The 113,148-nt window shown below is 60.2% G+C and carries 103 protein-coding genes and 1 tRNA gene (2 of these 104 running past the window's edge); 58 read left to right on the top strand and 46 right to left on the bottom strand.

What is annotated here, in order from left to right; translation table 11 throughout:
* The 3 genes in view from AC1RDQ_RS12865 to cysC are tightly spaced (at most 44 nt apart) and all read left to right on the top strand, a layout consistent with a single transcriptional unit that may run on beyond the window.
* On the top strand, positions 1–1,094 hold the final stretch of the coding sequence (locus tag AC1RDQ_RS12865) for an Ig-like domain-containing protein (protein WP_492587504.1). Its footprint begins 7,027 nt before the window's first position; the window shows 1,094 of its 8,121 coding nt (coding positions 7,028–8,121); its start codon lies off the left edge, out of view; its stop codon occupies positions 1,092–1,094.
* Between the two features lie 44 nt (positions 1,095–1,138).
* Positions 1,139–2,653 carry a TolC family protein gene (locus AC1RDQ_RS12860; protein WP_057712533.1) on the top strand — a complete coding sequence of 505 codons (1,515 nt, stop codon included), beginning with the start codon at positions 1,139–1,141 and terminating at the stop codon, positions 2,651–2,653.
* Positions 2,637–3,242: an adenylyl-sulfate kinase gene (gene cysC / locus AC1RDQ_RS12855; protein ID WP_057712532.1), complete on the top strand. Its 606-nt coding sequence runs from the start codon at positions 2,637–2,639 to the stop codon at positions 3,240–3,242. The genes AC1RDQ_RS12860 and cysC overlap by 17 nt, the downstream gene beginning before the upstream one ends.
* A gap of 12 nt (positions 3,243–3,254) precedes the next feature.
* On the opposite strand, the gene AC1RDQ_RS12850 is transcribed toward cysC, so the two are convergent.
* Both AC1RDQ_RS12850 and AC1RDQ_RS12845 read right to left on the bottom strand, forming a co-directional pair.
* Entirely contained in the window at positions 3,255–4,013 is a 759-nt protein-coding gene (locus AC1RDQ_RS12850; RefSeq protein ID WP_057399130.1) for a slipin family protein, read from the bottom strand.
* Between the two features lie 2 nt (positions 4,014–4,015).
* Positions 4,016–4,549, bottom strand: coding sequence for an NfeD family protein (locus AC1RDQ_RS12845; RefSeq protein ID WP_057712531.1), 534 nt, complete (start codon positions 4,547–4,549; stop codon positions 4,016–4,018).
* Positions 4,550–4,748: 199 nt separating this feature from the next.
* On the opposite strand from AC1RDQ_RS12845, the gene AC1RDQ_RS12840 reads away from it, so the two are divergent.
* From AC1RDQ_RS12840 to AC1RDQ_RS12790, 11 genes are all read left to right on the top strand, one after another.
* Positions 4,749–5,210, top strand: coding sequence for an aminoacyl-tRNA deacylase (locus AC1RDQ_RS12840; RefSeq protein ID WP_007975646.1), 462 nt, complete (start codon positions 4,749–4,751; stop codon positions 5,208–5,210).
* Between the two features lie 130 nt (positions 5,211–5,340).
* Complete coding sequence (locus AC1RDQ_RS12835; protein ID WP_015092958.1) at positions 5,341–5,586, top strand: DUF2789 domain-containing protein; 246 nt, start codon at positions 5,341–5,343, stop codon at positions 5,584–5,586.
* Between the two features lie 82 nt (positions 5,587–5,668).
* Positions 5,669–5,914 (top strand): type II toxin-antitoxin system Phd/YefM family antitoxin, encoded by a 246-nt coding sequence (locus AC1RDQ_RS12830; RefSeq protein WP_079246689.1) that lies wholly within the window; start codon positions 5,669–5,671, stop codon positions 5,912–5,914.
* Entirely contained in the window at positions 5,904–6,185 is a 282-nt protein-coding gene (locus tag AC1RDQ_RS12825) for a type II toxin-antitoxin system RelE family toxin (protein WP_057399135.1), read from the top strand. Before AC1RDQ_RS12830 ends, AC1RDQ_RS12825 begins: the two co-directional genes overlap by 11 nt.
* A gap of 132 nt (positions 6,186–6,317) precedes the next feature.
* The gene (locus AC1RDQ_RS12820; RefSeq protein WP_046040691.1) at positions 6,318–6,746 is read left to right on the top strand and encodes a MarR family winged helix-turn-helix transcriptional regulator; all 429 of its coding nucleotides are present in this window, start codon (positions 6,318–6,320) and stop codon (positions 6,744–6,746) included.
* Positions 6,743–8,815 carry an FUSC family protein gene (locus tag AC1RDQ_RS12815; protein WP_057712529.1) on the top strand — a complete coding sequence of 691 codons (2,073 nt, stop codon included), beginning with the start codon at positions 6,743–6,745 and terminating at the stop codon, positions 8,813–8,815. The genes AC1RDQ_RS12820 and AC1RDQ_RS12815 overlap by 4 nt, the downstream gene beginning before the upstream one ends.
* A complete protein-coding gene (locus tag AC1RDQ_RS12810; protein WP_007987399.1) occupies positions 8,812–9,021 on the top strand; it encodes a DUF1656 domain-containing protein in 210 nt (69 codons plus the stop codon). The genes AC1RDQ_RS12815 and AC1RDQ_RS12810 overlap by 4 nt, the downstream gene beginning before the upstream one ends.
* The gene (locus AC1RDQ_RS12805; RefSeq protein ID WP_492587483.1) at positions 9,018–9,905 is read left to right on the top strand and encodes an efflux RND transporter periplasmic adaptor subunit; all 888 of its coding nucleotides are present in this window, start codon (positions 9,018–9,020) and stop codon (positions 9,903–9,905) included. Before AC1RDQ_RS12810 ends, AC1RDQ_RS12805 begins: the two co-directional genes overlap by 4 nt.
* Positions 9,902–11,350: an efflux transporter outer membrane subunit gene (locus AC1RDQ_RS12800; protein WP_492587482.1), complete on the top strand. Its 1,449-nt coding sequence runs from the start codon at positions 9,902–9,904 to the stop codon at positions 11,348–11,350. Before AC1RDQ_RS12805 ends, AC1RDQ_RS12800 begins: the two co-directional genes overlap by 4 nt.
* 94 nt (positions 11,351–11,444) lie before the next feature.
* On the top strand, positions 11,445–12,080 hold the full coding sequence (locus AC1RDQ_RS12795; RefSeq protein WP_057712526.1) for a hypothetical protein: 636 nt from the start codon (positions 11,445–11,447) through the stop codon (positions 12,078–12,080).
* Positions 12,081–12,373: 293 nt separating this feature from the next.
* A complete protein-coding gene (locus AC1RDQ_RS12790) occupies positions 12,374–13,879 on the top strand; it encodes a YdgA family protein (protein WP_492587481.1) in 1,506 nt (501 codons plus the stop codon).
* Between the two features lie 72 nt (positions 13,880–13,951).
* On the opposite strand, the gene AC1RDQ_RS12785 is transcribed toward AC1RDQ_RS12790, so the two are convergent.
* Positions 13,952–15,481 (bottom strand): FAD-dependent oxidoreductase, encoded by a 1,530-nt coding sequence (locus AC1RDQ_RS12785; RefSeq protein ID WP_492587479.1) that lies wholly within the window; start codon positions 15,479–15,481, stop codon positions 13,952–13,954.
* A 139-nt stretch (positions 15,482–15,620) separates the two neighbouring features.
* Between AC1RDQ_RS12785 and AC1RDQ_RS12780 the strand changes: the two genes are divergently transcribed.
* From AC1RDQ_RS12780 to AC1RDQ_RS12765, 4 genes are all read left to right on the top strand, one after another.
* Positions 15,621–16,181: a YbhB/YbcL family Raf kinase inhibitor-like protein gene (locus AC1RDQ_RS12780; RefSeq protein WP_150812079.1), complete on the top strand. Its 561-nt coding sequence runs from the start codon at positions 15,621–15,623 to the stop codon at positions 16,179–16,181.
* A gap of 56 nt (positions 16,182–16,237) precedes the next feature.
* Positions 16,238–16,507 carry a hypothetical protein gene (locus AC1RDQ_RS12775; protein ID WP_492587477.1) on the top strand — a complete coding sequence of 90 codons (270 nt, stop codon included), beginning with the start codon at positions 16,238–16,240 and terminating at the stop codon, positions 16,505–16,507.
* 120 nt (positions 16,508–16,627) lie between these two features.
* Positions 16,628–16,927 (top strand): type II toxin-antitoxin system Phd/YefM family antitoxin, encoded by a 300-nt coding sequence (locus AC1RDQ_RS12770; protein WP_090452422.1) that lies wholly within the window; start codon positions 16,628–16,630, stop codon positions 16,925–16,927.
* Positions 16,924–17,232: a type II toxin-antitoxin system RelE/ParE family toxin gene (locus tag AC1RDQ_RS12765; RefSeq protein ID WP_492587475.1), complete on the top strand. Its 309-nt coding sequence runs from the start codon at positions 16,924–16,926 to the stop codon at positions 17,230–17,232. The genes AC1RDQ_RS12770 and AC1RDQ_RS12765 overlap by 4 nt, the downstream gene beginning before the upstream one ends.
* 71 nt (positions 17,233–17,303) lie before the next feature.
* Here AC1RDQ_RS12765 and AC1RDQ_RS12760 read toward each other — a convergent pair.
* Positions 17,304–17,380, bottom strand: a tRNA-Arg gene (locus AC1RDQ_RS12760).
* 349 nt (positions 17,381–17,729) lie between these two features.
* On the opposite strand from AC1RDQ_RS12760, the gene gabD reads away from it, so the two are divergent.
* The 3 genes from gabD to AC1RDQ_RS12745 all read left to right on the top strand — a co-directional run bounded on the left by gabD (position 17,730) and on the right by AC1RDQ_RS12745 (position 21,985).
* Positions 17,730–19,172 carry an NADP-dependent succinate-semialdehyde dehydrogenase gene (gene gabD, locus AC1RDQ_RS12755; RefSeq protein WP_492587473.1) on the top strand — a complete coding sequence of 481 codons (1,443 nt, stop codon included), beginning with the start codon at positions 17,730–17,732 and terminating at the stop codon, positions 19,170–19,172.
* 184 nt (positions 19,173–19,356) lie between these two features.
* Positions 19,357–20,634 carry a 4-aminobutyrate--2-oxoglutarate transaminase gene (gene gabT, locus AC1RDQ_RS12750; RefSeq protein WP_492587471.1) on the top strand — a complete coding sequence of 426 codons (1,278 nt, stop codon included), beginning with the start codon at positions 19,357–19,359 and terminating at the stop codon, positions 20,632–20,634.
* A 136-nt stretch (positions 20,635–20,770) separates the two neighbouring features.
* Positions 20,771–21,985, top strand: coding sequence for an HDOD domain-containing protein (locus tag AC1RDQ_RS12745; RefSeq protein ID WP_492587469.1), 1,215 nt, complete (start codon positions 20,771–20,773; stop codon positions 21,983–21,985).
* A gap of 125 nt (positions 21,986–22,110) precedes the next feature.
* Here the strand turns inward: AC1RDQ_RS12745 and AC1RDQ_RS12740 are convergent, their stop codons facing one another.
* Positions 22,111–23,100 carry a GGDEF domain-containing protein gene (locus tag AC1RDQ_RS12740; protein ID WP_492587467.1) on the bottom strand — a complete coding sequence of 330 codons (990 nt, stop codon included), beginning with the start codon at positions 23,098–23,100 and terminating at the stop codon, positions 22,111–22,113.
* 202 nt (positions 23,101–23,302) lie between these two features.
* Positions 23,303–24,487, bottom strand: coding sequence for a delta-9 fatty acid desaturase DesA (desA, locus tag AC1RDQ_RS12735; protein ID WP_057712516.1), 1,185 nt, complete (start codon positions 24,485–24,487; stop codon positions 23,303–23,305).
* A gap of 146 nt (positions 24,488–24,633) precedes the next feature.
* Between desA and dibA the strand changes: the two genes are divergently transcribed.
* The 6 genes from dibA (at position 24,634) to AC1RDQ_RS12705 (ending at position 30,870) form a co-directional block, all read left to right on the top strand.
* Entirely contained in the window at positions 24,634–26,553 is a 1,920-nt protein-coding gene (dibA, locus tag AC1RDQ_RS12730) for a phosphodiesterase DibA (RefSeq protein ID WP_492587465.1), read from the top strand.
* A gap of 289 nt (positions 26,554–26,842) precedes the next feature.
* Complete coding sequence (gene oscA, locus AC1RDQ_RS12725) at positions 26,843–27,025, top strand: sulfur starvation response protein OscA (protein WP_056726967.1); 183 nt, start codon at positions 26,843–26,845, stop codon at positions 27,023–27,025.
* A 68-nt stretch (positions 27,026–27,093) separates the two neighbouring features.
* A complete protein-coding gene (locus AC1RDQ_RS12720; RefSeq protein ID WP_429522241.1) occupies positions 27,094–28,107 on the top strand; it encodes a sulfate ABC transporter substrate-binding protein in 1,014 nt (337 codons plus the stop codon).
* 69 nt (positions 28,108–28,176) lie between these two features.
* Positions 28,177–28,995 carry a sulfate ABC transporter permease subunit CysT gene (cysT, locus tag AC1RDQ_RS12715; protein ID WP_007972956.1) on the top strand — a complete coding sequence of 273 codons (819 nt, stop codon included), beginning with the start codon at positions 28,177–28,179 and terminating at the stop codon, positions 28,993–28,995.
* Positions 28,996–29,007: 12 nt separating this feature from the next.
* A complete protein-coding gene (gene cysW / locus AC1RDQ_RS12710) occupies positions 29,008–29,877 on the top strand; it encodes a sulfate ABC transporter permease subunit CysW (RefSeq protein ID WP_007972954.1) in 870 nt (289 codons plus the stop codon).
* Positions 29,878–29,880: 3 nt separating this feature from the next.
* Positions 29,881–30,870 (top strand): sulfate/molybdate ABC transporter ATP-binding protein, encoded by a 990-nt coding sequence (locus tag AC1RDQ_RS12705; protein ID WP_090452434.1) that lies wholly within the window; start codon positions 29,881–29,883, stop codon positions 30,868–30,870.
* A gap of 90 nt (positions 30,871–30,960) precedes the next feature.
* On the opposite strand, the gene AC1RDQ_RS12700 is transcribed toward AC1RDQ_RS12705, so the two are convergent.
* Positions 30,961–31,485 carry an Mpo1 family 2-hydroxy fatty acid dioxygenase gene (locus AC1RDQ_RS12700; protein WP_057712511.1) on the bottom strand — a complete coding sequence of 175 codons (525 nt, stop codon included), beginning with the start codon at positions 31,483–31,485 and terminating at the stop codon, positions 30,961–30,963.
* A gap of 83 nt (positions 31,486–31,568) precedes the next feature.
* Between AC1RDQ_RS12700 and AC1RDQ_RS12695 the strand changes: the two genes are divergently transcribed.
* Positions 31,569–32,255: a Crp/Fnr family transcriptional regulator gene (locus tag AC1RDQ_RS12695; protein WP_218495454.1), complete on the top strand. Its 687-nt coding sequence runs from the start codon at positions 31,569–31,571 to the stop codon at positions 32,253–32,255.
* A 123-nt stretch (positions 32,256–32,378) separates the two neighbouring features.
* On the opposite strand, the gene AC1RDQ_RS12690 is transcribed toward AC1RDQ_RS12695, so the two are convergent.
* On the bottom strand, positions 32,379–33,383 hold the full coding sequence (locus tag AC1RDQ_RS12690; protein ID WP_057712509.1) for an AraC family transcriptional regulator: 1,005 nt from the start codon (positions 33,381–33,383) through the stop codon (positions 32,379–32,381).
* A 100-nt stretch (positions 33,384–33,483) separates the two neighbouring features.
* Here AC1RDQ_RS12690 and AC1RDQ_RS12685 point away from each other — a divergent pair, with 100 nt between their 5' ends.
* Positions 33,484–34,557 (top strand): fatty acid desaturase, encoded by a 1,074-nt coding sequence (locus tag AC1RDQ_RS12685; protein WP_057712508.1) that lies wholly within the window; start codon positions 33,484–33,486, stop codon positions 34,555–34,557.
* Between the two features lie 130 nt (positions 34,558–34,687).
* Here the strand turns inward: AC1RDQ_RS12685 and AC1RDQ_RS12680 are convergent, their stop codons facing one another.
* The 3 genes from AC1RDQ_RS12680 to AC1RDQ_RS12670 are packed head-to-tail and all read right to left on the bottom strand — an operon-like array spanning position 34,688 to position 38,724.
* Positions 34,688–36,298 carry an arylsulfatase gene (locus tag AC1RDQ_RS12680; RefSeq protein WP_492587463.1) on the bottom strand — a complete coding sequence of 537 codons (1,611 nt, stop codon included), beginning with the start codon at positions 36,296–36,298 and terminating at the stop codon, positions 34,688–34,690.
* Positions 36,299–36,313: 15 nt separating this feature from the next.
* Complete coding sequence (locus AC1RDQ_RS12675) at positions 36,314–37,129, bottom strand: ABC transporter ATP-binding protein (protein WP_492587462.1); 816 nt, start codon at positions 37,127–37,129, stop codon at positions 36,314–36,316.
* Positions 37,126–38,724: an ABC transporter permease gene (locus AC1RDQ_RS12670; protein WP_492587460.1), complete on the bottom strand. Its 1,599-nt coding sequence runs from the start codon at positions 38,722–38,724 to the stop codon at positions 37,126–37,128. The genes AC1RDQ_RS12675 and AC1RDQ_RS12670 overlap by 4 nt, the downstream gene beginning before the upstream one ends.
* A 403-nt stretch (positions 38,725–39,127) precedes the next feature.
* Between AC1RDQ_RS12670 and AC1RDQ_RS12665 the strand changes: the two genes are divergently transcribed.
* Positions 39,128–40,141, top strand: a complete 1,014-nt coding sequence (locus AC1RDQ_RS12665; protein WP_154861275.1) for an ABC transporter substrate-binding protein — start codon at positions 39,128–39,130, stop codon at positions 40,139–40,141.
* Positions 40,142–40,246: 105 nt separating this feature from the next.
* On the opposite strand, the gene AC1RDQ_RS12660 is transcribed toward AC1RDQ_RS12665, so the two are convergent.
* Entirely contained in the window at positions 40,247–41,167 is a 921-nt protein-coding gene (locus AC1RDQ_RS12660) for a LysR family transcriptional regulator (protein WP_090452450.1), read from the bottom strand.
* Positions 41,168–41,350: 183 nt separating this feature from the next.
* On the opposite strand from AC1RDQ_RS12660, the gene AC1RDQ_RS12655 reads away from it, so the two are divergent.
* From AC1RDQ_RS12655 to AC1RDQ_RS12610, 10 genes are all read left to right on the top strand, one after another.
* Complete coding sequence (locus AC1RDQ_RS12655) at positions 41,351–42,271, top strand: TauD/TfdA dioxygenase family protein (protein WP_492587458.1); 921 nt, start codon at positions 41,351–41,353, stop codon at positions 42,269–42,271.
* 134 nt (positions 42,272–42,405) lie between these two features.
* Positions 42,406–44,766: a TonB-dependent receptor gene (locus tag AC1RDQ_RS12650; RefSeq protein WP_492587456.1), complete on the top strand. Its 2,361-nt coding sequence runs from the start codon at positions 42,406–42,408 to the stop codon at positions 44,764–44,766.
* 259 nt (positions 44,767–45,025) lie between these two features.
* A complete protein-coding gene (locus tag AC1RDQ_RS12645; protein WP_492587454.1) occupies positions 45,026–45,835 on the top strand; it encodes an energy transducer TonB in 810 nt (269 codons plus the stop codon).
* Positions 45,836–45,879: 44 nt separating this feature from the next.
* A complete protein-coding gene (locus tag AC1RDQ_RS12640) occupies positions 45,880–46,605 on the top strand; it encodes a MotA/TolQ/ExbB proton channel family protein (protein WP_492587452.1) in 726 nt (241 codons plus the stop codon).
* A 1-nt stretch (position 46,606) separates the two neighbouring features.
* Positions 46,607–47,008: an ExbD/TolR family protein gene (locus AC1RDQ_RS12635; RefSeq protein WP_008045412.1), complete on the top strand. Its 402-nt coding sequence runs from the start codon at positions 46,607–46,609 to the stop codon at positions 47,006–47,008.
* A gap of 290 nt (positions 47,009–47,298) precedes the next feature.
* The gene (locus tag AC1RDQ_RS12630) at positions 47,299–47,880 is read left to right on the top strand and encodes an alpha/beta hydrolase (RefSeq protein WP_090452457.1); all 582 of its coding nucleotides are present in this window, start codon (positions 47,299–47,301) and stop codon (positions 47,878–47,880) included.
* Between the two features lie 55 nt (positions 47,881–47,935).
* Positions 47,936–48,862 carry a sigma 54-interacting transcriptional regulator gene (locus AC1RDQ_RS12625; protein ID WP_057712498.1) on the top strand — a complete coding sequence of 309 codons (927 nt, stop codon included), beginning with the start codon at positions 47,936–47,938 and terminating at the stop codon, positions 48,860–48,862.
* A gap of 197 nt (positions 48,863–49,059) precedes the next feature.
* Positions 49,060–50,124 (top strand): hypothetical protein, encoded by a 1,065-nt coding sequence (locus AC1RDQ_RS12620; protein WP_492587450.1) that lies wholly within the window; start codon positions 49,060–49,062, stop codon positions 50,122–50,124.
* Between the two features lie 44 nt (positions 50,125–50,168).
* Positions 50,169–54,863 (top strand): RHS repeat domain-containing protein, encoded by a 4,695-nt coding sequence (locus tag AC1RDQ_RS12615; RefSeq protein ID WP_492587448.1) that lies wholly within the window; start codon positions 50,169–50,171, stop codon positions 54,861–54,863.
* Between the two features lie 178 nt (positions 54,864–55,041).
* Positions 55,042–55,824 (top strand): MetQ/NlpA family ABC transporter substrate-binding protein, encoded by a 783-nt coding sequence (locus tag AC1RDQ_RS12610; protein WP_007972924.1) that lies wholly within the window; start codon positions 55,042–55,044, stop codon positions 55,822–55,824.
* A gap of 467 nt (positions 55,825–56,291) precedes the next feature.
* Here the strand turns inward: AC1RDQ_RS12610 and AC1RDQ_RS12605 are convergent, their stop codons facing one another.
* Positions 56,292–57,488, bottom strand: coding sequence for an AAA family ATPase (locus AC1RDQ_RS12605; RefSeq protein WP_492587446.1), 1,197 nt, complete (start codon positions 57,486–57,488; stop codon positions 56,292–56,294).
* 177 nt (positions 57,489–57,665) lie between these two features.
* On the opposite strand from AC1RDQ_RS12605, the gene AC1RDQ_RS12600 reads away from it, so the two are divergent.
* The 3 genes from AC1RDQ_RS12600 to AC1RDQ_RS12590 are packed head-to-tail and all read left to right on the top strand — an operon-like array spanning position 57,666 to position 62,877.
* Complete coding sequence (locus tag AC1RDQ_RS12600) at positions 57,666–58,769, top strand: efflux RND transporter periplasmic adaptor subunit (RefSeq protein ID WP_057712492.1); 1,104 nt, start codon at positions 57,666–57,668, stop codon at positions 58,767–58,769.
* Entirely contained in the window at positions 58,766–59,830 is a 1,065-nt protein-coding gene (locus AC1RDQ_RS12595) for an efflux RND transporter periplasmic adaptor subunit (RefSeq protein WP_057712491.1), read from the top strand. The genes AC1RDQ_RS12600 and AC1RDQ_RS12595 overlap by 4 nt, the downstream gene beginning before the upstream one ends.
* On the top strand, positions 59,827–62,877 hold the full coding sequence (locus AC1RDQ_RS12590; protein ID WP_492587444.1) for an efflux RND transporter permease subunit: 3,051 nt from the start codon (positions 59,827–59,829) through the stop codon (positions 62,875–62,877). The genes AC1RDQ_RS12595 and AC1RDQ_RS12590 overlap by 4 nt, the downstream gene beginning before the upstream one ends.
* A 98-nt stretch (positions 62,878–62,975) precedes the next feature.
* Here AC1RDQ_RS12590 and AC1RDQ_RS12585 read toward each other — a convergent pair whose 3' ends face one another.
* From AC1RDQ_RS12585 to AC1RDQ_RS12525, 13 genes are all read right to left on the bottom strand, one after another.
* Positions 62,976–63,605, bottom strand: coding sequence for a class I SAM-dependent methyltransferase (locus AC1RDQ_RS12585; protein WP_492587442.1), 630 nt, complete (start codon positions 63,603–63,605; stop codon positions 62,976–62,978).
* Between the two features lie 185 nt (positions 63,606–63,790).
* The gene (locus AC1RDQ_RS12580; RefSeq protein WP_090452477.1) at positions 63,791–64,129 is read right to left on the bottom strand and encodes a DUF6124 family protein; all 339 of its coding nucleotides are present in this window, start codon (positions 64,127–64,129) and stop codon (positions 63,791–63,793) included.
* Positions 64,130–64,597: 468 nt separating this feature from the next.
* Complete coding sequence (locus AC1RDQ_RS12575) at positions 64,598–65,242, bottom strand: methionine ABC transporter permease (RefSeq protein ID WP_102701880.1); 645 nt, start codon at positions 65,240–65,242, stop codon at positions 64,598–64,600.
* Entirely contained in the window at positions 65,232–66,353 is a 1,122-nt protein-coding gene (locus AC1RDQ_RS12570; protein WP_492587440.1) for a methionine ABC transporter ATP-binding protein, read from the bottom strand. The genes AC1RDQ_RS12575 and AC1RDQ_RS12570 overlap by 11 nt, the downstream gene beginning before the upstream one ends.
* A 2-nt stretch (positions 66,354–66,355) precedes the next feature.
* The gene (locus AC1RDQ_RS12565; RefSeq protein ID WP_492587438.1) at positions 66,356–67,165 is read right to left on the bottom strand and encodes a MetQ/NlpA family ABC transporter substrate-binding protein; all 810 of its coding nucleotides are present in this window, start codon (positions 67,163–67,165) and stop codon (positions 66,356–66,358) included.
* 129 nt (positions 67,166–67,294) lie between these two features.
* A complete protein-coding gene (locus AC1RDQ_RS12560; RefSeq protein ID WP_492587436.1) occupies positions 67,295–68,653 on the bottom strand; it encodes an LLM class flavin-dependent oxidoreductase in 1,359 nt (452 codons plus the stop codon).
* Complete coding sequence (locus tag AC1RDQ_RS12555; protein WP_492587434.1) at positions 68,653–69,846, bottom strand: SfnB family sulfur acquisition oxidoreductase; 1,194 nt, start codon at positions 69,844–69,846, stop codon at positions 68,653–68,655. Before AC1RDQ_RS12555 ends, AC1RDQ_RS12560 begins: the two co-directional genes overlap by 1 nt.
* 23 nt (positions 69,847–69,869) lie before the next feature.
* Positions 69,870–71,102, bottom strand: a complete 1,233-nt coding sequence (locus AC1RDQ_RS12550) for an SfnB family sulfur acquisition oxidoreductase (protein ID WP_492587432.1) — start codon at positions 71,100–71,102, stop codon at positions 69,870–69,872.
* 373 nt (positions 71,103–71,475) lie between these two features.
* Positions 71,476–72,237, bottom strand: a complete 762-nt coding sequence (locus AC1RDQ_RS12545) for a hypothetical protein (protein ID WP_492587430.1) — start codon at positions 72,235–72,237, stop codon at positions 71,476–71,478.
* Positions 72,238–72,718: 481 nt separating this feature from the next.
* Positions 72,719–73,474, bottom strand: a complete 756-nt coding sequence (tcyN, locus tag AC1RDQ_RS12540; RefSeq protein ID WP_057712481.1) for an L-cystine ABC transporter ATP-binding protein TcyN — start codon at positions 73,472–73,474, stop codon at positions 72,719–72,721.
* 4 nt (positions 73,475–73,478) lie between these two features.
* Positions 73,479–74,144, bottom strand: coding sequence for a cystine ABC transporter permease (gene tcyL / locus AC1RDQ_RS12535; protein ID WP_007983131.1), 666 nt, complete (start codon positions 74,142–74,144; stop codon positions 73,479–73,481).
* On the bottom strand, positions 74,144–74,944 hold the full coding sequence (tcyJ, locus tag AC1RDQ_RS12530; RefSeq protein WP_090452489.1) for a cystine ABC transporter substrate-binding protein: 801 nt from the start codon (positions 74,942–74,944) through the stop codon (positions 74,144–74,146). The genes tcyL and tcyJ overlap by 1 nt, the downstream gene beginning before the upstream one ends.
* A 303-nt stretch (positions 74,945–75,247) precedes the next feature.
* Positions 75,248–76,240, bottom strand: coding sequence for a D-cysteine desulfhydrase (locus tag AC1RDQ_RS12525; RefSeq protein WP_492587428.1), 993 nt, complete (start codon positions 76,238–76,240; stop codon positions 75,248–75,250).
* 190 nt (positions 76,241–76,430) lie between these two features.
* Between AC1RDQ_RS12525 and epsC the strand changes: the two genes are divergently transcribed.
* Both epsC and betT read left to right on the top strand, forming a co-directional pair.
* Positions 76,431–77,357 (top strand): serine O-acetyltransferase EpsC, encoded by a 927-nt coding sequence (gene epsC, locus AC1RDQ_RS12520; RefSeq protein WP_090452493.1) that lies wholly within the window; start codon positions 76,431–76,433, stop codon positions 77,355–77,357.
* A 375-nt stretch (positions 77,358–77,732) separates the two neighbouring features.
* Positions 77,733–79,688: a choline transporter BetT gene (betT, locus tag AC1RDQ_RS12515; protein WP_191626061.1), complete on the top strand. Its 1,956-nt coding sequence runs from the start codon at positions 77,733–77,735 to the stop codon at positions 79,686–79,688.
* Positions 79,689–79,697: 9 nt separating this feature from the next.
* Here betT and AC1RDQ_RS12510 read toward each other — a convergent pair whose 3' ends face one another.
* Positions 79,698–79,958 (bottom strand): hypothetical protein, encoded by a 261-nt coding sequence (locus AC1RDQ_RS12510; protein ID WP_102670676.1) that lies wholly within the window; start codon positions 79,956–79,958, stop codon positions 79,698–79,700.
* 166 nt (positions 79,959–80,124) lie between these two features.
* Entirely contained in the window at positions 80,125–80,865 is a 741-nt protein-coding gene (locus AC1RDQ_RS12505) for an SDR family oxidoreductase (protein ID WP_492587426.1), read from the bottom strand.
* 120 nt (positions 80,866–80,985) lie between these two features.
* On the opposite strand from AC1RDQ_RS12505, the gene AC1RDQ_RS12500 reads away from it, so the two are divergent.
* Both AC1RDQ_RS12500 and mgrA read left to right on the top strand, forming a co-directional pair.
* Entirely contained in the window at positions 80,986–81,876 is an 891-nt protein-coding gene (locus AC1RDQ_RS12500) for a LysR family transcriptional regulator (protein ID WP_150812045.1), read from the top strand.
* A gap of 134 nt (positions 81,877–82,010) precedes the next feature.
* Complete coding sequence (gene mgrA, locus AC1RDQ_RS12495; protein WP_057712473.1) at positions 82,011–83,048, top strand: L-glyceraldehyde 3-phosphate reductase; 1,038 nt, start codon at positions 82,011–82,013, stop codon at positions 83,046–83,048.
* Positions 83,049–83,194: 146 nt separating this feature from the next.
* Here the strand turns inward: mgrA and tauD are convergent, their stop codons facing one another.
* The 7 genes from tauD to AC1RDQ_RS12460 all read right to left on the bottom strand — a co-directional run bounded on the left by tauD (position 83,195) and on the right by AC1RDQ_RS12460 (position 91,610).
* Positions 83,195–84,037 (bottom strand): taurine dioxygenase, encoded by an 843-nt coding sequence (tauD, locus tag AC1RDQ_RS12490; protein ID WP_492587424.1) that lies wholly within the window; start codon positions 84,035–84,037, stop codon positions 83,195–83,197.
* Positions 84,038–84,182: 145 nt separating this feature from the next.
* Positions 84,183–85,016, bottom strand: coding sequence for a taurine ABC transporter permease TauC (gene tauC / locus AC1RDQ_RS12485; RefSeq protein WP_492587422.1), 834 nt, complete (start codon positions 85,014–85,016; stop codon positions 84,183–84,185).
* On the bottom strand, positions 85,013–85,807 hold the full coding sequence (tauB, locus tag AC1RDQ_RS12480) for a taurine ABC transporter ATP-binding subunit (protein ID WP_492587420.1): 795 nt from the start codon (positions 85,805–85,807) through the stop codon (positions 85,013–85,015). The genes tauC and tauB overlap by 4 nt, the downstream gene beginning before the upstream one ends.
* Before the next feature lie 15 nt (positions 85,808–85,822).
* Positions 85,823–86,800 carry a taurine ABC transporter substrate-binding protein gene (tauA, locus tag AC1RDQ_RS12475; protein WP_492587418.1) on the bottom strand — a complete coding sequence of 326 codons (978 nt, stop codon included), beginning with the start codon at positions 86,798–86,800 and terminating at the stop codon, positions 85,823–85,825.
* A gap of 211 nt (positions 86,801–87,011) precedes the next feature.
* Positions 87,012–88,595, bottom strand: a complete 1,584-nt coding sequence (gene gshA / locus AC1RDQ_RS12470) for a glutamate--cysteine ligase (RefSeq protein WP_492587416.1) — start codon at positions 88,593–88,595, stop codon at positions 87,012–87,014.
* A 307-nt stretch (positions 88,596–88,902) separates the two neighbouring features.
* Positions 88,903–89,286, bottom strand: coding sequence for a PaaI family thioesterase (locus tag AC1RDQ_RS12465; RefSeq protein WP_007972875.1), 384 nt, complete (start codon positions 89,284–89,286; stop codon positions 88,903–88,905).
* Positions 89,286–91,610: a Tex family protein gene (locus AC1RDQ_RS12460; protein ID WP_349734779.1), complete on the bottom strand. Its 2,325-nt coding sequence runs from the start codon at positions 91,608–91,610 to the stop codon at positions 89,286–89,288. Before AC1RDQ_RS12460 ends, AC1RDQ_RS12465 begins: the two co-directional genes overlap by 1 nt.
* 361 nt (positions 91,611–91,971) lie before the next feature.
* Between AC1RDQ_RS12460 and ompR the strand changes: the two genes are divergently transcribed.
* Both ompR and AC1RDQ_RS12450 read left to right on the top strand, forming a co-directional pair.
* Positions 91,972–92,712, top strand: coding sequence for an osmolarity response regulator transcription factor OmpR (gene ompR, locus AC1RDQ_RS12455; RefSeq protein ID WP_007983158.1), 741 nt, complete (start codon positions 91,972–91,974; stop codon positions 92,710–92,712).
* Positions 92,713–92,827: 115 nt separating this feature from the next.
* Positions 92,828–94,141 (top strand): ATP-binding protein, encoded by a 1,314-nt coding sequence (locus AC1RDQ_RS12450; RefSeq protein WP_057712466.1) that lies wholly within the window; start codon positions 92,828–92,830, stop codon positions 94,139–94,141.
* Positions 94,142–94,272: 131 nt separating this feature from the next.
* On the opposite strand, the gene rimK is transcribed toward AC1RDQ_RS12450, so the two are convergent.
* Together rimK and rimB are read right to left on the bottom strand one after the other, a co-directional pair.
* Complete coding sequence (gene rimK / locus AC1RDQ_RS12445; protein WP_007972871.1) at positions 94,273–95,178, bottom strand: 30S ribosomal protein S6--L-glutamate ligase; 906 nt, start codon at positions 95,176–95,178, stop codon at positions 94,273–94,275.
* Positions 95,175–95,654, bottom strand: coding sequence for a retropepsin-like aspartic endopeptidase RimB (gene rimB / locus AC1RDQ_RS12440; RefSeq protein WP_008003225.1), 480 nt, complete (start codon positions 95,652–95,654; stop codon positions 95,175–95,177). Before rimB ends, rimK begins: the two co-directional genes overlap by 4 nt.
* A gap of 216 nt (positions 95,655–95,870) precedes the next feature.
* Between rimB and AC1RDQ_RS12435 the strand changes: the two genes are divergently transcribed.
* From AC1RDQ_RS12435 to AC1RDQ_RS12425, 3 genes are all read left to right on the top strand, one after another.
* A complete protein-coding gene (locus AC1RDQ_RS12435) occupies positions 95,871–96,278 on the top strand; it encodes an RNA-binding S4 domain-containing protein (protein ID WP_090452521.1) in 408 nt (135 codons plus the stop codon).
* A 444-nt stretch (positions 96,279–96,722) separates the two neighbouring features.
* A complete protein-coding gene (gene hslO / locus AC1RDQ_RS12430) occupies positions 96,723–97,625 on the top strand; it encodes an Hsp33 family molecular chaperone HslO (protein ID WP_492587414.1) in 903 nt (300 codons plus the stop codon).
* A gap of 180 nt (positions 97,626–97,805) precedes the next feature.
* A complete protein-coding gene (locus AC1RDQ_RS12425) occupies positions 97,806–99,347 on the top strand; it encodes a phosphoenolpyruvate carboxykinase (protein WP_057712463.1) in 1,542 nt (513 codons plus the stop codon).
* A 96-nt stretch (positions 99,348–99,443) separates the two neighbouring features.
* Here AC1RDQ_RS12425 and AC1RDQ_RS12420 read toward each other — a convergent pair whose 3' ends face one another.
* The 4 genes from AC1RDQ_RS12420 to AC1RDQ_RS12405 all read right to left on the bottom strand — a co-directional run bounded on the left by AC1RDQ_RS12420 (position 99,444) and on the right by AC1RDQ_RS12405 (position 101,240).
* On the bottom strand, positions 99,444–99,797 hold the full coding sequence (locus tag AC1RDQ_RS12420; protein WP_492587412.1) for a DUF1493 family protein: 354 nt from the start codon (positions 99,795–99,797) through the stop codon (positions 99,444–99,446).
* 290 nt (positions 99,798–100,087) lie between these two features.
* The gene (locus AC1RDQ_RS12415; RefSeq protein ID WP_492587410.1) at positions 100,088–100,384 is read right to left on the bottom strand and encodes a hypothetical protein; all 297 of its coding nucleotides are present in this window, start codon (positions 100,382–100,384) and stop codon (positions 100,088–100,090) included.
* A gap of 333 nt (positions 100,385–100,717) precedes the next feature.
* Positions 100,718–100,909 carry an antitoxin PaaA2 family protein gene (locus AC1RDQ_RS12410; protein ID WP_489339565.1) on the bottom strand — a complete coding sequence of 64 codons (192 nt, stop codon included), beginning with the start codon at positions 100,907–100,909 and terminating at the stop codon, positions 100,718–100,720.
* Positions 100,910–100,949: 40 nt separating this feature from the next.
* Positions 100,950–101,240 carry a hypothetical protein gene (locus AC1RDQ_RS12405; protein WP_057712457.1) on the bottom strand — a complete coding sequence of 97 codons (291 nt, stop codon included), beginning with the start codon at positions 101,238–101,240 and terminating at the stop codon, positions 100,950–100,952.
* Positions 101,241–101,688: 448 nt separating this feature from the next.
* Between AC1RDQ_RS12405 and AC1RDQ_RS12400 the strand changes: the two genes are divergently transcribed.
* The 3 genes from AC1RDQ_RS12400 (at position 101,689) to AC1RDQ_RS12390 (ending at position 105,677) form a co-directional block, all read left to right on the top strand.
* Complete coding sequence (locus tag AC1RDQ_RS12400) at positions 101,689–103,623, top strand: RecQ family ATP-dependent DNA helicase (RefSeq protein WP_492587408.1); 1,935 nt, start codon at positions 101,689–101,691, stop codon at positions 103,621–103,623.
* 229 nt (positions 103,624–103,852) lie between these two features.
* Complete coding sequence (locus AC1RDQ_RS12395) at positions 103,853–105,079, top strand: 3-hydroxyacyl-CoA dehydrogenase (protein WP_492587406.1); 1,227 nt, start codon at positions 103,853–103,855, stop codon at positions 105,077–105,079.
* 175 nt (positions 105,080–105,254) lie between these two features.
* Positions 105,255–105,677, top strand: a complete 423-nt coding sequence (locus AC1RDQ_RS12390; protein WP_007972849.1) for an acyl-CoA thioesterase — start codon at positions 105,255–105,257, stop codon at positions 105,675–105,677.
* Between the two features lie 66 nt (positions 105,678–105,743).
* On the opposite strand, the gene AC1RDQ_RS12385 is transcribed toward AC1RDQ_RS12390, so the two are convergent.
* From AC1RDQ_RS12385 to AC1RDQ_RS12370, 4 genes are all read right to left on the bottom strand, one after another.
* Positions 105,744–106,235 (bottom strand): glycine zipper domain-containing protein, encoded by a 492-nt coding sequence (locus AC1RDQ_RS12385; protein ID WP_057712453.1) that lies wholly within the window; start codon positions 106,233–106,235, stop codon positions 105,744–105,746.
* A 359-nt stretch (positions 106,236–106,594) separates the two neighbouring features.
* Positions 106,595–108,943 carry an FdhF/YdeP family oxidoreductase gene (locus AC1RDQ_RS12380; protein ID WP_492587404.1) on the bottom strand — a complete coding sequence of 783 codons (2,349 nt, stop codon included), beginning with the start codon at positions 108,941–108,943 and terminating at the stop codon, positions 106,595–106,597.
* Positions 108,940–109,785, bottom strand: coding sequence for a formate dehydrogenase accessory sulfurtransferase FdhD (gene fdhD / locus AC1RDQ_RS12375; protein ID WP_492587402.1), 846 nt, complete (start codon positions 109,783–109,785; stop codon positions 108,940–108,942). Before fdhD ends, AC1RDQ_RS12380 begins: the two co-directional genes overlap by 4 nt.
* A gap of 92 nt (positions 109,786–109,877) precedes the next feature.
* Positions 109,878–110,765 carry a LysR family transcriptional regulator gene (locus AC1RDQ_RS12370; RefSeq protein ID WP_057712450.1) on the bottom strand — a complete coding sequence of 296 codons (888 nt, stop codon included), beginning with the start codon at positions 110,763–110,765 and terminating at the stop codon, positions 109,878–109,880.
* Positions 110,766–110,893: 128 nt separating this feature from the next.
* On the opposite strand from AC1RDQ_RS12370, the gene lysM reads away from it, so the two are divergent.
* Complete coding sequence (gene lysM / locus AC1RDQ_RS12365; protein WP_007972838.1) at positions 110,894–111,334, top strand: peptidoglycan-binding protein LysM; 441 nt, start codon at positions 110,894–110,896, stop codon at positions 111,332–111,334.
* 127 nt (positions 111,335–111,461) lie between these two features.
* Here the strand turns inward: lysM and yrfG are convergent, their stop codons facing one another.
* Complete coding sequence (gene yrfG / locus AC1RDQ_RS12360) at positions 111,462–112,124, bottom strand: GMP/IMP nucleotidase (protein WP_150755608.1); 663 nt, start codon at positions 112,122–112,124, stop codon at positions 111,462–111,464.
* Positions 112,125–112,212: 88 nt separating this feature from the next.
* On the opposite strand from yrfG, the gene nudE reads away from it, so the two are divergent.
* A complete protein-coding gene (gene nudE, locus AC1RDQ_RS12355; RefSeq protein WP_090452543.1) occupies positions 112,213–112,779 on the top strand; it encodes an ADP compounds hydrolase NudE in 567 nt (188 codons plus the stop codon).
* Positions 112,776–113,148, top strand: the 5' end (the start) of a protein-coding gene (gene cysQ, locus AC1RDQ_RS12350) for a 3'(2'),5'-bisphosphate nucleotidase CysQ (RefSeq protein ID WP_057712446.1). The gene runs 455 nt beyond the window's last position; 373 of the gene's 828 nt are visible here — the first part of the coding sequence; the start codon lies at positions 112,776–112,778; its stop codon lies off the right edge, out of view. The genes nudE and cysQ overlap by 4 nt, the downstream gene beginning before the upstream one ends.

The raw sequence follows: 113,148 nt of genomic DNA, 5'->3' as shown, positions 1-113,148 counted from the left end.
AAGCCGTCAGCCACTTCGACCTGTCCGATCTGAGCGTGACCAACGGCGACCTGAGCAATCTCGGCAGCAGCGATGGCGGCAAGACCTGGACGGCGACGTTCACGCCGACGGCCAATGTCACCGACCCAAGCAACTTCATCGCCCTGGACACCCGCAACGTCACAGATCTGGTGGGCAACACTGGCAACACGGTGGCGGTGTCGAACAATTACACCCTCGACAGCGAACTGCCGAGCGCCACCGTCGTGGTCGCCAATCCGAACCTGGGCGTGGGTCAGACTTCGCAGGTGACCATCACCTTCAACGAAGCGGTCAGTGGTTTTGATTTGTCCGACATCAGTATTGCCAACGGCACCTTGTCCGACCTGAGCAGCAGCGATGGCGGCAAGACCTGGACCGCGACCCTGACACCGACCGCCAACGTCAATATCGCCAGCAACGTGATCAGCATCGACTATGCCGGTATCAGCGACATGGCCGGCAACAGTGGCAGCGGCGTGAGCTATTCCGACAATTTTGTCATCAACACGGTGCCAACTTCCTCGGTCGTTTTCGTGTCGGCAGACCCGGATTTGCGCAGCAACCCCCCGGTGACGCTGACCGATGTGCCCAACGTGCCGCTGCAACCGACCATTTTCACGCCTCCGACGGGCAACCTCAGCTCACCATTGACCTTCCAGCCGTTGTTCGAACAACGGGTGATCGGCAACGGTATCCGGCCGTTGGGCGATATTTTCATGAACCACGGTGCATTGGCCCCGAGTTTCATCGCACAGGTTTTCAGCAGCAATGACAGCGGAGGCGATGGCTCGGGGCATGGTTTCCTCGGTTTCGGCGGCGGGGATGGCGGTGTGTTCAGTACCAGCACGCTATCGAGCCTGTTCAATCAGGACAGCAGTAGCGAACGCGATTCGTTGAACGCCTTTGGCAGTCAGTCGATCAAGTCCGGCGATGTTTCCCAGGGCCTGCGCGGGGTGTTTGGCGCACCGACCCTGGGCCAGCAATTGCAACAGCTCAAAGACAACGAGCAGCAGCAGGTGGATAACCTGGCCGCCGCTTTGAAACTGGCCGGCATCAGCGAAATGCAGGCCTGATGAAAACCTCCACTTGTGATGCGGCACCCAGGGGCGATGCAAGGATGAATAGAAGTCATAAGTTATTCGGCGCCAGCCTGCTGGCACTGGCGATCAGCGGATGCGCAGTCACCAGTGAGCCGATCGAACGCAGTGTCAGTGAGCAGCGGGCCAAAAGTGACCTGCAAAGCATGTACAAGGGGCAGGAACCTCTTGGCGGCCCATTGACCCTGCACCAGGCCATGGCCCGTGCGGTGAAGTACAACCTCGAAGGCCGGTTGAAAATCATGGAGGAGGCCCTGGCCAAGCGTCAGCTCGACCTCGCCAGTTTCGACATGCTGCCGCGCATGGCGCTGGACGCCGGATACGTGGGCCGCAACAACGTCAACGCCTCCAGTAGCCAGAGCGTGCGGACCGGCACGCAGTCCCTGGAGCCTTCGACCTCCCAGGACCGCGACCGTGATGTAGCGGACCTGACGATGGTCTGGAACGTGCTCGATTTCGGTGTCAGTTACATCAGTGCAAAGCAGCAGGGCGACCAGCGCCTGATCGTTCAGGAGCGCCGACGCAAGGTGATCAACACCATCGTCCAGGACGTACGCTCGGCGTATTGGCGGGCGATGGCCGCCGAACGCCTGCTCACGCAGATCGACAGCCTGATGGCACGGGTGGAAACCGCGCGCAACGACAGCCAGAGCATGAGCCAGCAACGCATTGGCGATCCGGTGCAAGCCCTCGGTTATCAACGCTCGCTGATCGAAGCGACCCGCCAACTGGAAGAGCAACGCCGTGCGTTGTCACTGGCGAAGACCGAACTGGCGACTCTGATCAACCTGCCGATGGGCACGGAGCTGACCCTGGCGACCGATAACGGTTATGAGATTCCCGAACTCAAGGTCGATCTGGCCAGTCTTGAACAGGAAGCCCTGACCAGCCGACCGGAACTGCGCGAACAGGATTATCAGACCCGCATCAGCGCTGCCGAGACCCGCAAAGCCATGTTGCGCCTGCTGCCGGGCCTGGAGTTCTCCGCTGGCGGACATTACGACAGCAACTCGTTCCTGGTGGAGCAGGGCTGGGCCGATTACGGCGTCAAGGTCACCTGGAACCTGTTCAATGTGATCTCGGCGCCTGCGGCGATCGACGTGGCCAAGGCCGGTGAGGAAGTCGCCACCGCGCGCCGTCAGGCGATGTCGATTGCGGTGCTGGCGCAGTTGTATGTGGCCAATGCCAACTACCGCGAGGCCTTGCGCCAGTTCAAGACCAACCAGCAATTGTCGGACATCGACGGGCAAATCGTCGGTCAGTTGCGCAACCGCCACCAGGCGGATGGCATCGGTGAACTGGATCTGATCCAGGGCGAACTCAATACCTTGCAGGCCGATCTGCGTCGTGACCTGTCCTACGCCGACCTGCGCAACGCCTACGGGCAAATTTTCGCCAGCGCCGGCCTCGATCCGTTGCCGGATCAGGTGCAATCGACACAGGTCCAGTCCATCGCCACGGCCCTGGCCAATCGTGAAGCAGCCTGGGCGGCAGGTGATATTACGGTGCCGGTGACCCATGCCCCAGCACGTTGATGTGAAGGCCCCGACCGCCAGCATCAGCCGAGCTCAGCGGGAGCGGCGCAACGGTCATCGCGGCGCGGCTATCCTGCTGACCGGCCTGCCGGCGGCGGGCAAGTCGACCCTTGCGCAAGCGCTGCACGCCGAGTTGTTTGCCCGCGGACTGCAGAGCGTGGTGCTCGATGGTGACGGGCTGCGGGTGGGGCTCAATCGAGACCTGGGCTTCAGCGACAGCGATCGTCAGGAGAACATCCGTCGCGCCAGCGAACTGGCATCGTTGCTGGTGGAGAACGGACAAATCGTGATCCTGGCGATGATCGCGCCCCTGGTGGAGTTGCGCGATGTGTTCGCCCGGCGGCTCGGTGACGATTATCGCGAAGTCTGGTGCAGTGCGACCCTGGCGGTGTGCGAGCAACGTGATCCAAAAGGTCACTATGCCCGCGCCCGACGCGGCGAATTGACCGGGTTTACCGGGGTGTCCGCACCGTATCAGGCACCGGTCGATGCGGCGCTGGTGCTCGACACCGGGATACAGTCTGTGGAGGCCTGTCTTGATCGACTGTTGACCTGGCTCGGTGAATCCGCGGTGCTGCCCCGGCCTTGAACCGGTCGGTGTTCAAGGTTTCGACGACAAGTCCGCCATGCCCTTGAGCAACTCGATCGGCAGTGGAAAGACGATGGTCGAGCTCTTGTCGCCGGCAATCGAACTCAGGGTCTGCATGTAACGCAGCTGCATGGCCCCCGGTTGGCGGCCCAGCATTTCGGCGGCTTGCATGAGTTTTTCCGAGGCCTGCAATTCGCCTTCGGCATGGATTACCTTGGCTCGCCGTTCCCGTTCGGCTTCGGCCTGCTTGGCGATGGCGCGGATCATCGATTCGTTGAGGTCCACGTGCTTGATCTCGACGTTGGCGACCTTGATGCCCCAGGCGTCGGTCTGGGCGTCGAGCACTTGCTGGATGTCCAGATTCAAGCGTTCGCGTTCGGCCAGCAGTTCGTCCAGTTCGTGTTTACCCAGCACCGCCCGCAGCGTGGTTTGCGCCAATTGGCTGGTGGCCATCAGAAAGTCTTCGACCTGGATGATCGCCTTTTGCGGATCGAGCACGCGGAAATACAGCACTGCGTTGACCTTGACCGACACGTTGTCGCGGGTGATCACGTCTTGCGGTGGCACGTCCAGCACCACGGTGCGCAAATCGACCCTTACCATTTGCTGGACCACCGGAATCAGCAGGATCAGGCCAGGGCCCTTGACCTGCCAGAAGCGCCCGAGCTGGAACACCACGCCGCGCTCGTATTCGCGCAGGATGCGGAACGTCGCCCCTGCCAGTGCGATGATCAACAATAGCAGCGCGACAAGACCCAATTGCAAACCCATGACTATTCTCCGCCCGGCGCCGCGTCAGCCGCGGCCACTTGCAGCAACAAACCCTTGCGCCCCACCACCCGCACCCGCTGCCCGGGTTGCAGCGGCGTCGCGCTAAGCACTTGCCATCGTTCTCCCTGCAGATGAATCCAGCCGCCATAGGCGTTACCGGTCTGCAATGACGTCACCGCCGTCACGCTGCCGAGCAGCCCGGCATCACCGCTGACGATGTCGCGCGGTCGTGTCTTCATGGCGTGAATCACCAGGTAGATCAGCAACAGCGCGCTGACCAGACCCAGGCCGATCATCAACGGCACGGGCACTTCGGTATTGGACAGGATCACCGCGCCGATCACGAACATCACGATGCCGCCCAGGCCGATCACGCCGTAATTGGGCAGGGCCGCCTCGGCGATCAGGAACGCTAGGCCGAAGGTGATCAGCCAGATCCCGATGGGGTTGGGCACCAGCAACACAACTGTGTCGGTGGCGCAGGCCGATCCGCTCAACGCCAATAGCAACGCAACTGCACAGCAACGCATGTTCACTTGACCCTCCGGGAGAGGCGTGGAGTGGCTCTGAATACAGTTTAGTTGAGCCTCGACCGGTATGAATTTTGCTCAATTACCGTCGACAGCCGATGAGCGGATTTCCCACCGGAACGCGCTGACGGGCCTAGACTTTTACTACGCAAGCCAAGCTTTAATCATCGTCCGTAAGCGATCATGGCGGACACCGAGGTGCATCATGCGTATGGCAAGAACCGTGCAGCGAAGCCTGGAAAAGGCTCAATGCGAATATGACATCGTCAGCCACCCACACTCGGCCAGCAGCCTTGAAACGGCGCGGGTCGCAGGCATTCCTGCCGAACGGGTGGCCAAATCGGTGATCCTCGACGATCACCATGGGCATTACCTGATGGCCGTGCTGCCCGCCAGCCGCCACCTTGACCTGAGCAAAGTCCGCAGCAGCGGTGAGTGGCAGGTTTCCCGCGAAAGCAACCTCGCGCACCTGTTCGATGATTGCGAACGCGGTGCAGTACCGGCGCTGGGTGAGTCCTATGGGTTGGAGGTGGTCATCGATCCGCTGCTGACCCGGCAAAAAGACATCTATCTGGAGGCTGGAAACCACGTCAACCTGGTGCGCATGGACATGCCCGAGTTTCTGAAAATGGTGCCGCATGCCGAGGTGCGGGAATTGAGTCATTGAGTTTTGTTTCGTCAATGCTGACGTCATCGCGGGCAAGCCCGCTCCCACAGGAACTGCGATAAATCTGTGGGAGCGAGCTTGCTCGTGATGACCGCGCAGCGGTCCTTGAATTGGTCCCCAGGAGTTCGACATGGAAAGCCCGACCCACAACCTTCCATCCCTGTTCAAACAACTCGGCCTGCCGGACGACGCCGAAAGCATCGATAAATTCATCGCCACCCATTCACCGCTCAAACCGGAGCTGCACCTTGCGGATGCGTTTTTCTGGAGTCCGAGCCAGGCGGAACTTCTGCGGGAGGAGATTCTCGATGACGCGGATTGGGCCGAGGTGGTGGATCAACTGGATGTGATGTTGAGGAAGGGGCGGGGGGTGTAAATAACTGATAGGCGGCGGTCCGCCGAGGTTGCTCTGATCACAATAATTGACCAGAATTAAGACCTTATTTGAGGTCTTAATTATGCAAAGTGTTTTGGCTGATATGGCTGTCAGCGTGTCTGAACTGAAGAAAAACCCCTCTGCCGTTTTGAATGGCGCCCATGGAGGGCCCGTCGCAGTGCTCAATCACAATCGTGTCATGGGCTACATGGTCCCGGCAGATGTTTTCGAGGCCATGGTGGAGCGTCTCGACGATTTGGAGTTGGCGGAAATCGTGCGTTCTCGTCGTCATGAAACGCCAATTCCGGTAACGCTGGATGACCTATAAGCTCGAATTTCTGCCATCTGCACGCAAAGAGTGGGACAAGCTGGGGCATACGCTGCGTGAGCAATTCAAAAAGAAGTTGGCCGAACGGCTCGAAATGCCTCGAATCCCGTCTGACTCACTCCATGGCATGCCCGACTGCTACAAAATCAAATTGAAGTCATCTGGCTACCGACTCGTCTACGAGGTGATAGATGAGCGCGTTGTCGTTTCTGTCGTTGCAGTAGGAAAGCGGGAACGAAGTGAAGTGTACGAGCGTGCCAGGAAACGTTGATGGTTCTCGGCAGGTCGCTGTTACGCAATTGTTTCAAAACTTGACGGAAAATCCCCTCCAATGCGATATTGATAGTTAGCAAACTAACAGTGTGTATTTTCCCTCGTGCCGAATAACCTTGCCATTCTCCAGATGAACATCAGCAGCGCCATGGTGGTGGCCGCCAGGCATTGGCGCAAAATCTGCCAGACCACGCTGGCCAACTATGGAATCTCCGAAGCCTGCGCCGTTCCGTTGTTGATGATCGGGCGGCTGGGCGAGGGTGTGCGCCAAGTGACGGTGGCCCAGGCAGCAGGGATGGAGAGCCCGTCGCTGGTGCGCCTGCTCGATCAGTTGTGCCATGGCGGCTACGTCTGCCGCACCGAAGATGCACAGGACCGCCGCGCCAAATGCCTGAGCCTGACCGAAACCGGTCGGGAGCTGGTGCAGGCGGTCGAAGTGGAACTGGTGCGCTTGCGCCACGAAGTCCTTGAAGGCATTGACCAGAGTGATCTGGAAGCTACGCTGCGGGTACTGAGAGCATTTGAAGCGGCCACGCCGCCATCGGTGGCCAACTCTTGAGCGGATTTTTCTCTGGCATGCCCCCGGCGCGGGACTGGTTCTACGGAGTCCGCACCTTCGCCGCATCGATGATCGCGCTGTACATCGCCCTGCTCATGCAAATGCCGCGTCCGTATTGGGCGATGGCTACGGTGTACATCGTTTCCAGTCCGTTTCTCGGTCCTACCAGTTCCAAGGCGCTGTACCGGGCGGTCGGCACCTTTATCGGCGCTGCTGCGGCGGTTTTGTTCGTGCCGATGTTCGTGCAGAGCCCCTACGTGCTGGTGGTGGTGATTGCGCTGTGGACCGGGACGCTGCTGTTTCTATCCCTGCATTTGCGCACGGCCAACAACTACGCCTTGATGCTCGCCGGTTACACCTTGCCGCTGATCGCCCTGCCGGTGGTGAACAACCCGCTGGGGGTGTGGGACGTGGCCGAAGCGCGGACCGAAGAAATCTTTCTGGGCATCGCCGTGGCGGCGGTAGTGGGCGCCATGTTCTGGCCCCGGCGCCTGGCGCCGGTGTTCAATGATTCGGTGAGCAAATGGTTTACCGATGCATCGACCTACAGCCTGCGCTTCCTCAGCCGCAACGTGCAGCCTGAAGAGGTCAGCGCGTTGCGGGCATCGATGGTCGCTACCTTCAACTCCCTGGAGTTGATGATCGGCCAGTTGCCCCACGAAGGCTCGCGTCCGCAGACGGTGCGCAACACCAAGGAATTGCGCGGACGGATGATTCACCTGCTGCCAGTGATCGATGCCCTCGACGATGCGCTTTACGCCCTGGAACGGCGCACCCCCGAGCTTGTGGACAAGTTCGCGCCATTGCTGACGGCCACCACCGAGTGGCTCGAGCACAAGGATGCCGACCTCGCCCGCTGGCAGGCACTGAAGGATAAACTCGAGGCCCTGCAACCGGCTCCCGAAGCGCTGGATGACCGCAAGCAACTGCTGTTCTCCAACGCCATTTACCGTCTCGGCGAGTGGATCGATTTGTGGCAGGACTGCCGCAGCCTGCAATACGCCATCCAGTGCGAAAGCCAGGACAATTGGCGCGCGGTGTATCGGCATTGGCGGCTGGGGCGACTGTCCCCGTTTCTGGATCGCGGCCTGATGTTTTATTCCGCTGCTTCCACCGTCACCGCGATAATCGTCGCTTCGGTGCTGTGGATTCTGCTCGGCTGGACCGATGGCGGCAGCGCAGTGATCCTGGCGGCGGTGGCGTGTAGTTTCTTTGCCTCGATGGACGACCCCGCGCCGCAGATTTACCGGTTCTTTTTCTGGACGGCGATGTCGGTGGTGTTCGCCAGCCTTTATCTGTTTCTGGTGCTGCCCAACCTGCATGACTTTCCGATGCTGGTACTGGCGTTTGCCGTGCCGTTCATTTGTGTCGGCACCCTGACGGTCAAGCCGCAGTTTTACCTGGGCATGCTGCTGACTCTGGTCAACACCTCGTCCTTCATCAGCATTCAGGGCGCTTACGACGCGGACTTCCTCAGTTTCGCCAACTCCAACCTGGCCGGCCCCATGGGGTTGCTGTTCGCGTTCATCTGGACCCTGATCGCCCGGCCGTTCGGTGCCGAACTGGCAGCCAAGCGCCTGACCCGTTTCAGCTGGCGTGACATTGTCGGCCTCTCCGAGCCGGCCACGTTGTCTGAGCATCGGCTTCTGGGCATACGGATGCTCGATCGGCTGATGCAGCACCTGCCGCGCCTGGCCATGACCGGCCAGGACTCCGGCGTGGCGCTGCGGGAAGTGCGGGTGGCGCTGAATCTGTTGGACCTGCTCGCTTATACGCCGCGGGTCCTTGGTGTGCCGCAGGTGCTGCTGCGCCAGGTGGTGGCCGAGGTTGGCGAGTACTTCAAGGCCTGTCTCAAGGCCGGTGAGCGCTTGCAGGCACCGAGCCCGTTGCTGATGACCCTCGACCGCACGCGTCGCGCCCTCAGCGGTGCCGGCGATGATGAAACCCGTCGGCATCTGCTGCACGCCCTGAGCGGCCTGCGCCTGGCACTGTTGCCCGGCGTCGAATTCGTCGGTTCCGCCGAGCCCGAAGAACCGCTTCCCCATGGCATTGATGGAGCGCCCTTATGATCGGTGACCTGGATCTGAGCGGGGTATTCCTGCCCACGCTGCTGGTGCTGATGGGCATTACGTATGTGTTGTACCTGTTGGTGCACGGGGTGCTGACGCGCCTGCACTTTTACCGTCTGGTCTGGCACCGGGCATTGTTCAACGTGGCCCTCTACGCCTTGCTGCTTGGCGCCGTGGACTCACTCAGTCGATACCTGATGACATGAAAAAACCGTTTCTAACCCTGGGTCGCGTGGTGTTGACCCTGCTGATCGTGAGCTTCGCCGTGGTCGTGGTCTGGCGCATGGTGATGTATTACATGTTCGCGCCCTGGACCCGCGACGGGCACATCCGTGCCGACATCGTGCAAATCGCGCCGGATGTCTCCGGGCTGATCCAGCAAGTGGAGGTGCGCGACAACCAGTTGGTCAAGCGCGGCCAGGTGCTGTTCAGCATCGATCCGGACCGCTTCAAGCTGGCCCTGCGCCAGGCGAAAGCGGCAGTCGCCGACCGTGAAGAAACCCTGGCCCAGGCCCAGCGCGAGGCCAAGCGGAACAAGGGTCTTGGTAACCTGGTGCCGGGTGAGCAACTGGAAGAAAGCCAGTCGAAAGTGGCCCGCGCCCAAGTGGCGTTGATGGAAGCCCAGGTGGCGGTGGACAGCGCGCAGCTCAACCTCGACCGCTCGGTGATCCGCAGCCCGGTGGACGGCTACGTCAACGACCGCGCGCCACGGGCCCAGGAGTTCGTCAGCGCCGGGCGGCCCGTGTTGTCGGTGGTCGACAGCAACTCGTTCCACATCGACGGCTATTTCGAAGAAACCAAACTGAACGGCATTCATATCGGGCAGAGCGTCGACATCCGGGTGATCGGCGACAATGCACGCCTGCGCGGGCATGTGGAGAGCATCGTCGCCGGTATCGAAGACCGCGACCGCACCAGCGGCAATAACCTGCTGCCCAACGTCAACCCGGCATTCAGCTGGGTGCGGCTGGCCCAGCGGATTCCGGTGCGCATCGCCTTCGATGACGTGCCGGATGATTTCCGCATGATCGCCGGGCGCACCGCCACGGTATCGATCATCGACGATCAGCAACGGGAGCCGACGCAATGAGCAAGGCCTCGGGTTTGGCGGTCGCCGGATTAGGTTTGCTGCTGTCGGCGTGTCAGGTGGTCGGGCCGGATTATCATTTGCCTGAAGAGGCGGCTGTCCATCGTCCTGACTTTCAGGGCGATCTGGCGGTCGACGGTAAAACGGTGGTGTCCGCGCCGGTACCGGCCGATTGGTGGCGCCTGTACAAGGACCCGCGACTCGACCAGTTGGTACAGCAGGCCATGGCCTCCAACACCGATTTGCGCGTGGCGGCGGCCAGCCTGTCGCGGTCTCGTGCGCAGGTTGATGAGGCCGAAGCGGCGGGCGGCTGGAGCGGCGGCGTGCAGATGGGCGCCCAGCGCTTGCAGGAGTCTGGCCAGGCATTCCTGCTGCCGGAAAAAGTGCCGGTGGCCAACATCGGCGATATCGGCATCAGCGCGTCGTACCAGTTCGACCTGTTCGGCACCTTGCAACGCGGTATCGAAGCGGCCAAGGCCAATGCCGATGCGACACAGGCAGCTGCCGACACTGCACGCATCACCGTGGTGGCCGACGTGGTCCGCGCCTACACTCAGGTGTGTGCAGCCAATGAAGAGCGGGAAATCGCCCAGCACTCCCTCGACCTGCAAGCCCAGAGCACCACGCTGATCCAGCGCCTACGCGATGCCGGGCGTGGCGACGAAACCCAGGTCACCCGCTCGCAGACCCAATTCAAATCCCTGCGCGCCGACATGCCGCGCTATGAAGCGTCGCGCCAGGCCGGGCTGTACCGCTTGTCGATGTTGCTGGCCAAGCCGGTGGACCAACTGCCGGCCGGCACCGCCACCTGCGACGAGCTGCCAAAAATCGCGCAACTGGTACCGGTGGGCGATGGCGCCGCGTTGCTCAAGCGTCGTCCCGATGTGCGGCAGGCCGAGCGGCGACTGGCGGCCGCGACGGCCGGTATCGGCGTCGCCACGGGCGAGCTGTACCCGAACATCAGCATCGGCGCGACTATCGGTACCGTCGGTATCCTGGACGATCTCGGCGACCCGTCTACCAATCGCTGGGGCTTCGGTCCGTCGCTGACCTGGAACGTGCCGACCAACGGCGCCCGGGCGCGCATCCGCGAAGCCGAAGCGGTGACCCAGGCGACCCTGGCGCATTTCGACGGGGTGGTGCTCAACGCCATTCGCGAGACCCAGACCGGTCTTGCCCAGTACACGGCATTGCTGCAACGCTGCGATGCACTGGCCGATGCCGAGCAATCGGCAAAACTGGCGGCCGACCAGACCCACCGCTTCTTCCAGGCCGGCCGCGCCTCGTTCCTGGCCGACCTGCAAGCCACCCGCACCTACATCGACGTCACAGCGCAGCTGGCGGCCGCTAACACCCAGGTTGCCGCCAGCCAGATCGATTTGTTCCTCGCCTTGGGCGGCGGTTGGGAAAGCGGACGAACGCAAGCGTCGAACTCCGGCAAACCCTGAGGCCGTTGCTATGCTTTGAAGTGTTGGAGGGGCGCCCGGTGCAAAAGCGCCCTTTCTTCGCACAAGGCTCGCGCAGGTCAGGGGGAAACCAATAATGAAAAACCCTTATGCTCTCGGCTTCTGGTGCGCCATCGTGGCGTTGGTGCTGCTGTCGGCCACCTATTTCTACGGCATCATGCTGGCCCACCAGATCGACAAGGCCATGGCGTTCCTCGACAGTGCCGCCGCGCTGATTGCCGTGATGTCCATTGCTGTGGTGGCCTGGGCCTCGGTCCAGAATCAACGCATCAAGAAAAGACAACTCGAACAGGGCAAGACCCTGGTCCTGATCTGGGACACCAAGGTGGCGTTGCGTCGTGTCGAAACGGTGTTCGACCGCTATTTCTGGGGCAGTTACTGGCAACCGGGGCGCACCTTTCAGGAAGTCATGGGCGAATTGACCGGCACGCCGCTGGAAAAAAGCCTCGAGAGCCTGAAAAAACAGTGCCTGGCGCTGGACCGGCAGGTGGCTGACGACGGTCGGCACTGGCTCAGCAATGCTCGCGAACTGGCCGATGTCGCCACGGCCATGGCCCGCGAACGCTATCAACTGGACGTCTGCGACCCGCGCGCGGAAGTGACGGGCGGGGCGGTGATCAACCGTGACTTCGAAGTGCTGGTGTACACCTGGACTGCGCGGCTCAAAAGCTTTGATCATCAGCTGGATGAGATTGAAGTCCAGTATTCCTGATTTTGTGGTGGCTGTTATGCCGCCATCGCGGGCAAGCCCGCTCCCACAGGTATAGCGTGATCCCTGTGGGAGCGAGCTTGCTCCGGGCGGCGTTCCGACGATAGCGATCGAATGGATTGCGAAGATCTCGAATCCTGCGCCCCCCCAAGACACTCTTTCACCTTTAATCATTGGGCCGTTCGTCGCCCCTGGTGCTAATCTGCTTTCCACTTTCAGCACAGTCGAGCCGCAACCCGTCATGGGTTCAGGGAAGACGACCTCACTTTCAACAACGGACACTGAACGGGTCATACATGAATAAATCAGCAGGCGTGCTACTGGGAATTGTTGTCGCCATCGGTGCCATCAGCGCAGGCGGGGCCTGGTTCACCAGCACCAGGATCGAAGGTGTGCTGAACACCTCGATTGCCGATGCCAACAAGGAACTGCAGGCGGCGATGGTTGGTTCCAACGGCACGGCGTCGCTGGAGCTGGTGTCGCTGGAGCGTCATGTGTTCAGCAGCACCGCGCACTATCGCCTCAAGGGCGAAGGCGAAATGTTCGGCGACGCGCCGGTTGAGTTGCTGTTTGTCGATCACATCGAACACGGCCCGTTGCCGTTCTCGCGCCTGATGTCGCTCAAGTGGCTGCCGGTCTTGGCGACCAGTCACTACGAGCTGGAAAAGACTCCGTTCACCGAGAAGTGGTTTGCCGCCGCCAAGGACAAGTCCCCGCTGACCGGCGTGGTCAATATCGGCTATGACAACGCTACCAATGGCACCTTCGAGTTGCAGCCGCTGGAAATGGCACTGGATGACAAGTCGAGCATGAAGTTCTCCGGCTTGAAAATGGACGTCGACGCCAGCGCCAAGGCGCAGAAGGTCAAGGCCAACGGCTACATGGACAGCCTGAAGGTGACCACCGTGTCCGAAGACCAGACGCCGGTGCAGGTTGAATTCAATGGCCTGACCCTGGCCAGCAACCTGACAAAAAGTACCTACGGTTTCTACACCGGCGAAAACGTCGTTGAACTGGTCAGCGGCAAATCGACTTTTGGCGTCAAGCAGTCGGTGCTGGACTTCAAGAAATTCGAAATGAAGAACCTGACTGAAGAAAAGGGCAGCAACGCCTCAGGGCGTGCCGATTACAAGGTTGGCGAAGTGTCCCTGAACGGCAAGACCATTGGTTCCGGTTCGCTGGCCATGAGCCTGAAGAACCTCGACATTCCGGCGACCCTGTCGTTGATGCAGATTTACCAGAGCAAACTGCAGCCGTATGAAAGGGCGGTGGCCGAAGCAACGGCGGCCGGTCTGCCGGCACCGGAGCTGAAACTGACCGAAGCCGAAGAGGCGCTGCTCAAGTCCAGCCTGGAAAAACTGCTGGCGGCCGGACCACAAGTGGCCCTGGAAAACCTGTCGTTCAACACCGCCAACGGTGAGAGCCGCGCCAACATGGTGCTTGACCTGACCAAGCCACAAGCTATCGATCTGCCGACCGATCAGTTGGTCAGACAGCTGATCGCGCTGCTGGACTTCAAGCTGCAAGTGTCCAAACCCATGCTGATCGATGTGCTCACCGTGCAATCGCAAATCGACGGTCAGACCGACGCCAAGCTGATTGCCGACCAGGCCACCGCCACCGCGGACATGTTCAGCAGCATGGCGGTCGGCAGCCAACTGGCAAAACTGGACGGCAATAACATCGTCACCAACCTGCGTTACGCCAACAATCAGGTGGACTTCAACGGCCAGAAAATGACCGTCGAAGAGTTTGCCGGTTTTGTGATGAGCAAGTTTGCGGATGCTGGCGCCACCGAATAACGGCGGCCGTTTACCCCGCAACGCCCGGCCTCTGCATCGCGCAGGCGCCGGGCGTTTTGCTGTCTGGCATCACTAGGGAACGTCTCGGATAAGGCGCCATGCCTCTTCCCATGGCAGCGGTTGTTTCATCCGCTCGGCGAGCATCGCCATTGCCCGGTCCATCTCGCAGGCTACCGCCGCCGACACCACGCCGTTTTTTCCGAACAGGCCTATGAACGGCGGGTTGTAAGGGTCGCCCTTGAACTCGACTTCGTCCCAGGCCTCGGAGTGGCCGAGGTAGTCATAGGTTTTACCGAAATGCCAGGTCCAGAAAAACGGCACGTCGAGGTAATGCTCGTCACCGCCCAGCATATTGGCCGCGGCGATCCGCGCCTGTTGTTGGGCCAGTCGCCAGTGTTCGATGCGCAGGTATTGGTTGTTCAGCGGGAACGTTGCGATATCGCCAGCCGCCCAGAGACCGTCGGCCACGCGCATTGCGCCATCGACATGCAGCGAGTGATCCTGCTCCTTCGGTAACCCGGTAAAGGCCGCCGTGGCTGGCGTCACGCCGATGCCGACCAGCACCAGATCGGCCGCCAGGCGTTGGTCGTTGTCCAGGCGCACGGCTTCGACCTTGTCTGTCCCTTCGATCTGTACCGCATTGCCCTGGGTATGAAACACGACGCCATGAGCTTCATGTCGTGCGCGAATGGCCTTGCCGACCGTGTCGCCGAACTGTTTGGCAAGCGGCACCTCGTGGCGGGCCAGTACGGTCACGTGCAGGCCAAGCTGGCGCAGGGACGAGGCGGATTCCATGGCAATGAAGCTGTCGCCGATGATCACCACCCGCTGGCCGGCGCTGGCGCTGTCCAGAATCTGCTGCGCATGGGCTTTGGAGCGCAGGACGAACACTTGCGGCAGGTCGGCGCCGGGCAGCGTCAGCGGGTTGGGCACGCCGCCGGTGGCCAGCAGCGCGGCGTCGTATGTCAGTGATTGGCCGTCAGTCAGCCGCAGCGTCCGGTTTGGCGCGTCCAGGCTTGCCACTTCGCCTCGCAGGCGTTCGATCCGCTGCTCGCGGTAAAAATCCTCATCGCGTAGCGGCGGGACTTCGTGCAGCGGCATCTCCCCGGCGATCACGTATTTGCTTAGCGCCGTGCGGTCGTATCCGGCATCGGCTTCGCGGTCGATCAACAGTAACCGGCCGCCGAAACCTTTCTCGCGCAAACATGCTGACGCCGCCGTGCCTGCCGCGCCAGCGCCGACAATGATGAAGGTTCGTGGATCGTCGGCCGGTGGCGCGTGGGCGTCCGGCATCGGCTGGTCGCCGACCCAGATGTCGCCGTCACGGACTTCAAGGGGATAGCGCTTGAGGCTGTCCAGGGCTGGCGGTTCGCACAGCCCGCCATCCTCGACCCGAAACTGCGCCTTGTGCCATGGACACGTCAGGCGCCCGTGGCATATCGCGCCGTCCGCCAGCGGGGCTCCGGCATGCGGGCATTCGGCCTGATAAGCGCGCAGTTGTTCGCCGGCCCGCAACAGCAGAATCTTGCTGTCCTGGACCTGCACTTCCAGACCCCGGTCTTCGGGCACATTGGCGACACGCGCAACGCGATGCAGAGTCATGATTGCTCTCCAGACAGACGTTTCACTTATGAGTCTGGTACTTATCGCGAGGTTCAGCCAATTGCCCCTGCCACGGCGTGAACGGTCCGGCTATAGTTTGCACGCCGACGACGGCCCAACACGTACAAGGTGCTCCGGTATGCCCCGATTGACCTCAATGAACCCTTGGCTTGCGGCCTTGGCAGTCGCCCTGTGCGTGCAGTTCCCGGCGCAGGCCCAGGAACGTTTCACCCTGAACATTCCTGGAGTCTCCGATGACCGCCTGTTCACGTCGGCCGCCGCCAGCGACTCCGCGGGCTGTGGCGGGCATAACATTTCCCCGGCATTGAACTGGAACGCCGGCCCGGCAGCCACCCAAAGCTACGCCATCGTCATGCACGACCCTGACGGCCAGCAGGGCCAGGGCATCGATCAGTGGGTGCATTACGGCATCAAGGCCGGCACCCACCAGATCCCGGCCGGTGCCGGGAGCAAACCCGGCCTCGAGGGCGTCGCCGGTACCAACAGCAAGGCAACCACCGGCTATGTCGGCCCTTGCCCGCCCGTTGGCGACAGCGCGCACCACTACATCATCCAGATCTACGCCCTGGACCTGCCCCCGGACGCCTTGCCCGCCGGCCTGACCCGTGCGCAGTTGCTGGAAAAAATCAAAGGCCACGTCCTGAAAAACAGTAGCGTGGTGCGGCGCTATCACCGCTAAAGGCTGATCGCCCCAGCGGATTTGCAGAAAACTGAAGTGCGCGGCATTCCGGGGATTTGGCATCCACCCCCGAAAGCGCGCACTATCAGGCTATAGCCGATGCGTTGGAGGATGCCGTGGCAAAAAAGATCGACCGCATCGCCCAAATGCTCAACTGCCCGCAAAAGGGTGAAGAACTGCGGCGAGCGATTACCGAGAGTCGCAAGGATTTTCTGCTGAATCAGCCGGAAAAGGATGTTGTTGAAGACGACGACCTTGAAGAGGAGTTTTTCGAGGACGACGAGGACGATGATGGGTACGACGAGTTCGACTGGACTACAGAATGAAAAAAAAACCGCTTCGGCGGTTTTTTTGTGGGCCGGGACAGCACCGGTCGGAGACTCGTTGACCCCCATGCTGAAAATGGCACACTATCAGGTACTTTTTTACGTACCTTTGGAGCCGCCATGGAGCAGCTACTTGCAAGTCGTTCGGTCAGCATCACCGAGCTCAAGCGCAGCCCGAGTACTGTAATCGAGCAAGCCGGTTCCGAGCCTGTTGCCGTGCTCAACCACAACCGTCCAGCCGCCTATCTTTTACCGCACGCGGCCTATCAACAGCTGCTGGATCGGCTGCACGCTGCCGAACTTCGTGAAGCCATTGCGGCGAGCCGCAACGATCCGCGTCCGGCCGTCGCTGCCGATACAATGTTTGCCGAGCTTGATGCGCTGATTGATGAGGTAGAAGCAGAGCAACACCGTCCATGAGGCAAGTGCTTTTCTCTGCATTGGCACGGGACGATCTGCTGCAAGTCGCTCGTTTTATCGCCCGAGACAATCCTGACCGGGCCCGGACGTTTGTGGGCGAGCTACGCATGCAGTGCGCGCGATTAATCGAACAACCGAATCTGGGTGTTTCAAGAGACGATTGCGCCAAGGGATTGCGAATGCTTCCCCATGGCCGATATCTGATCTTCTACTGTTTGGCGGACGACGAGATCAAGGTCGAACGCGTGCTGCATAGCGCGAGAGACATTGGCCGGCTGTTTGAAAATAACAGCATTGATCATTAGGCGCGAAGCTTTCAAACACCCACAAAAAAGCCCCAGACCCATAAGACCTGAGGCTTTCTCGCTTCAACGTATGGTGCACCAGGCGGGATTCGAACCCACGACCCCTGCCTTCGGAGGGCAGTACTCTATCCAGCTGAGCTACTGGTGCAGCGGGCGCCATGATACTCATATGCGCTGCGGGCGTCCATGCTGCTGAATCGCCTGCGTTTTTTTAAAGCTGTAACGCGCGGTTGCTACGTTGATCAGAAAAAATAGGCAAAAGCGTCGTTTTCGTTCTTTTTTTCGAACAGGCTATTGTCCTTTACCCCCTTTGATCCTAGGATTCGTTTGAGATTTCAAACGCTCTTGTCTGGGTGCTGAACCGCACGAGTTCAATCAGTGCGCTATTTATGTGCTTCAGCCCGGTGAATGATTTCCCTGACGGCAGCCTATCGAGGCGCCTTTCTACAATCATAATTTGCTCCGCATTCGTTGCGGTGCTGTTAAGGAAAGCCGACATGCAGCTTAAAGACACCCAGTTGTTCCGCCAGCAAGCCTTCATCGATGGCGCGTGGGTCGATGCGGACAATGGTCAGACGATCAAGGTCAACAACCCGGCAACGGGCGAAATTCTGGGCACCGTGCCGAAAATGGGCGCTGCCGAAACCCGCCGTGCGATCGAAGCTGCTGACAAAGCGCTGCCGGCCTGGCGTGCACTGACCGCCAAAGAGCGTGCGACCAAGCTGCGTCGCTGGTTCGAACTGATCATCGAGAACCAGGACGACCTGGCTCGCCTGATGACCCTGGAACAAGGCAAGCCATTGTCCGAAGCCAAGGGCGAAATCGTTTACGCCGCTTCCTTCATCGAATGGTTCGCCGAAGAAGCCAAGCGTATCTACGGTGACGTGATTCCGGGCCACCAGCCAGACAAGCGCCTGATCGTGATCAAGCAGCCAATCGGCGTGACCGCTGCAATCACCCCGTGGAACTTCCCGGCTGCGATGATCACCCGTAAAGCCGGCCCGGCCCTGGCCGCCGGTTGCACCATGGTGCTCAAGCCTGCTTCGCAAACCCCGTACTCCGCTTTCGCCCTGGCCGAACTGGCCCAGCGTGCCGGCATCCCGGCTGGCGTGTTCAGCGTTGTTTCCGGCAGCGCCGGCGACATCGGTACCGAGCTGACCAGCAACCCGATCGTGCGCAAGCTGTCCTTCACCGGTTCGACCGAAATCGGTCGTCAACTGATGGCCGAATGCGCCAAGGACATCAAGAAAGTGTCCCTGGAGCTGGGCGGCAACGCGCCGTTCATCGTGTTCGACGACGCGGACCTGGATAAGGCCGTCGAAGGCGCGATCATTTCCAAATACCGCAACAACGGCCAGACCTGCGTCTGCGCCAACCGCCTGTACATCCAGGACGGTGTTTACGACGCATTCGCCGAGAAGTTGAAAGTGGCTGTCGCCAAACTGAAGATCGGCAACGGTCTGGAAGCAGGCACTACCACTGGCCCGCTGATCGACGAAAAAGCCGTGGCCAAGGTGCAAGAACACATCGCCGATGCCTTGAGCAAAGGCGCGACCGTGCTGGCGGGTGGCAAGCCGATGGAAGGCAACTTCTTCGAGCCGACTATCCTGACCAACGTGCCGAACAACGCTGCCGTGGCCAAGGAAGAAACCTTCGGTCCATTGGCTCCACTGTTCCGTTTCAAAGACGAAGCCGACGTGATCGCGATGTCCAACGACACCGAGTTCGGTCTGGCCTCGTACTTCTATGCTCGTGATCTGGGCCGTGTGTTCCGTGTGGCTGAAGCCCTGGAATACGGCATGGTCGGCGTCAACACCGGGTTGATCTCCAACGAAGTCGCGCCGTTCGGCGGCATCAAGGCCTCGGGCCTGGGCCGTGAAGGCTCCAAGTACGGCATCGAAGATTACCTGGAAATCAAATACCTCTGCCTGGGCATCTAACCCCGGAAGAGCATTGCTTCAAGCGCAAAGGGCACGAGAGCGCTGTCCCTTTGCGCCGCTTCAAACCGGAATTTTCTCGGTGGCCAGGAACGCAGTGGCAGTCGATCATCGCATGCTGCCGCCGTTGCTCCCCGTCGCTTTATCCTTGAACCACGCCGCCCGATGAGCGGTGAATGAGGAATGTATGAGCAAGACTAACGCTTCTTTGATGGCCCGCCGTACCGCTGCTGTTCCACGTGGTGTTGGCCAGATTCACCCGATCTTCGCCGATTCCGCGAAGAACGCGACCGTAACCGACGTTGAAGGTCGTGAATTCATCGACTTCGCCGGCGGTATCGCCGTACTGAACACCGGCCACGTGCACCCGAAAGTCATCGCCGCCGTGACCGAGCAACTGAACAAGCTGACCCACACCTGCTTCCAGGTACTGGCCTACGAGCCGTACGTGGAAGTGTGCGAAAAAATCAACGCCAAGGTCCCAGGTGATTTCGAAAAGAAAACCCTGCTGGTGACCACCGGCTCCGAAGCCGTGGAAAACTCCATCAAGATCGCCCGTGCCGCCACTGGCCGTGCCGGCGTGATCGCCTTCACCGGCGCCTACCACGGTCGCACCATGATGACCCTGGGCCTGACCGGTAAAGTCGTGCCTTACTCGGCCGGCATGGGCCTGATGCCAGGCGGCATCTTCCGCGCGCTGTACCCGAACGAACTGCACGGCGTGAGCATCGACGATTCGATCGCTTCCATCGAACGCATCTTCAAGAACGACGCCGAGCCGAAAGACATCGCTGCGATCATCATCGAGCCGGTTCAGGGCGAAGGTGGTTTCTACGTCGCTCCGAAAGAATTCATGAAGCGTCTGCGTGCCCTGTGCGACCAGCACGGCATCCTGCTGATCGCTGACGAAGTACAGACTGGCGCTGGCCGTACCGGTACTTTCTTCGCCATGGAACAGATGGGCGTTGCTGCCGACCTGACCACTTTCGCCAAATCCATCGCTGGCGGCTTCCCGCTGGCCGGTGTGTGCGGCAAGGCCGAATACATGGACGCCATCGCTCCAGGCGGCCTGGGCGGCACCTACGCCGGTAGCCCGATCGCTTGCGCCGCGGCCTTGGCCGTGATGGAAGTGTTCGAAGAAGAACACCTGCTGGATCGTTGCAAGGCTGTTGGCGAGCGTCTGGTAACCGGCCTGAAGGCCATCCAGGCCAAGTACCCGGTGATCGGTGAAGTCCGTGCCCTGGGCGCGATGATCGCGGTCGAGCTGTTCGAAAACGGCGACAGCCACAAGCCGAACCCGACCGCCGTGGCAGCCGTTGTGGCCAAGGCTCGCGACAAGGGTCTGATCCTGCTGTCCTGCGGCACCTACGGCAACGTTCTGCGCGTTCTGGTACCGCTGACCTCGCCGGACGAGCAACTGGACAAAGGCCTGGCGATCATCGAAGAGTGCTTCTCCGAGCTCTGATCACCCAGTGTGACCTGATCCACAAAAAACCCGCTTCGGCGGGTTTTTTCATGCCCCTTGAAACACATCCCGCCCATTAGCGCTGTATCGAATGGCCAGCATTGGCTAAGGTTTGCGCATTGCCAGGGAGAGCTGTATGACAACCGTCATTTTACCCGCCGTTCCAAGAGTCCTGATCGCCGAGGCCGACCCTTGGTCCCGGGATCTGCTCAAGGAAGTGTTGTTGAACGTACGCTGCGATGCACAGCTGGATTTGTGCGCCGATGGTCAGCAAGCGCTGGAACTGTTGGCCGCCAACCCCTATGACCTGGTGATCGCCGACTGGGAGTTGCCCGGCGTCGATGGCCTTAACGTCCTGCGCAGCATCCGTCAGCGCAAACGCAATCCGCCCATGCCGTTCATTCTGATGAGCAGTCGCAACGACAGTGCCAGCGTGCGCGAGGCATTGCCGCTGGCGCCGGCCGCGTACCTGACCAAACCCCTGAATATGCAAAGCCTGACCCATCGGTTGCAGGGGCTGCTGCTGAACGCTGGCGAAGAAGTCTCGTGCGAAGTGCCGTCGCTGGCACCGGGCATGACGTTGTCGGTGTTTCTGGAGCGTCGACGGGAATTGGCTGACGGTGCGCCGCTGATGACCGACGTGCAAGTGGCGGTCAAGCGCAGCCTCAATCCCAATGGCCTCGATTTGACGGTGCTGGAAGACGAAATCCGCACCGATCCGCAGGTTACCGCTGTGCTGATCGCCGCCGCCAACAGCGCGGCCCAGCACCACGGCACCGCTGTGCAAACCCTGTCCCAGGCGCTGCATCGCCTGGGCACCGGGCAGAGCATGAACCTGATTCTCGGGTTGGCGCTCAAGCGCAGTGCCCGGCTCAGCGATCCGCAATTGGCCGACTATGCCGAGCGTTACTGGGATCTGTCCCTGCACACCGCCGAATACGCGAGAACCCTGGCGCGCTTGCTCGATCTGGATCAGGAGCGCTGCTATTGCGCCGGCATGTTGCATCGTCTCGGCGATCTGGCGTTGCTGCGGTGTTTGCAGGAATGGAAACAGGCCGGTGGCGAACTGGACGAGCAGGAGGAAGTGGGCGAAGCGCTGGTTGAATTTGGCGCGGCCTATGGCTCGGCCCTGCGCACGCGCTGGCGTCTGCCACTGGAGTTGCGCGAACTGATTGCGGCGGCCTACCAGCTCGGTGGCGGGGTTTACTCGCGCGAAGCGCTGGTGATGAACATGGCGGCGCAGATGGCGCGCTTGACCGAGCATGAGGGCATCGAGGCGCTGGCGAAGAGCCGGACGGCGAGGTTGCTCAAGATCGGCCTGCCGGAGTTGATGCGTTTGCGCAAAAAGTAAGCACACCACCAACCCCTGTGGGAGCGAGCTTGCTCGCGATGAGGGGCTGACATACAACATCAATGTAGACTGATAGTCCGCCATCGCGAGCAAGCTCGCTCCCACAGGGTTCTGTGGTGATCCTGTCAGGCAGTGACAATCCGGTTCTTTCCCTCGCGCTTGGCCTGGTACATCGCGGCATCGGCCCGGGAAAACAGGTTTTCCACGTTTTCGTCCGCGGCGGTCAGGCTGGTCAGGCCCTGGCTGACGGTGATGCCGAACGTCTGGCCCTCATGGTTGAAACTCAATCGCTGAATCTGTTGTTGCAAGCGTTCAGCCACTTGCAGGGCCATTTGCGGTGTACAGCCGGGAAACACCGCGGCGAACTCCTCACCGCCAATACGCCCGAACAGGTCGCCACGACGCAATGCTGCGCGGCCGCTTTCGGCAATGCGTTGCAACACGTTGTCGCCTTCCTGGTGACCGTAGGTGTCGTTGATCGTCTTGAAGTTATCAATGTCCAGCATCAGAAACGACAGCGGCTCGCCCTGTTGCCGGGTGTGTGCGAACGCGCGGTGGGCGCATTCGAAGAAATGACGGCGGTTGCTGCTCTGGGTCAGCGCATCGATGGTGGCCAGGCGATGCAGCTCGGTTTCCATCTGCTTCTTGTCGGTGATGTCTTCGGCGATGCCGACGATGATCACCGGTTGCCCCGGCTCGGGCTGGCGGTTGATGTAGCATTTGTCGCTTAGCCAGCGCACCTGGCCCTCGGCGGCGATGACTCGATACTCGCGGTCTTCGACGGCGCCTTTGTCCAGTACTTCGGCAAGGCTGCGTTCGGCATAGTCCAGGTCGTCAGGGTGAATGCTGTCGCACCATTGATTGCAGTCGGCCAGCAGTAGATCGGCCGAACGGCCAAAGATCCGTTCATAGGCGGGGCTGACGTAAAGCACCTTGCGGGTTTCCCAATCGAATGCCCACAGCACTGCATTGACGCTCATCAGCAAGGTGCTGAACAACTGTTCGCGTTCGCTCAGCCGTGCGACTTCGCGTTGGGCGTGCATCAGCGCTATCAGGGGCTGCGCGGCCTCGGGCCAATGGGACGGAGATGAGTCTTGCAGGTTTTTTGGGGCCATCGACACAAATCTCAAAGGGCATGCCGCGCGTTCGACAGCGGCCAACACCAAGCCCGCCGGGAATGGCGAAGTGTCTTTGAGATAGGGCTTTTGGGATGAAGTTCCCGCCTTGTGTGGCGAGGGAGCCTGCTCCCGCCGGGCGGTACTGATGGCACGCCACATAACCATGTGGGAGCGAGCAAGCCCGCTCCCACAGGTTTTTTCAGACGGCGGCAGGGCGCAGGGAGTAGGTCTTCAACTGATCGGCGAAGTCGCGCAGGGATTGAATCCCGCTGGCTTCGGCTTCGTGTACCCAGTCCTTGATGGCCGCCAGCATGTCGTGACCATTTGAGCTGGTCTTGACCCAGATCTGTTGCAGGGCCAGGCGTTTTTCGTAAATTACCTTCAGCGCCTGACTGTGCTCGAGCATGTTCTGGATGCGTACATGATGTTTGTCATCCAGCAGGCTGGTCTCCCGCGAAAGCAGGCGTTTGGCCCGGTGGAACTGGTGACGTACCGAGTGATCGACCTTTTCCAGCTCTTGCTTGACCAGCGGGCCGATCACCAATTTGCGGTACTGGGCCATGATCTGGAAGCGGTTGTTGAGGATCGCCATGGCGGTGTCCATGTCCAGGTTGCCCTTGCCTTCGACGCGATGGGCAATCGGCGCAACCCGTTGAACCTTGGCCAGGCGCAGGAAGCTGAAGACTTGAATCCACGCCCAGCCCAGGTCGAACTCCCACTTCTTCACCGACAGTTTTGCCGAGTTAGGGTAGGTGTGATGGTTGTTATGCAGTTCTTCGCCCCCAATCAGGATGCCCCAAGGCACCAGGTTGGTCGCCGCATCGCGGCATTCGAAGTTGCGGTAGCCAATGGCATGGCCCAGGCCATTGACCACGCCGGCGGCCCACACCGGGATCCACATCATCTGGATGGCCCAGATGGTGATGCCGATGGTGCCGAACAGCAGCAGGTCGATAACGCCCATGATCGCGATGCCCAGCAACGGGAAGCGGCTGTAGAGGTTGCGCTCGATCCAGTCTTCGGGGCAGTTCTTGCCATAGATGCGCAGCGTCTCGGGGTTTTCCGCTTCGGCGCGGTACAGCTCGGCGCCTTTGCGCAGCACCGTGGACAAACCCTTGATGACCGGGCTGTGCGGGTCATCGACGGTTTCGCATTTGGCGTGATGCTTACGGTGGATGGCAGTCCACTCGCGGGTGTTCTGCGCCGTGGTCAGCCACAGCCAGAAACGGAAGAAATGCTTAAGGCCGCCATTCAGCTCCAGGGAGCGATGAGCCGAGTAACGATGCAGATAGACCGTGACGGCGATGATCGTGACGTGGGTCATCAGCAGGGTGACTGCTACCAGCGACCAGGGCGACAAGCCAAGAAAACCTTCGTACCACATAGGCTGTAGGGCCCTCGATAAAGAAAAAACAGCCGTTGCATTATCACTAAGCCCACACAGAAAACCAGTCACCCTTTCAGATAAGAGTGGCTGGATGTGTCTTTAAACTATAATTCCAACCTTTTTGTAGGGACATGGATCGCCGGATGTCTGCCACCTATCGCGATGCCTTGCGTGCAGCGCTGCTCTATCTGCTGCTTTCTGTGGTTTGGCTGCAGATCAGTGGCTATTTATTAAACAGTTTCTTCGATAGCTCTGCCGAGCGATTGCGATGGCAACTGATCAACGGTTATGTCTGGGTGCTGTTCAGTGCCGGGTTGATCTTCATTGCCCGGGCGCGGCTGCTGCGGTGTCTGGGTATCGGCGCCAAACTGCGTGAGCGCGATGCCGACCGCATGCGCTTGCGCCAGGCGGCAGCCGTGTTCGACTGCACCCGCGAAGGCGTGCTGGTCACCAATCGGGAAGGTCTGATCGTCCATGTGAACCGGGCGTTAATGGAAATCACCGGTTACGGGTGTGAGGACGTGCTGGGGCAGCGGCCCAACCTGTTCAAGTCCGGGCGACACTCTCCGGAGTTCTATCAGGTGATGTTTGCCACGCTCGCCAGTGTCGGGGAGTGGAGTGGAGAAATCTGGAACCGGCGCAAAAGCGGCGAGATTTACCCGCAATGGCAAACGATCCGCCTGATCCACGACGACTACGGCCAGCCGAGCCAATATGTGGCGGTGTTTTCCGACATCAGTGCAATCAAGAATTCAGAACACGAACTGATGCACCTGGCGCACCACGATCCGCTGACCGACCTGCCGAACCGCCTGCTGTTCACCGACCGCGCCGAACAGGCCCTGGCCTCGGCACAGGTCCACAAGCGTGGCTGCGCGCTGCTGATGATCGATCTCGATCACTTCAAGATGATCAACGACAGCCTCGGGCATACCATTGGCGACCAGTTGCTCAAGGCTGTGGCCGAGCGCCTGGGGGCCATGTTCGGTCCGGGCGTCACCCTGGCGCGGTTGGGCGGGGATGAGTTCGCCATACTTGCCGAAAGCTGTCCGCAACTGGTTCAGGCCGCTGCGTTGGCCCAGCGGATCATCGAGGGCCTTAAAGAGCCGTTCCTTATTGATGGGCACCAGCTGTCCATCAACACCAGCATCGGCATCAGCCTGTTCCCCAGCGATGCGTTGAGCGTCGAGCAACTGCTGCGCAATGCCGACTCTGCACTGTTCAAGGCCAAGAGCGCGGGGCGCAATGATTATGCCCTGTACACCGAAGAGCTGACGGCCCACGCCCAGCAACGGGTCGAGATCGCCTTCGAATTGCGCCGCGCCCTGGACCGACAAGAGCTGCGGGTCTATTACCAGCCGGTTCACGACCTCAAGAGCCGTCGCCTGATCGGCGTCGAGGCGCTGGTGCGTTGGCAGCACCCGCAGCGGGGCCTGGTGTCGCCGGCGGAATTCATTCCGGTCGCCGAACGAACCGGTCTGATTGCAGAAATCGACGCCTGGGTCATGGCGCAGGCGTGCCGGCAGATGTGCCAGTGGCAGCAGGACGGGGTGGTGCTGTCGTTCGTCGCGGTCAACGTTTCTTCGCGTCTGTTCGCCCGTCGTGAGCTGTATCAGCAGGTGGCGCAGGTCCTGCGCGAAACCGGGCTGGAGCCGGCGTTTCTCGAGCTGGAAGTCACTGAAAGCGCGGTGATGGAAGACCCGGAAGTCGCGCTGGAGCAGATGCATCGCCTGCGCGAGCTGGGTGTGCGCCTGGCCATCGACGACTTTGGCACGGGTTATTCATCGTTGCTGCGACTCAAGCGTCTGCCGGTGCAGAAGTTGAAAATCGACCAGGGCTTCGTCGCCGGATTGCCGTGGGATGAGGATGATGCGGCGATCTCGCGGGTGATCATTGCGCTGGCCCAGAGCATGGGCATGCAGGTCCATGCCGAGGGGATCGAACAGGCTGAGCAGGCGGAATTTCTGCTCGAGCACGATTGCGATCTGGGTCAGGGCTACTGGTTCGGGCGGCCGGTACCGGCGGAGCAGCTTGACTGGATGCATGAGCCGGTGATCGTGTAGGAGCAAAACCTGTGGGAGCGAGCTTGCTCGCGATAGCGGAATATCAGTCGACATTTCTGGTGGCTGACACTCCCTCATCGCGAGCAAGCTCGCTCCCACAGGGTTTTTTTTGGTGTGCCTGAAAGAGGGTGATTCACCTCAAGCTCTTGTCTCCACAGTTAATCTCTTCTGGTTATATAAACATTCTTAAATAGTCTTTTTAAGAATATCTACACCTCTCTAGTATTGCTCTCAAGCCGCAAGCAGTGCCGACACTGCGAGGCAACCTCTCAGTTGAAGGAGCAGCAATATGAGCGCATCCCTGCGTAGCGTCGACGGTCAAGACGAAGCCACCATCCTGCGTGAAATCCAGAGTGCCCTGCGCGATCTGCGCTTTGGCGCCGTGGAAATCACTGTGCACAACGCCCAGGTGGTGCAGATCGAACGCAAGGAAAAATTCCGTTTGCAGCAGCCGGGCAACAAGTCGGGCTGAGGCGAATCAGGCAACGCGATATCCCATAAGAAAAAGCCAACAAACCAAGAATTCCAGGAGCTTTCACCATGTCGTCGATTCGTCATTTCGCTTTGGCCGCCCTGGCCAGCGCCCTTTTTGCCGGTTCCGCCGTTGCCAAGGACTATGAGCTGCTCAACGTGTCGTACGACCCGACCCGCGAGCTGTATCAGGACTACAACGCCGAATTCATCAAGTTCTGGCAAAAGGACCACGCCGGTGACTCCGTGAAAATCCAGCAATCCCACGGCGGTTCGGGCAAGCAGGGTCGGGCGGTGATCGATGGCCTGCGTGCCGACGTCGTGACCCTGGCCCTGGCCGGCGATATCGACGAAATCGCCAAGCTTGGCAAGTCCCTGCCGGCGGACTGGCAAAAGCGCCTGCCGGACGCCAGCACGCCTTACACCTCGACCATCGTGTTCCTGGTGCGCAAGGGCAACCCTAAAGGCATCAAGGACTGGGGCGACCTGATCAAGAATGATGTCTCGGTGATCACACCGAATCCGAAAACCTCCGGCGGTGCGCGCTGGAACTTCCTCGCGGCCTGGGCCTATGGCCTGAAAGCCAATGGCGGCGACGAAGCCAAGGCCAAGGAATACGTGCAAACCCTGTTCAAGCACGTGCCAGTGCTGGATACCGGCGCCCGCGGCTCGACCATTACCTTCGTCAACAACGGCCAGGGCGACGTATTGCTGGCCTGGGAAAACGAAGCCTTCCTGGCCCTGAAAGAAGAGGGTGGCGCCGACAAGTTCGACATCGTCGTGCCTTCGCTGTCGATCCTCGCTGAGCCGCCGGTGGCGGTAGTCGACAAAAATGCCGAGAAAAAGGGCAACGGGCAGATCGCCGAAGCCTACCTCAAGCACCTGTACAGCCCGGCCGGCCAGGAAATCGCGGCGAAGAACTTCTATCGTCCACGTGACAAGGACGTGGCCGCCAAGTACGCCCAGCAGTTCCCGAAACTGGAACTGGTGAGCATCGACAAGGACTTCGGCGGCTGGAAAGTCGCACAGCCGAAATTCTTCAACGATGGAGGGGTGTTCGACCAGATCTATCAGGCGCAGTAATCTTAAATAGCCATCAACGAGCCCCGGATTCACCTCCGGGGCTCAGTGCGTTCTCAACCAAGGACTTTTATGTCGCGTCGTATTTCCCCCGTCATACCCGGCTTCGGGCTGACGCTGGGCTACACCTTGGTGTACCTCAGCCTGATTGTGCTCATACCACTGGCGGCGATGTTCGTGCATGCCGCTCAACTCACCTGGGATCAGTTCTGGGCAATCATCTCGGCGCCACGGGTGCTGGCCGCGTTGAAGCTCAGCTTCGGCACCGCCCTGTGTGCCGCGATCATCAACGGCATCATTGGCACGCTGCTGGCCTGGGTATTAGTGCGCTATACCTTCCCTGGGCGAAAAGTGATCGATGCAATGATCGACTTGCCGTTCGCATTGCCCACGGCGGTGGCCGGTATTGCGCTGACGGCGTTGTACACCCCTACCGGTCTGGTCGGTCAGTTTGCGGCGGATCTGGGTTTCAAGATCGCCTACACCCCTCTGGGCATCACCCTTGCCCTCACTTTTGTGACACTTCCATTCGTAGTACGTACCGTACAGCCAGTATTGGCGGATATTCCTCGTGAAGTCGAGGAAGCGGCGGCGTGCCTGGGTGCAAAACCCTTACAGGTTTTCCGCCATATCCTGCTGCCGGCACTGCTTCCGGCATGGCTTACCGGTTTCGCTTTGGCCTTTGCCCGCGGGGTCGGCGAGTACGGTTCGGTGATTTTCATCGCCGGCAACATGCCGATGAAAACCGAGATTCTGCCGCTGTTGATCATGGTCAAGCTCGACCAATACGATTACACCGGCGCTACCTCCATTGGTGTACTGATGCTGGTGGTTTCCTTCGTCCTGTTGCTGCTGATCAACTTGTTGCAGCGGCGCATCGAAACCCCATAAGGAGGCGCACCCATGTCCCAATCGTCTATTGCTGCCGCTTCCTCGAACGCTGCCCGCCGTGGCAGCGCAACCTCGCGGCGAATCCTGATCGGCCTTGGCTGGCTGATTTTTGCGCTGTTCCTGTTGCTGCCGCTGTTCATCGTGGTGTCCCAAGGGCTGAAGCTCGGCCTCGGGGCGTTTTTCACCGCGATCTTTGAGCCGGACGCGCTGTCGGCGCTGAAACTCACGGTCATCGCCGTGTTGATTTCGGTGCCGCTGAACCTGGTGTTTGGTGTCAGTGCCGCGTGGTGCGTGAGCAAGTACTCGTTCCGCGGCAAGAGCATGCTGGTGACACTGATCGACCTGCCGTTCTCGGTGTCGCCGGTGATCGCCGGTCTGGTCTATGTGCTGATGTTCGGCGCCCAAGGCCTGTTCGGCCCATGGTTGCAGGACCACGACATCCAGATCGTCTTCGCCCTGCCGGGCATCGTGCTGGCGACGATCTTCGTCACCGTGCCGTTCGTTGCCCGTGAACTGATCCCGCTGATGCAGGAGCAAGGTACCCAGGAAGAGGAGGCCGCGCGCCTGCTCGGGGCCAACGGCTGGCAGATGTTCTGGCATGTCACCGTGCCCAACATCAAATGGGGCCTGATCTACGGCGTGGTGTTGTGTACCGCGCGGGCCATGGGGGAGTTCGGTGCGGTGTCGGTGGTTTCCGGGCACATTCGCGGGGTGACCAACACCCTGCCGTTGCACGTTGAGATCCTCTACAACGAATACAACCACGTAGCCGCGTTCGCCGTGGCGAGCCTGTTGCTGATCCTGGCGCTCTTCATCCTGCTGCTCAAGCAGTGGAGCGAAAACCGTATTAACCGCCTGCGCGCCAGCGCCGCGGAGGAATAATTCATGTCGATCGAAGTGCGTAATGTCAGCAAGAACTTCCACGCGTTCAAGGCGCTGGACAACATCAGCCTGGACATCCAGAGCGGCGAGCTTGTCGCGTTGCTCGGTCCGTCGGGCTGCGGCAAGACCACGCTGCTGCGGATCATCGCCGGCTTGGAGACTCCGGATCAGGGCAACATTGTGTTCCACGGTGAAGACGTTTCCGGGCATGACGTGCGTGATCGCAACGTCGGTTTCGTGTTCCAGCACTACGCCCTGTTCCGCCACATGACGGTGTTCGACAACGTCGCGTTCGGCCTGCGCATGAAGCCGAAAAACCAGCGCCCGAGCGAAAGCCAGATCGCAACCAAAGTCCACGAACTGCTGAACATGGTGCAACTGGACTGGTTGTCGGATCGCTACCCGGAACAACTCTCCGGCGGACAGCGTCAGCGCATTGCCCTGGCCCGAGCCCTGGCGGTGGAGCCGAAAGTGCTGCTGCTCGACGAACCTTTCGGCGCCCTCGACGCCAAGGTTCGTAAAGAGCTGCGTCGCTGGTTGGCGCGCCTGCACGAAGACATCAACCTGACTTCGGTGTTCGTCACCCACGACCAGGAAGAAGCGATGGAAGTCGCCGACCGTATCGTGGTGATGAACAAGGGGGTGATCGAGCAGATCGGTTCACCAGGCGACGTCTACGAAAACCCGGCCAGCGATTTCGTCTATCACTTCCTCGGTGATTCGAACCGTCTGCACCTGGGCGAAGACAGGCACGTACTGTTCCGCCCGCACGAGGTGTCGCTGTCACGCCATGAACTGGAAGACCACCACGCGGCGGAAGTGCGGGACATTCGTCCGCTGGGCGCGACAACACGGGTGACGCTGAAGGTTGAAGGGCAGAGCGATCTGATCGAAGCCGAAGTGGTCAAGGATCACGATAGCCTGATCGGGTTGGCGAAGGGAGAGACGCTGTTCTTCAAGCCGAAGGTTTGGCAGAAGGTCGCCAACATCTGAAGCAAAAGCTTCGCGAGCAAGCCCGCTCCCACAGGGGGTCTATGTGCACCATAGATCCTCTGTGGGAGCGAGCTTGCTCGCGATTGCGATCTAGACAGCAGCACGCTTCGGATTGACCCGTACCCCACCCGCACGCGCCTCGATCTGCTCTTTCAGTTCATGCCGCATCCCCAGCATGAACGCCAGCTCGGCCACCACAAACAACGGCCCGACAATCAACCCCGTCACATCATCGACGAACGCCGGTTTGCGCCCTTCGTAGTGATGGCCGACAAACTGGATCGCCCAACCGATCACGAACATCGCCACGCCGCTGCCCAGCCAGACCAGCGTGCTTTGCTGCGCCAGCGCATGACCGGCCCACACGGACAGCCCGAGCAACACAGTCATCAACACGCCCAGGCGCAACTCCAGGCGCAGGTAAAACCACGCCGATGCCAGCGAGACGAGCACCGCCGGTGAGATCCACACGCCCCCCAGCGACCACTCCGGCCGGGACAGCAACACCGCGACGGCGACCACGATCAGCGGAATGCCGATAAAGTGCGAGGCGATGTTGCGCGGGTCACGGTGGTAGGCGGCGTATTGACTGAGGTGGTCGACCAGGCTTTTCATTGTTGTTCTCCTGTAGGGTGATTGATCATGCCCCGGGGCCATTTCCCACTCTGTCAGCCAGGCGACAATCTCTAGGAGTTTTCATGGATATGCAGGTCTGGCGTCCACGCCTGATGAGCGGTCAGTGGTTCAGCCATTTGCCTGTTTCCCTACAGGATAGCCTGCTGTCGGCGGCCAGGCTGCGGCGCTTGTCTGCGGGCCAGCGGCTGTTCAAGCGTGGCGATCCGCCCTGTGGCCTGTACGCGGTGCTTGAAGGCGCGGTGCGCGTCGGTGCCGTCAGCGAGCAAGGCAAGGAAGCGTTGCTGAGCCTGGTGGAGCCGCCGCACTGGTTCGGCGAAATCTGCCTGTTCGATGGCCAGCCACGCACCCACGATGCGTACGGCGTGGGCCAGTGCACGCTGCTGCACATTCCCCAGAACACCTTGCTGGCGCTGCTCGACGAGCATCCGCAGCACTGGCGGCAACTGGCATTGCTGATGAGCCAGAAGTTGCGCATGACCTTCATCAACCTCGAACAACTGAGCCTGTTGCCGGCCCCGGCACGGCTGGCGCACCGCTTGTTGATGATCGCCGAAGGCTATGGCGAGACCATTCCTGCGCGCCGCGTCCTGCAACTGCCCCAGGAGCAGCTTGCTTCAATGCTGTCGCTGTCGCGCCAGACCACCAACCAGATTCTCAAGGAGTTGCAGGGGCAGGGGATCATAGGGCTGAGTTACGGCGAAATTGAAATCCTCGATGCCGAGCGATTGCGGGAGCTGGCCTCGATTTAACTGTTTACGCAGGCCCATTGTGGGAGCGAGCTTGCTCGCGATGACGGTGTGTCAGTCTCCAGGTGTGTCGACTGACCGTCCGCTATCGCGAGCAAGCTCGCTCCCACAGGGGATCCGGATCAATCACCGCAACCCATCCCGAAACTGCCCCGGTGTCATCCCGGTCCAGCGCTTGAACGCGCGACTGAAGCTGCTGGTGTCAGCAAACCCGAGCAGGTAACTGATTTCGCTCAGCGAGACTTGAGGGTCGCGCAGGTGCAGTAGGGCGAGGTTTTCGCGGCTTTCGTTGAGCAGCGTGTCGAACCGGCAGCCTTCATCGGCCAGGTGCCGTTGCAGGCTGCGCAGGCTCAGGTGCAGGGCCTTGGCGATGTGTTCGGCGCTGGGTTCGCCTTCGGGCAGTTGTTCTTCAATGGCATCGCGAACCTTGCGCTCCCAGGTCAGCGGCTTGAGTTGTGCCAAGGTGCGTTTGAGCACGGTTTCATTGTGTTCGGCCAGTTCCGGGTTGGCGTCATCCAGGTGGCTGTCGAAGTCGACGAGGGCGAACTCCAGCCGGTCTTCGTCGGCGCCGAAGTACATGGGCGAGCGGAAGACCTTATGCCATTGGTGCGCGTCCGTCGGCTCCGGGCGACGCAGGTAGGTCGCCAGTGGCGCGTAGTCGCGACCCAGGCGATTGCGGCAGGTGCGCACGTAAATCGCCATGAACGCATCGATGGCTTCGAAGGCCGGGGCGGGGTTACCGGCCGGGATTTTCAGGCTGAAACGGTAGCGATCCTCGGCACGGGTCAGTTCCAGTTCCAGGGCGTCACTGACCACCTGGTGATAACGCACGATGCGCTCGAACACTTCCCTCAGGCTGCCGCTGGCCACCAGCGCATAACCCAGCGCATGGAAGGTGGTCGGGCTGACGAAACGCGAAACCCGCAAACCGATCGCCGGGTCACCGCTGGTCTGCACCGCCAGATTCCACAGGTGCGTGGTGCCCGACAGCGGATAGCGCGCGTTCGGGTCGTCCATCAGTTGCGGGTCGAGCCCCGCTTGCTGGCACAGGGCGGTGCTGTCGATGCCCAGGGCATCGAGTTGCTTGCGCAGGGCGCGGGTCCAGCTGGCGAGGGAGGTCGGTTCAGTCATGCTGATTGGCGCTTCCGGTCAACAGGTTGGCGTTCTCGGCTACCGCCTTGCAGAGGTTTCCAAGGCAGGATGCAACCATCAATAACCAGAGGATGGAAGCATGAGCGGTACTTCTGCAAGCCCCCAACGACTGAATGCAGCCCAACGATCGGCCCATATCCGCGAAGTGGTGCTGGCCAGAGGCGTCGAGCTGCGCGAGCAATACCCGATTCTCAAGCATCAGGACGCCCTCGGCGCAGGCATTCTGACCTTCGCCATCGCTGGTATGGTCGGCTCAGCGGCGCTCTACATGAGCGGGCACATGGCGTGGTGGGCGTGCCTGCTGCTCAACGCGTTTTTTGCCTCGTTGACCCATGAGCTGGAGCACGACCTGATCCACAGCATGTACTTCCGCAAGCAGAAGGTGCCGCACAACCTGATGATGGGGCTGGTGTGGCTGGCGCGGCCGAGCACTATCAATCCGTGGATTCGCCGCCATCTGCACCTCAATCACCACAAGGTGTCGGGCTCTGAAACCGATATGGAAGAACGCGCCATTACCAACGGCGAACCATGGGGCATCGCGCGATTCTTGATGATTGGCGACAACATGATGTCGTCGTTCATCCGCATGCTGCGGGCCAAGACCTGGGCGCAAAAGATCAGCATCGTCCAGCGCACCCTGAAGGTCTACGCACCGCTGGCGCTGATGCATTGGGGCGCCTGGTACGTGTTTCTCGGTTTCCACGCAGCGAACGGCGTTGCACATCTGATGGGTGCACCGATCGAGTGGTCGGCGACCACGTTGTCGGTGATGCAGGTGATCGACATCGCGGCGGTCGTGATCATCGGCCCGAACGTGTTGCGCACGTTCTGCCTGCACTTCATCAGCTCGAACATGCACTACTACGGTGACGTGGAGCCGGGCAACGTGATGCAGCAGACGCAAGTGCTGAACGCGTGGTGGCTGTGGCCGTTGCAGGCGTTCTGCTTCAACTTCGGCAGCAGCCACGGGATCCATCACTTTGTGGTGAAGGAACCGTTCTACATCCGCCAGTTGACAGTGCCGGTGGGGCACAAGGTGATGCGCGAGATGGGCGTGCGGTTCAATGATTTCGGTACGTTTGCACGGGCCAACCGGTTTGAGCGCAAGGACGAATTGGTCGGGGATAAGGTGCGTACGGCTCGGGCTTGATGGTTGTTTGTTAAGGCCTCATCGCGAGCAAGCTCGCTCCCACAGGGTGTGTCGGTGTGAATGCGATCTTTGCATCACATCGGCCAGTGTGGGAGCGGGCTTGCTCGCGAATGCGGTGCATCAGGCAATATCAATCCGGCTGAAACGGCGACTCACTCAAGATCACCCCTGTCTCATCCACATACCGCTGCCAATGTTCGATCAAGGCACTGAGCTTCTGCGGTTGGCTCGACGCCAGGTCATGAATCTCCCCCGGATCATTGCCCAGGTCATACAACTGCCAGGTCGCCGGCCCCACCGGTCCCGGGATGTAAACCGCCTTCCATTGCCCTTGCCGAATCGCCCGTCGCCCGAACAATTCCCAACCGGTGACGGTGTGCTCGTCATGCACTTGCGCCGTCTCGCCCGACAAGAACCCAAGCCACGACTTGCCTCGAACTTCCGCCACGGGTTTGTCGTGCCACTGCTTGCCTGGATGACGCACACCGGCCAGATCAAGAATGGTCGGCGTGATGTCCATCACCGTGCCAAACCCATGGCTGATCTGGCCCTTGAGCGGCAGCTGCGGGTAGTGCACCAGCGCCGGAACACGTATCCCGCCTTCGGTCGTGAAGGCTTTGAACAGCCGCGACGGCGCGGTCGCCACTTGCGCCCAGTTCGGCCCGTACCAGACGTAGGAGTTGGCGCGACCGATGTTGTCCAGGCTGTTGTCGTAATGCTGGTTGAGATAGGTCAGCAACTGCGGGCCGAATTTCGGAAAGGCCTCCAGCAACGCCCCTTCGGCACCGTTATCGGACATGAACAGGATGAAGGTGTTGTCCAGTTGCCCTTGCTGGCGCAAGTAATCGACGACCCGCCCGATGTTCCAGTCCATGCGCTCGACCATCGCCGCATAAACCTCCATGGCCCGCGCGGAGATCTGACGTTGCTCGTCGTTCAGGGCATCCCATTGTGCAGTCAACTGGATCAATGGATGCGGCTCGACATCGGCCTCGATCAGCCCCAGTTTTTTGAGTTTTTCCAGACGCTCTAGTCGCAGTACTTCAGGGCCGGCGTCATAGCGCCCGCGGTATTTTTCCACCACCTCGGCCGGCGCCTGCAGCGGCCAGTGGGGCGCGGAAAACGGCAGGTAGGCGAAGAACGGCCGGGTCTGGTCGCGCTCCTTGAGGTATTGCAGCAGCTTGTCGCCAAAGGCATCGGAGGAATAAAAATCCTTCGGCAGTTCATCGATGAATTGGTCGTCTTCGATGTACAGCGCCGGGGTGGATTTCAGCAGCCGTGGCGTCGTTTCATCGTAGGTCGGCTCGAAGCCGTAATGGTTGGCCGCGCCGGGCAACAGCGAAAACGAACGCTCGAAACCCCGGGCGTGAGGCGCCAGCTCTGCGGTCAGGCCCAGGTGCCATTTACCGCTCATCAATGTCTGGTAACCGGCCTCGCGCAGCAGCTCGGGCAGGGCGACCACGCGGTCGTTCAGGTGTCCTTCGTAACCCGGTTTGCCGATCAGGTCGGGGGTCAATGCTTCGGCCATGGTGCCGATGCCGGCGATGTGGTGATCGGTACCGGTGAGCAACATCGAACGGGTCGGCGAGCAGGTCGGTGCGGTGTGGAAGTCGGTCAAGCGCAGGCCATTGTTGGCCAGTGCATCGAGGTTCGGCGTGTTGATTTCGCCACCGAAGGCGCCGATGTCGGAAAAGCCCAGGTCATCGGCCAGGATCACTAGAAAGTTGGGACGTTGCGGCATCAAGAATTTCCTTTTTCAGTAGGCAATGAAGGACAACGGCAGATCGCGGACCTGCACCGGCACGGGGGGCTGGTAGTGATCGTCGCTGGTGAGTTCGTGAAGCAGTTCCTCGCGTAACTGGTGGAAGTCGAAACTGCTGCGCTGGCGCGGATGGGGCAGGGCAATGTCGACCACTTGTTTGATCCGCCCCGGACGCGGCTCCATCACCACGACACGGTCGGCGAGGAAGATCGCTTCCTCGACATCGTGGGTGACCAGCACGGTGGTGATTTTTGCCCGGGTGCGGATCGCCAACAGTTCGTCCTGCATCTGCTGGCGGGTCAGTGCATCGAGGGCGCCGAAGGGTTCGTCCAGCAGCAGAATCCGTGGGCTGGCCACCAGGCCGCGAGCAATGGCCACGCGCTGGGCCATGCCGCCGGAGAGCTGGTGCGGATAGGCGCGGGCGAAGTCGCCCAGGCCCACCAGTTCGATGAAATCATGGATGCGCCTGTGCTTTTGCGCAGCGCTCAATGGCTCGTTGACCAGGCCCAGGCCGATGTTGTCGGCCACGCTCAGCCACGGGAACAAGCGATGCTCCTGAAAGACGATGCCGCGCTCGCCGCCGATGTCGGTGACGGCTTTTCCGTCCACGCTGATTTGCCCGCGGAACTGCGTATCGAGGCCCACCAGCAGCCGCAGCAAAGTGGATTTGCCGCAGCCGCTGGAACCGACAATGGCGACGAACTCGCCCTCGGCGATGTCCAGGTTGAATTCGCGAATGGCCTCAAGTGTGAAGCCGTCGACGTCGAAGGTTTTGCCCACGTGATTGAAGCTGACAATCGGTGCGTTCATGCGTGTCTCCAGCGAGTGACGCGGATTTCCAGGCGTTGGCCAATGAGGTTGAGCAGGGCGCCGGTCAGGCCCACCAGCAGCATGCCGGCCATGATCAGGTCCATGCGCAGCAGTTGCTGGGCGCCGATCATCTGGCTGCCGATGCCGCCGTTGGACGGCATGAAGTATTCAGCGCCAATGGTGCCGAGCCAGGCGTAGATAAGGCTCAGCCGAAGCCCTGCAAAAATTCCCGGTGCCGCGCCCGGTAGTACCAGTCGAACCAGGCGCTGACGCAGACTCAGGCGCAACACCTGCGCGGCCTCGTTCAGTTGCGGCGAGAGGTGGGCGACGCTGCGTTGGGTGGCGATAAACAGCGGGAAAAAGGCGGCGAGGGCAACGAACACCCACTTGGCCAATTCCCCCAGGCCGAACCACGCGGTGAGCAGTGGCACCCAGGCGAATATGGCGATCTGACGGATGGCGGCGAGGGTTGGGCCGAGCACGCGTTCACTGGTGCGCGACAACCCCAGCAGCAATCCCAAGGCAAACCCGAGCCCGCCACCGAGCAGCAACCCGCCAAGGGTTCGGCCCAGGCTCAGGGCCATGCCACCAAGCAATGTGCCGTCGAGCAAACCATCCCGAGTGGTCTGCAGGACGGCCAGCGGGCTGACCAGAATGTTCGCGTCGATCCATTGCTGATCCGAGGTCAGTTGCCACAACGCCAGAAGCGCCAGTGGCAGCAGCCACGGTTGCAATCGCTGCCAACCTTGATAACGCGGCCCGCGACGGATTTCGGCCGTGGCCGGGTGCGGCCAGTGCACCAGTTTCCTATCCAGCAAACCGATGCCGCGATCCATCGCCACACCGATCAAACCGATCACCACAATGCACACGAACACGATGTCGAGCATGAACAGCTGCCGGGCCCAGACCATCAGGTAGCCGATGCCTTCACTGGAAGCGAGCAGTTCAACAGCGAGCAGTGAAGTCCAGCCGGCGGCCAGTGCGAGGCGCACACCGGCCATGAATGCCGGCAGTGCGGCAGGCAGCACCAGGCGTCGGATCAACAGGTGCCTGGGCAGGCGCAACACGGCGGCGGCTTCGCGCAGTTTTGGTTGTGCATCGCGCACACCGACCAGTGTGTGCAGGGTCACCGGCACCACGATGGCCTTGATCAGCACCACCAGTTTCAGCACTTCGCCAATGCCGAAAAACACCATGAACAATGGAATCCAGGCCAGGGTCGGAACTTGCGCCAACCCGGCGAAGGTTGGAAATACCAGACGCTCCAGTCGACGACTGAAGCCCAGTGCGGCACCCAGAACAGCGCCTGCGCTGATCCCTGCCAGCAGCCCCCAGAACAAGCGTTGCAGGCTGATCCACAAATGGCTCCACAACTCGCCTTGGGACAGTTCCAGTGCGCTGTTCCAGACCAGGGTTGGCGCCGGCAGGATCTGCTCGCTCATCCAGTGATTGCGGCTGGCGAGCCACCAGAGCGCAAACAGGCTGAGGGGTAATAGCCAGGGCAAGAGCCGCTGGCTCAGCGTCGGCCAACGCCGTCGACCATCAAGCCGAGGTGCGGCCAGCGGTAGGCTCAGAAGAGAAACACGGGCCATGGGTGACCTCCGTTGTCGGGTTGCAATACAGGCCTGCTTTTTTGTGGGAGCGAGCTTGCTCGCGATGAGGGCATGTCAGGCGACTCATGTGCTGGATGACACACCGCTATCGCGAGCAAGCCCGCTCCCACAGGGTCCAAGGCGTATGCAAAATTGATCTATAAAAATTAAAATCAATGCTATTGAGAGATAAGCGAAACCATTTAAGGCCTCCATAAGCCACTGCATCCAATGCATTCGAAGAATATTTTTGATGCTGCCAAGGCATACGCCACGGAGAGGTCCGCAGGCCTTGATATAGATCCAAATAGTCTAAAAATGTGAATTTATAGTATTTAAGTGTTGGTTCTACTTGGGCCTACTTTCGGCTCCTCAACGCCCGTTGCCTCAAGGAGCCGCACCCATGAACCTTCCCTTCAAACGTGTCATCAGTCTGTTCGCCGCACCGGCCCTGGCGGGTCTGCTGGCTTTCACGGCCAACGCTGGTGAACTCAAGGAAATCCGCATCGCCGTGCCGGACCTGAGTGCCGGTACCCAGCACAGTGGTGGCGGTGTCGTGGATGTGCTGCGTGATCAACAGATCTTCGAAAAGGCTTTCGCCGATCAAGGCATCAAGATTCAGTGGAGCTTCTTCAAGGGCGCAGGCCCGGTGATCAACGAGGCGTTCGCCAACGGTCAAGTGGACCTGGCCTACCTCGGCGATCTGGCGGCCATCATCGGCAAGTCCAATGGTCTGGATACGCGACTGCTCAGCGCCTCGGCGCGCGGGGTGAAGCATTACCTCGGCGTGGTGCCGGGTTCAGGGATCAAGACCCTGCAGGACCTCAAGGGCAAACGCGTGGCCATCTTCCGTGGCACCGCCAGCCAGCTGTCCTTTGACGCGGCGCTGGCTAGCCAGGGGTTGAGCGAGAAGGATGTGAAAGTCATCAACCTCGACTTCAACGCGGCGGTCGCGGCGCTGGCGGCGAAGCAGATCGATGCCTCGTGGGGCGGTTCCGGGCTGACGGCGTTGCAAGCCAAGGGGCTGGCCGAGTTACCGCTAAATACCAAGGACCTGGGCGGTGCGGGCAGCGTGCAGGCGGTGCTGATAGGGACTGGAAAGTTTGTCGATGCGCATCCGGAGGCGGTGGCGAAATTGCTCAAGGCCCAACAGCAGGCCGTGGAGTGGCTGACCCAGGACAGCAACAAGGACGCCTACATTCAGTTGGTGTCGGGGCTGGCGAGTTATCCGGCGGTGATCCTCACACAGGACCTGAAGGATCAGAAACTGAGCGAGGTGTTCCCCTCGACGCTTGACCCGGTGTTCCTCGGCAAATTGCAGGATGCCGTGGACCTGGCTTCGCAGCAGAAGCTGATTCGCAAGTCGTTCAAGGTCAGTGATTGGGTGGCGCCGGAGTTGGCTGCTGCGAAGCTCTGAATCTTTAGTGAATTCATTGGCCTCATCGCGAGCAAGCTCGCTCCCACACTGACCGTGTGAACACTGGAGATCCCCTGTGGGAGCGAGCTTGCTCGCGATGAGGCCCTAAACCGCAACGGGCATCTGCTGCCTGTCCACCGCCACCAACGTTTCGATCATCGCCCGCGCCGCCGGTGACAACCGGAACCCGGTGCGGCTGACGATCCCGCACCGTGCGTTCATGCTCTCTATGTTCTGCGGCAGGTTGCGCCAGTGCAGCAGCACCAGCGAGCCCTGGGCAATGTCTTCAACAAACGCTTCTTCAGTCCCCACGCCGATGGCGTTGGATTGCAGCACCACTTTCACCAGCGCCGGAAAATGTTCGGTCTCGATGGTCGGTGAAAAATCCACCCGGCCACTGAGGTTCGCCAGCAGTTTGCGAATGCCCGGCGGGATCTTCGTAGTCGCCAGCGGGTAATCGAACATGTCGTTGGTCGACAGGCTCTCCTTGGCCAGCAGTGGATGCCCTGGCCGGCAGAAAAACACGCCGCGCTTGGGCGTCAGAGCCTGGGTCTGGAAGTTCGGATCGGACTCGAAATGGCGGATGTCGGCGATGAAAAATTCGATCTCTTCACGGCTCAGGGCGCGGCTGAGTTTCTCCCAGTTATCCACCTCGAAACAGGTGCGCACTTTCGGGTGCGCGTTGATGAACTGCGCCACCGCATCCGGTACCAGTTTCACCGCCGGTGCCGGGCCGCAACCGAAGCGCAGTTCACCGGCATCGAGCTTGGTCATCTGCGTCACTTCGCAGCTGAGCAGCGCAGCACCCTGCACCAGGCTGCGGGCATGTTGCAGCACCACCAGGCCTTCAGGGGTGGGGCGCAAATCCTTGTTGCCACGGTCCACCAGGACGCAGCCGAACTCGTGTTCGAGCCCCTGAATGCTGCGGCTGAAGGCCGGCTGGGTAATGCCCATGGCCTCGGCCGCGCGCACGAAACTGCGGTGTTCGTCGAGGGCGATGAAGTAACGCAACTGGCGAAGATCCATATGCTTTTCCGGCATCCTAAAAATAGCTCGAAGGCATTTGCGACGAGGGTTGACTGAGGTTTTAAATGCAACCTCTTATTCCGTCAACGAAGCATGTAGATATCTATTAGATCTAAATAGAATATAGATAGAGCAGTGTTTCGCGGCCGGTTCAACCGCAAGCAGTCTGATGAGGGTCTACCCATGAGCAATGCCGCTTTCGCAGTACAACCCGCTGTTCACGCGCTTGAAATCCATCCGGTGGCCGGCCGCATCGGTGCCGAAATCCGTGGCGTACAGCTTTCGGGCGAGCTGGATGCCGCCACTGTTGAAGCCATTCAACAGGCACTGCTGCAATACAAAGTGATCTTCTTTCGCGAGCAGACCCAGCTCGACGACCAACGCCAGGAGGCGTTCGCCCACCTGCTCGGCGAACCGGTGGCACACCCGACCGTACCAGTGCGCGAAGGCACGCGTTTTCTTCTGGAACTGGACGGTGCCGAAGGCCAGCGAGCCAGCTCTTGGCACACCGATGTGACCTTCGTCGAAGCCTACCCAAAAGCCTCGATCCTGCGCTCGGTGGTGGCCCCGGCTTTCGGCGGCGACACCCTGTGGGCCAACACCGCCACTGCCTATGACGGGTTGTCGGTGGAGCTGCGTGAGCTGGCCGACAAGCTGGTCGCCGTGCACAGCAACGAATACGACTACGCCGGCACCAGGCCTGATGTTTCGGCCGAGAAGCTGGAGCGCTATCGCAAGATCTTCACCTCGACCGTGTACGAGACCGAGCACCCGGTGGTCCGCGTGCACCCGGTCAGCGGTGAGAAGAGCCTGTTGCTGGGGCATTTCGTCAAACGCATCAAGGGTTATTCCCAGGCCGATTCGGCGCACCTGTTCGGTCTGTTGCAGAGCCATGTGAGCCGCCAGGAAAACATCGTGCGCTGGCGCTGGAAGGCCGGTGATGTGGCGATCTGGGACAACCGCTCCACCCAGCATTACGCAGTGGATGACTACGGGACCCAGGATCGCATCGTGCGCCGGGTGACGCTCAAGGGGGAAGTGCCGGTGGGGGTGAACGGGCAGGTCAGCCAGACCGTGAAAGGGCCGGATATCGACGGCGTCTGAACTGACGCTATCGCGAGCAAGCTCGCTCCCACAGGGGATCTTCGGAGTTCACAGGATCAGTGTGGGAGCGAGCTTGCTCGCGATGGCGGCCTGGCAAGCAACACAGCATTTACTTTGATCGGGAACCCCGCCTTATGAGTCCGTTGCACCTCGCTTCAACCTCTTCACCCCAACGGCTCAAACGCCTGCCACTGGCCTTGTTGCTGGCAGGCAGCGCCGGTTGGACCCAAGGCTATGCAGCCGACAGCGCCACCCCGGAATCCATTCCGGCCAAGGCCGCCACGGCCGACAGCGCGCAATTGGAAACCGTGACGGTCACCACTCGCCGCCGCGAAGAAAGTTCTCAGGATGTGCCGACGCCGATGAGCGTGGTCAGCGGCCAGACTCTGGAAACCCAGCGGGTCTATCGCATCCAGGATCTGCAGCAACTGGTGCCGAGCGTCAACGTCGCCTACATGCATGCGCGCCAATCCAGCGTGTCGATCCGTGGCCTGGGCAACAACCCGGCCAGCGATGGCCTGGAAGGCAGTGTCGGCCTGTACATCGACAACGTTTACCTCGGCCGCCCCGGCATGGCCGTATTCGACCTGATGGACATCGAGCAGCTCGAAGTGCTGCGTGGTCCGCAAGGCACCTTGTTCGGCAAGAACACCACCGCCGGCGTGATCAACATCAGCACCCGCGCGCCGACCTTTACCCCTGAACGCAGCATCGAATCTTCGGTGGGCGAGGACGGCTACTTCCAGACCAAGGGCACGATTTCCGGCCCGCTGAATGACGAACTGGCGGGACGTTTTTCCGCGTATCGCACCCGCAGCGACGGTGACATCAAGAATGAATTCGACGGCCACGATTTGAACGGTGGCTCCCGCGAAGGCTTCCGTGGGCAGTTGCTGTTCAAGCCTAACGAGTCGTTCAACTTGCGCTGGATCGGCGACTACAACGAGGAAGATTCCAGCGCCGGCACACGTGTGTTGTACAACACCGGCCCAACCATCAATGGCACCAACCTGTATCAGACCCGGGCCAACGCGGCGGGCGCGACACTGGTCGACGGCACGCACCGCAAGGTCAACCTGAACAACGAACAGCACGTCACCGTGCATCAGGGCGGTACTTCGGTCGAGGCCAACTGGACGCTGCCAAGCGACTTCACCCTGACCTCTATCAGCTCCTATCGCTGGTGGAATTTCACCCCGCGCAACGATGATGGTCTGAACGTATCCGCCTTCCACAACGCTGGCGTTTCGGTGGAGGATAAGCAGTACTCTCAGGAGTTTCGCCTGGCGTCGCCTACCGGTGGATTCTTCGATTACGTGCTCGGCGCCTACTACTTCGGTTCCGACCTGGACAACAAATCCTTCACCTTCTACGGACCGCAAGCGGACATCTGGAGCGGCACCCCCAACGGTGCACTGAACAACGTCGACAGCGTCGGCAACGGTCATATCGAAACCAACAGCTTTGCGCTGTTCGCCCAAGGCACCTGGCACTTGACCGAACGCCTGGATTTCACCGCCGGGCTACGTGGCACCTATGAAGAGAAAAACGCCAATGTCACGCGCGAGGCACCGGTCGGTGGCGTTGCGGTAACCGGTGCGGCCGCCGCAGCACGGCGCGGTCGTGCCGGGGCTTTCGATTCCGGCGATCTGAATCAGTACAGCTCCAGCCCTTCGGGTCTGTTGAACCTCAGCTACCGCATCACCGACGACCTGCTCACATACGCCACCTTGTCCCATGGCGAAAAATCCGGCGGGGTCAATCTGGCGGTAGGCACGGCAGCGGTTGCCGGCGCCGACTCGCTGCTGATCGGCACCGAGCGCGCCAATAACGCCGAGCTCGGTTTCAAGAGCACCCTGTGGGACCGTCGCCTGCAACTCAATGCCAACCTGTTCTGGACCCAGGTCAACGGCTATCAGACCAACGCCTACGACGCCATCAATCGCGTGCAATACCTGACGAACGCCGGCTCCGTGCGCTCCCGTGGCGTGGAGTTCGAAAGCACCCTGATCCCGCTGCGTGGCCTGACGCTGAACATCAACGGCTCGTACAACGACGTCAGCTACCTCTCCTACAAGGACGCGCCGTGCCCGCCGGAAGTCAGCCTGGCGCCGGGCGCTCCAGCGTCCTGCGACCTCAGCGGCCATCAAGTGGTCGGTGCTTCGAAATGGATCGGCAACGCCAATGGCGAATACAAATGGAACCTGAGCAACGGCTTCGAAGAGTACGTCACCGCCAGCTATGCGTTCCGCTCCAAAGCGGTGGGCACGGTGGAAGATTCCGACTTCGGGCAGATTCCGAGTTATGCGGTGGTCAACCTGTCCACCGGCCTTCGCGGCGACTTCAACCAGGGGCAGTGGGACGTTTCGCTGTGGCTGAAAAACGCCTTCGACAAAACCTACTACACGACGCTGTGGACGGCCGCCAATGGCGGTTATGAAGGCCTGCTCGGCACACCGCGGACGCTGGGCGTGACCGGTCGATATGACTTCTGACGGCGAAAAACCATGCCTTGGATGAATACTTTCAATGCGGGCAAGGCATCGGTTTTTTTCCACTACGCCGGAGCCCTTGAACGGCGGGCTCTGGCGGTGGGTGATGGTTTTATATATTCACTAAAGGTCTAAACATAAGTTTAAACATTACTTTCAGAGCTAAGCGTTCAAGCCAATGATTGCTCTACCAGGACGTCGTCGGGGGGATGTTCAGCACGACGTTCCGGTAATCCGCAAAGAGACCGCAGGGAGTTAAACAATGGGCAATGTCCAGACCGCCGCCGGTGCACATGAAGTGCTGTGGCGCCAGGCACCCGGTGGTGAGCTGGTTGACCTCGGCCGACCGCACCGGGTGCCCTTGGGCCAGTTGCGTTTGCAGCGCGCGCCACAAGGCGTCCTTCGCCGACGGGAAACGATCGTGCTGGGCTTGCTGGCGTTGCTGGTGCATGGCGCGGTGATCTATTGGGTTAATCAGCAACCGACCACCGTGCTGCCCATCGTGCCACCGCAGATTCCGCCGATGACCATCGAGTTCTCGCGTCCGGCGCCACCGGTGGTCGAGCCGCTGCCACCGCAACCTGTCCAGCCAGTGGTTGAGCCGCCTGCGCCCGTGGAAGACGAACTGGCTGTGAAGCCGCCGCCACCGAAGCCGGTTCCCAAGCCCAAACCGGTTGCCAAGCCGATACCGAAACCGGCGCCCAAGGCCGTTGAGCAACCACCCGCGCCGCCGAAACCGGCAGCGCCCGTAGCGGCTCCTGCGCCACCTGCTCCCCCGGCCCCAGCTCCCGTGACACCTGCTTCAGCGAACGCGGGCTACTTGAAAAACCCGGCACCGGAATACCCCTCGCTGGCCCAGCGTCGTGGCTGGGAAGGCACGGTACTGTTGCGCGTGCATGTGCTGGCCAGCGGCAAGCCCGGCGAGGTCCAGATCCAGAAAAGCAGCGGCCGCGATGCGTTGGACGAAGCAGCGCTGAACGCGGTGAAGCGCTGGAGTTTCGTGCCGGCCAAGCAGGGTGATGTCGCCCAGGACGGTTGGGTCAGCGTGCCCATCGATTTCAAGATTCATTAAACCGAAACCAAATTCGCGCGAAACGTTTACACGAGGAATACATCATGACGTTACTGGCATCTCCACTTGAATCCATCGAAAGCGCGGTGATCTGGCTGCTGGTGGTTTTTTCCGTCGCGACCTGGGGTCTGGCATTGCTCAAGGGCGTGCAGTTCGGTCGCCTCAAGGCACAGGATCGAAAGTTTCATCAACAGTTCTGGGCCGCTTCGAGTCTCAACTCGGCGGCCGAGCTGAGCGAAACCCGGCCCGGAGCGGCAGCCCGGGTTGCACAGGCCGGTTATGCGGCCATCCAGGTGGGCGAGGCGCCGCAGGCGGCGGACTTGAGCCAGGCGATCAATCATCAGGATCGTCTGGAGCGTGCCTTGCGACAGCAGATCGTGCGCGAGCGCCGGTCGCTGGAAACCGGGTTGGCGGTACTCGCGAGCATTGGCAGCACCTCGCCGTTCATTGGTTTGTTCGGCACGGTGTGGGGAATCATGGAAGCGTTGAAAGGCATCAGCGCGGCGGGCTCGGCAAGCCTTGAAACGGTCGCCGGGCCGATTGGCGCGGCACTGGTCGCCACCGGCGTAGGGATCGCCGTCGCGGTGCCGGCGGTGCTGGTTTACAACTATTTTTTGCGTCGTTTAAAACTGACGGCGGCGGACCTGGATGACTTCGCCCACGACTTCTACAGCCTGGCGCAGAAGAGTTCGTTCCGTGTGCTGATCCACCCGACGGCGCACAAAGTGGCGGCCCAGGGCAGCGTGCAGAAAGTGAAGGAGGCGTCCTGATATGGCCTTCTCCACGCAAGACACCGATGAGGTGCTCAGTGAGATCAACGTGACGCCGCTGGTGGATGTGATGCTGGTGTTGCTGGTGGTGTTCATCGTCACCGCACCGCTGCTGACCAACGCCATTCCGATCAACCTGCCCAAGACCGAAGCGGTGGCGCCGGTGGAGCAGAAAGACCCGTTGGTGGTGAGCATCGACGGTGCCGGCAAACTGTTTATCAACAAGGACGAGATACAGCCGGACTTGCTGGAGTTCAACCTCAAGTCGGCGAAGGCCAAGGACCCCGAGGTGCGCGTGCAGTTGCAGGCGGACGATGGGGTGAATTACGGCGAAGTGGCACGGGCCATGGCGTCGATTGAACGGGCAGGGATTACCAGGCTGTCGGTGATTACTGCGCGTTAACGGATTTTCGTTTTCCGGGGCCGTCTCCTTGGCAGGGTGCGGCCCTTTTTTTATGCCTCGATTTTCGCAACGCCGCGGTACCCCTGTGGGAGCGAGCTTGCTCGCGATGGCGGTGGATCAAACGACATCGATGTTGAATGTCCGGACCCTATCGCGAGCAAGCTCGCTCCCACAGGTTAAGTGTTTTATATTCGATATAGGTCTTAATAAATAGCTTCTTATTCCTTAACGAATATAAATCCTCTCCCTATACTCGACCTGGAACAGACACGCAGCAGGAGAGCTCCCCCATGCGCAACGAATCAATTCGCTACCTGATTGTGCCGGGCTGGCAAGGATCGCCAGAAGATCATTGGCAAAGCCACTGGCAGAACAGCCTGCCGAATAGCGCACGGGTGGAACAGGCCGACTGGTTGACGCCGCGCCGTGAAGACTGGGTCGCGGCGCTGGCCGAGGCGATTGCCGCCGACAGCACGCCGGTGATTCTCATTGCCCACAGCCTGGGTTGCATCACCGTCGCCCATTGGGCCGCGAGTGCCCCCGTGCAGTTTTTGCGTCAAGTGCGCGGCGCCTTGCTCGTCGCACCGGCAGATGTCGAACGCCCGGCTTGCGCGCCGGCGTTGCGCAACTTCGCACCGATACCGACGGATCTGCTGCCGTTCCCCAGCCAGGTTGTCAGCTCCGACAACGACAGCGCCGTCAGTGCACCGCGGGCCCTGGAGCTGGCGCGTAACTGGGGTGCCGAGGCGGGGATTCTGTCGGGGGCAGGGCACATCAACGTGAAGTCCGGTCACCAGCGTTGGGAGCAAGGTTTTGCCTACCTCTATCGACTGCAAAACCGCATGGAACACCACGCCCTGCGCCGCGCTTGAACACTTTCTTTATTTAACGCCCCCGTCTCCCGGCGGTTTTGGGCGGGAGTCTGCCATGAGCTTTGAAACCTTCGGCCAGCCGCTGCTGACCTTTCCCGATGCGGAAAAAAGTCCCCTGAGCATCCGCGCCAAGGCGCTGGTGTTTGTCGATCCGCGTTCACGACAATTACGTGAAGACCTTGAGCAACTGGCCACGCGTTCAGTGTCAGTGCTTATCCGTGGCGAAACCGGCACCGGCAAAGAGTTGCTGGCCCGCCATATCCACCGCGCCAGTGATCGCGGCGGGTTATTCGTGTCGGTTAACTGCGGCGCCATCAGCCCGACCTACGCCGACGCCGAATTGTTCGGCTATGCGGCGGGCAGCTACAGCGGCTCGGCGAGCAGCCGCGCCGGGTGGTTCGGTTCGGCCAATGGCGGCACGCTGTACCTGGACGAAATCGGCGACCTGCCGCTGCCGATCCAGACCAAATTGCTCGCTGCCCTGGAGAACCACGAAGTCACCCGCGTCGGAGCCCTTCAGCCGAGCCCGGTGGATGTGCGTCTGGTGGCGGCCACCAGCATCGATCTGGCCCAGGCGGTTGCCGCCGGAAAATTCCATGAACGCCTTTATCACTACCTCAGCGAAGGCCAACTCGAACTGCCGGCACTGCGCGAACGCACAGGTGACATCCTGCCGCTGGCCGAATACTTCCTCGGTATCTACAGCCAGCGTCTCGACTTGCCAGTGCCGTTGATCAGCGAAGCGGCGCAGCTTGTGCTGGAACGCCACAGTTGGCCGGGCAATACCCGGGAACTGGAAAACGTCATCCACTTTGCGCTGTTGGTGAGTACCGGCGACGAGATCTTGCCGGAGCATTTGAATTTGCCGGTTGTCCGTCCATCTGCGGTTCTTGTACGAGGATGGATAGATCAACTTATTCAACAAGGAGATGTCGCTGAAGTCCGGGCGCTGAAAGAATATTTCACAAGCATCAATATATAAGCACGTTTGTTGGCGTTATAACGAAGCCGGGCAATTGATGGTTGCCTGGTTTTTTTATGGGCGCTGATTCTTGCTGTTATATTTTGTACTATTTGCAGTGTAGCTGTAACAATTTTCTGTTTTGTGGGTTGATAGGTTTTGACATATCTTCTTATTTCTCCCTGGATACATTGATATCCGTCATTGTTAAATATCATATGAAAAAGGATTTTTCTGTGAAGTTTGTTGGAAATAATGCTGCGATAGCTCCAGGTGTCGACGATGAGTTGAAAGATATCAATCTCCTTGTCGATGGTTATATGCCTGCTGACCCGGAGATGGCGCCCCAGTCTTTTCAAGAGGCTGATTCTCCTGAGTGGATAGACCTCAAACGACTTCAGGTTTTCTCGACTTCGGGCGGAAACATAATTTACGCCAACGGATACCAGCAGTTGAGATTGATGGTAGTTGTACAAGCTGTCGACGAAGGGCAAAAGGTAGTTGGAATTTCCGAAAGCGAGCTCGACAGCATTCAATTGCTGGATGCCTATTCCGGAAAAGCCCTGCCGATAGACACCATTCGAGACGGTGAGGAACCAGTATGGAAGTGCATGCTGGAGCGAAGTTTGCCGTACGCGCCGTTTCCTCACACGGGTGAACTGCATGGCCCGGTTGTGCGGGGGAAAGGCATCTTTCTCAAGGAGTTCTACGTCAGCAGCAACTCACCCGACCCCGTCAAGCTGATTGCGGCCATTACCCGTTCGGACGGTGAGGTGTTCTATTCGGAAGAAACCTCGGAATTCGGTGAAATAAGCCTGAGGACCGTGCCACCGCCGATCTATCGAAAAGAACAGTTCAGGGTCAAACACCTGTCCGCCAACTGGAAGCCGACAGAGAACGTTGCCAAGGTTGATCGATATGTCCTGGACCTGTTAGTGGACCAGCAGCATATAAAATTCGTCGATTGCTCGATTACCGGCGTGTTGCGGGCACGCAGTGAACATCCTGACTATCTCGGGTACTACGCCGTTGGCTATTTTAATGGGCTCAAGTCTAATGACGGCGCGGAGGCATTGTGGGAAACAGCCGATCAAATTGCGACCTACCATGATGAGCAAGGCAAAATAACTTTTTTGATGCACTTTGCCAGAAAGGGCGGAGAGTCCACAGTTCGATATGATCAATTGTCGGTGAAGATGTTTGTTCGGGATATGTATGGGAACGGGCATGAAGTCGACGTCGCAATGAACACCCAAAGCCCTTCGATGATCGAAGTTGTTTAACTTTACTGTATCTGCAGCGTCAAGGAATGATGATGAGTACAGCTATGCCAGAAGTGGAATCCAGCGCGTTCAATTTTTCTGAGTTTATACAGTCTGGAGTGGACGTCCGTACCGGCTCTTATAGTACCAGCATTAATCTCGCGGGGTGGGTGGCCAACAATATCAACGGTCCGCTGATACCCTTCAGTATTTCATTCGATAGTTTCCGCACAACGGATTTCGGTTGGGGACGCGGTTGGTCATTGGGCTTGAGCTCCTACAATCGAAAGACCCGTAAGCTGACCCTTGCTAGCGGAGTTTCTTATCGTGTCTACATCAGCAGAGGGCAGCTCATCGTCCGGGATAAAAAGCTTCAAGACACTCGGGTCACGCTCGACGGCGACAACCTGGTTGTCAGCCATAAAAACGGTCTGATCGAGAGGTTGGTCAGGCCGGATGAAACTTATGATGAATGGTTGCCCGAACATGTCTTCTCCAACGAAGGGCGCTCGATCAATCTGAAATACATGTTGGTGCGGGGCCGTCGCGTCCTGCACGAAATTCACGATCAGCAACAACGCGTCGTGGCCCTGAGTCATGAAACGAAAGATCAACCCGCCAGCATTACCGTATGGCCTGATCATCCGCCAAGACGCTTGAATTTTGTTTTGCGGGTTCGTGATGGTTGGCTTCGGCAGATAACCCTTGATCACGGTTCTGCCGAGCACCTTGCATGGTCATTCGATTACCAGTTACTCGATGGTTTTCTGGTCATGACGGACGTCCGCGCGCCGGGCGGCAGTGTCGAGCGTATCGAGTACGCTCCTCAGAAGCATCGGTTGCCGCTCGGGGCGCCGATCAATGCCTTGCCGGCGGTGCGGCGCAGTGTTCTGGTGCCGGGTACAGGGTTGCCGACGATCACCCGTGTCTATGAATACTCCGACAAAAATTTCCTCGGCTATCAATCGGGACTTCGTTGGGTGCAGGACGGGGACCATCTGCATGTGCACAAAGGACCTTACACCTACTCCTGCACCGAACGCCTGGTTGCGGGGGAGGGTGTTAATGCGGTTGAACTGAGTCGCATCGAAAGAACCTACAACCGCTTTCACCTGATGATCTCGGAAAAATCCATTTCCAACGGCAAGGTTCAGCAAAAAACGGTTGTTTATCACGATGTTGACGGTCTGGACTTCTCCGGTCAGCCCGCCCATTTCCAACTGCAGAAAACAGCTGTCGTCAGTTATGTCGATATTTCCGCGAGCGCCACGCGCCGAACCGAAACCACCCATACGACCTATGATGAATTCGGCAATTTGCTAACCCAGATCAATCCGAGCGGAGCCCGGGAGAACTACGTCTATTATCCGGCCGAAGGTGCCGAGGGTTGCCCCCCCAATTCACTGGGCTTCATCACGGCATTGAAGGAGCGATCGGTCACGCCTTCACCTGATTTTGCCCCGGCGCCGACAGTCATTGTCCGTTTTTCCTACATCGACTTGCCCTCCTTGCGCGAAGGCGGTCATCGGTTTTTGTTGCCTCAAAGCGAAAGGTTGTTTGAAGGCGGGAACAACAAGCCATGCGTGGATACTCGATTCGAGTACATCGATGATGCCAGCGATGCATTTTACGGACGCCTCAAGAGTCGCTCGCAAACCGGGCACAACGGTCACCGCCGTCTCGAATTCAAATATTCAATTGATGGAGATTGGGTAAAAACCCTTCAACGATTGTTCGTGGGTAGTGAAAGGCATGATCGCAATGTCTGGCATGACCGATTTATCGGACAGGAAGTCAAGCTTCGGGATGGGGGCGGCAATGAGTTGTTGAAGAAGTACGACAATCTGAACCGTGTCGTTCGCGAGACAGCGGCATTCGATGGAACGGATATCGCGTCACGCATCACTGAATTCTACGGCGAAAGCCAGTCAGAGGACGGCGCAACCATCGGCATCACCAACATACGGGGAGTGCTGAGCAAGATTTGGCTCGACGGGGTCGGGCGCACGACCAAGATCAAGGTTCAGGATTTCGATTCAGCCGACAGACCATTACGTCTGACCTATGAGGCCCACTACGACAATTTTGGGCGACTGGTGAGCGAAGTCAGCCAGGACTGGTCCGAGGGCAAGGCCACCGAGTCAACCACGACCTACAGCCACGATGGCTGGGGGCGCGTATGCAGAACGGTAGGTCCTGACGGTGTCCCGGTAAACGATGTGTTTGACCCGGTTTCATTGACTCGAACTTGCTGGCTCGACGGCGCTGGAAAAACCCGTTCTGTATTGAACGTGTTCGGTAAGCCGTACCGGGAAGAACGCATCGACTCCGAAGGTGCGGTCACTATCACCGCGACTTTTACCTACGACGGACTTGGGCGTTGCCTGACGCAAACCAACGAGGCGGGATTCGAAACGAGCTTCCGTTATGACCTTTACGGGCGTCTGATCGAGACGATTCTGCCGGATGGCACTTCGATAAAAAAAAAGTATGACCCCCTGAGCACGGGTGATCATCCAATCGAAATCAGTGCCGATGACTACGTATTGGGCACCCGGACTTACGACGGTTTGTTGCGTGTCACTCGTACGACCGTCGGCGGCAGAACCGAAACCAGGACCTATGAAGGTGGTGGCGCTCAAGCTTTGCAGCAAGTGACGGCGGCGGGCGATGTTTTCAGGTTCGCCCTTGATCCCATGCTCAACGGGGCAGTGACCGCGCGGATGGGCGGCCACGCGGAATCAGCCAGGCATCGATTTGATCCATTGACCGGGCAACTCGTCGAAACTTCCAGCCCTGCCATTCAGCGCCGGTTTGAGTACTCCAGGTCGGGCAAAGAAAAGTCCCGGGAGTGGATCTCCAGCGAAGGCCGCTTCGGCACTGCCACTACCCGTTCATTGAATGGGCTGCCCATCAGCTTTATCGATGTCAACGATGTAGAAACTGCTTACATCCATGACGCTGCGGCGCGGCCCGTGGAAATACGGCAGGGACCGGTTCTGGCGAAGTACGCCTACGGTGCCCAGGGCCAGTTGCTGACATTGAGTGTCGAGGACACCGCCTCGAAACGTTCGCTGACGACCACCTTGGTTCACGATGAGTTCGGTCGTGAGATTCAGCGTATTTCGCAGTTCGGCGACGGATCTCGCCTGGAGGTCATTCAAGCGTTTGGGGCCGATGACAAACTTCAGCAACGATCGCTGGTGTCCGGTGCGCAGTCACGTACAGAAACCTTCGCCTACGACAGCCGCGGGCGTCTGACGCGCTATGACTGTGAAGGCACGCAGGCACCGATCGATGCCTGGGGAAAACGCATTGATTTTCAGGCGTTCACCTACGACTACCTCGACAACCTGTTGACGGTGCGTACGGGGTTCGATGGGGAGGAGAACCTGTGCAGGTTTTCCTACGATCGTCCTGACAAAACCCAGTTGAGTTCAATGACTCACAGTCACGCGCACTATCAGCCCGGGCAAGTGAGCTTCGAATACGATGCCAACGGTAATCTGCTCAATGATAACCAGGGGCGCACGTTCAGGTATGACACGCTGAGTCGGCTCGAAAGTGTCGCCAGCGCTGGCAGTCGCACGCACTATCAATTCGACGGCGAAGATCAATTGCATGCGGTGGCTGCCGAATCCGCAGAGTTGATCAGGCTTTTCCATAGCGAACATGCGCTGTGCAGCGAAGTGGCGGGTAACCATCGACGCAGTCTGTTGTCAGGCGACGGCAAGTACTTGGCCGAGCAGCAAGGTGACGATGTTGTCTTGTTTGTCACGGATGGTCAGGGCACCGCCCTTGCTCGTCTTGGATCTCAAGACGAATCTGTTTTGTCCTGCCTTCCTTATGGTGATCGCCCCGCATCGAGCGGACTTGGCGCCCTGCTGGGGTTTCAGGGTGAGCGACTGGACCCTTCAACCGGGTGTTACCTGCTCGGCAGGGGGTATCGGGCCTACAACCCCCGATTGATGCGATTTCACAGCCCCGACAGTTGGAGCCCCTTTGAGGGTGGCGGCCTCAATGCCTATGCCTATTGTCTGGGGGATCCGGTCAATCTCAAGGATCCCACCGGGCATATCCCGACCCTGGGATGGGTGAAAATCGGAGTGACTGCCGCCCTGGCCGCCGCCGCGATTGCCCTCACCGTCGTGACCATGGGCGCAACCGCACCACTCGTGCCGATCTCGGCCAACGCCTTGGCCTTTTTAACCCTGGAGGTCATTTCCGCGACAGTTTCAATTGCCTCCGCGGTTGTCGATGAACTGGCCCCGGATAGCCTTGGCGCCCAGATATTGACCTACTCGTCGCTGGCGCTGGGAGTGGTGTCGTTGGGGGCCACCGCGGTTGCAAAAATTGGCAGTAAAGGCATTGGCTTTGCGTTGACGAAAAGTGTCGGCTCCCTGGCAGACGTGGTGGCTGCACAGCGAGGGGCAGCGCGGGTGGCGGTGGGGCGGCGTCTACACGGCGCTGTTTCTACGGCAAGTGAGGCATTGAGAAACACGGTCAAATTACAGAGCCGGCTGAACAACGTGTTGACGGCAAAAACGGTCACCAGTGGGGTGGGTATCGCTGCCAAATCAGCAATCGTGGTCGCGAATTCGGAAAAGTACGCTGCCAAAGCCGACGCATTGCTTCAAGACTACTGGCCATCACTGACTGAGGGTTTCAGTGCCCAGAAATTTCGAAGCGATGCGCTGGACGCTCTGGAGTCATTCACCCATGAGATTGGCGAGCAGATCATCAAGCTGCGCGGTGTTTGAACAACGATGAGCAGAGATCTAGATTATTTCAAAATGGAATATCAACTTGAATAAAAGTTATTGTTCGGGAATAAAAAATCCCGGTATTGTCCGCTTTACGCCAGCGATAGCACTTCACTGGCACTCTCATGTTCAAGCCGTCGCCACAAGCGACTGTGATTTTCGATAAGGACACTGCATGAAAAAGGTTCTGTTGTTCACCGCACTGGCGGCTGCCCTGACCGCGGGCCTGGCCCAGGCTGGCGAGAAACTGGTGGTTGCCGCGACCCCGGTTCCACACGCCGAGATTCTCGAGCTGATCAAGCCAACCCTCGCCAAAGAAGGCGTGGACCTGGAAATCAAAGTCTTCACCGACTACGTTCAGCCGAACGTGCAGGTCGATCAGAAGCGTCTGGACGCCAACTACTTCCAGACCCTGCCGTACCTGAAGAGCTTCAACGAAGGCAAAGGCACTCACCTGGAAACCGTGATCGGTGTTCACGTTGAACCCTTCGGCGGCTACTCGAAGAAAGTCAAAACCCTGGCTGAACTGAAAGACGGCGCGACCATCGCCATCCCGAACGAAGGCAGCAACAGCGGCCGTGCCCTGATCCTGCTGCAGAAGGCTGGCCTGATCGAGTTGAAAGACCCGAAAAACGCCCTGGCCACGCCGAAAGACATCGCCAAGAACCCGCACAACTTCAAGTTCAAGGAGCTCGAGTCCGCGATGTTGCCGCGCGTGCTGGATCAGGTCGACCTGGACATGATCAACACCAACTACGCGCTGGAAGCGGGTCTGAACCCGGCTAAAGACGCCCTGGTGATCGAAGGTGCCGATTCGCCTTATGTGAACTTCCTGGTGGCCCGTCCGGACAACAAGGACAGCGTTGCCATCCAGAAACTGGCCAAGGCCCTGACCAGCCCGGAAGTGAAAGCCTTCATCGAGAAGAAGTACAGCGGCGCGGTACTGCCTGCGTTCTGATTCGCGAAGCAAACCCCTTCAAGGTTTCAAACGCCGACGGCTGATTTAGCGTCGGCGTTTTTTTATGGGTGCTCGATTTAACTGTGGCGAGGGGGCTTGTCGGGCCGCCGCATCGCCCCGTTCGAATGCGCAGCATTCGCCCAGGGAAGCGCGGGAGATCTGTTTGGGGCCGCTTCGCAGCCCAACGGGGGCAAGCCCCCTCGCCACAGGGGAGCCAGTTGACTCTGAATTGCTCAGGCCGGCCCGGCCTTCAAGGCCCTGCGCAACGCCATCAAGAGTTTCAGAATGTCCTGCGGATCCAGCCGTTGCGGCGGTCGTACGTCTGCCATGTTCTCGTCCTTGTGAGATTTTGGCCGGGATTCTGGCCAAAAGTGGTTCGTCCTTGGAGAGGCGTTTCGAAAAAAAGATCCTTCCTACGGCGCAAGGGAAAATAGACGTCTTCCATCTCCCGTCAAATTACGCGCCGTTCACTCCGGCCAATACCACGCCGGCTCATCCAGCATCCGCTGCCCGACAATCCCGGTCTGTCCGAGATTCTTCTCCAGCACGATGCAATTGCACTCCGGGTCCTCCTGTAACGCCGAAATCAAACGTCGGGCGTGGGACACCACCCATACCTGGCACTGCTCTGAAGCGCGGATGATCAAGCGCGCCAGCGCCTGCAGCAGATCCGGGTGCAGGCTGGTTTCCGGTTCGTTCAATACCATCAATGTCGGCGGCCGTGGCGTCAGCAGCGCTGCGACCAGCAGCAGGTAACGCAACGTTCCGTCCGACAACTCGGCGGCCGACAGCGGCCGCAACAAACCTTCCTGAAAGAACTCGATGGCGAAGCGCCCACCCGGCAGAGGTTCGATGTTCAGTCGTGCACCGGGGAAGGCGTCGCTGATCGCCGCCCGCAAAGCCTCGGGGTCGCCAATTTCGATGATCGTCTGCAAGGCCGCCGCCAGATCGCGTCCGTCGTGGTGCAGCACCGGCGTGCGGGTGCCCAGTTGCGGTTGTCGCGCCGGGGCGTCGGCATCGCTGCGAAAGTGATCGTAAAAGCGCCAGCGGCGAATGGACTCGCGCATCTCCAGCACTTCCGGCGAACTGCGCAGGCTGCCGACCTGATCGAACAGGCTGTCGAAAGTCGGCGTGTGCTGCGCCAATACATCCCACTTTCGATCGGCGCGGGCACGGATCATCGGGCCGTCACGATCGACCAGCAGACTGGCCGGGCGATAGAACGCTCCGGCCCACAGGCATTCGCGTTTGATCTGCGGGTCGAGGCTGAAATAAGACGGTATCGGCGTGCTGCGTCCGGGCAGCATGAAATGGCCATTGGAATCGGGCAGACCGAGGCTGATCGAGTAGCCGAAATCCTCTCCCGCAAACCCCAGGCGCAGGCGTTTGACGCCCTGGCGCACGGTGGGCTCGATGGCGACTTCGCCAGTGCGCATGCGTCGGGAGATGGTTTCCGGGCCGGCCCAGAAGGTCGAATCCAGGCCACCTTCACGGGCCAGGGCATTGACCACCCCGCCGTGGGCGGTTTCTGCCAGCAGGCGCAGCGCACGGTACAGGTTGGACTTGCCGCTGCCGTTGGGGCCGGTGATCAGATTCAGCCGTCCCAGCGGGATCACCAGTTTGTTGATCGAGCGGTAATTGGCCACCGCGAGGGTCTTGAGCATTTGGGTTCCTGAGGGGGGATCGACCGGGGCTCATTGTCAGGCATGCACAGGCGTCTATGGCAAGTGTTTCACGGCTGAAAGAGTGTGAGCTTTTTCTTCATAAGACGCTCGTGCAAGGTTCCAATCCTGTTCTAAGCTCTCTGTCGAGTTGTACATGGAAAAGGCCAAGGAGTTTGCATGGTGGTTCCCGGATTTAAAGTAGTCATGGCCTTGAGTGTCGTCACCCTGCTGACGGCTTGCGACGAGAAAAAACCCGTGCAGGAATACCTGCCACGGGTGTTCGTGCAAGTCGTCAAGCCGGCCGATTACGCGGTCCCGGTTACCCTCACCGGTGATATCCAGGCCCGGGTACAGACGGAGCTGTCTTTCCGCGTGGGTGGCAAGATCATCCAGCGCTCGGTCGACGTCGGTGATCGAGTGACCGCCAAGCAAGTGCTGGCCCGGCTCGACCCCAAGGATTTGCAGACCAATGTCGATTCGGCCCAGGCGCAAGTCGTCGCCGAACAGGCGCGGGTGACGCAAAGTGCGGCGGCGTTCGTGCGTCAGCAAAAATTGCTGCCCAAGGGTTACACCAGCCAGAGCGAATACGACTCGGCCCAGGCAACTTTGCACAGCAGCCAGAGCGCCCTGAGCGCTGCCAAGGCGCAGTTGGCCAATGCCAAGGATCAATTGAGCTATACGGCGCTGATCGCCGATGCACCGGGGATCATTACCGAGCGCCAGGCGGAAGTCGGCCAGGTGGTGCAGGCGACGATGCCGATCTTCAGCCTGGCCCGTGACGGCGACCGGGATGCGGTGTTCAACGTCTACGAATCGCTGCTGGCCGAGAAGCCGAGAGATCACACCATTGTCCTCAGCCTGGTCGATAACCCTGCGATCAAAACCACTGGCACCGTACGCGAAATCACCCCGGCGGTGTCGGCGCAATCCGGAACCGTGCAGGTCAAGGTCGGCCTCGACAAACTGCCCGACGGCATGCAGTTGGGTTCGGTGGTGAGTGCCACGGCCAGCGGATCGGGCAAGTCGGTCATCGAGTTGCCGTGGTCGGCGCTGACCAAAAACATCAGTGCCCCCGCTGTCTGGATTGTCGACGACAAGGGCAAGGCCCAATTGCATTCAGTCACGGTCGGCCGCTACCTGACCGGCAAGGTCATCATCAGCGGCGGGTTGAAGGACGGGGACAAAGTCATCATCGCCGGCGGACAACTCTTGCACCCGGACATGGAAGTCGAAATTGCCGAAAACACTTACAAGGATCTGACGTGGGGAGCCAAGCCATGAAGCCTTTATGGGCGTTGTCCATCGGGCTGGTGCTGAGCGCCTGTTCCAAAAACGAACCGCCGCCGGCGCCGGTACGGCCGGTGTTGTCGATCAAGGTCCAGACCTTGAGCGAAGAGGACCTGGGCCGCTTCGCCGGTAGCATCCAGGCGCGCTATGAAAGCAATACCGGCTTCCGCGTGGACGGGCGAATCGCCAGCCGTAACGTCGATGTCGGCGCCGAGGTGGAGAAGGGTACGCTGCTCGCCACCCTCGACCCTTCCGACCAGCAGAACCAATTGCGTTCGGCCCAGGGCGACCTGTCGAAAATTCAGGCGCAACTGATCAATGCCAAGGCCAGTGCCCTGCGCCAGCAAGCCTTGTTTGATCGTGGGGTCGGCGCGCAAGCGCAACTCGACGAGGCCAACACGGACCTCAAAACCACCCAGGCCTCCCTCGATCAGGCCCGGGCGGCCGTTAACCAGAGCAAGGACCAACTGGGCTACACCGAGCTGCGCGCCGACCATAAAGCCGTGGTCACCCAGTGGAGCGCCGAGGCCGGGCAAGTGGTAACGGCCGGTCAGCAAGTGGTGACTCTGGCGCAACCGGACATCAAGGAAGCGGTGATCGACCTGCCCGATACCCTGGTCGATCAACTGCCCAGCGATGTGGTGTTTCTGGTCGCTGCGCAGCTGGATCCGAGCATCAACACCACCGCCATCATCCGTGAAATCGAACCTCAGGCTCAAAGCGCCACACGCACCCGTCGCGCCCGCCTGAGCCTGGCTGAAACACCAGATGGCTTTCGCCTCGGCACAGCCATCAGCGTCACCCTGAGCTCGGCGATCAAGCCGCGTATCGAGTTGCCTGTCACCGCGCTGCAGGAGGTCGATGGCAAGCCACGCATCTGGGTGATTGATGCACAGAGTAAAACCGTCTCCCCCCGTGACATCACCGTGATCAGCCGTACCGACAGCACCGTGGTGCTGGCTGGCGGCGTGAAGAACGGCGAGCGGGTGGTCAGTGCCGGTGTGAACAGCCTCAAGCCGGGGCAACAAGTGAAAATCGACGAGGACAGTCAATGAAAGGGCCTTTCAACCTCTCGGAATGGGCCCTCAAGCATCAGTCGTTCATCTGGTATCTGATGTTCGTCGCGTTGTTGATGGGTGTGTTCTCGTATTTCAACCTGGGGCGCGAAGAAGACCCTTCGTTCACCATCAAGACCATGGTGATCCAGAGCAAATGGCCGGGGGCGACCCAGGAGGAAACCCTCGAACAGATCACTGACCGGATCGAGAAGAAGCTCGAGGAGCTCGACTCCCTCGACTATGTGAAAAGCTACACGCGCCCCGGCGAATCGACGGTGTACGTGAACCTGCGCGACACCACCAGTGCCAAGGACATCCCGGAAATCTGGTACCAGGTGCGCAAGAAGATCAACGACATCAAATACCAGTTCCCGCAAGGCATACAGGGGCCGTCGTTCAACGACGAGTTCGGTGACGTCTTCGGGTCGATCTACGCCTTCACCGCCGATGGCCTGACCATGCGTCAGTTGCGCGACTACGTGGAACAGGCCCGCATGGAAATTCGCGGCGTGCCGGGGCTGGGCAAGATCGAAATGGTCGGCCAGCAGGACGAAGTGCTGTACTTGAACTTCTCCACGCGCAAACTCGCTGCGCTGGGCATCGATCAGCGTCAGGTGGTGCAGAGCCTGCAAACCCAGAACTCCGTGACCCCGGCGGGTGTCATCGAGGCCGGGCCGGAGCGGATTTCGGTGCGTACTTCGGGGCAGTTCGCTTCGGAGAAAGACCTGGCCGAGGTCAACCTCAAGCTCAATGACCGCTTCTATCGTCTGGCCGACATTGCCGAAATCAGCCGCGGCTACGTCGATCCGTCCTCGCCGGAATTCCGCTTCAACGGCAAACCGGCCATCGGCCTGGCGATTGCCATGCAGAAGGGTGGCAACGTCCAGGCGTTCGGCAAGGCCCTGCACACCCGTATCGACGAGTTGACCGCCGACCTGCCGGTCGGTGTCGGCATTGACAACGTCTCCGACCAGGCCGTGGTGGTGGAGGAGGCCGTTGGCGGCTTTACCAGCGCGTTGTTCGAGGCCGTGGTGATCGTACTGTTGGTCAGCTTCGTCAGCCTTGGCGTGCGTGCCGGGCTGGTGGTGGCTTGCTCGATCCCGTTGGTGCTGGCGATGGTGTTCGTGTTCATGGAATACAGCGGCATCACCATGCAGCGGATTTCCCTCGGTGCACTGATCATCGCCCTCGGCCTGTTGGTGGACGATGCGATGATCACCGTGGAAATGATGGTCACGCGTCTGGAATTGGGCGAGACCAAGGAGCAGGCGGCGACCTTCGCCTACACCTCCACGGCGTTCCCGATGCTCACCGGTACGCTGGTGACGGTGGCGGGCTTCGTGCCGATCGGCTTGAACGCCAGCTCGGCCGGTGAATACACCTACACCCTGTTTGCGGTGATTGCCTGCGCGATGCTGGTGTCGTGGGTGGTGGCGGTATTGTTTGCGCCGGTGATCGGCGTGCACATTCTCAGTACCAACGTGAAACCCCATGAAGGCGAACCCGGGCGTATCGGCAAGGCGTTCAACGGCGGGCTGCTGTGGTGCATGCGCAATCGCTGGTGGGCCATTGGCATCACCGTACTGTGCTTTGTACTGGCGGTGTTCAGCATGCGCTACGTGCAGAACCAGTTCTTCCCGTCTTCGGATCGGCCGGAAATCCTGGTGGACCTGAACCTGCCGCAAAACGCCTCGATCGACGAAACCCGCCGGGCCGTCGATCGCCTTGAAGCCACGCTCAAGGACGATCCGGACATCGTGCGCTGGAGCACCTACGTCGGCCAGGGTGCCATCCGCTTCTATCTGCCACTGGACCAACAACTGCAAAACCCGTTCTACGCGCAGTTGGTGATCGTCAGCAAAGGCCATACCCGTGAAGCCATGATGCAGAAGCTTCGCGAGCGCTTGCGCAACGACTTCGTCGGCATCGGCAGTTATGTCCAGGCACTGGAAATGGGCCCGCCGGTAGGGCGTCCGATCCAGTACCGGGTCAGCGGCAAGGACGTCGACCAGGTGCGCCGACATGCCATCGACCTGGCCACTGAGCTGGACAAGAACCCGCACATTGGCGAGATCATCTACGACTGGAACGAACCGGGCAAAGTGCTGCGGATCGACATCGCCCAGGACAAGGCGCGGCAGTTGGGGTTGTCTTCGGAGGATGTGGCCAACCTGATGAACGGCATCGTCAGCGGCCAGTCAGTGACTCAGGTCGATGACGACATTTACCTGATCAACGTGGTCGGTCGCGCGGTGGATTCCGAACGCGGTACGCCGGAAACCCTGCAGAACCTGCAAATCGTCACGCCAAGCGGCACGTCGATACCGCTGCTGGCGTTCGCCACGGTGCGCTACGAACTGGAGCAGCCGCTGGTGTGGCGTCGCGATCGCCTGCCGACCATCACCATCAAGGCGGCGATACGCGACGAGATCCAGCCGACGGACCTGGTGAAAATCCTCAAGCCGTCCATCGACGAATTCGCTGCCAAATTGCCGGCCGGCTACAAGGTCGCCACCGGTGGTACGGTGGAGGAAAGCGGCAAGGCCCAGGGACCGATTGCCAAGGTTGTGCCGCTGATGCTGTTCTTGATGGCGACCTTCCTGATGATCCAGCTGCACAGCGTGCAGAAGCTGTTCCTGGTGGCCAGCGTCGCGCCGCTGGGGCTGATCGGCGTGGTGATCGCGCTGGTGCCGACAGGCACGCCCATGGGCTTCGTGGCGATCCTCGGGATTCTGGCGCTGATCGGTATCATCATTCGCAACTCGGTGATCCTGGTGACCCAGATCGAGGAATACGAGCTGAAGGGTTATGCACCGTGGGATGCAGTGGTACAGGCCACCGAACATCGGCGCCGGCCGATCCTGCTGACCGCAGCGGCGGCGAGCATGGGGATGATCCCGATTGCCCGGGAAGTGTTCTGGGGGCCGATGGCCTACGCGATGATCGGCGGGATCGTCATCGCCACCTTGCTGACGCTGCTGTTTTTGCCGGCGCTGTATGTGGCCTGGTACAAGATTCGCGAGCCGAAGAAAGAGGTGCAGTAAAGGCGAGCGCTTCGCGCTCATCGCGAGCAAGCTCGCTCCCACAGGTTGACCGCAATCCACTGTGGGAGCGAGCTTGCTCGCGATGGCGTCCGAATGGGCTACACAGCTTTACGCCAGACACTCGCCAACCAGGGCTGCTGCTCCCGCGGCAGCCCTGTCGGCCGGTAGTAATGCTCCAGCTCCACAAACCCCGCCTCGATCAACAAATGCTGCCAGGCCGCCAGGTCATGATACGACCCATAACGCGGCCCGTTCCAGCCTTCCTGATTCTCGCCACGGGGATTGGAACTGAACAACACCCCACCCGGTTTCAGCGCTCCCCACAACTGCATCAACACCCGTGGTAATTCCTGACGCGGAACATGAAACAGCACCGCGTTGGCAAAGATCCCGTCAAAACGCTCGGCCGGCAGATCAAGCTTCAAAAAGTCCTGCTGCCAGACCTCGCAACCACTGTCCTCACGGGCCATCTGCGCGAGTTTTTCCGAACCGTCGAGGCCGACAGCCTTGTGGCCCATACGGGTGAAGGTTTGCAAATCCCGACCCGGCCCGCAGCCGAAATCGAGAATGTCGAAAGGCGCCTCGCCCTGAATGTGCCGCAGCAGGGCATCGATGTTCTGGCTGACGTCGTGATCGCGGGTGCCTTCACGGAAGTCTTCGGCCACTGCGTTGTAATGGCCCAGGGTGGTGGCGGTGATCTGTTCGAGGTCGTCGGGTGTTTGCTTCATGGTCGGCTGCGCGGGCAAGTGGGATGGGTCGAATATACGCCATCATGCCGGGGGCTGCTTCGCAGCCCATCGCGAGCAAGCTCGCTCCCACAATGATTCGCGCCGTGCATAAATTTGGTCTGCACTGAGGATCAACTGTGGGAGCGAGCTTGCTCGCGATGGCGTTGGTACTGACAACAGATGGCTCAGCCCTTTTTCATCCCCAAACATTCAATGGAGTGATCAACCATTGCCTTGGCAATCTCCAGCAAATGCCAGATCGAGTACACCATCGCACGGTCGGCGCCCTTGAGTTGATCGCCACACTGATACGCCGTGACTGAAGCGCAACGCAGCAGATCGGCAACATAGAGCTGGGTGTCTTCGAAGCTCACGTCTTTGCTGACGTTGTAGAAGCGCAGTTCATCGGGGCGGGTGGGTTGATCGCCGGTCAGGTAAAAATCAATCGCACGGTAGAGCGCTGATCGATCCCTGGTTTCGTCGGTGGATGTTTCCGGAGGTGGATCGGGTACGGATTTTTCCATGAGTGTCACTCCTATTGCTGCATGGGAGCCATCACTTATCGCCTACTAAACGATTGGGTGGCGGCTGTACGCAGGTTAGTAGGCCGGTCAATAGGAAAACCGGTGCACCCGAAGATGCCCCACGCACAGCCACCATATTCTGCATGCGGCAAAATTTGCCGGACATGAGCATGGAATCGCTATGCGCCTATTGTTCCGGGCTACTAAACCCGATCACTGATGAGCAGTGACGGACGGAGACTAGCCACCGGATTTGGCAGGCGCAAGCGAGCGAAATGATCTAGGAAACTTCCTGCAAAGGAAAGGGAACGGGCCTTCGGAAACGCTGATTTCTTTGTACGAAATATCGCCAGAATCGCCACTCATGTAGGAGCGAGCTTGCTCGCGAAAAACCTGAGGGCGCCACGGGGAATCTGGTTTCCCGCGTTATCGTTGACCTCCATCGCGAGCAGGCTCGCTCCTACAGGGCTACCGCTTGTTGAGACCCCGCGCCAACCGATCCCCACCGAGCTGAATCACCGCCACCAACGCCACCAGCAACACAATCACCGTCAACATGATCTGGCTATCAAACCGCTGATACCCATACCGATAGGCAATGTCGCCCAGTCCACCGGCGCCAATCGCCCCGGCCATGGCCGAGGAGTTGATCATCGTCACCAGGGTGATGGTGAACCCGCCAACAATCCCCGGCAGCGCTTCCGGCAACAACACATGCCAGACGATGTGCCAGCGCCGGCAGCCCATGGCTTGCGCCGCTTCGATCAAACCGTGGTCGACCTCGCGCAAGCTGACTTCGGCAATGCGCGCAAAGAACGGTGTAGCCGCGATGGTCAATGGCACCACGGCCGCCCATACGCCGTAAGTAGTGCCGACGATCAACCGCGTGAACGGAATCAACGCCACCATCAAAATCAGGAAAGGAACCGAGCGAAACAGGTTCACGAACGCACCCAACACGCGGTTCAGCGCCGGTGCTTCGTAGATGCCGCCCTTGGAGCTGGTGACCAGGATCACCGCCAGCGGAATGCCCGCCAACAGCGCGATCAACGACGACACGCCGACCATCAGGAACGTGTCGATAAAGCCCTGCAGCAGGCGATCAAACCACATAACCCAGTACCTCCACCTGTTGCGCCCATTGGCCGGCGCGCCGACGCAATTCTTCGGCTGCGAGGGGTGAGCCCGTCACCGCCAGCAGCAGTTGCCCAAGCGCATGCCCCTGAATCCGTTCCACACCGCCTTGCAGCAAGCGAACTCGGCCACCAAGGGCACTGAACAATGCCGCCAGGTCCGGTTCGTCGCGTTGGCTGCCGGTGAACTGCAAGCGCAGGACCACAGCGGCGTCGCAGGCACCCGATTGCGCCAACAGACGGCTTTGCAGTTCTTGCGGCAATGCGTGTTGCAACGGTGCCAGCAATGTCTTGCTGACCTCATGTTGTGGATTGCCGAACACTTCCCAGACCGGGCCTTGCTCGACGATTCTCCCGTGCTCCAGCACCACCACCCGATCACAGATTTCACGGATCACCGCCATCTCGTGGGTGATCAGCACAATGGTCAGGCCCAGGCGTTGATTGATCTCGCGCAGCAGGCCGAGAATCGACTGCGTAGTCTCCGGGTCCAGTGCCGAGGTGGCTTCGTCACACAGCAAAATTTCCGGGTCATGCACCAGCGCCCGGGCAATGCCCACGCGCTGTTTCTGCCCGCCGGACAACTGCGCCGGGTAAGCCTTGTGTTTGGCCTGCAAGCCCACCAGTTCCAGCAGCTCACGGACTTTGCGCTCGCGTTGTTCCTTGGGCACGCCAGCGACTTTCAACGGCAGTTCGACGTTCTGCCAAACGGTCTTGGCCGACATCAGGTTGAAGTGCTGGAAGATCATGCCGATGCGCCGACGCAGCGCCACCAGTCGGTCTTCGTCGAACTCGCCGATGTCCACTTGATCGATCAGTACCCGACCGCTGCTCGGCTGTTCCAGGCGATTGATGGTGCGGATCAGCGACGACTTGCCGGCGCCGCTGCGGCCGATGATGCCGAACACTTCGCCGCGCTGGATCGCCAGGTCGATGCCGTGCAACGCGGCCACCGGTCCTTGCTGGCCGTTGTAGGTTTTACCCAGGCCGATGAAGCGTACGTGGGCATGGTTGAGTTCGGGATGCAGCTCAGTGCGCTCGGCGCTTTGCGGCTCTGGAATCTCCAGTCGCCGTTGGATGGCGGCGGTCATGCTCAGCTTTCCCAGCCGGCTTGATAGAGCTTGCCGTGGGCTTTATCCAGCGCGGCGCGCACAGCCGGTGAGTGCTGGTAGATGTCGACGAACTTGATCAGGCGCGGGTCGGTTTTGCTCTTGGGCTGGATCACGAACTGAATCACGTATTCCTTGTGATCGAGGCCGTCGAACAGCAGCGCGGAGCCCGCGTCGAAGGTTTTCGACAAGCGAATGTAGGCCGGGTAGCCCTGCACCAGATCGGCATCGTCATAGGCGCGTACCAGTTGCACGGCTTCGACCTGGAGGATCTTGATGTGCTTCGGGTTGGCGATGATGTCTTCTTCGGTGGCCTTGTAGCCGACGCCGGGCTTGAGGGTGATCAGACCGGCCTTGGCCAGCAGCTGCAAGCCACGACCGCTGTTGATCGGATCGTTGGCGATGGCCACGCTGGCGCCTTGGGGCAGTTCGTCGAAGCTTTTGTATTTCTTCGAGTAGAGGCCGACGTTGTTGATGATCCCCGGCGCGAACGGCACCAGATCGAAACCTGATGCTGCCTTGGCGTTTTCCAGGAACGGGATGTGCTGGAAGTAGTTCACGTCGATGTCGCCTGCGGCGAGGCTGACGTTCGGCGCGATCCAGTCGGTGAACTCCACCAGTTCGACCTTCAGGCCTTGTTTGCCGGCTTCTTCGACCGCTGCTTCCAGGGGGATGGCGAAGGCGGCGGTGGTGCCGATTTTCAGCGGGGCGTCGGCGGCGAAGGTCACCGAGCTGAACAGGCCGAGGGCCAGGGCCAGTGCTTTGACTGGGTGAGAGAGGTAGTGCTTTTTCATGATGAGTTATCCAGTCAGTGCATTAAGTTTGTGGTGTCTGTTCGGGCCTCTTCGCGAGCAAGCTCGCTCCCACAGTGGATCTCGGGTGTTCACACAATCCCTGTGGGAGCGAGCTTGCTCGCGATGCTTTTAGCGTCGGTAAGTCGAGCCGGTATGTTGCTCAGGCAGATGCGCCTCCCGCTGAAACAGCTTTTCGCGCAAGGTCCCGTCGTCGTACGCGGTCTTGTAAGAGCCCCGCCGTTGCAACTCGGGGATCACCAGCTCGATGAAGTCCTCATAGCTTTCCGGCGTGACGATGCGGGTCAGGTTGAAGCCATCCAGCCCGGTCTCGGCGATCCACGATTCCAGTTCATCCGCCACTTGCAGCGGTGAACCGACCACGGTGATGTAGCGACCGCCGAGGGCGTGTTGTTCGAGTAATTTGCGTCGGGTCCAGTCGTTGTTTTGCAGATGCTTGGTGGCAGACTGGATGGCGTTGCTTTTCACGTACTGGATTGGCTCGTCGATTTCGTACTGAGAAAAATCGATCCCGGTGGATGCCGAGAAGTGCGCCACGCCGGCCTCTGCACTGGCGTAGCTCAGGTACTCGGCGTGCTTGGCCCAGGCCAGCTCCTCGGTGGCGCCAACGATCACGTTCAGGCCCATGAACACCTTGATGTCCTCGGGATTGCGCCCGGCTTCGACGGCGCTGGCGCGCACCTTGTCCACCTGCGCCTTGGTCGATGCCTTGGTCTGGCCACTGATGAACACGCACTCGGCATGTCGCCCGGCGAACAGCAAACCGCGATCCGAGCTGCCGGCCTGGAACAGCACCGGCGTGCGCTGGGGCGAGGGTTCACACAGGTGATAACCCTCGACCTGATAGAACTCGCCCTTGTGCTCGACCTTGTGCACTTTGTCCGGCTGCGCGTAGATCCGTTGCCGTGGATCGTTGAGCACCGCGCCGTTTTCCCAACTGCCTTCCAGGAGTTTGTAAAGCACCTCCAGGTACTCGTCGGCCTGGTCATAACGACGGTCATGCTCGACTTGTTCGCTCAGGCCCATGGCCTTGGCGGCGCTGTCGAGATAGCCGGTGACGATGTTCCAGCCGACCCGCCCACGGCTCAGGTGATCCAGGGTCGACAGGCGGCGGGCGAACAGATACGGCGCTTCGTAGGTGAGGTTGGCGGTCAGGCCGAAACCGAGGTTTTTCGTTACCGCCGCCATGGCCGAGACCAGCAGCAGCGGGTCGTTGACCGGCAACTGGATCGACTCTTTCAACGGCACGTCCACCGAGTTCTGGTAGACGTCGTAGACCCCGACGATGTCGGCGATGAACAGGCCGTCGAACAGCCCGCGCTCCAGCAGTTGCGCCAGTTCGGTCCAGTACTCGAGGGTGTTGTAGCGGGTTGATGTGTCGCGCGGGTGCGTCCACAAACCGTGGTTGATGTGCCCGATGCAGTTCATGTTGAACGCGTTGAGCAGGATCTTCTTTTTCGCGGCGGTCATCAAATGGTCCCCCGCAGTGGCGGGTTTTCATCGTTGAGGTAGTAATTGCCGACAGCGTGGTACTTCCAGCGCACCGGGTCGTGCAGGGTGTGCACCCGGGCGTTGCGCCAGTGGCGATCCAGGCTGTGCTCAATCAGGGTCGCCTGGCTGCCGGCCAGTTCGAACAGCGTGCTGCCGGCGGCCAGGGAGATTTCGGTGCTGAGGGCGCGTGCTTCGGCGACGGCAATCGAGGCGGCCGCGACGGTCTCGGCCTGCGTGTCGGCCTGGGCCTTGTCGAGCAATTCACCGGCACGTTCCAGCAGCGCCTCGGCGGCGTGCAGGCGAATGCTCAGGTGGCCGAAGCTCTTGAGGGTCAGCGGATCGTCCGTGGCTTTTTCGTGGGTGGCGTCGATCCAGGGCCGGGTTTTCGTGCGCACGAAATGCAGCGCATCTTCATACGCGGCGCGGGCGATGCCGGTGTCGATGGCGGCATGGAGAATCTGCGCCAGCGGGCCGACCGGAGTCGGGCGCTCGAAAGCGCTTTGAAAGGGGATCACATCTTCGGCTGCGACGTAGACATCTTCGAACACCACCGAACCGCTGCCGGTGGTGCGCTGGCCGAAGCCGCTCCAGTCGTCGATCACGCTCAGGCCCTTGCTGTTGCGCGGGACGAACGCCAGTTGCTGCACGCCGTTTTCATCCACCACCGAGGTGGGAATGCGCTGGGCGTAAATCGCGCCCGTGGCGTAGAACTTGCGACCATTGATGCGATAGCCGCTGGCGTCGCGGGTCAGGCTTGTGACGCGATCGTGTGCGGTTTTAGTGCCGAGTTCGGCCAACGCATTGCCGAAGCGTTGACCGGCCAAAACCTCGGCGTACAGGCGTTGCTTCTGCTCGTGGCTGCCGTTCACCCGCAGTACTTCGAGGGCATAGAAATGGTTTTGCGGGATCTGCCCCAGGGAGCCGTCGGCCCGGGCGATCAAGGCGATGACCTTGGCCAGGGTGACGTTGGAAACACCGGCGCCGCCATACTCTTTTGGCACGCTGATGCCCCACAGGCCCGATCGGGAAAACACTTCCAGTTCCGGGTGTGGCAAGCGGCGCTCGCGGTCGCGTGTGGCGCTGTCGCGTTTGAAGTCTTCGGCAAGGTCGCTGGCGACGATCAGAGCTTGTTCATCGCTGGCGATGACCGCGACGTGGTGAGAACTTGTCATATGTTTCTCCAGATGTCTGGTCGTCAGATCCAGGAATGGCGATTAGGCAGCGTGCCGTTGAGGCGATAGGCGCCGACCGCGTGATACTTCCAGCGCACCGGGTCGTGCAAGGTGTGCACCCGGGCGTTGCGCCAGTGGCGGTCGAGGTTGAATTCGGCGAGGGTCGCGCGGCTGCCGGCCAGTTCGAGCAGCTTTTCGCTGGCCAGCAACGAAATCTCGGTGGTCAGCACTTTGGCTTCGGCCACGGCAATCGAGGCGCGGGCGGCGGACTCGGCGGTGAGTGGTGCAGCGCTGACGTCATCGAGCACTTGCCCGGCCTTGCGCAGCAGCGCTTCGGCGGCGTGCAGTTCGATTTTCAACCTGCCGATATCGGCGATCACGTACAGGTCATCGCTGGCCCGCTCGACCTTGGCGTCGATCCACGGCCGGGCGCGGGTTCTCACGAAGTCGATAGCGTCGTCGATGGCGCCTCGGGCGATACCGGCGTCGATGGCCGCTTGAATCAGCTGCGAGACGGCACCCTGGATGTTCGGCGTGTCGTTGATCCGCCAGTTATCCACCACCAGTTCGGGATCGGCCTGCACGTTGTTGAGCAAAATCGTGCCGCTGGCGGTGGTGCGCTGACCAAAACCGGACCAGTCATCGACAATGCGCAATCCCGGTGTGCCACGACGGATGAACGCCAGCACCTGCTTGCCATCGTCGTTCAACGCTTTGACCGCAACCCAATGAGCGAACAGTGCGCCGGTGGAATAGAACTTCTGGCCATTGACGACGCCGTCAGCGGTGATGCGCGCCTTCAGTTCCAGGGTGTTTTTGGTGCCGCGTTCCGGCCCGGCATTGCCGATGCGCCAGCCTTCCAGGACGCTTTTGAACAGTTGTTGTTTCTGCGCTTCGGTGGCGCTGCCGAGCACCAGGTTAAGAATGCCGAACTGGTTTTGCGGGATCTGCCCAAGCGCCGGGTCGGCGGCGGAAATGATCGCGAAGACCTCGGCCAGGGTGACGAACGAAACCTGCGGGCCACCGTACTCGCGGGGGATGGAAATACTGCCCAGGCCGCTGCGGGTGAACTGCTCGATTTCCGACCATGGGAGCTTGCGCTGCTGGTCTCGTTTGGCTGCTTGCTGGCGGGCGACTTGCGCCAGTTCGTGGGCCGCCTTGATGGCTTGAGCGTCGTTGCGCAAGATTTGTGCGGGCAACAACAGCGGGGCGATGTCCAGGTCACTCTGGACGATTGCATCTGCCAGACTGGACATCAGTGCCGCTCCTTGGCTGCACGCAATGCCCTGGCGATCTGCACTGGGGTGATTGTGTTCCGGACCATACCTACCTCACATCTTATGGAAGCGCCGCTTGTGGCGGCGCATGAAAACAAGGATGTCCGGTGGTCCGGTGTATATACCCTAAACGTGTATAAATATTTTATGAACTAACTTTTAGGAATATGTATAGAAGGGTGTTCTCGAGGGAGAGCGCAATCCCTGTGGCGAGGGGGCTTGCCCCCGTTCGACTGCGCAGCAGTCGCAAAACCTTTCTCCACGATTTATTTGAATGGACTCAATTGCAGGGTTTTGGGGGCGCTGCGCACCCCAACGGGGGCAAGCCCCCTCGCCACAGAAGCGGTATTCATTACTTGCGGGATTCGGCGGCCTTGAGCACTTTTTTCGGGGGGACTTTCAGATAAGGATTGGCGCAACCGATTTTCAGCGTACGGGCCGGCGCCCAGCGGGAGTTGTTTCCAACCCGGTCGAGAATGCAGTACGTCACTTCCAACCGCAGGTCTTCGCCGGCTTCGAGGATGATGGCCGGCGGTATCCAGACCTGAATCGGCTGACCCACATCGGTGGCCTTGAGCCGTGGCAGATCCATGCGCACATCGCCCCAGCGCAGGGTGATTTCGTCGTCGACGGCCATGTTCAGGTACGGCTCGATGGTCAAGGGAACACCGCGCTTGACCTGGCTTGGATTGACCCCCTGACGGCGAATCGCCTCGGGAATGCTCACCGGTGCCAGGCACTGGTTTTCATCGCCGCACAGCGCGGAGGGTTGGCCGCCTGGGCAGTCGAGTTTGATCTGCACGTTTCGGCTGGCCGAAATCACCGGGTCTCGACCCACCTGCATGACCCGGTAGTGAATGCGCGAGGTCCCGTTGGCGACAAAACTTTCAGGCACCCGCAGCTGCACCGGTTGGGCGACAGCGCTGGCCGTCAGCACGCGGGAGGCCACGTAGCAGTTGTCCCAGAACAGTTCGATCAGGTCACCTTCGTCCATGGCGGGGTAGGGCGCCACATCGATCAGCAGGTGCGCCGCGCAAGTGACGTTGATGCCGGTCTTGTTGGATTGCGCCAGGGTCGGGGCCACAAGCGCGGATTTGTTCGAGGTGCTTTTCATGAAGTCTCCTTGAAGTCTTGCAGCGAAGTCCGTTTCTGGGAATTCAAAAACTAAATATCGAACAGCAAAACCATTCATTATTTTTAATTGAAATAATGAGTTTGGCGTGAAGAGTGATGTTGGTCGGAGACTAGATAAGAGTCAGGGGGAGCAAGTGTCAATAAGATTTATTAGTTGTGGGTGATGCGTGATGTTATTCAGAAAGTTCCTACGGCGCAAAGTAAGTAAACCATGCCGCTGCGTCGAATTTGTCCGCTGAAAGTGGCTGAAGTCGGGCGGCTCGGCGGGCGTTGTTGGCCAGGTGCTGCGAAAGGAACATGGTGGAGATAGGGGGGTTAATTGTTGCGATGCATATATATGTACCGCGCGCGCGTACAAAATATGTATATGGAATAGATGGGTTTAGTTTGGTATTGATGAGGTGTTTTTTTCGGGGGTGTCACTTCCGTCCATGGAAGATGACCATTGTTGAGCAGGGTTGTTAGTTGTGGGCGTTATTCAGGAACTTGCTGAGAAACTGTTTTGTCCGCTCCTCTTTCGGGTTGGCAAACAATGCCTTCGCTTCGCCTTGCTCGACGATCACACCCTTGTCGAAAAACACCACACGGTTGGCCACGTCCCGGGCAAAGCCCATTTCGTGGGTAACGATCACCATGGTGCGCTTCTCTTCGGCCAGGCCGCGGATGGTCGCCAATACCTCGCCCACCAGCTCCGGGTCGAGGGCCGAGGTCGGCTCATCGAACAGGATCACTTCCGGCTCCATCGCCAGCGCCCGGGCAATCGCCACGCGCTGTTGCTGGCCACCGGAGAGGCGACGCGGGTAAGCGTCCTCCTTGCCCGCCAGGCCGACCTTGGCCAAGAGCTTCTTACCCAGGGCAACGGCGTCGGCATGTGGGGTCTTCTTGACCACGATCGGGCCTTCGATGACGTTTTCCAGGGCGGTGCGATGGGGGAACAGGTTGAAGTTCTGGAACACGAAACCTACGTGCTGGCGCAAACGCCGCACCAGGCTCTGCTGCTGGTTCAGTGGGCGGCTGGTATCGACCTCGATATCGCCGACCTTGATCCGGCCGCTGGTGGGTTCTTCCAGAAAATTCAGGCAGCGCAGGAAGGTGGTCTTGCCCGAACCGCTAGGGCCGATGATCGCGACCACCTCGCCTTCCTTGACCTCAAGATCGATGCCGTTGAGCACGATTTGACCCTTGAACTGCTTTGTCAGTTTTTCCACGACAATCATCGGGTCAGGACTCCTGGTCGTGCCGATTGACCCGCGCTTCCAGCTGGTTCTGCAGGTGCGACAGCACCGTGGCCAGGACCCAGTAGATCAGTGCGGCGGCAAGATACATGGTGAAGATTTCAAAGGTGCGGGCGGTGATCAGCTGCGCCTGACGGAACAGTTCCGGCACCTGGATGGTAGCGGCCAGCGCGGTGTCTTTTACCAGCGAAATGAAGCTGTTGCCCAGCGGCGGCAATGCGGTGCGCATCGCCTGCGGCAGGATGGCCCGGCGCAAGGTCTGCGCGCGGGTCATGCCGATACTGGCAGCCGCTTCCCACTGGCCGCGCTCGATGGAGCTGATCGCGGCACGCAGGATTTCACAGGCGTAGGCGGCCATGTTCAGCGAGAAGCCGATCAGGGCCGCTGGCAGCGGATCCAGTTCCAGACCCAATTGCGGCAAGCCGTAATAGATCACGAACAGTTGCACCAGCAACGGCGTGCCGCGAAAGAACGACACGTAGATGCGGGCGATCCAGCTCACCAGTTTGAAGCGCGACAGGCGCATCAGCGCCAGACCGAACCCCATCACCAGGCCGAAAAACATCCCGCCCAGGCTGAGGATGACCGTGTAATACGCGCCCTTGAGCAGAAAGGGCGCGGAGTCCAGTGCGAGTTGAAAAGCTTCTTCCATTATTGAGTGACGTCAGCGCTGAAGTATTTTTCCGAAAGCTTTTTCAGCGTACCGTCGGCGCGCAGCTTGTCGATGGCTTTGTTCACAGCTGCCAGCAGCTCAGGCTCGCCTTTGCGCAGGGCAATACCGGCTTCCTGACGGGAGAACGCATCACCGGCGGCGGTGGTGTCCTTGGCTTTCTTGGCGTATTCGAGCGCGGCCAGGCGGTCGATCAGAATGGCGTCGATGCGGCCGACACGCAGGTCCTGGAACTTGGTTGGATCATCTTCGTAGGTGCGGACGTCAGCCTTGGGCACATTTTCTTTCACCCACTGCTCGTAGTTGGTGCCCAGGCCTACGCCGACTTTCTTGCCAGACAGGTCAGCGGCGGACTTGATGTTCAACTCGGCGGCCTTCTTCGTCAGCACCAGCGCCTGAATACCGGAAACGGTGTACGGCTCGGAGAAGTCATACTTCTTCTTGCGCTCTTCGGAGATGGTCACCTGGTTGATCACTGCGTCCAGGCGCTTGGATTCCAGGGCCGCGAGGATGCCGTCCCATTTGGTCGGTTGCAGCTTGACCTTCACGCCCAGCTCTTTGGCCAGGGCTTCGGAGAACTCGACTTCGAAGCCGGCCAGTTTGCCGTCGGCGTCGACGAAACTGAACGGTGGGTAGGTGCCTTCCAGGCCGACGTTGATCACGCCTTTGTCCTTGATTTGTTGCAGTTGCTCACCGGCAACCGCCTGGCCAATCAGGCCGGCGCTCAGTGCCAGGCCCAGCGAACCCACCAGCAGATTGCGACGTAGTGCGGAAAAATTCATGACAAGCCCCTGTGTTTTCTTATGGGAAGACGCTTTTGTGAAAATTTGGCGAAATCGGGAATTAAGCGACAGCGCTATCCTGCCTTAAAGCAGCGTATGCGTCTCTCGGGAAATTCGCCTGTAGCATGACTATATGATGGCGTTTTTAGATTGGAAAATAATAATTAATCTTCTGGTTATTCCACTTTGGAATAGCTTGCGTTTTTACTGTAGGAGCGAGCTTGCTCGCGATGGACGACAGGGCACCGCGGGGTGTCAGGTTGCCAGCGTTATCGTTGACGACCATCGCGAGCAAGCTCGCTCCTACAGGAAATCCTTGTAGGCAAACAGCGCCGGTGCCCCGCCGGTGTGCAGGAAGATAATCGGCCCCTCGTTGAAACGCTGACGGCCGATCCCGTCCAGCAAGCCCGCCATGGCCTTGCCAGTGTAGACCGGGTCCAGCAGCAAGCCTTCCTGACTCGCCAGCAGTTTCACCGCTGCCAGTGTGCCGGCATTCGGCTCGCCATAACGCGGGGCGAAATACTCATCCCACAACTCGACCTTGAAAGCCTCCGGCAGGCTGACGCCCAGCAACACGGCGGTGCGTTCGGCCAGACCTTGAACCTTTGGTCGCTGATCTTCATCGCTGCGCGAAACCGTCACGCCAATCACTGGCAGATCCGGCAGCGCTTCACTCAAGGCCAGTGCCAGGCCACTGTGGGTACCGGCGCTGCCCGAGGCCAGGACCACGGCGGCGAAGGTCAGGCCGGTATCCTTGATCTGCTCGGCCAGTTCCAGCCCGGCGCGCACGTAACCCAGGGCGCCCAAGGCATTGGAACCACCGATCGGCACCAGGTACGGCTTCTTGCCGTTGCTGCACAGTCGGTTGGCCAGGGCTTGCAGTTGCTCGTCGGCGTTGTCGAGGTTTTCTACCAATTCGACCTTGGCATCGAACAGGTCGAGCAGCAGGCGGTTGCCGTTGCCGGTGTAATTGCTATCGTCAGTGCCCAGAGGATTTTCCAGAAGGGCTACGCAGCCCAGCCCCAACTTTGCGGCAATGGCGGCTGTCTGGCGCACGTGGTTCGATTGCAGCGCGCCCGCCGTGATCAAGGTGTCGGCACCCTGGGCCAAGGCATCGGCGGCCAGGTATTCGAGTTTGCGCAGCTTGTTGCCGCCCATCGCCAACGGCGTCAGGTCATCGCGCTTGACGTACAGGTCGCGGCCCAGCCAGGTCGACAGGCGTTCGAGTTTTTCCAGGGCGGTGGGCTGACCGAGCAGGTCGAGGCGGTTAAAGCGGGCGAGCTGTTGTTTGATCATGAGTCCGTACTGGCGGTTGAAGATCTCAGGACTATAGGCACGCCCAAAAGCCGGGGCAACCGTCAATCGCTTATAGCCAATCGAACTGAGCACAGCACTATTGGTTCTTAATTTGCCTCGCGACCCTTGCCGTAAAGTAATCGCCGTCAGTGCGGCCAGACAGTCCGGCCGCCCGTGAGGAGTTTTTACCGTGAGTGAGCGTTCCAGCCATTGGCAATTGCAGACCATCGTCAGCCAGCTGCGCACGGCACGTGAACAGTGGCGTGCACAAAACGGCCGGGCCAGCGGCGAGCAGGGCGGTCGCGAATTGCCGTCCCGCGCAGCCATGGCGGAGATTCTCGAAGCGCTGTGCGGTGCGTTGTTCCCGATGCGCCTGGGGCCGGTTGACCTGCGCGAAGAGAGCGAAGATTTCTACGTCGGCCACACCCTCGATGTGGCGCTGAATGCGCTGTTGGCCCAAGCGCGGCTCGAATTGCGCTACGCCGCTCGCCACAGTGCCCAGGCAGAGACTGAAGTCGAAGCCAAAACCATCCAGATCATTCAGGACTTCGCCCTCGCTTTGCCAGGGTTGCGCAGCCTGTTGGACACTGACGTATTGGCTGCCTATCACGGTGACCCGGCGGCCCGCAGTGTCGATGAAGTGCTGTTGTGCTACCCGGGGATTCTGGCGGTGATTCACCATCGTCTGGCCCACCATTTGTATCGCGCCGGGTTGCCACTGCTGGCGCGGATCAGCGCGGAAATCGCTCACTCGGCCACCGGCATCGACATTCACCCTGGAGCGCAGATCGGCCGCAGTTTCTTCATCGACCACGGGACGGGTGTGGTGATTGGCGAAACCGCGATCATCGGCGAGCGCGTGCGGATCTATCAGGCGGTAACTTTGGGCGCCAAGCGCTTCCCGGCGGACGAAGACGGTCAGTTGCAGAAAGGCCAGCCACGACACCCGATAGTCGAGGATGACGTGGTGATTTATGCCGGGGCGACGATTCTCGGGCGGATCACCATCGGCCAGGGTTCGACCATCGGCGGCAACGTCTGGCTGACCCGCAGCGTGCCGGCGGGCAGCAACCTGACCCAGGCAAATCTGCAGCATGATGATGGGGCGCAGAAGTAGGCCTCTAAATCTCCACTGATTTCTCAGGCCTCATCGCGAGCAAGCTCGCTCCCACAGGGGGACGCGGTCAACTGTGGGAGCGAGCGTGCTCGCGATTGGATTTCAAGCCGAATCGAGCCAGTGGCCCTGATCTGATCCTGCGCCGAACCCTTCCTTGAGCTAGCGTAATACCAGTACCGCCGAGCCCTGCGATTAGTCCTTAGCCCCCTATCCATGTTTAACTTGAACGTTCATTCAAGTTAAACCGGCGGTTCGCTGCCCGCTCACAACAGGAGGCTTGCCTTTGCTGAGTCCGATTTCTACAGCCACGTTTTACCCCTTCGAGGTGCACCGAACATGAGTGCATCGTCCATCCCTCCAAGCGGCCTGATCCGCATGAATCCGCCGGTGTTCTGGTTCTCGGCAAGCTTCATTCTGTTGTTTGGTGTCGTTGTCATCGCCATGCCCGAGCAGGCCGGTGCCTGGTTGCTGGCGGCGCAAAACTGGGCGGCCAATACGGTCGGCTGGTATTACCTGCTGGCGATGACCCTGTATCTGGTCTTCGTGGTGGTCACCGCCTTGTCCGGCTACGGCAAGATCAAGCTCGGTGCCGACCACGACGAACCCGAATTCAGTTATTTGTCCTGGGCGGGCATGCTGTTCGCCGCCGGGATCAGCATCACCCTGTTTTTCTTCTGTGTGTCCGAGCCGCTGACCCACATGCTGCAACCGCCCCAGGGTGAGGCCGGTACGGCAGATGCTGCGCGCCAGGCGATGCAGATTCTGTTTCTGCACTGGGGCCTGCATGGCTGGGGCGTGTTCGCCTTTGTCGGCATGGCGCTGGCCTACTTTGCCTACCGGCATAACCTGCCACTGGCCCTGCGCTCGGCGCTGTATCCGCTGATCGGCAAGCGCATCAATGGCCCCATCGGCTACGCGGTGGATGGCTTCGGCATCATCGCCACGGTGTTCGGCCTCGGTGCCGATATGGGCTTCGGTGTGTTGCACCTCAACTCGGGCCTGGACTACCTGTTCGGCATCGCCCACACCCAATGGGTTCAGGTCGGCCTGATCACCTTGATGATGGGTGCTGCGATCATCGTTGCCGTATCCGGCGTCGACAAGGGTGTGCGGGTCATGTCCGACATCAACATGCTGCTGGCCTGTGCGCTGCTGCTGTTCGTGTTGTTCGCCGGCCCCACGCAGCACCTGCTCAACACCCTGATCCAGAACCTTGGCGATTACCTCGGCGCCTTGCCGATGAAGAGTTTCGACCTCTACGCCTACGACAAACCCAGCGACTGGCTGGGCGGCTGGACAGTGTTCTACTGGGCCTGGTGGATAGCATGGTCACCGTTCGTGGGCCTGTTCATCGCTCGGATTTCCCGTGGTCGCACCATCCGCGAGTTCGTCTTCGGCGTGCTGCTGATTCCGCTCGGCTTCACCCTGGCGTGGATGTCGATCTTCGGCAACAGCGCCATCGATCAAGTGCTCAACCACGGCATGAGCGCTCTCGGCATGTCGGCCATCGACAATCCGTCGATGACGCTCTACCTGTTGCTGGAAACCTACCCGTGGAGCAAAACCGTCATTGCGGTCACGGTGTTCATCAGCTTCGTGTTCTTCGTCACCTCCGCCGACTCCGGCACCGTGGTGCTGTCGACGCTGTCCGCCAAGGGCGGCAATCCTGATGAAGACGGGCCGAAATGGCTGCGGGTTTTCTGGGGCGCGATGACCGCATTGGTGACCAGCGCGCTGCTGTTTTCCGGCAGTATCGATGCGTTGAAGTCGGCGGTGGTCCTGACCTCGTTGCCGTTCTCGCTGATCTTGCTGTTGATGATGTGGGGGCTGCACAAGGCGTTTTATCTGGAATCGCAGAAGCAGATTGCGCAGATGCATTCCTTGGCACCGGTGTCCGGTTCACGGCGGGGCGGTTGGCGCCAGCGCCTGAGTCAGGCGGTGCATTTCCCGTCGCGGGATGAGGTCTACCGTTTCCTCGATACGACGGTGCGTCCGGCGATTGAAGAAGTGTCTGCCGTGTTCACCGAAAAGGGTTTGCACGTAGCGACACACCCGGACCCGGCCAATGACAGCGTCAGCCTGGAAATCGGCCATGGCGACCAGCATCCGTTCGTTTATCAGGTGCAGATGCGCGGCTATTTCACGCCATCGTTTGCCCGTGGCGGCATGGGTTCCAAGCAACTCAACAATCGCCGTTACTACCGGGCCGAAGTGCATTTGAGCGAGGGCAGTCAGGATTACGATCTGGTGGGTTACTCCAAGGAACAGATCATCAACGACATCCTCGACCAGTACGAACGGCACATGCAGTTCCTGCATCTGGTGCGTTGATCAAGGCCTTCACGTTTCGGTGGTCAACACCATGAACAACACCAGCGCCGCCACCGGGACACCGAACACGGCGCTACCGACCACCAGTTCGCTGCTCAATGGCTGGCCGGCATGCACTATGCCGACTGCGCCATTGATTAGCGTTAGCGCCAGCCACAGCAGGATAAAACTGTAGGCCAGGGTCTGGCGGGTGAAGCCGACTTTCTCGCCGATGTAGAGCATCAGCGCCAGGAGAATCAGGCCGAAGGTGATGATGATGGTGGTGTGCATGAACTGTCCCGCCCTTCAGATGTGCATTGCTTTGGAGGCAGCCATCGCGAGCAAGCTCGCTCCCACATTGATCTTGGTTGCTCACAAAATTTGTGCTCAAAGGAGATCCCCTGTGGGAGCGAGCTTGCTCGCGATTGGGGGCGCTGCGGTCTCAGTGTGAACTCAGTTAAACCAACCCGCCATTCACCCGCAAAATCTGCCCATTGACCCAACCCGAATCCGGCCCCGCCAGAAACGACACGACACGGGAAATGTCCTCCGGCTGCCCCAGACGCTCCAGCGGCGCCATTTTGGCGAAGGTCTGAATCTGTTCTTCGCTCTTGCCATGCAGGAACAAGTCGGTGGCCACGGGCCCGGGAGCCACCGCGTTGACGGTGATGTTGCGCCCGCGCATTTCCTTGGCGAATACCTGGGTCAGGGATTCCACTGCCGCTTTGCTGGCGATGTACACCGCGTAGCCCGGCAGGTTCATGCCGACGGTGCTGCTGGAGAAGTTGATGATCCGGCCACCGCTGTTCAGGCGGGTCGCCGCTTCACGCAGGGTATTGAAGGTACCGCGAGCGTGGATGTTGAAGTTCTGCTCGAACAGTTCGTCGCTGTGTTGCGCCAGCGGCAGCACTTTGAGGATGCCGGCGTTGTTCACCAACACATCGACCTTGCCGAACCGGGTTTCAACCTCGTCGAACATCCGGCGTACGTCGTCGGCGTTGGCTACATCGGCCTTGATCGCCAGGGCCTGGTAACCGGCCTGACGCAGCTCCACCACCCGTTTCGACGCTTCGGTGGCGCTGCTGGCGTAGTTGATGGCAACGGCAAAACCTTCGCTGGCCAGTTGTTTGGCGATGACCGCGCCAATGCCGCGGGAGGCGCCGGTCACGATGGCAACTTTCGGAGTTTGATGAGCCATGTTGGTGTTCCTGTTGATGGGGTGTGAAGCCAATTTCACATGTTTACTCAGGGCGATAAATGCACGAGAGTTGCCTTGACTGTTCAATAATCACCAACAATCGAGTGCCTGGAGTGAGCTGTGGACCAAGTCAAAGCGATGAAGGTTTTTGTGCGGATCTACGAGCGCAGCAGCTTCACGCAGGCTGCCGATGACCTGAACCTGCCACGCGCGACGCTGACCCACACCTTGAATCAGTTCGAGGCCTGGCTGGGTACGCGTTTGTTGGAGCGCAGCACGCGTAAAGTGCGTCCGACGCTGGATGGCGAGGCGTACTACCTGCGTTGCGTGCAACTGCTGGCAGAGCTGGAAGAAGCGGAATTGGCGTTTCGCGGTGTGGCTCCGAAGGGGCGGTTGCGGGTGGACTTGCACGGGACATTGGCCAAGCACTTCGTGATCCCGGCTTTGCCGCAATTCATGGCGCGTTATCCCGACATCGAGCTGTCCATCAGCGAGGCTGACCGCTTTGTCGACTTGATCGCCGAAGGCGTCGACTGCGTGCTGCGCGCCGGCACTTTGAGCGACTCCGCGCTGATCGGAAAACGTGTCGCCAACCTACGCCAGATCACCTGCGCCAGCCCTGCCTATCTGCGTAAAAACGGCGAGCCAAAAAGCCTCGACGACCTGAAGAACCACCGCGCGGTGAACTACGTCTCACGCACCACCGCCAAGTTGTTCCCGTTCGAATTCATGGTGGATGGCGAACTCAGGGAAGTGACCATCGATGGCGCCGTTTCGGTGTTCGGCGCCGAAATCTACGCAGCCTCGGCCATCGCCGGACTGGGCTTGATCCAGTGCCCGCATTACCGGATGGAAACGCAGATCGCCCAGGGGCTGGTGAAGGAAATCCTCACCGAGACACCGCCGCCGCCAATGCCGGTGTCAGTGCTTTATCCACACAATCGACACATGTCGCCACGGGTTCGGGTATTTGTGGATTGGTTGGGAGAGGTGTTTGCGCAGGCCCGGTAGCTGGTAAGTGGGGAAGCATGTGAAACGTTTCAGCCATTAGTCGAATCCGGGGTTTTCTGGCGTTTGTCCGGGCGTATGCTGGGCGACTGGCAAAGCAGTCGATACCAGATTCAAGACAGACAAGAGAGGATTCGATGACTTACACCGCTGCCGAAAACCGCTACGACTCCATCCCTTACCGCCGCGTGGGCCGCAGCGGCCTGGTGCTGCCGGCGCTGTCGTTGGGCCTGTGGCACAACTTCGGCGACAGCACGCCGATCGATACCCAGCGCGCGTTGTTGCGCACGGCATTCGATCTGGGCATCAACCATTTCGACCTGGCCAACAACTACGGCCCGCCGTATGGCAGCGCCGAGATCAACTTCGGCCGTTTACTGCGCGAAGACTTCAAGCAGTACCGCGACGAGCTGATCATTTCCAGCAAGGCCGGTTGGGACATGTGGCCCGGCCCTTACGGTCAGGGCGGCGGTTCGCGCAAGTACGTGCTGGCCAGCCTCGACCAGAGCCTGCAACGCCTGGGCGTGGACTACGTCGACATCTTTTATTCCCACCGCTTCGATCCGGACACCCCGCTGGAAGAAACCGCCAGCGCACTGGCCACTGCGGTGCAGCAGGGCAAGGCGCTGTACATCGGCATTTCGTCCTATTCCGGGGTGAAAACCCGCGAAATGGCGGCGTTGCTCAAAGAGTGGAAAGTGCCGCTGCTGATTCACCAGCCGGCCTACAACCTGCTCAATCGCTGGGTGGAAAAAGACCTGCTCGATACCACCGACGAACTCGGCACTGGCGTGATTGCCTTCACGCCGCTGGCGCAGGGATTGCTGACCGACAAATACCTCAACGGCGTGCCGACGGATGCACGGGTCAATCGTCCGGGGGGTGGTTCGTTGCAGGCGTCGCACTTGTCCGAGGCCAACATCGCCCAGGTGCGGGCACTCAACGAAATCGCCAGGCGTCGTGGCCAGAGCCTGGCGCAACTGGCGCTGGCCTGGACCCTGCGCGATCCTCGGATCACTTCGGCATTGATTGGCGCGAGCCGGCCGGAGCAAATCATCGAGAACGTCGGGGCGTTGAAGAACCTGAGCTTTAGTGCAGAGGAACTGGCGGAGATTGACCGGTTTGCCCAGGAGGGCGGGATCAATCTTTGGGAGAAGCCTTCGACGGCGGAGTAACTTGTCGGCGTCAGTTCCGTCCCCATCGCGAGCAAGCTCGCTCCCACAGTGTCCGTGTCGTACACAAAGCCTGTGAACACCGCCGAACCTGTGGGAGCGAGCTTGCTCGCGATGGGGCCATCAAGGTCAGTACAAAAACTGGCTGTTCAACGAAAGAAAGGCACATCCCCCAACACCGTCGCCCGCTGCATCACCCGCCGCGCCGGCCGGTAGTCATCCACCGCGTAATGCTGGGTCACGCGGTTATCCCAGAATGCGATGTCGTCTTTCTGCCAGCGCCAGCGAATGGTGAATTCCGGCCGCGTTGAATGGGCGAACAGGAACTTCAGAATCGCCTCGCTTTCGGTTTCCGACAGCTCGTTGATCTTCGAAGTGAAACCTTCGTTGACGAACAGCGAGCGGCGCCCGCTTACCGGGTGCGTGCGGATCACCGGGTGCGACAGCGGCGGATTCTTGCGCCGTGCTTCTTCCCATTGGGCCAGTGCCTGGGGCGTGTTGCCATAGCGCTCCAGCGGGAACGAACGGGTGAAGTCATGGGTGGCGGTCAGACCTTCGAGAAAGGTTTTCAGCGGCGTCGACAGGGCTTCATAGGCGGCAATCCCGCTTGCCCATAACGTGTCGCCACCAAACTCCGGCAGCAGCTTGGCACTGAGCACCGCGCCCATGGCCGGGGTCGCCAGGAAGGTCACGTCGGTGTGCCAGATCGCGTTGTCGCGCACGTCGGTGACGGCGGTGTCGAGGATCAGCACTTCCGGTTGTTCCGGCACATTGGGGTAGATCGGGTGAATGTGCAGGTCGCCGAAATTCGCGGCGAATCGCGCCTGTTGCTGTGGCGTGATCGGCTGGTCGCGGAAGAACAGCACCTGATGCTTGAGCAGGGCCTGTTCGATGGCATCGCGCTGTTCCAGGTTCAGCGGCTGGCTGATGTCGATGCCGCTGATCTGTGCGCCGAGGGCGGAGCTTAGGGGGACGATGGTCAAGTCACTCATGGTGATTCTCTTGAAATTCGGGGGTGTTGATTACTGTGGGAGCGAGCTTGCTCGCGATAGCGATATGTCAGTCACAACAGTGGTGTCTGACACTCTGCAATCGCGAGCAAGCTCGCTCCCACAGGGTTTCTTACAGGGTAATCATTCAGTGAACCTGACCATGCCACGGCACCAGTTTGCGTTGCAGGGCACGCAGGCCAAGTTCCATTGCGAAGGCGATCAGTGCGATCACCAGAATCCCCAGTACCACCACATCGGTGACCAAAAACTGTGCGGCCGATTGCACCATGAAGCCCAGTCCGCTGGTGGCGGCGATCAGTTCGGCGGCGACCAGCGTCGACCAACCCACGCCGAGGCCAATGCGCACACCGGTCAGGATGTCCGGCAAGGCACTCGGCAAAATGACGTGGCGAATCAACTGCACGCGCGTTGCGCCGAGCGACTGCGCGGCACGCAGTTTGGCCGGGTCGACCGTGCGCACACCGGTGGCGGTGGCAATGGCAATCGGGGCGAAGATTGCCAGGTAGATCAGCAGCACTTTCGACAATTCACCGATGCCGCACCAGATCACGATCAGTGGCAGATAAGCCAACGGAGGAATCGGCCGGTAGAACTCGATCAGCGGGTCGAGCACACCACGGGCGATACGGTTGGCGCCGATGGCGATTCCCACCGGCACGGCGGTGAGAATCGCAAAGCCGAGGCCCAGGCCGATGCGGCTCAGACTCGCGCCCAGGTGCTGCCACAGGGTTGAGTCCATGTAACCTGAGGTCGCCAGTAGCCAGCCTTTTTGCAGCACGGCGGAAGGTGGTGGCAGGAACAGCGGCTCGATCACGCCGGTCGCCGTCACGGCCCACCAAATAGCAACGAGAACGACCAGCGTCAGCACACTGATCCAGCGAGTGCTCAAACGGCGACTTGCCGGAATGACGGCTGAGCCTGGCGTTATCGCCGCGACGGGAATTTCGTAACTGCTCATGCGCGCTCCTGCCGCTGGGCGGCGCTACGTTGGGAGAACACTTTGGCGAGTACGTGTTCGCGGGTTTCGATAAAACGCGGGTCGGACTTGATCGAGCGGGCCGACTCACCGGCGGCATAACGCTGACCGAAATCGAGGCTCAGGCGTTCGACGATTTGCCCCGGGTTGGGCGCCAACAGAATCAGGTCGGTGGCGAGGAACACGGCTTCTTCGATGTCGTGGGTGATCAGGAACACCGGCTTGGCGGTGCGTTGCCAGACTTGCAGCAACAGTTCCTGCATCTGCTCGCGGGTAAAGGCGTCGAGGGCGCCGAAAGGTTCGTCCATCAGCAACACGCGCGGGTCGGCGGCGAGGGCGCGAGCCAGGCCGACACGCTGCTTCTGGCCGCCCGAAAGCTGCCAGATGCGGCGCTGTTCAAAACCGGACAGATCGACCAGGGCGAGCATTTCCCTGGCGCGAGCTTCGCGTTTTTCCCGGGCGATACCGGCCAGCTCCAGGCCGAACCCGACGTTGGCCAGCACGTCTTGCCATGGCAGCAGCGCGTCGTCCTGGAACACTACGCCGCGCTCGGCACTCGGGCCTTTGACGGGCGCGCCGTCGAGGGTGATGCGCCCGGCGCTGGGTTCGACGAAACCGGCAATCAGGTTCAACAGCGAAGTCTTGCCACTGCCGGACGGGCCGAGGGCGAGCAGCAATTGCCGGGGCCCCAGGCTCAGGGAGATATCCGCCAACACCGGTTCCGGGTTGCCGGGGTACTGTGCGCTGATGCGCTCCAGCTGTAGCAAGGCCATCGCGTTGACTCCCGATCAGTTGGTGATGAACTTGGCGCTGACGTACGGCGCGTAGTCCGGCAGCACGGCCTCGACCTTGCCTTGTTCCTTGAGGAACGCCGCAGTGTCGGTGATGGCTTTGGTGGTCGGCGCACCGAGGGTGAGCACCTGGTCAGCCGCCAGCGGGTAGACGTTGCCTTGCAGCAGCAATGGAATGTCACTGGCCTTGGCACCAGACAGTTTTACCAGCTTGTCGACGTTGCCCTGATTGGCGAGCCAGGCTTGCGGGTCTTTGCGGTAATCGGCGTAGGCGTCCAGGGTCACTTTGGCGAACGCGGTGACGATCTCCGGGTGCTTCTCGGCGAAATCCTTGCGCACGATCCAGGCATCGAAAGTCGGTGCGCCGAACTTGGCCAGCTCGCCGGAGGTGATCAGCACTTTGCCGTTTTCCTTGGCGACACCGAGGGCCGGATCCCAAACGTACGTGGCGTCGATGTCACCGCGTTTCCAGGCGGCAACGATCGCGGGTGGTGCGAGGTTGAGAATGGTGACTTTCGACGGGTCGATGTTCCAGTGCTTCAGCGCGGCGAGCAGGCTGTAGTGGCCGGTGGATACAAACGGCACGGCGATTTTCTTGCCGATCAGGTCTTGCGGGGTCTTGATCCCGGAACCGTCGCGGGCGACCAAGGCTTCGGCGGCGCCGATCTGGGTGGCGATGAGGAAGGTTTCTACCGGGACTTTGCGAGTGATGGCGGCGGTCAGGGGGCTGGAACCGAGGTAGCCGATCTGCACGTCTCCAGAGGCGATGGCGGCGATGATATCGGCACCGTTGTCGAATTTGCGCCAGCTGATATCGGCCTTGGTGGCCTTTTCGTAGGCGCCGTCAGCCTGGGCGACTTTCGCCGGGTCAACGGTGGTCTGGTAGGCGACGGTGAAGTCGGCCGCCTGGGCAAAAAAACTCGCGGTAGCCAAGGACGCGGCCGCCAGCAAGCGTAGAGGGAAAGTCAGTTTCATCAGAAAGCTCCTTGTCAGGCGACCGAGTGTCGGCGTGAGAAAGAGACTAAATGATCTAAGAATTCGAAAATAAATAACTTTTTCGAATTAGCTTATGAGAGGACAACTTGAGGAGCGACCGCTTCGCGGTCATCGCGAGCAAGCTCGCTCCCACAGTGGACCATTGAACCCTGTGGGAGCGAGCTTGCTCGCGATAAGGTCCGCAGGACCTTCAGTTGCTGATCGCCAGAATGCTCGCCTGATACGCCCCGACAAACACATCGAAATCACCGACTTCGTTCTGCTCCAGCTCAGCCTGCTGAGCCAGCGACGAACGCGCCCGCTCTTCAAACTGCGCCTGTTCCTCAGCCGGCAACGGTTCGCTGCGGAAGAACTCGGCATGGGCCTGGCTCTGGCGCAGGGAGAACTGGGCAAAGCTTTCCTTGTGTTCGGCCATCGCCGCCAATACCTGGGCCGACGGTGTCAGGGACGGGTCCTGGACCTTGGCCATCTGGGCGTCCAGCGCCTTGCTGTGGGCATCGCCGCCATGGCTCTGGTCGAGCATCGCCGCCAGAGGGGCGATTTTTTCCAGCAGCTCGCCGGCCCATTCCTTCAGGTCGACCGGCTGGCCATCCCGTTGCAGTTGCAGGCCCGGACGACGACCTTCCTTGACCACGCTGAGGAAGTTCGAAGTCGCGTTGCCACAACTGGTGCTGGTGAGCAGCGGGCTATCGTTGAGCGCGCAGTACAGCAGGAACGCATCGAGGAAGCGTGACTCGGTAAGGTCGATGCCCATCGGCAGGAACGGGTTGATGTCCAGGCAGCGTACTTCGACGTACTGGATGCCACGGGCCATCAGTGCCTGGATAGGGCGCTCGCCGGTGTAGGTCACGCGTTTGGGGCGGATGTTGGAGTAGTACTCGTTTTCGATCTGCAGGATGTTGGTGTTGAGCTGCACCCACTCGCCATCCTGGTGGGTGCCGACTTCGACGTACGGCGCATACGGCGTGGCCACTGCTTTGCGCAGGCTGTCGGTGTAGCTGTTCAGATCGTTGTAGCACGGTGTCAGGCCAGCCTGGGCGTTGCTCTGGTAACCCAGGTCGCTCATGCGCAGGCTGGTGGCGTACGGCAGGTACAAGGTGTGCGGGTCCAGTTGTTCCAACTGGTGCGAACGACCGCGCAAGAAGCCGGCGTCCAGTGCTGGTGAAGCACCGAACAGGTACATCAGCAGCCAGCTGTAGCGGCGGAAGTTGCGGATCAGCGCGATATAGGACGATGACTGGAAGTCGCGGTCGGTGCCGACAAAGCCTTCGGCCTGCTTGAGCAACGGCCAGAGTTTTTCCGGCAGGGAAAAGTTGTAGTGGATGCCGGCAATGCATTGCATGGTCTTGCCGTAACGCAGGGCCAGACCCTTGCGGTAGACGTACTTGAGCTGCCCGATATTGGACGTGCCGTAATAGGCGATCGGGATATCTTCCTCGGCCGGCAACGGGCACGGCATCGATGGGCTCCACAGATACTCGTTGCCGAGCTTGCTGTAGGCAAAGCGGTGAATGCTGTCCAGGCTCGCCAGCGTATCGGCAGGATCGGGCAGGGCCGGGGTGATGAACTCCAGCAGCGACTCCGAATAGTCGGTGGTGATCTGTTCATTGGTCAGCGCGGAACCCAATTCTTCCGGGTGCGGCGTTTGCGCCAGGCGACCTTCATCGGTCACGCGCAGGCATTCACGTTCGATGCCGTGAAGGCACTGTTCGAGCAGAGAGAGGTTAGCGCGCTCGCCGAGCAGGGCCAGGCGGCGGTTGAGAAGTTCGCTCAAGTTGGATTCCTTCACGCGTCAGTCGCCCCAATATGGGGGTGGGCAAGACGGTCTACAAGGGTGAAGTTAAAACTGGCGTTTTCGCCTGGTTTTGGATCTCGCCGTAATCGATGTGGGAGTGGACCTGTGGCGAGGGGGCTTGCCCCCGTTGGGCTGCGAAGCAGCCCCAAAACCTCTGATGTTCCAAGATATTGTGAGTGCTACGCACTCAAACGGGGGCAAGCCCCCTCGCCACAAGCCCGCTCCCACAGGAAATTCCGACACTGTGGTCACAGCGCTGAAATTAACTCAATTTGATGACGACTAGCTACAGGACAGCGAACGTGCCTTGTGCTTTTGCGACCAGTTTGTCGCCCTGCATCACATCAGCCTCGACCACCAACGTGCGGCGGCCCGGATGAATCACCCGTGCCGTGCACATCACCTCGCCGTCAGAGACGGCGCGAATGTAGTTGATCTTGCACTCGATGGTCGCGCTCTGCTGGTCAAAGCCGTGGGTGCTGGAACAGGCCAGCCCCATGGCAATGTCCACCAGGCTGAACAAGGCCCCGCCGTGCAGCTTGCCGCCGCGATTGCGCAGCTCCGGTTCCAGCGCCAGGGCGACTTGCGCCACCCCGGTTTCCAGGCTGTGCAAGCGGCAGCCCAGCAGCTTGAAAAACGCGCTTTCGGTCAGCCCGGCGGGAATGTCCATCAGCGTTTCTTCAGCTGCTTGGCATTGGCGAACAGCGAAGCCATGGCATTGTTGCTCGGGGCCGCTGCCGTGGTTTCCTTGCGCGGTGCGGTGTTCTGGGATTGGCGTGGCGCCGAACCCGGACGTGCGCCGCGGGCACCGTCGATTTTCTCGCCCGGAGTGTCGCTCATGCGCATCGACAGGCCCACGCGTTTGCGCGGGATGTCGACTTCCATGACCTTCACTTTCACCACGTCACCGGCCTTCACCGCTTCTCGTGGATCCTTGATGAACTTCTCCGAAAGCGCAGAGATGTGCACCAAACCGTCCTGATGCACGCCGATATCGACGAAGGCACCGAAGTTGGTCACGTTGGTGACGACGCCTTCTAGGATCATGCCCAGTTGCAGGTCCTTGAGGTCTTCGACGCCTTCCTGGAACTCGGCGGTCTTGAACTCGGGGCGCGGGTCGCGGCCGGGCTTTTCCAGTTCCTGGAGGATGTCGGTCACGGTCGGCAAACCGAAGGTTTCATCGGTGTACTTCTTCGGATCGAGACGCTTGAGGAACGTGGCATCGCCAATCAGCGAGCGGATGTCACGGTCGGTTTCGGCGGCGATGCGCTGAACCAGCGGATAGGCTTCCGGGTGAACCGCCGAGGAGTCCAACGGGTTTTCGCCGTTCATGACGCGCAGGAATCCGGCGGCCTGTTCGAAGGTTTTTTCACCCAGACGCGCGACTTTCTTCAAGGCAGCGCGAGTCTTGAATGCGCCGTGCTCATCGCGGTGGCTGACGATGTTCTGCGCCAGGGTCGCGTTGAGGCCGGAGATCCGCGCCAGCAGTGCCACGGAAGCCGTATTCACGTCGACGCCGACGGCGTTCACGCAGTCCTCGACCACCGCATCCAGGCCACGGGCCAGTTTCAGCTGCGACACGTCGTGCTGGTACTGGCCGACACCGATGGATTTCGGATCGATCTTCACCAGCTCGGCCAACGGGTCTTGCAGGCGACGGGCAATCGACACGGCGCCACGGATCGACACGTCCAGGTCCGGGAACTCCTTGGAAGCCAGTTCCGAGGCGGAGTAAACCGATGCGCCGGCCTCGGAAACCATGACCTTGGTCATTTTCATGGCCGGGTATTTTTTGATCAGTTCAGCGGCCAGCTTGTCGGTTTCGCGGCTGGCGGTACCGTTGCCGATGGCGATCAGGTCCACCGAGTGCTTGGCGCACAGGGCGGCGAGCACGGCGAGGGTCTGGTCCCACTTGTTGTGCGGCACGTGCGGGTAAACCGTGGCGTGATCCAGCAGCTTGCCGGTGGAGTCGACCACGGCCACCTTGCAACCGGTGCGCAGGCCCGGGTCGAGACCCAAAGTGGCGCGCGGGCCGGCCGGGGCCGACAGCAGCAGGTCGTGCAGGTTGTGGGCGAATACGTTGATCGCTTCGGTTTCCGCACCATCGCGCAGCTCACCCAACAGGTCAGTCTCCAGGTGGGTGTAGAGCTTGACCTTCCAGGTCCAGCGCACCACTTCACCCAGCCATTTGTCGGCGGCGCGGTTCTGGTTCTGGATGCCGAATTGCTGGCCGATCATGCCCTCGCACGGGTGCATGCTGCCCGGCAGTTCGTCGCCGACTTTCAGCGCGGAGCTGAGGATGCCTTCGTTACGGCCACGGAAAATAGCCAGCGCGCGGTGCGACGGCATGCTTTTGAGCGGTTCGTCGTGTTCGAAGTAATCGCGGAACTTGGCGCCTTCCTCTTCCTTGCCGGCAATCACGCGGGCACTGAGGGTGGCTTCCTGCTTGAGGTAGCTGCGCAGCTTGTCCAGCAGGCCGGCGTCTTCGGCGAAGCGTTCCATCAGGATGTACTTGGCGCCTTCGAGGGCAGCCTTCACATCGGCCACGCCCTTTTCCGCGTCGATGAAGCGTGCGGCTTCGGTTTCCGGGCTCAGGGACGGGTCGTTGAACAGGCCGTCGGCCAGCTCGCCCAGGCCTGCTTCCAGGGCGATCTGGCCCTTGGTGCGGCGCTTCTGCTTGTACGGCAGGTACAAGTCTTCGAGACGGGTCTTGGTGTCGGCGAGCTTGATGTCGCGTTCAAGTTGCGGGGTCAGCTTGCCCTGCTCCTGGATGCTGGCGAGGATGCTGATACGCCGTTCGTCGAGTTCTCGCAGGTAGCGCAGGCGCTCTTCCAGATGACGCAATTGCGTATCGTCGAGGCTGCCGGTCACTTCTTTCCGGTAACGGGCGATGAAGGGAACGGTAGAGCCTTCATCGAGTAGCGCGACGGCCGCTTCGACCTGTTGTGGGCGTACACCGAGTTCCTCGGCGATGCGGCTGTTGATGCTGTCCATAAAACCACCTGACAAATTGTGAAAGCAGGCTCGCAGGCGCAGAGATAGGGCCTGGGCGAGTCTGGTTGAGCGGCCTGGCCTGCGCCGCTACCTGGATCAAAAGGTATCCCGTTGACCCGTGAAATCGAACAATTACTGCCGGCGCCATGAAAAAAAATGGTGTCCGTCTGTAGTACCTGTCTGATGTTGCCTGACACAAAAGGCCGCGCATTATAACCAGCGTTCCGGCATTCGGGGACATCGCGGGTTGCAGGTGAAATGGCCGGTTTTCTGGCACTAAAGGAAAAATCTGCTAACAATGCACACGGTGCGTATAACGGCAGCTACGCCATAATGCGCGCCGAGATCAAAGGAGCATCCAATGAGCAGCACTGCACAAACTGCTGAAGGCGAAAAAATTCTTATTGTTGACGACGATCCTGGGCTCAGCAGCCTGCTGGAGCGTTTTTTCGTCAGCAAGGGCTACCGCGCCCGCGCCGTACCGAACACTGAGCAAATGGATCGCCTGCTGGCGCGCGAAGTGTTCAACCTGGTCGTACTCGACCTGATGCTGCCCGGTGAAGACGGCTTGACCGCCTGCCGCCGTCTGCGCGGCGCGAACAACCAGATTCCGATCATCATGCTGACCGCCAAGGGCGACGAGCTGAGCCGCATCAAGGGCCTGGAGCTGGGTGCCGACGATTACCTGGCCAAGCCGTTCAACCCCGATGAGCTGATGGCACGCGTCAAAGCGGTCCTGCGTCGCCAGTCGGCTCCGGTGCCGGGCGCGCCAGGCAGCGAAGACGAAAGCGTGACCTTCGGTGACTATGAATTGTCCCTGGCTACCCGCGAGCTCAAGCGCGGCGAAGAAGTGCACATGCTCACCACCGGTGAGTTCGCTGTACTCAAGGCCCTGGTGATGAACGCGCGTCAACCGCTGACCCGCGACAAATTGATGAACCTGGCCCGTGGCCGCGAGTGGGATGCCCTGGAGCGTTCCATCGATGTGCAGATTTCCCGTCTGCGCCGGATGATCGAGCCCGATCCGTCCAAACCGCGATACATCCAGACTGTCTGGGGCGTGGGTTACGTGTTTGTACCGGATGGTACCGCCACCAAGTGATTGGCGATTTGTAGGAGCGGGTCACGCGGACAACGGATCAATCGATCCTGTCCGCAGACTCGCGATCCGCAATATGCGAGCATCGCTCGCTCCTGCAAGTGTTTAACGGTTATCCATGAAAACCCCCGTTTGGTTTCCCCAGAGCTTCTTCTCCCGCACCCTTTGGCTGGTGCTCATCGTCGTACTCTTCTCCAAGGCGCTGACCCTGGTTTATCTGCTGATGAACGAAGACGTGCTGGTGGACCGCCAGTACAGCCACGGTGTCGCCCTGACGCTGCGCGCCTATTGGGCTGCCGATGAAGAAAACCGCGGCAAGATCGCCGAGGCCGCGACCTTGATCCGGGTGGTGGGTGCCGGCGTGCCGGAAGGCGAACAGCACTGGCCTTACAGCGAGATCTACCAGCGGCAGATGCAGGCGGAGCTGGGTGCCGACACTGAGGTCCGGCTGCGCATGCATTCGCCACCGGCGCTGTGGGTCCGGGCGCCAAGCCTGGGTGATGGCTGGCTGAAAGTACCGCTTTATCCTCATCCGTTGCGCGGCCAGAAAATCTGGAACGTGCTGGGCTGGTTCCTCGCTATTGGCCTGCTGTCCACCGCTTCGGCCTGGATCTTCGTCAGCCAGCTCAACCAACCTTTAAAGCGTCTGGTGTATGCCGCGCGGCAACTTGGCCAGGGCCGCAGTGTGCGCCTGCCAATCAGCGATACGCCGAGCGAGATGACCGAGGTGTACCGCGCCTTCAACCAGATGGCTGAAGACGTCGAACAGGCCGGTCGCGAGCGTGAACTGATGCTGGCCGGGGTTTCCCATGATTTGCGCACGCCGTTGACGCGATTGCGTCTGTCCCTGGAGCTGATGGGCGATCACACGGACCTGACCGACGACATGGTGCGTGACATCGAAGACATGGATGCGATTCTCGATCAGTTCCTGGCGTTCATTCGTGACGGGCGCGACGAGTCGGTGGAAGAGGTTGACCTGAGCGACCTGGTCCGTGAAGTTGCCGCGCCGTATAACCAGAGCGAAGAAAAAGTGCGGCTGCGCCTGGAGCCTATCCAGCCGTTTCCGCTACGTCGGGTATCGATGAAGCGACTGCTGAACAACCTGATCGGCAACGCGCTGCATCATGCCGGCAGCGGTGTGGAGGTGGCGGCGTATGTGTCCGGGGATACCAGCGCACCGTATGTAGTGCTGAGTGTCATGGACCGTGGTGCCGGGATCGATCCTTCGGAGCTGGAGGCGATTTTCAACCCGTTCACCCGCGGTGACCGTGCCCGGGGTGGCAAGGGCACTGGGTTGGGATTGGCGATCGTGAAGCGGATTGCTTCGATGCATGGCGGCAACGTTGAACTGCGTAACCGCTCGGGCGGTGGGCTGGAAGCTCGGGTGCGGTTGCCGTTGGGGCTGCTGCTGCCGCGGGATGCCGTTTAAGGCCTGATTTTTTCAGTGGGGCTGACGGCCCCTTCTCGGGCAAGCCCGCTCCCACAGTGATTTTGGCTAAAACCCTGTGGGAGCGAGCTTGCTCGCGATGGCGGCATCCCTGCCGCCACAAGGCTTGAGGTTTAACCCTTCCCTTTGGTCCGCGTCATATTCGGCCCGCCATTCTTCTCCAGATGCTCAATGATGATCCCCGCCACATTCTTCCCGGTGGTGGTCTCAATTCCCTCCAGGCCCGGCGACGAGTTAACTTCCATCACCAACGGCCCGTGATTGGAGCGCAGGATATCGACGCCTGCCACCGCCAGCCCCATGACCTTCGCCGCACGTAACGCCGTCATGCGTTCTTCCGGGGTGATCTTGATCAGGCTCGCGCTGCCACCGCGATGCAGGTTGGAGCGAAATTCGCCGGGTTTGGCCTGGCGCTTCATCGCTGCAATCACCTTGTCGCCGACGACGAAGCAGCGAATGTCCGCACCACCGGCTTCCTTGATGTACTCCTGAACCATGATGTTCTGCTTGAGGCCCATGAACGCCTCGATCACCGATTCCGCGGCCGTGGCGGTTTCGCACAGCACCACGCCGATGCCTTGGGTACCTTCCAGCACCTTGATCACCAACGGCGCACCGTTGACCATTTCGATCAGGTCGGGAATGTCATCGGGGGAGTGGGCAAACCCGGTCACCGGCAAGCCGATCCCGCGACGGGACAACAATTGCAGTGAACGCAGCTTGTCCCGCGAACGGGCAATGGCCACCGATTCGTTGAGCGGAAATACCCCCATCATTTCGAACTGGCGCAGCACTGCGCAGCCATAAAAGGTCACGGATGCACCGATCCGTGGAATCACCGCATCGAAACCCTCCAGCGGTTTGCCGCGGTAGTGGATCTGTGGCTTGTGGCTGGCGATGTTCATGTAGGCGCGCAAAGTGTCGACCACCACCATTTCATGGCCACGCTCGGTACCGGCTTCGACCAGACGACGGGTGGAATACAGACGCGGATTCCGCGACAGCACAGCGATCTTCATGCAACACCTGTGGAGGAGGTAGATACCGGGAACACCGGCTTGTCTTGTACGTACTTGATGCCCGGATTGACTACCAACTGGCCGTGAATCAGGGCTTTGGAGCCGAGCAGCAGGCGATAACGCATGGACTTGCGGCAGGCGAGCGTGAACTCGACCCGCCAGACCCGATCACCAAGGGCCAGGGTAGTGCTGATCACGTATCGCACCTGCGCGTGACCGTTTGAGCTTTTAATGGTTTTCATCGTCACCAGCGGTGCTTCGCAGCGTCGGTGGCGCAGTTGTACGACGGAACCCAGGTGGGCGGTAAAACGCACCCACTGCTCACCATCGCGCTCGAACAGCTCGATTTCGGTAGCGTGGAGGCTTGAGGTGCTGGCACCGGTGTCGATTTTTGCCCGAAGGCCGGCGACTCCCAAATCCGGGAGCGCCACCCACTCGCGCAGACCGACAACGGTCAAATGGTCAAATGTCTTCAATAGTGCTCAACCGGTAGAAACCGCTCGGGCCGCACGCGGCCGGATTCGCGGTATTCACGCAGAATAATGATTAAAAGGCGACAGATATCTACGGCCCGGATTTCCAGCCTCGCAAGGAGGTTATGGAATGTCAGCATTGTAATCCGAGACGGTGAAATTCTTGGTACGTCAGAAACGGTAGTACAGTTCACCAATATTTCAGAATGAGGAAATTCCATGGCACAAAAAAACGAAGAGGACGACAAAGTCCGCCTCGATAAATGGTTGTGGGCTGCACGATTCTACAAAACTCGCGCCCTGGCCAAGGCGGCGATTGAAAGCGGCAAGGTGCATTGCCGGGGTGAACGCTGCAAGCCGGGTAAAGAGCCACGAATCGGCGATGAGTTCGTGATTCGCACCGGTTTCGAGGAACGCACTGTGGTAGTCCTGGCACTGTCGATCGTTCGTCGCGGCGCACCGGAGGCGCAAACCTTGTATGCCGAAACCCTGGCCAGCATCGCCAAGCGCGAAGAGGCCGCAGCGCAAAGAAAGGCCGGAGCCCTGGGCGTGAGCACCGACGGTAAGCCAAGCAAGAAACAGCGGCGGGATTTGTTCAAGTTTCGTGGCAGCAGTAACGACGACTAATACAGATATTGCTCGGGCGAGTGCCAGGCCGCTATCGCGGACAAGCCCGTTCCCACAAGGGTTTGTGTCATTTCTGTGGGAGCGTGGATTGCCCACGATCGAGTGCGCGACACTCGCCAGGTCTCACCGCGCCTTCAGGCTCAGACTTGCAATTGACCCGGTGCGCATCCATATCTGTGCCTGGCCAGCAGTGCATCGCATGGACGATATCGCCGCTCGTCGAAAATCACACACAGTCTCTGATCTGTAGGCCATAACCACATTGCCAGCAGTGCAGGGCGGGAAACGACCCGGAACCCATCAGCGCTTGTTCCACCTGCTTGGATCAGGCCCGGATTGTTCATAAAATGCCTTTCATGGCTGAACGTTGCGCACCCGAGTGGTCGCGCAAGGTAAATTTCTTGTTTCCTGTAACCATTTTCACTACTTCAGATACCCAGACCTATGACCGATCACGCGGATAACGACTTCACACAACGCTTCATCTTCGATGACAGCGACACCCGTGGCGAGCTGGTCTCGTTGGAGCTCAGCTACGCCGAAGTCCTGGCCAAACACGCCTACCCGCAGCCGGTCGCGCAACTGCTCGGCGAGCTGATGGCGGCCGCATCGTTGCTGGTCGGCACGATGAAGTTCGATGGCTTGCTGATTCTGCAAGCCCGCTCCGAAGGCCCGATCCCGCTGCTGATGATCGAGTGCTCCAGCGAGCGCGACATCCGTGGCCTGGCCCGTTACGAGGCGGATCGCATCGCTCCCGATGCCACCCTGGCCGACCTGATGCCTGAAGGCGTCCTGGCATTGACCATCGACCCGAAACAGGGCCAGCGCTACCAGGGCATCGTCGACCTCGACGGCGCCACCCTGTCCGAATGCTTCACCAACTATTTCGTCATGTCCCAGCAAGTCGGCACGCGTTTCTGGCTGTACGCCGATGGTCGTCGTGCCCGTGGCCTGTTGCTGCAACAACTGCCGGCCGATCGTTTGAAAGACGAAGACGAACGCGCTGCCAGCTGGCAGCACATCACCACCCTGGGCGGTACGCTGACCGCCGATGAGCTGTTGAGCCTGGACAACGAAACCGTGCTGCATCGCCTGTACCACGACGAGCAGGTGCGTCTGTTCGATGTGCAGAAGCTGCGCTTCCGTTGCAGTTGCTCGCGCGAACGTTCGGCCAATGCGCTGGTCAGTCTGGGTATGGAAGACGCGCAGCAATTGGTGGAGGAACACGGTGGCAACATCGAAATCGATTGCCAGTTCTGCAACCAGCGCTACCTGTTTGACGCGGCCGATGTCACTCAATTGTTCGCAGGCGCGGGTATCGAGACGCCGTCAGATACCCGTCACTAAAACGGTTCAGCGCAGGTAAATTCACTGCCTTGCGCCGGATTAACGCCGTTACGACAGGAGGGGCCTACTCTTTTTGGGCTTTTCTGGCATAATCCGGCCCACTTTTTTCGCGGTAGTAGTGCACGACTTTCTACTACAAAAACGTTTGGAGCACTCGGCCACTGGCCGACGGGGAACCTCATGACGCAAGCCAACAATGCCGTGTACACCGATCTGAGTGTTGATGATCTGGTTAAAGAAGCCCTCAATCGCGGTGAAGGCGAGCTTGCCGATACCGGCGCGCTGGTTGTTCGTACCGGTCACCGTACCGGCCGTTCGCCAGTCGACCGTTTCATCGTTGAAGAGCCAAGCACCCAGGCTGCCATTGCCTGGGGCCCGATCAACCGCAAGTTCCCGGCCGACAAGTTCGACGCCCTGTGGGCTCGCGTTGAGGCATTCAACAACGCGCAAGAGCATTTCGTTTCCCACGTGCATGTCGGTGCGGCTTCCGAGCACTACCTGGCCGTGAAGATGACCACCCAGACTGCCTGGCAGAACCTGTTCGGCCGTTGCCTGTTCATCAACCCGGCTCAGTACAACCCGGCGGGTCGTGACGAGTGGCAGGTCCTGAACGTTGCCAACTTCGAGTGCGTGCCAGAGCGTGACGGCACCAACTCCGACGGCTGCGTGATCATCAACTTCGCACAGAAGAAAGTGCTGATCGCCGGCATGCGTTACGCCGGTGAAATGAAGAAAGCCATGTTCTCGGTGCAGAACTTCCTGCTGCCGGCTGCCGACGTACTGCCAATGCACTGCGCCGCCAACATCGGCGAAGAAGGCGACGTGACCCTGTTCTTCGGTCTGTCCGGCACTGGTAAAACCACCCTGTCGGCCGACGAAAGCCGTTACCTGATCGGTGACGACGAGCACGGCTGGGGCGAAGGCGTTGTGTTCAACATCGAAGGCGGTTGCTATGCCAAGTGCATCGACCTGTCCGAGAAGAACGAGCCGGTTATCTGGAAAGCCATCAAGCACGGCGCAGTATTGGAAAACGTCGTTATCGACGACGCCAAGCACGCCGACTATGCCGATGTCAGCCTGACCCAGAACAGCCGCGCCGCCTACCCGCTGGAGCACGTTGCCAAGCGCTCCGAGAAGAACCTCGGTGGCGAGCCGAACGCTGTGATCTTCCTGACCTGCGACCTGACCGGCGTACTGCCGCCAGTGTCGATCCTCAACGAAGAACAAGCGGCTTACCACTTCCTGTCCGGTTACACCGCGCTGGTCGGTTCGACCGAAATGGGTTCGGGCAGCGGCATCAAGTCGACCTTCTCCACCTGCTTCGGCGCGCCGTTCTTCCCGCGTCCAGCCGGCGAATACGCTGAGTTGCTGATCAAGCGCATCCGCGGCTTCGGCTCCAAGGTCTACCTGGTCAACACCGGCTGGACCGGCGGTGGCTACGGCGTCGGCAAACGCTTCAACATCCCGACCACTCGTGCCGTGATCGCAGCGATCCAGAGCGGCGCGCTGATCGGTACCGAGACCGAGCACCTGGACACCATCAACCTCGACGTGCCAGTGGCCGTACCGGGCGTTGAGACTGGCCTGCTGAACCCACGCAACACCTGGGCCGACGTAGCCGCCTACGACGAAGCCGCCAAAGCATTGGCCGGCCTGTTCATCGAGAACTTCAAGAAGTTCGAAGTGAGCGACGCGATCAAGGCTGCTGGTCCAAAGCTCTAAGCGTTGGATTGAGCTAACGAAAAAGCCGCCCCTCGGGGCGGCTTTTTTGTGCGCAAAATTCAGTTTTTCGCGGGCAAGTCAGAATGCGCCGGGCCGTTACAGGCCTTCGAGCTCATCCGTGTCCCAGCGTTGGGCCTTGATGGCCCGGTAGAGCATGCCGATGGTCAATGGCACCTTCTCGCCGCGACCCTTGGCTTTTCGCTTTAGATTCACGTCAAAGCCGTCGGGCTGGAAATAGCGATAACTGTCGAAATCCACGAAATCGATGGCGAAGTAGTCTTCCAGGGTTTCGATCAAATGCCGGGCGTCTGCACCGTTGCAGCCCAGGTCGAAATTGATCGAGGTGCCGAGGCTGATGGTTTTGCGCTCGGGGAAGCCGAGTTCTTCATGCAACAGTTGCATGAGTTGCTGCATCAAGTGGTCGTCGGGGAGGTTGGGGGCGAGGTTCATTGGGGGAGATCCGTTTGGGCCTTAACGGATCTTATTGGTCGTCGGACTTGAGAGGAAGGGCCGGCTGAGTTGATTGCTCCCGGCTCAGCATTTTCAGTTTGCAAGGAGGACCGACGTTCATCCCGTAGGACCTCGTTCATTTGTTGCACGCTTTCCATTAGCTCATCAAAAAAACTGCTCATGGTTTCCTTCTGTATCCGATGAGAGCATTGAGTGGTTTGTTTCCAACGGAGCAAATCTTATTTCTTGATCGCTCCTGCGCAGTGCGTGGGAGCGATCTCCATTAAAGATCAGACCGGAGCTTTCCAGTTGAGCATGCGTTGTTGGGCGACTTTGAGCAGGTCGCAGCCGTCCTGGGTCAGCAGGTAGAGGGCGTGGGTGATGTGCGGGATGTCTTTGATGTCGCCGTGTTTGAAGCATTGGCAGTGCAGGGTTTGCAGCAGGTCACTAGAGGCCCGGATGCGCTGGAGGGCGGCTTCGAGGATGTCTTGCGGGTTGGCCTCTGTGTCGATGATCAGGGCCGGGGAATCGGTGAGGTTGGATTGGAGTGGACGGTAGCGATTTGGAAACGGATTCGGAGTTTGCATATGAATTACTCGGTTTGTTGTTAAGTAACCGCCAGCACCGTGACCAAACGATGGGAGGCGGACTGTGCGCAGGCTTGGTCAACCGAGAACAACAACTCGGCTCGCCCGAAGGCGTCCCGCACACAGCCGCCATAGCAATGCACTACGAGGACATAGATGTCCGCGGCGCGAATGATGGCACACATGTGTGCGTTGTTCTCAGGTGACCAAACCTGATCGCTGATTTTGCAGCGATGGGGAGACAGTAAAATTTCGTTGTTAGATGCGATAGGCGACAAGGTGTCTTGTTTTGTAGGACCTTGCCGAAGCTTTGATAGGGCGTTGCTGACGGGCTTATCTCTTGCGCAAATTTTCGCGTTTGTTTGCCATCAAGCGTTTGGCTTCTTCATTTGGAATGCAGGGACGGGAATCGTCTAGGCCGGCTTGTACTTGGGCTTTGAACCATGCGTCGTAGGCTGCTTGTTCGAGCTGTTCTTGGGTATCGGGTATTTTGTTTTTCATCAGGCTCACCGCGTTATCGTTCATCGCGAGCAAGCTCGCTCCCACAGGAGATTGTGGTGGGGCTTCAGTCGGTGAATTTCGGCAGGCGCTGCCGGGCGATGTCGAGCAGGTCGTTGCCGTCCTGGGTCAGCAGGTACAGGGCGCCGACGATCTTGGGGATGTCGCTCGCTTCGGCCTGTTTGAAGCACGTGCAATAAAGGGTTTCGAGCAGGTCGCTGGCGGCGCGTATGCGTTGTCGGGCGGCGTCGAGGATCTCGTAGGGGTCGGCCTCGGTATCGATGACCAGCACTGGGGTTTCGCTGTAGCGGCTCTTGAGCGGGTGATAGCGGGCTGTCGGCGTGTCGGCTTTTTTCATCGAGTGGGTCCTGTGCGAAATCGGCAAGTGTTCCCGGCAGGCCGAGACACTGTTTTCAGCCGCGCCGGAAACTATAGGAGGACCTGGCGTTGCAGGACAAGATGGCTGAAATGGACAGGCGTTGTAGGGTATTTATCGTGTTCCGAGGAAAAGGCTTACACATTTTCGGAGGTTTGTGCGCCGTAGCCGCTGCCGGTAAAAATGCCTACGGGCTTATCAGTCGCTGTTTAGCAAGTATCGGCAGAGAGGGCTTTGGACGCTGTCGGGTATTTCGAGTTTTGCGGTGGGTGTGCTGGCCTCTTCGCGAGCAGGCTCGCGAAAGCGATCTCAAGCCCTTCCAGCCATCCGCTGTATCATCCGGTATCGTTTTTGCCCCCGACCTTTTCTCGACTCGCTGCGATCGCCGGCTAGGCTTTTGACTCCGCAGCAGTCAACGGAGTGACAGCTTATGCACAACACCCTGGAACAGGTTTTCGGTTATCCACAATTTCGACCCGGTCAGGAGGCGGCCGTCAGTGCCGTGCTGGCCGGGCGCTCGGCGGCAGCGATTTTCCCCACCGGTTCCGGCAAATCCCTTTGCTACCAATTACCGGCGTTGTTGCTGCCGCACCTGACACTGGTGGTCTCACCCTTGCTGGCGTTGATGCAGGATCAACTGGCGTTCCTGCAACGCCACGGCATCTCGGCGGGCAGTATCGATTCGGCCCAGAGCCGCGATGACGCCAGCGACGTCATGGCCCGGGCAAAATCCGGCGAACTGAAGATTTTGATGATCTCCGTGGAGCGCCTGAAGAACGAGCGCTTCCGGCATTTTTTACAGCAAGTACCGATCTCGCTGCTGGTGGTGGACGAGGCGCACTGCATTTCCGAATGGGGGCATAACTTTCGCCCGGACTACCTCAAGCTTCCCGACTATCAACGCCAGTTCAACATCCCGCAGGTGTTGCTGTTGACCGCAACGGCGACGCCCAAGGTCATCGCCGACATGCAGGCGAAATTCGCCATCGCCGCCGACGATGTGGTGACCACCGGTTTCTATCGCCCGAACCTCAATTTGCTGGTGGAGCCGGTTCGCGGAGCAGACAAGCGCCGACGCCTGGTCGAATGGATGAGCCAGCGTCCGGACCAGCCGAGCATCGTCTATGTCACTTTGCAGAAAACCGCCGAGCACATCGCCGAACACCTGAACCGCAACGGCATTCAGGCCGAGGCTTATCACGCCGGGTTGCCCCATGAGCAACGGGAAGCGATCCAGCGTCGCTTCATGGGCGGGCAGTCCAATTGCATCGTCGCCACCATCGCTTTCGGCATGGGCATCGACAAAAGCGACATCCGCAACGTGGTGCATTTCGACCTGCCCAAATCCATCGAAAACTACAGCCAGGAAATCGGCCGCGCCGGGCGTGACGGGCAGCCGTCGGACTGCCTGGTGTTGGCCAACCGCGACAGCCTCAACGTGCTGGAGAACTTCGTCTACGGCGACACACCCGAGCTGGATGGCATCCGTTGCGTGCTTGACGAGATGCATGCCGCCGCAACCGAAGGGCAGTGGGAGTTTCTGCTGGGGCCGTTGGCAGACCAGAGCAATATTCGCCAGTTGCCGCTCAAGACCTTGCTGGTGCAACTCGAATTGCGCGGGTTGATCGCCCCGCGCTACGCGTACTACGCCGAGTACCGTTTCAAGTATGTGCAGGAGCCCGAAGTGCTATTGGCGCGTTTCGAAGGCGAGCGCAGGGATTTTGTCGCTGCGATCATCCAGACCTCCAGCCGCGCCCGGACCTGGGCCACGGTGAATTTCGAGGCGCTGTACGAGCAGCATCAGGCCGAGCGCAGCCGGGTGGTCAAGGCGCTGGATTACTTCCAGGAGAAAGGTTGGGTGGAGCTCGAAAGCAAGCAGATGACCGAGGTCTACAGCGTACTGCAAAGCGGGTTCGACAACGTCGCGTTGAGCGAGGAACTGCACGGCTATTTCACTCGGCATGAGTGCACCGAGATCGCGCGGATTCACGCGATGCTGGATCTGTTCGCCACCGACCGTTGCCTGGGTTATCGCCTGGCCGAGTATTTCGGTGACCACAATGCCCCGCAGCAATGCGGACATTGTTCGGTGTGTCATGGGCAAGTGGCGCGGCTACCGGCACCACCGGAGTTGCCGGCGCTTGTGGATAAGAATTTCGAGGCGCTGTGTGGCGGTTTTATCCACAGGCATGAGCAGCACACGGGCAACGTGCCCTCGGCTGAACGCGTAACACGGTTTCTGTGCGGGATCAGCGTGCCGTTGTTCACCAAGCTCAAGGCGCGGTCGATTCCCGGGTTTGCGGCGCTGGAAGATTATCCGTATGCCGGGGTGCGCAGTTGGGCAGAGCAACATCTTGCCGGCTGAACCAAAAACCTGTGGGAGCGAGCTTGCTCGCGATGAGGCTGGCACATTCAACATTGATGGCGACTGACACACCGCCATCGCGAGCAAGCTCGCTCCCACAGGGAACTCAGTGCCTGGCAGGGCTACATCCATCCGCTGAATGTTGCTCATCACAGGAATAAATTTCAAAAAAAGCCGGTGGCTGACTATGGTGGTGGCTGTCTTCGGATCGCCAACAAGAGAACAAAACATGAGCCAGACACCGTCGAATATTCAGCGCGCCGCCGTCATCGGCGCGGGCACCATGGGCCGTGGCATTGTCATGTGCCTGGCCAACGCCGGAGTGGCCGTGCAGTGGGTCGACAACAATCCGCAAATGCTGGAGCAAGCGCTGGCCACCGTGGCGGACACCTATGCCCACAACGTGCGTCAGGGCCGCATTGATCAGGGCGAAGCCGATGCCCGTGTCGCGCGCGTTACGGCGGCGGATGGTTATGTGGCCATCCGCGATGTCGACCTGGTCATCGAAGCGGTGTACGAAAACCTTGAGCTCAAGCAGAAAATTTTCCGCGAGCTCGATGGCCTGCTCAAACCTGAGGCGATTCTGGCCAGCAATACTTCGGCGCTGGACATCGATGCCATCGCCGCGGTCACACGTCGGCCGCAGCAAGTGCTGGGCCTGCACTTCTTCAGCCCGGCGCATATCATGAAACTGCTGGAAATCGTCCGTGGCGCGCAGACTGCATCGGCGGTGCTCGACGCGGCACTGGCGCTCGGCCAACGCATGGGCAAGGTCAGTGTGGTGTCGGGCAATTGCGACGGTTTCATCGGCAACCGCATGCTCAATACCTATGTGCTCGAAGCGCGAAAAATGCTGCTCGAAGGCGCTTATCCCTACCAGGTGGACGCAGCGCTGCAAGCCTTCGGTTTTGCCATGGGGCCGTTCCGCATGTTCGACGTGGTGGGCGTCGACCTGCAATGGCGCGCCCGGCAACTGTCGGGTGTCGGGCAGGACGCGCCAGAGGTTCAGGTGGATAACCGACTGTGCGAGATGGGGCGCTTTGGTCAGAAGAGTGGTAATGGCTATTACCACTATGAGCCGGGCAGTCGCCAGGCCGAACATGATCCGCAGGTGGATGCGCTGGTGCTGGAAGTCAGCGAAAGGTTGGGGTTCCAGCGCCGCGAGATTGGCCCGGAGGAGATTCTCGAGCGCTGCTTGCTGGCACTGGTCAACGAAGGCGCGAAGATCCTTCAGGAAGGCATCGCCGAGTCGGCTCACGATATCGATCTGGTCTACCTCAACGGATACGGTTTCCCGGCGGACAAGGGCGGGCCGATGGCCTGGGCGGATCAGCAAGGGTTGGCGGACATTCACCGGCGCTTGATCGACCTTGAGACGCGTCAGGGTGATCACTGGAGTCCGGCGCGGGTGATTGGGGAGCTGGCGGCGGCTGGCAAGGGCTTTGCTGACAAGTGATTGATGCGGCGCCTGCAAGGGCGCCTTCGCGAGCAAGCCCGCTCCCACATTGGATATCGGTCGTACGCAAAATCTGTGTTCACCGAAGATCGAATGTGGGAGCGGGCTTGCTCGCGAAGAACGATAACGCGGTTTTCGCCTTAGACTGGCGAACCCACTCCAGGAATCAACGCTGATGCCCCAACGCACCGACTATCCGCACTTCCAGCCCATCACCACCCGCTGGCACGACAACGACGCTTACGGTCACGTCAACAACGTTACCTACTACAGCTTCTTCGATACGGCGGTGAACACTTACCTGATCGAAGTCGGCGGCCTGGATATCCATGACGGTGAGGTGGTGGGGTTCGTGGTGAGCTCCTCCTGTGATTACTTTGCTTCCATTGCTTTCCCGGACCGCATCGAGATCGGTCTGCGGGTGGGCAAGTTGGGCAACAGCTCGGTGCAATACGAACTGGCCGTGTTCAAGCAAGGGGAAGACGAGGCCTGCGCGGCGGGGCGCTTCGTGCATGTGTTTGTCGATCGTGCGTCGAATCAACCTGTGGCGATTCCTGCAGGGTTGCGCGGGGCGCTGGAGCGTCTGGTGGTTCAGTAAGGCAAAAAAAATCGCAGCCCTTGGGCTGCGATTTTTGTTGTACTTACCAGCGAGGCGCTCGAGGCCTTAGTCGCGGTAGTACTTGTGGTGCTTCTTGCGATGGCCATAGGCATGACCACGGCCCGGATGGCCGTCACGGTAGTAACGACGATCACCATGACCGCGATACGAACGACGATCGTCGTCGTCATCATGATCGTACTCTTTGCCCATGTAGTTACCCAGCGCGCCACCGGCACCGCCGCCTGCTGCGGCGCCGATCAGGCTACCGGTGGTGCCGCCCATGCTGCGGCCGACCACGTTACCGCCTGCTGCGCCCAGCGCACCGCCAAGGGCGGCTTCGCCACGGCTGTGTTTGTTTGCGCCGACGGCGCTACCACCCGCGCCACCCAGGGCCGCGCCGATGGTGGAACCTGTGCTGCCGCCTAACGACTGACCGACGACCGAGCCTAGAACCCCGCCCAATGCGCCGCCTACACCGGCTTCGGTGGTGCCGCCAGCAGATGCGATACCGCTGACCAGGCCAAGGGACAACAAGAGAATCGAGGAGAACTTCATGGAGGAACCTCAAGGGGATGACGGCGCGATCCTGAGGCTCTGGAATGGGCGTGACAATCGAAATCCGACGAATAACACGACTTGTATACAATATTGCAAGTTACTGTTTTTTGGACGGAACTTAACGTTTTTTTGCCGGTCTTTTACTACTTCGCAAAGGCCGTTTTCATCAGAGAACGGCCTTTTTTGTGGGCGAAAGGAAAGTATTCGAACGGAGTCGTTCATAGGGTGAATCGGCCGACGCCTTCGCGAGCAGGCTCGCTCCCACAGTGGATCGAGGTCGAACACAAAAGCTATGTCCACTGAAGATCAAATGTGGGAGCGAGCTTGCTCGCGATGGGGCCAGTTCAGACAACGTATTACGCCGACCTGGCCATGATCAACCCGGTCTCACTCGCCGCTTCCAACCGGATCGCCACAAATTTGGATGTCGGCGTATGGCTGTCATCGCCGGTGCTTTCCAGCGGCACCAACGGGTTCACTTCCGGATAGTAGGCCGCCGCTTGCCCGGCCGGGATATCAAACGCCAGCAGCGTGAAACCTTTTACCCGACGTTCAACGCCATCGTCCCATAGCGAAACGATGTCCGCCTTTTGCCCCGGCTTGAAGCCCAGGCGAATGAGGTCGGCTTCGTTGACGAACAACACATCCCGCTGACCCTTCACACCGCGATAACGGTCGTTGAGGCCATAGATAGTGGTGTTGTACTGATCGTGGGAACGCATCGATTGCATGATCAGGTCCGGCAGTACGCCGGTGGCGCGGGTGCGTTCATGCACCAGGTCTTTGGGCAGTGCGTTCGGGCGGAAATTGGCCCGGCCCGAGGCGGTGTTCCACTTGCGCGCGCCGGCGCTGTTGCCCAGGTAGAAACCGCCAGGGTTCTTGATCTTCTCGTTGAAGTCCTTGAAGCCGGGAATGGTCTCGGCGATCAGGTCGCGGATGCGGCTGTAGTCGGCCACCAGCCAGTTCCAGTCCACCGGGTGGCTGCCCAGGGTCGCGGCGGCGATGCCGGCCAGGATCGCCGGTTCCGAGCGCATCTGGTTCGACAGCGCCTGCAGCTGGCCATTGGAGGCGTGGACCATGCTGAACGAGTCTTCGACGGTTATCGCTTGCGGACCTTGGGTCTGGATATCGATGTCGGTGCGGCCCAGGCACGGCAGGATCAGCGCGTCCTTGCCGTGGGTCAAATGGCTGCGGTTGAGCTTGGTGCTGATCTGCACGGTCAGGTCGCAGTTTTGCAGGGCCTGGAACGTGCGCGGGCTGTCCGGCGTGGCCTGGGCGAAGTTGCCGCCCAGGCCGATGAAGACTTTAGCCCGGCCTTCAGCCATCGCATGAATCGCTTCGACCACGTTGTGGCCGTTGTCGCGTGGCACCTTGAACTGGAAGCGACGCTCCAGGGCATCGAGGAACGCGACAGGAGGGCGTTCGTTGATGCCCATGGTCCGGTCACCCTGCACGTTGCTGTGGCCACGGACCGGGCACAGGCCTGCACCCGGCCGGCCGATGTTGCCGCGCAGCAGCATCAGGTTGGCGATTTCCTGGATGGTCGCCACCGAATGACGATGCTGGGTGATGCCCATGGCCCAGCACATGATGACGTTCTTGCCCTTGACGTACATGCGCGCCGCTTGCTCGATTTCTACCAGGCTCAGGCCGGACTGCTCGACGATCTGCTCCCACGGGGTGTCGTCGATGACGGCCAGGTAATCCAGCACGTTGACGCTGTGCTCGTTGAGGAAGTCGTGGTCGAACACCGCCGGGTCGCCGGTTTTCTGCGCGTCGCGCTCCCACAGCAGGAGGAATTTCGCCATGCCGCGCATGATCGCCATGTCGCCGCCCAGGGCCGGGCGGAAGAACGCGGTGTTGGTCGGCTCGGAGCCGTTTATCAGCATTTCGATCGGGTGCTGTGGATGCTGGAAGCGCTCCAGGCCCCGCTCCTTGAGCGGGTTGATGCACACCACTTGAGCGCCGCGTTTCACCGCTTCGCGCAGTGGTTCGAGCATCCGTGGGTGGTTGGTGCCGGGGTTCTGACCCCAGACGAAAATTGCATCGGCGTGTTCGAAGTCGTCGAAGGTCACGGTGCCTTTGCCGACCCCGACGCTTTGCGACAACGCGACACCGCTGGCCTCGTGGCACATGTTTGAGCAGTCGGGGAAGTTGTTGGTGCCGTAGGCGCGCACGAACAGCTGATAGAGGTACGCCGCTTCGTTACTGGCCCGGCCCGAGGTGTAGAACTCGGCCTGATCGGGGCTCGACAGGCCGTTCAGATGCCTGGCGATCAGGGCGAATGCGTCGTCCCAACTGATCGGCTTGTAGCGATCAGTCTCGGCGTCGTAGCTCATCGGCTCGGTCAGGCGGCCCTGGTATTCGAGCCAATAGTCACTTTGTTCCAGCAGAGAAGTGACGCTGTGTTTGGCGAAGAATTTGGCATCGACACGGCGTTTGGTCGCTTCCCAGTTCACCGCCTTGGCGCCGTTCTCGCAGAACATCACCATGCCCTTTTCCGGAGAATCGCCCCAGGCGCAACCCGGGCAGTCGAAGCCACCGTTCTGGTTGGTCTTGAGCATGATGCGCAGGTTTTTCAGCGCGTTGTCGCTGGTCAACCAGGCCTGGGCCACGCTGATCAGTGCCCCCCAGCCACCGGCCGGGCCTTTGTAGGGCTTGAAGCGAGGGACGGGTTTCTGGTCGGCTTGACGGTGTTGACTCACGCTTGATTCTCCAACGTTGGGCTGTAGACCCGCGGCGCATTCTTCTGTGGCAGATGGATGAGATTGAGGTTGTGGCGACGGGCCCATTGCACGGCAAGGCCCGTGGGCGACGACAGGCTGACCAGGGTCTGGATGCCTGCGCGCAATACTTTCTGGATCAATTCGAGGCTGCAGCGGCTGGTGACAATCGCCAGCCCGCCAGCGGTGGGGATTTTCTGGCGGATCAATCCGCCGATCAGTTTGTCGAGGGCGTTGTGCCGGCCGATGTCTTCGCGGCCCAGCAACAACTCACCCTTGTCGTTCATGAACACTGCCGCATGCACCGCGCCGCAATGCTGGCCCAAGGGCTGGAAGGCGCCGATGCGCTCGCGCAGGCCATCAAGCCATTCGATCGGCGGCAACGGGGCGCCAGGCAATACCTGAAGGTCCGGCAACGCCTGCTCGACCGCTTCCACGCCGCACAACCCGCAACCGCTGGTGCCTGCCAGTTGTCGGCGCTGCTGCTTGAGGTTCCAGAACGCGCGGTTGGCGATGGTCACTTGCGCGTATTGCGCCGACCCCGACCCCGAGCCGCTGAGTTGCAGGTCGTAGATGTCCGTGGCGTCCTGGATGATGCCGCTGCCCAGGCTGAAGCCGACGATGAAATCTTCCAGGTCCGTGGGCGTGACCAGCATGACCGCCTGGCTGATGCCGTTGAAGGCAATAGCCAGCGCGACTTCCTCTGCCAGCGCGGTGCTGGCCGATTCGGAGTATTCGAGATTGCTATAGCTGTACGTCTGGCTTGCGGCGGGCGCGGGCGTTTCGAGGGCAGGCGCCGCGCATGCAGGGCGCTTGGTGTTCATGGCATCACCGACGGTTTGATCAGCTTTAAGACTAGGCGCGGCAACTTGTCGCGTCTAATCGCTAATACTGATCTGCCGATAGATGCCGTCGATCAACCGCCAATCAGCGATTGCTGATAGAGGGCAAAACAGGCTTCTGCCAGCGCCGAGCGCGGTGCGCTGCGACGCATGATCAACCCCAGGCGGCCAAGGGTCTGGGCGTTCTCGATCGGCTGCAGGCGCAAATGCTCGGTCAGGCCTTCGAGGCCGCCGTCCAATGGCATCACGGCGCAACACAAGCCGCCGTGCACGGCTTGTAACAATTGGTGCACGGCATCGGTCTGCAACAACGGCTGCGGGGTCAAGCCACGGCTGTGGAAGTTATGGTCGATGGACTGGCGAAAGTGCATGCCACTGGTGAGCATGCCCAGCGGCAGTTCGATCAACGATTCCCAACTCAATGGCGCTTCGCCAAAGGTGAAGAAGCGTTGATCGTAGAGCAGACCCATGCGGGTTTCGCTGAAGGCCAGGGAGTCGAAGTGTTCGGCATCCAGGCGTTCCAGGTATGACACGCCGAGATCCAGGCGATTGTTCGCCAATTGTTCGAGGATCTGTTCGGAACTCAGGGCCGAGAGTTCGAAGCGCAGGTTCGGGTGTTCGGCGTGCAGGCGTTGCATCAGTGGCAGCGGATCGAAGCTCGACAACGGCACTACGCCCAGGCGCAAGGTGCCGACCAGATTGCCGCGACAGGCGGCTGCCTCGGCGTACAAGCCGTCATAGGCCGCCAGTACGGTGCGCGCCCAGGCCAGCACCCGTTCGCCCGGTGCGGTGAAGCCTTCGAAGCGTTGGCCGCGATTGACCAGCGGCAGGTCGAGTTCTTCTTCGAGGCTGCGCAGGCGCATGGACAGGGTCGGCTGGGTGATGTGGCAGCGTGCGGCGGCCTGGCCGAAATGGCGGGTTTCGTCGAGCGCGATGAGGAATTTCAGCTGCTTGATGTCCATCTGCGCTCCAAGGGTTGGGAAGGTGCGGATTCTATCGCAAGCGGGGTCATTGGTCGGGTTGGATTCGTAGGTGACGACCGTGGTCTAGGCTCTGATGTCTGGAACCCGAAACCCAAGGAGAGTGCACCATGAGTCTTTTGAGCTTTGTGAAGGAAGCAGGCGAAAAATTGCTGGATTTGCTGACGCCAGGTAACGCCAATGCCAGTGAGCAGTTGAAGGAGCACATCAGCAAGGTCGGCCTGGGCAACCCGAATGTGCAGGCGACGGTCGATGGCGACAAGGTCACGGTGACCGGTGAAGTCGCCAGTCAGGAAGAGAAGGAAAAGATCCTGCTGGCGGTGGGCAACATCGCCGGGGTGGGCAGCGTGGATGATCAGATCACCGTGACCGGACCGGTGGTGAAGGCGGCAGTGTTTGTCACCGTGGTGAAGGGCGATACCCTCAGCGCGATTTCCAAGCGCGTGTACGGCGATGCCAACAAGTACAACAAGATTTTCGAAGCCAACAAACCGATGCTGTCGCACCCGGACAAGATCTATCCGGGGCAGTCATTGCGGATTCCTGAGTAAGTCGTCAAACCGCGTGATGGCCATCGCGGGCAAGCCACGCTCCCACAGGATCTGAGTCGATCACGAAGGTTGCGAACGACGCAGATCCTGTGGGAGCGAGCTTGCTCGCGATAGCAGGCAACTCGGTCTAGAGCCCTGCAATCAAATCCCGATAATCCCCAACCGCCGCAAACTCCGCCGTATCCTTCGGTCCCTTGCGGCTATCCGGCTCTCGCACTGCCAGCAAATGCGCCACGCCAAAGTCCCGTGCGCTGCGCAGGATCGGCAAGGTGTCGTCAATGAACAGGCTGCGCGCCGGATCGAAATCGATATCGGCTTGCAGCGCATCCCAGAACTGCGGATTTTCCTTGGGAAAGCCGTAGTCATGGGAGCTGATCAAACGCTCGAAGTAGGGCGCCAGTTCGATTTTTTCCAGCTTCAACGACAGCGCATCCCGATGGGCATTGGTGATCAGCACCACGCGCTTGCCGGCCCGTTTGATCGCCGCCAGAAAGGTGTCGGCATCCGGGCGCAGGGCTATCAGATGCGCGGTTTCCAGTTTCAGGTCGCGCACCGACAGTTTCAGTTCGGCGCTCCAGAAGTCCAGGCAGTACCACTGCAACTGGCCGGCATTGCGCTCGAACAACGGCTGCAATTCCATCTCGGCCATGGCCCGGCTGACCCCGTGCAGTTCGGCGTAGCGCTGGGGCAGGTGCTCCATCCAGAAGTGGTTGTCGAAATGCAGGTCCAGCAGCGTGCCGTCCATGTCCAGCAGAACGGTATCGATGTCGGACCAGGGTAATGAAGGCATGGCAACGTCTCGGGCAGTAGAAAGATTTCTGGCGTAAACAATCGGGAAAGCCGCGTTATAGTAGCGCGTTCACGCCAAGGAGCTTTGCATGCGCCAGAAACCCACCATACTCGCCCGCGAAATTGTCGCCACCAGTCGATTGTTCTGCGTGGAAGAGCTGAAGCTGCGCTTTTCCAATGGCGTGGAGCGCACGTATGAACGCCTGGTCGGCAAGGGTGCCGGGTACGGCGCGGTGATGATCGTGGCGATGCTCGATGCCGAGCATGCGGTGCTGGTCGAGGAGTATTGCGGCGGCACGGATGAATATGAAATGTCATTGCCCAAGGGTTTGATCGAGCCGGGCGAAGACGTGCTGGCGGCGGCCGAGCGCGAGCTCAAGGAAGAGGCCGGTTTTGGCGCGCGGCAACTGGAGCACCTGACCGAGTTGTCGCTGTCCCCCGGCTACATGAGCCAGAAGATCCAAGTAGTGCTGGCTACCGACCTCTACGAAGAGCGTCTGGAAGGCGACGAGCCAGAGCCGATGCGGGTGGACAGGGTCAATCTGCGTGAGCTCTCGGCGCTGGCGCAAAACCCGCAATTTACCGAAGGCCGCGCCTTGGCGGCGCTGTACCTGGCCCGAGACCTGTTGACTCAGCGCGGAGCGTTCCAGCCATGAATTTCCCGCATCCGTTGATGGCGCCGGTCATTGAGCTGGCCTTGCAGGCCGGTGAGGCGATCCTGCCGTTCTGGCGCACAGGCACGGCCGTCACGGCGAAGGCTGATGACTCGCCGGTGACCGCTGCCGACCTGGCTGCACACCACTTGATTCTGGCCGGGTTGACGGCGCTTGATCCGAGCATCCCGGTGCTTTCCGAGGAAGACGCCAATATTCCCCAAGACGTGCGGGCCGGATGGCAGCGCTGGTGGCTGGTCGATCCGCTGGATGGCACCAAGGAGTTCATCAGCGGCAGCGAAGAGTTCACCGTCAACATCGCCCTGATCGAAAACGGTCGGGTGGTGTTCGGTGTGGTGTCGATGCCGACCA

It is taken from the genome of Pseudomonas sp. GW823-FHT02E01, assembly GCF_058797535.1.
This window is presented reverse-complemented; position numbering and strand designations above follow the sequence as displayed.

What these genes read in the sequence shown, in the direction of transcription:
- AC1RDQ_RS12860 (WP_057712533.1), top strand. Translation starts at nt 1,139, where the DNA reads ATGAATAGAAGTCATAAGTTATTCGGCGCCAGCCTGCTGGCACTGGCG.
- cysC (WP_057712532.1), top strand. Translation starts at nt 2,637, where the DNA reads ATGCCCCAGCACGTTGATGTGAAGGCCCCGACCGCCAGCATCAGCCGA.
- AC1RDQ_RS12850 (WP_057399130.1), bottom strand. Translation starts at nt 4,013, where the DNA reads ATGGGTTTGCAATTGGGTCTTGTCGCGCTGCTATTGTTGATCATCGCA.
- AC1RDQ_RS12840 (WP_007975646.1), top strand. Translation starts at nt 4,749, where the DNA reads ATGCGTATGGCAAGAACCGTGCAGCGAAGCCTGGAAAAGGCTCAATGC.
- AC1RDQ_RS12835 (WP_015092958.1), top strand. Translation starts at nt 5,341, where the DNA reads ATGGAAAGCCCGACCCACAACCTTCCATCCCTGTTCAAACAACTCGGC.
- AC1RDQ_RS12830 (WP_079246689.1), top strand. Translation starts at nt 5,669, where the DNA reads ATGCAAAGTGTTTTGGCTGATATGGCTGTCAGCGTGTCTGAACTGAAG.
- AC1RDQ_RS12825 (WP_057399135.1), top strand. Translation starts at nt 5,904, where the DNA reads ATGACCTATAAGCTCGAATTTCTGCCATCTGCACGCAAAGAGTGGGAC.
- AC1RDQ_RS12820 (WP_046040691.1), top strand. Translation starts at nt 6,318, where the DNA reads ATGAACATCAGCAGCGCCATGGTGGTGGCCGCCAGGCATTGGCGCAAA.
- AC1RDQ_RS12810 (WP_007987399.1), top strand. Translation starts at nt 8,812, where the DNA reads ATGATCGGTGACCTGGATCTGAGCGGGGTATTCCTGCCCACGCTGCTG.
- AC1RDQ_RS12805 (WP_492587483.1), top strand. Translation starts at nt 9,018, where the DNA reads ATGAAAAAACCGTTTCTAACCCTGGGTCGCGTGGTGTTGACCCTGCTG.
- AC1RDQ_RS12800 (WP_492587482.1), top strand. Translation starts at nt 9,902, where the DNA reads ATGAGCAAGGCCTCGGGTTTGGCGGTCGCCGGATTAGGTTTGCTGCTG.
- AC1RDQ_RS12795 (WP_057712526.1), top strand. Translation starts at nt 11,445, where the DNA reads ATGAAAAACCCTTATGCTCTCGGCTTCTGGTGCGCCATCGTGGCGTTG.
- AC1RDQ_RS12790 (WP_492587481.1), top strand. Translation starts at nt 12,374, where the DNA reads ATGAATAAATCAGCAGGCGTGCTACTGGGAATTGTTGTCGCCATCGGT.
- AC1RDQ_RS12785 (WP_492587479.1), bottom strand. Translation starts at nt 15,481, where the DNA reads ATGACTCTGCATCGCGTTGCGCGTGTCGCCAATGTGCCCGAAGACCGG.
- AC1RDQ_RS12780 (WP_150812079.1), top strand. Translation starts at nt 15,621, where the DNA reads ATGCCCCGATTGACCTCAATGAACCCTTGGCTTGCGGCCTTGGCAGTC.
- AC1RDQ_RS12770 (WP_090452422.1), top strand. Translation starts at nt 16,628, where the DNA reads ATGGAGCAGCTACTTGCAAGTCGTTCGGTCAGCATCACCGAGCTCAAG.
- AC1RDQ_RS12765 (WP_492587475.1), top strand. Translation starts at nt 16,924, where the DNA reads ATGAGGCAAGTGCTTTTCTCTGCATTGGCACGGGACGATCTGCTGCAA.
- gabD (WP_492587473.1), top strand. Translation starts at nt 17,730, where the DNA reads ATGCAGCTTAAAGACACCCAGTTGTTCCGCCAGCAAGCCTTCATCGAT.
- gabT (WP_492587471.1), top strand. Translation starts at nt 19,357, where the DNA reads ATGAGCAAGACTAACGCTTCTTTGATGGCCCGCCGTACCGCTGCTGTT.
- AC1RDQ_RS12745 (WP_492587469.1), top strand. Translation starts at nt 20,771, where the DNA reads ATGACAACCGTCATTTTACCCGCCGTTCCAAGAGTCCTGATCGCCGAG.
- AC1RDQ_RS12740 (WP_492587467.1), bottom strand. Translation starts at nt 23,100, where the DNA reads ATGGCCCCAAAAAACCTGCAAGACTCATCTCCGTCCCATTGGCCCGAG.
- desA (WP_057712516.1), bottom strand. Translation starts at nt 24,487, where the DNA reads ATGTGGTACGAAGGTTTTCTTGGCTTGTCGCCCTGGTCGCTGGTAGCA.
- dibA (WP_492587465.1), top strand. Translation starts at nt 24,634, where the DNA reads ATGTCTGCCACCTATCGCGATGCCTTGCGTGCAGCGCTGCTCTATCTG.
- oscA (WP_056726967.1), top strand. Translation starts at nt 26,843, where the DNA reads ATGAGCGCATCCCTGCGTAGCGTCGACGGTCAAGACGAAGCCACCATC.
- AC1RDQ_RS12720 (WP_429522241.1), top strand. Translation starts at nt 27,094, where the DNA reads ATGTCGTCGATTCGTCATTTCGCTTTGGCCGCCCTGGCCAGCGCCCTT.
- cysT (WP_007972956.1), top strand. Translation starts at nt 28,177, where the DNA reads ATGTCGCGTCGTATTTCCCCCGTCATACCCGGCTTCGGGCTGACGCTG.
- cysW (WP_007972954.1), top strand. Translation starts at nt 29,008, where the DNA reads ATGTCCCAATCGTCTATTGCTGCCGCTTCCTCGAACGCTGCCCGCCGT.
- AC1RDQ_RS12705 (WP_090452434.1), top strand. Translation starts at nt 29,881, where the DNA reads ATGTCGATCGAAGTGCGTAATGTCAGCAAGAACTTCCACGCGTTCAAG.
- AC1RDQ_RS12700 (WP_057712511.1), bottom strand. Translation starts at nt 31,485, where the DNA reads ATGAAAAGCCTGGTCGACCACCTCAGTCAATACGCCGCCTACCACCGT.
- AC1RDQ_RS12695 (WP_218495454.1), top strand. Translation starts at nt 31,569, where the DNA reads ATGGATATGCAGGTCTGGCGTCCACGCCTGATGAGCGGTCAGTGGTTC.
- AC1RDQ_RS12690 (WP_057712509.1), bottom strand. Translation starts at nt 33,383, where the DNA reads ATGACTGAACCGACCTCCCTCGCCAGCTGGACCCGCGCCCTGCGCAAG.
- AC1RDQ_RS12685 (WP_057712508.1), top strand. Translation starts at nt 33,484, where the DNA reads ATGAGCGGTACTTCTGCAAGCCCCCAACGACTGAATGCAGCCCAACGA.
- AC1RDQ_RS12680 (WP_492587463.1), bottom strand. Translation starts at nt 36,298, where the DNA reads ATGCCGCAACGTCCCAACTTTCTAGTGATCCTGGCCGATGACCTGGGC.
- AC1RDQ_RS12675 (WP_492587462.1), bottom strand. Translation starts at nt 37,129, where the DNA reads ATGAACGCACCGATTGTCAGCTTCAATCACGTGGGCAAAACCTTCGAC.
- AC1RDQ_RS12670 (WP_492587460.1), bottom strand. Translation starts at nt 38,724, where the DNA reads ATGGCCCGTGTTTCTCTTCTGAGCCTACCGCTGGCCGCACCTCGGCTT.
- AC1RDQ_RS12665 (WP_154861275.1), top strand. Translation starts at nt 39,128, where the DNA reads ATGAACCTTCCCTTCAAACGTGTCATCAGTCTGTTCGCCGCACCGGCC.
- AC1RDQ_RS12660 (WP_090452450.1), bottom strand. Translation starts at nt 41,167, where the DNA reads ATGGATCTTCGCCAGTTGCGTTACTTCATCGCCCTCGACGAACACCGC.
- AC1RDQ_RS12655 (WP_492587458.1), top strand. Translation starts at nt 41,351, where the DNA reads ATGAGCAATGCCGCTTTCGCAGTACAACCCGCTGTTCACGCGCTTGAA.
- AC1RDQ_RS12650 (WP_492587456.1), top strand. Translation starts at nt 42,406, where the DNA reads ATGAGTCCGTTGCACCTCGCTTCAACCTCTTCACCCCAACGGCTCAAA.
- AC1RDQ_RS12645 (WP_492587454.1), top strand. Translation starts at nt 45,026, where the DNA reads ATGGGCAATGTCCAGACCGCCGCCGGTGCACATGAAGTGCTGTGGCGC.
- AC1RDQ_RS12640 (WP_492587452.1), top strand. Translation starts at nt 45,880, where the DNA reads ATGACGTTACTGGCATCTCCACTTGAATCCATCGAAAGCGCGGTGATC.
- AC1RDQ_RS12635 (WP_008045412.1), top strand. Translation starts at nt 46,607, where the DNA reads ATGGCCTTCTCCACGCAAGACACCGATGAGGTGCTCAGTGAGATCAAC.
- AC1RDQ_RS12630 (WP_090452457.1), top strand. Translation starts at nt 47,299, where the DNA reads ATGCGCAACGAATCAATTCGCTACCTGATTGTGCCGGGCTGGCAAGGA.
- AC1RDQ_RS12625 (WP_057712498.1), top strand. Translation starts at nt 47,936, where the DNA reads ATGAGCTTTGAAACCTTCGGCCAGCCGCTGCTGACCTTTCCCGATGCG.
- AC1RDQ_RS12620 (WP_492587450.1), top strand. Translation starts at nt 49,060, where the DNA reads ATGAAAAAGGATTTTTCTGTGAAGTTTGTTGGAAATAATGCTGCGATA.
- AC1RDQ_RS12615 (WP_492587448.1), top strand. Translation starts at nt 50,169, where the DNA reads ATGCCAGAAGTGGAATCCAGCGCGTTCAATTTTTCTGAGTTTATACAG.
- AC1RDQ_RS12610 (WP_007972924.1), top strand. Translation starts at nt 55,042, where the DNA reads ATGAAAAAGGTTCTGTTGTTCACCGCACTGGCGGCTGCCCTGACCGCG.
- AC1RDQ_RS12605 (WP_492587446.1), bottom strand. Translation starts at nt 57,488, where the DNA reads ATGCTCAAGACCCTCGCGGTGGCCAATTACCGCTCGATCAACAAACTG.
- AC1RDQ_RS12600 (WP_057712492.1), top strand. Translation starts at nt 57,666, where the DNA reads ATGGTGGTTCCCGGATTTAAAGTAGTCATGGCCTTGAGTGTCGTCACC.
- AC1RDQ_RS12595 (WP_057712491.1), top strand. Translation starts at nt 58,766, where the DNA reads ATGAAGCCTTTATGGGCGTTGTCCATCGGGCTGGTGCTGAGCGCCTGT.
- AC1RDQ_RS12590 (WP_492587444.1), top strand. Translation starts at nt 59,827, where the DNA reads ATGAAAGGGCCTTTCAACCTCTCGGAATGGGCCCTCAAGCATCAGTCG.
- AC1RDQ_RS12585 (WP_492587442.1), bottom strand. Translation starts at nt 63,605, where the DNA reads ATGAAGCAAACACCCGACGACCTCGAACAGATCACCGCCACCACCCTG.
- AC1RDQ_RS12580 (WP_090452477.1), bottom strand. Translation starts at nt 64,129, where the DNA reads ATGGAAAAATCCGTACCCGATCCACCTCCGGAAACATCCACCGACGAA.
- AC1RDQ_RS12575 (WP_102701880.1), bottom strand. Translation starts at nt 65,242, where the DNA reads ATGTGGTTTGATCGCCTGCTGCAGGGCTTTATCGACACGTTCCTGATG.
- AC1RDQ_RS12570 (WP_492587440.1), bottom strand. Translation starts at nt 66,353, where the DNA reads ATGACCGCCGCCATCCAACGGCGACTGGAGATTCCAGAGCCGCAAAGC.
- AC1RDQ_RS12565 (WP_492587438.1), bottom strand. Translation starts at nt 67,165, where the DNA reads ATGAAAAAGCACTACCTCTCTCACCCAGTCAAAGCACTGGCCCTGGCC.
- AC1RDQ_RS12560 (WP_492587436.1), bottom strand. Translation starts at nt 68,653, where the DNA reads ATGACCGCCGCGAAAAAGAAGATCCTGCTCAACGCGTTCAACATGAAC.
- AC1RDQ_RS12555 (WP_492587434.1), bottom strand. Translation starts at nt 69,846, where the DNA reads ATGACAAGTTCTCACCACGTCGCGGTCATCGCCAGCGATGAACAAGCT.
- AC1RDQ_RS12550 (WP_492587432.1), bottom strand. Translation starts at nt 71,102, where the DNA reads ATGTCCAGTCTGGCAGATGCAATCGTCCAGAGTGACCTGGACATCGCC.
- AC1RDQ_RS12545 (WP_492587430.1), bottom strand. Translation starts at nt 72,237, where the DNA reads ATGAAAAGCACCTCGAACAAATCCGCGCTTGTGGCCCCGACCCTGGCG.
- tcyN (WP_057712481.1), bottom strand. Translation starts at nt 73,474, where the DNA reads ATGATTGTCGTGGAAAAACTGACAAAGCAGTTCAAGGGTCAAATCGTG.
- tcyL (WP_007983131.1), bottom strand. Translation starts at nt 74,144, where the DNA reads ATGGAAGAAGCTTTTCAACTCGCACTGGACTCCGCGCCCTTTCTGCTC.
- tcyJ (WP_090452489.1), bottom strand. Translation starts at nt 74,944, where the DNA reads ATGAATTTTTCCGCACTACGTCGCAATCTGCTGGTGGGTTCGCTGGGC.
- AC1RDQ_RS12525 (WP_492587428.1), bottom strand. Translation starts at nt 76,240, where the DNA reads ATGATCAAACAACAGCTCGCCCGCTTTAACCGCCTCGACCTGCTCGGT.
- betT (WP_191626061.1), top strand. Translation starts at nt 77,733, where the DNA reads ATGAATCCGCCGGTGTTCTGGTTCTCGGCAAGCTTCATTCTGTTGTTT.
- AC1RDQ_RS12510 (WP_102670676.1), bottom strand. Translation starts at nt 79,958, where the DNA reads ATGCACACCACCATCATCATCACCTTCGGCCTGATTCTCCTGGCGCTG.
- AC1RDQ_RS12505 (WP_492587426.1), bottom strand. Translation starts at nt 80,865, where the DNA reads ATGGCTCATCAAACTCCGAAAGTTGCCATCGTGACCGGCGCCTCCCGC.
- mgrA (WP_057712473.1), top strand. Translation starts at nt 82,011, where the DNA reads ATGACTTACACCGCTGCCGAAAACCGCTACGACTCCATCCCTTACCGC.
- tauD (WP_492587424.1), bottom strand. Translation starts at nt 84,037, where the DNA reads ATGAGTGACTTGACCATCGTCCCCCTAAGCTCCGCCCTCGGCGCACAG.
- tauC (WP_492587422.1), bottom strand. Translation starts at nt 85,016, where the DNA reads ATGAGCAGTTACGAAATTCCCGTCGCGGCGATAACGCCAGGCTCAGCC.
- tauB (WP_492587420.1), bottom strand. Translation starts at nt 85,807, where the DNA reads ATGGCCTTGCTACAGCTGGAGCGCATCAGCGCACAGTACCCCGGCAAC.
- tauA (WP_492587418.1), bottom strand. Translation starts at nt 86,800, where the DNA reads ATGAAACTGACTTTCCCTCTACGCTTGCTGGCGGCCGCGTCCTTGGCT.
- AC1RDQ_RS12465 (WP_007972875.1), bottom strand. Translation starts at nt 89,286, where the DNA reads ATGGACATTCCCGCCGGGCTGACCGAAAGCGCGTTTTTCAAGCTGCTG.
- AC1RDQ_RS12460 (WP_349734779.1), bottom strand. Translation starts at nt 91,610, where the DNA reads ATGGACAGCATCAACAGCCGCATCGCCGAGGAACTCGGTGTACGCCCA.
- ompR (WP_007983158.1), top strand. Translation starts at nt 91,972, where the DNA reads ATGAGCAGCACTGCACAAACTGCTGAAGGCGAAAAAATTCTTATTGTT.
- AC1RDQ_RS12450 (WP_057712466.1), top strand. Translation starts at nt 92,828, where the DNA reads ATGAAAACCCCCGTTTGGTTTCCCCAGAGCTTCTTCTCCCGCACCCTT.
- rimK (WP_007972871.1), bottom strand. Translation starts at nt 95,178, where the DNA reads ATGAAGATCGCTGTGCTGTCGCGGAATCCGCGTCTGTATTCCACCCGT.
- AC1RDQ_RS12435 (WP_090452521.1), top strand. Translation starts at nt 95,871, where the DNA reads ATGGCACAAAAAAACGAAGAGGACGACAAAGTCCGCCTCGATAAATGG.
- hslO (WP_492587414.1), top strand. Translation starts at nt 96,723, where the DNA reads ATGACCGATCACGCGGATAACGACTTCACACAACGCTTCATCTTCGAT.
- AC1RDQ_RS12425 (WP_057712463.1), top strand. Translation starts at nt 97,806, where the DNA reads ATGACGCAAGCCAACAATGCCGTGTACACCGATCTGAGTGTTGATGAT.
- AC1RDQ_RS12420 (WP_492587412.1), bottom strand. Translation starts at nt 99,797, where the DNA reads ATGAACCTCGCCCCCAACCTCCCCGACGACCACTTGATGCAGCAACTC.
- AC1RDQ_RS12415 (WP_492587410.1), bottom strand. Translation starts at nt 100,384, where the DNA reads ATGCAAACTCCGAATCCGTTTCCAAATCGCTACCGTCCACTCCAATCC.
- AC1RDQ_RS12410 (WP_489339565.1), bottom strand. Translation starts at nt 100,909, where the DNA reads ATGAACGATAACGCGGTGAGCCTGATGAAAAACAAAATACCCGATACC.
- AC1RDQ_RS12405 (WP_057712457.1), bottom strand. Translation starts at nt 101,240, where the DNA reads ATGAAAAAAGCCGACACGCCGACAGCCCGCTATCACCCGCTCAAGAGC.
- AC1RDQ_RS12400 (WP_492587408.1), top strand. Translation starts at nt 101,689, where the DNA reads ATGCACAACACCCTGGAACAGGTTTTCGGTTATCCACAATTTCGACCC.
- AC1RDQ_RS12395 (WP_492587406.1), top strand. Translation starts at nt 103,853, where the DNA reads ATGAGCCAGACACCGTCGAATATTCAGCGCGCCGCCGTCATCGGCGCG.
- AC1RDQ_RS12390 (WP_007972849.1), top strand. Translation starts at nt 105,255, where the DNA reads ATGCCCCAACGCACCGACTATCCGCACTTCCAGCCCATCACCACCCGC.
- AC1RDQ_RS12385 (WP_057712453.1), bottom strand. Translation starts at nt 106,235, where the DNA reads ATGAAGTTCTCCTCGATTCTCTTGTTGTCCCTTGGCCTGGTCAGCGGT.
- fdhD (WP_492587402.1), bottom strand. Translation starts at nt 109,785, where the DNA reads ATGAACACCAAGCGCCCTGCATGCGCGGCGCCTGCCCTCGAAACGCCC.
- AC1RDQ_RS12370 (WP_057712450.1), bottom strand. Translation starts at nt 110,765, where the DNA reads ATGGACATCAAGCAGCTGAAATTCCTCATCGCGCTCGACGAAACCCGC.
- lysM (WP_007972838.1), top strand. Translation starts at nt 110,894, where the DNA reads ATGAGTCTTTTGAGCTTTGTGAAGGAAGCAGGCGAAAAATTGCTGGAT.
- yrfG (WP_150755608.1), bottom strand. Translation starts at nt 112,124, where the DNA reads ATGCCTTCATTACCCTGGTCCGACATCGATACCGTTCTGCTGGACATG.
- nudE (WP_090452543.1), top strand. Translation starts at nt 112,213, where the DNA reads ATGCGCCAGAAACCCACCATACTCGCCCGCGAAATTGTCGCCACCAGT.